The sequence below is a fragment of the Citrobacter sp. Cf132 genome (genome assembly GCF_030333885.1).
Classification (GTDB): Bacteria; Pseudomonadota; Gammaproteobacteria; order Enterobacterales; family Enterobacteriaceae; genus Citrobacter; species Citrobacter freundii.
The window spans coordinates 113784-228796 of the sequence record NZ_JAOWFA010000057.1; the positions used below are offsets into that span (position 1 = coordinate 113784).

Here is a 115013-nt window from a genome sequence, read left to right on the forward strand (position 1 = left end):
GATACAGCTCTTTTTTGATGTCGATCTGCTCATCGTCTTTTAATTCGATATTGTAGCGAAGATAACGCGACAAATTAAAAATGAGCTGGCGTGCGGTGTCTGGGTTAAGCCGTACCGAGGATGAAATCGCGTTCAGGGCGTTAAACAGGAAATGAGGATTTATTTTACTTTGTAGTGCGCGTAGCTCTGCCTTATTTGCCATTTCGCGTAGCTGTTCCGCCCGGGAAACTTCAAGCTGAGTCGAGATAATTTGCGACAGGCCAATAGCCATTTCCTGCAGCGAGGAGGTTATCTGGTGGGCGTGACAGTAGTAGATTTTTAGCGTACCGGTGACAACACCTTTCTCCCACAGCGGGATCACCAGCATGGAGTGTATTTCCGGTGTGCGATGCGCTTCATCATTGTTTTTAATGATGATTTTTCCGTAATTGATCGCCTGCTGAGTGGTAGGACTGACGAAATCATCGTTATCACGGTAGTTAAGTTCCCCCACGCCAACGTAGGCCAGAACGTGCTGGGTATTGGTAATCGCGACGGCGTCCGCATGGATGTCATGGCGAATAATTTCGCATACCTGGCGGAGCGACTCGCTGTTAACCTGCCGAAAAAGCGGCAAGGTTTTGTTGGCAATATCCAGCGCCAGCTTAGCCTGCTTCGCAGCGCTGGCCTCTTTCTCGCCCTCCACGCTTTGCACTAGCATGACGATAAAGCCAATGCAGACGCTGCCCAGGATCATTGGGATACCGATTTTTGAGACAATATCCAGCCCCAGTGCGGTAGAGGGGGCCCAGACGACGACGAGGATCATCGTCAGGGATTCGCACAGCATTCCGCCTAAAATGCCCGCTCGCCAGTGCTGCGCTTTAGGGATCTTACGGTTGATCCACCCGGCAATACAGCCTGCCAGAATACTGGTGATAAAACAGGGCAGGGCGGTGACGCCGCCGATGTCGATCAGATAGCGGTGGGTACCCGCGATGAGGCCCGTAATGATACCGACCCACGGGCCAAACAGAATCCCCCCTGACATGACCGCGATAATACGCACGTTAACCAGTGAGCCTTCAACCGGTACGCCGGACCAGGTACTGAACAGGGCAAACATTGAGAAAATCGCGGTAACGGCGAGCAGCTCTTTTGGGGAGTGGGCTGATTTGTGCAACAGTTCGCGGAACAGGCGGATACGAATCAGGAAAAACAGACAGAACAGCATCAGTGCTGCCCGGTCAAATACCGCCAGCAGCATATTGAATATTTCGTGCACGGGTGACTCTTGCGCAAGGGTTAAACCTCTATGATAGGTAACCTGGGCCAGGATGACCAGCACCCACGCAGCCTGTGCCTAATGAGGAAAAACCATAATATTAAAAGGGGATTGTTGCATGATTGTTGTATTTACAATACCTGTCCTGTCAGCGCTGCATTCAAGGTAATGTATTTAACAACAAAATGTTAAATGATGGTAATTTTAAGCGGGTTGTGAAAATGAATATTTCCTCATTTTACTATGTTGTTCCTCTTTTTTGTCAGGAAAAAATATTTTGTTTTGCCTCTCGACAGAAGGAAATTATTCAGGCTATTTTCTAAACGTGCCACCATCGTGGCAGCGTCGCTCGGACGGTCCGGGCGCTAACGTTAATCTGAGGATATTATGGCTGACTCCCGCCCTGAACGTCGCTTTACGCGTATTGATCGCCTTCCCCCGTACGTTTTTAACATCACGGCTGAACTGAAGATGGCTGCGCGTCGGCGCGGCGAAGATATTATCGACTTCAGCATGGGGAACCCGGATGGGGCCACGCCTCCTCACATTGTTGAAAAACTGTGTACCGTGGCGCAGCGCCCGGATACGCACGGTTATTCCACCTCTCGCGGTATTCCGCGTCTGCGTCGGGCGATTTCCCGCTGGTACCAGGAACGCTATGACATTGAGATCGATCCTGAATCCGAAGCCATTGTGACCATCGGTTCCAAAGAGGGACTTGCGCACCTGATGCTGGCAACGCTCGATCACGGTGATACGGTCCTCGTACCCAACCCAAGTTATCCCATCCATATTTATGGCGCGGTGATTGCCGGCGCGCAGGTACGATCTGTGCCGCTGGTCGAAGGCGTCGATTTCTTTAATGAGCTGGAGCGCGCGATTCGCGAAAGCTATCCGAAACCGAAGATGATGATCTTAGGTTTCCCGTCGAACCCGACTGCGCAATGCGTCGAGCTGGAGTTCTTCGAAAAAGTTGTGGCTCTGGCTAAACGCTATGACGTGCTGGTGGTTCACGACCTGGCCTACGCTGATATTGTTTATGACGGCTGGAAAGCGCCATCGATAATGCAGGTACCGGGCGCTCGCGATGTCGCAGTTGAATTTTTCACTCTGTCGAAAAGCTACAACATGGCGGGCTGGCGTATCGGTTTTATGGTGGGCAATAAAACGCTGGTGAACGCGCTGGCGCGAATTAAGAGCTATCACGATTACGGGACCTTTACACCGTTACAGGTTGCGGCTATCGCCGCGCTGGAAGGCGATCAGCAGTGCGTGCGAGATATTGCAGAGCAATATAAACGTCGTCGTGATGTGCTGGTCAAAGGGCTGCATGAAGCTGGCTGGATGGTCGAGGTGCCAAAAGCCTCGATGTACGTTTGGGCGAAAATTCCAGAGCAATACGCCGGGATGGGGTCACTTGAGTTTGCCAAGAAACTGCTGAATGAAGCGAAGGTATGCGTTTCACCGGGGATTGGGTTTGGTGATTATGGTGATACGCATGTGCGTTTTGCGTTAATTGAAAACCGTGACCGTACCCGTCAGGCTATTCGCGGTATCAAAGCAATGTTCCGTGCAGATGGCCTGTTACCGACCAGTGCAAAATCGACTTCTGAAAGTACCGATTGACCGAATGTTCCCCCAAAATGCAAACAGGAGCCTGATGGCTCCTGTTTTTTGCTGCGTCTTTTAATTTAGATCATCAGGGCGAAAGTACCGGCCCAAACGATGACCATAAAAGAAATGCCCATAAAGAAATATTTCACTTTTCATCTCTCCGCATACCTTGGGTATGTCTAAATGAACATATGCTTACCTGACAGAGAGCTGATGCACGCATAAACGAAATGGAGAATTCCCCTCGTTTACTTGGCTGCATCACCTCAGAATTCTGAGCTTTAATGCTCCAGACGGCGCTAATGTACGCCTAAAAATGAGGTGAGACAAGAGGCATTTTTTTATTTAATTTTAATAACTTACAAGTGTCGTGATTCGGCGACAGTTTAATTTCTTTCGGTAATAAATTGCTATTGAGCGACGGAATGCTTACTCGGATAGTTCTCATATCGCCATGATGTTAATGCGGTTAATTTTTCGCGGAATTTAATAATGAAAAGGTTAAAAATGACCAGGTTAATGATGTTAGCACTCGCTCTTACGCCGTTGACGTCGATGGCGGCCTCGCCGCTGGCGTTCAATTTCAGCTGCGCAAGTATTGGTGGTGTGAATAGTGATGGTAAAGGCAATGTCTGGATTGATGGCGGGAAGGCGACGGTGAAGGCTTTCAATGAAAACTATTGGGAGGCGACAAGTGGTAAAAATACCGTTTCTATCTCCCGCAAAGATGACGGAAATCCGGACGTATCCTGGACTGGACCTAATCGTAAGCACGTGGTTTGCCTGCCGGAGGATAATATTGAATATTCTCCAGCGAAAAAATCGACCAACGCAGGTCCGTCTTACTCCTGCTCTGCTGTTCAAAAGGGAAGTGCGGAAGATATTATTTGCCAGAGCCCATCGCTCTCTGCAATGGATCTGAAATTGAACGAAATTTTTAAACAGGCACTGGCTAAATCGAAGAATGATCCGATGTTAAAAGCAGAGCAGCGCGGTTGGATCAAAGGACGCAACGAGTGCTGGAAGGAGAAGGATGATGAGCCAGCCTGCATTGCCCGAAGCTATAGCGAACGAATGACTGAACTCCACAATAAATGGGGCGTGAAGTAATTCAGCCGTAGAAAAAAAGAAAGGCCTTGCGGCCTTTCTTTTCAGATATACAACGAGGCTTCACCCATCGGGCGCGTTTTGAAGCGACGGTGGATCCAGAGATACTGCTCGGGGGCGCGCATGATCTCTTTTTCGATAATTTTATTCATATAGGCCGCTGCCTGGCACTCATCAGACGGGTAACCTTCCATTTCAGGCGTGATGAACAGGCGATAACCAGAGTTATCTGCTTTTCTCACCATGGTTACGGTCAGCATCGCTGCACCAGACAAACGCGACAGCACGTAGGTACCGTTGGTGGTTGCCACATCTTTGACGGCAAAGAAGGGGGCAAACGAGCTTCCTTTACGACCGTAGTCCTGATCGGGGGCAAACCATACGGCTTCTCCTTTTTTCAGAGCACCGACAATACCACGCAGATTATTTCTGCCGATCATCGCCTTGTTGGAGCGCATACGACCACGGGTTTGGATCCACTCCATCAACTTATTGTTGTGCGGGCGATAGGTCGCCATCATTGGCTGACAAAGCCCCATTACGCGGCCACCCAACTCAAGCGACATAAAGTGTACGCCGACAACCATCACGCCACGATTTTGCAACTGGGCGCGCTTCAGGTTGTCCAGTCCTTCTACATCAAACCATTTACGCACTCGACGGTCCGGCCAGAACCAGGCCATACCTGTTTCAAGTAGCCCCATGCCGAGTGAACGGAAATTCTCATCGACCAGTTTCTCTCTTTCTTCCTGCGACAAATTTGGGAAACAGAGTTCGAGATTTTTACGTGCAATAGATTCACGGCGTTTTAAAAATGGACGAGCCAGCGTTCCTGTACGGGTACCAAGAAAACACAATACGGGATAGGGAAGCTGTACCAGTAACCAGAGCACTCCAACACCAAACCACGTGAGCCAGTAGCGCGGATGCAAAAACGCGCGTGAAAATTTACATTGGGGGAACATAAGCACCTGTTGTTGATACGAAATAGATGTATCGCGAAGATTCTTTGTCTTTCGCTTTACACTCTGTACTGATCGTTAGGCCGCCATGAACGACATTGGTTCCTGTAAAGAGTGTAAAACTGAGTCAGGACAAAACCACGAGGGGGCATGAATGATCGGACGCACAATGTACACCCGAAAATTAATGTCAGCCAGAAATAATTACTCAAGATTCGTAAATGTTTTTAAGGCGATTAAGAACAAAAATTAACCTATATATAATCCGTTGTTTTTATGCAGATTAAATAAATGTCTGCCCGAGAGAGTAATAGTATGCAGGTGAAGGATTTTTGTAACTAAGATGTTGCTGAAATTGCACGAGGATAGGAATTGTCTTAGAATATAAAGTTAAGGGAGTGTAAGGACTTACGTTAAGTTTACGGCAAACAGGAGGTATCGCTATGCTCTATTTCTGGATCTTTCTCGCTCTGAGCATTTTGTGCGTCAGTTGCTATATCTGGCAGGTTATGGGCGCTGCGGCGTCAATCAGCGCTTTTCTCGGCATGGCCATCCTTACGGCATTAATTTACTTTTTTACTATGCGATTGACCAATGGTAACGAAATGGTAACCGGGTTATTCCTGTTTCTTGCTCCTGCTTGCGGTTTGATTATTCGCTTTATGGTGGGTTACGGTAAGCAATAATTTGGAATGTTACGTTTAGCAATAAATTATCACGTTGAGCTTTTTGTTATTTATCTGAGTTATTGAAGTGCCAGCATCGCTGGCACTTTTTTGTGAGAGCGAAATGAATTACCGGGCATCCGCCAACTGGAGTGAGGCTTCCTCTTGCTGAGCATTTTTTCGCTGTTGTTCGAGCTCCAGCGCGCCACGATGAGAGAGGTAGCAAAACAGGATGCAGCAGACAATTCCACCCATCAACAGATAGAATCCGCCATGCCATCCCATTTTGTCGACCATTACGCCAAACAGGCTGGTTCCCAGCGACGCGCCAAAAATGTAGCTCATAAATCCGCGTAAACCTACCGCTGACCCCACTGCGAAGCTGGGGACGATTTCCATCGTCTGAACAGAAGCGAGGAACTGTGGAACATAGATCAGGCAACCCACAATGGCGGCAAAAATAGTGACCATCAGCAGGGATTCACTTTTCCAGTAGCCGATCAAACAGACGAAAATCAGCGCCATACAAATCATGGCCAGCGGCATGCGACGGCCTTTAAACAGTTTATCGGTAAGCCAACCCGCCAGTAATGTGGAAGGGATTGCTGCCCATTCAAAAAACAGAAAAGCGATGCTCATTTGCTCTTTCGAAAAATGTTTTTCGGTTAACAGATAAATAGGCAACCAGCTAATCATGCCAAAACGTACCATATAGACGAAGACATCTACCAGTGAAACATACCAGGCATTCTTATTACGCAGCACATAAGTGCAGAAGATCTGGAAGGCACTCATATTTTCTGGCGCCTGGACAGCGTGTCGGGAATTTAATACGACTTTTTCTTCCGGCATCATTTGTTCCAGAGCCGGTAAGCCTTCCTGGCGCGGTGAACCTTTCCCCAGCATTAGCACAATAAAAGCGAACAGGACGGCCACACCGGCCGGAACAATATAGCTGGCACTTTGCCAGTGCTCGCTCCCCAAAATGGCAAAGGCGGCACCCACGATCGGGGCAACAATACCACCGCCAACATTGTGAGAGATATTCCAGAATGCGCCAACGCGTCCACGTTCTTTACGCGGAAACCAGTTGGCAATGGTAATAAATGAAGGGCCAACGCCCATACCCTGGAACAAACCATTGAAAACGACCAGAGCGGCAAAAATCCAGAATCCGGTACTGAATCCTAAACCGACGTTTACAATGGCGCACAGAATCAGGCCGCATGCCATAAAGACCTTAGGGCTGGCCTTGTCTGCCAGGCTGCTCATAATGCCTTTACTGATCCCATAAGCAATAAGCATGCAGCTGCTGAGTAGACCAATTTGTGTGGCACTGAGATCCAGATGTTCCTTCAGGTACGGTGTTGAGAGCGTGAAGTTATTGCGCACAATATAGTACGCAAGATAGCCAAGAAATACGCTGAGTAATGCCTGAATGCGGTATCGGCCATACGTTTCCTGGACTTTCTCCGCCGGGACTTTATTTGCCGCTGGCCCTGTTTTAAATATTGATAACATATCATCACCTAAATTTATATTGATGTGAATATCAGGATTTTTCGCAGTGAAGAGTGAAATAGGCGGCAGAGAAACTCAAGTTGATGAAATGAGTCACTATTGACACAATTTGTGGATTGCGTGGCTGATTTTGACTCTTTTTAAATAATGGATTTTCAATTCTATTCTTTTACGGACGTTTTTATCATCGGTGTGTGCGGATATTAACAAATTCAGGCTGCGTTTTCGGGTATTCTTTACCGATGCCGTCACTTTCCGTTTGGTTATTCTACGAATAACCTTATTCTTCCCTCTGGCAGTGATAAACGGGTAAGTTTTGTCTCAATATTATTTTTTGCACATGTTGGTATTTATGAACGGGATCACAAACAGACTTTTGGGCCGGGGGCGTTGTTGGGCGATCTTGCTCTGTTTTATGTCGCTGTCGGTGAGTTGTCTGGCGCAGGGTAAAGAGCTGGTAATGGCAACAACCTTTTCACCGGGGGCAACGGCCTGGATTATTCAGCGTTGGCAGACGGAACCGGGGTCGGTGATGATTCGCACATTAAACCGGACCAGCAGTTCACTGGAACAACTGCTTGATACTGCCAATGCGGAGAACGTCGATTTGATTTTGACCTCGTCGCCCATGCTGTTGCAGCATCTTCAGGAGCATCAGAAGCTGGCGCCCTTCGATAATGTGCTGCCGGAAAGCCAGCGGCTGGTGCCGGACTCGATTCGTTCTACCTCCGTGGCTGTTGCGATATCTGGTTTTGGCCTATTGATTAACCGTTCTGCGCTGGCGGTGCGTCATTTGTCGCCTCCTGCTGACTGGGGGGATTTAACGCATCCTAAATATCAGAACGCTTTGTTAATGAGTAGCCCGTCGCGTTCCGATACCAACCATCTGATGGTTGAGTCGTTGCTACAGCAAAAAGGGTGGGAAGAGGGCTGGGCGACATTACTGGCGAGTGCTGGAAATCTGGTGACGATTTCATCACGCAGTTTTGGCGTAGCCGACAAAATTAAGAGCGGCCTTGGCGTTGCGGGGCCGGTCATTGATAATTATGCCAACTTGTTGCTTAACGATCCTCACCTGGCGTTTACCTATTTTCCACGCTCGGCGGTATCGCCAACCTATGTTGCTGTTCTCAATAACAGCCAGCACCCCAATGAAGCGCGTCGTTTTATCCGCTATTTGTTAAGCCCGGAGGGACAGCGGATCCTTGCGGATGCTAATACGGGGAAATACCCGGTAACGCAGCTCGCATCTGATAATCCCCGCGCTGCTCAGCAGGCTATTTTAATGAACCAGCCTGCGCTTAATTATCGGCTGATCCTCAAGCGGCAACAGTTGGTGCAGCGGATGTTTGATACCGCAATCAGTTTTCGTCTTGCGCAACTAAAGGATGCATGGCGGGCGCTATACAGTGCGGAAGCTCGCCTGAAACGCCCGCTACCCGAAATCAGAGCCTTACTGACCAGCGTTCCGATAGATGCCAAAAGTAGTGAAGATGAAGCCTGGCTTGCGCAGTTTGATAATAAAAGCATTGCCGAACAGCAGATGATGGAGTGGCAGCTCTGGTTTCTTAAAAATCAGCGTCAGGCGATATCAAAACTGGAAGAATTAAAATGAAAGGGGGATCGATACTGCACCGTCTGCGTCAGCTCAGCATCAGCAGCAGTCTGCGAGGAGCCTTTCTGACGGGCGCATTACTGACGTTGAGCGTAAGCTGCGTCAGTTTGTACTCCTGGCATGAGCAGAGCTCGCAGATACGCTATTCGCTTGATGATTACTTCCCGCGCGTGCATTCCGCTTTTTTGATTGAAGGGAATCTCAACCTGGTTGTGGACCAGCTTAATGAATTCCTGCTGGCTCCCAATACGACGGTAAGGCTGCAACTGCGCAATCAGATAATCTCGCATCTGGATAAAATCGAAGTGCTGAGCAGGGGGTTGCAACCAGCAGAACAGCAGCAGCTGGCGGTGATTTTGCAAGACAGCCGGGCGCTGATGGCAGAACTGGACCGGGTGCTCTACAACATGTTCCTTGTCCGCGAAAAAGTGAGCGAACTTTCCGCGCGCATTGATTGGCTACATGATGATTTTACTACTGAGCTGAATTCACTGGTGCAGGATTTTACCTGGCAGCAGGGGACGTTGCTGGATCAAATCGAGGCCAAAAATGGTGATGCGGCGCTGTATCTCAAACGTGCCCGAGAGGTGCAAAACGAGCAGCAGCAGGTTTACACCTTGGCAAGAATTGAAAACCAGATCGTTGATGATTTACGCGACAGGCTTAATGAACTGAAATCGGGTAGCGACGACGGAATGCTGGTGGAGAATCACATCCGCTACCTGGAAAATCTGAAGAAAACGGCGGATGAAAATATCCGTACCCTTGATGACTGGCCCAGCACTATCACACTGCGACAAACTATCGATGAGCTGCTGGAAATCGGGATGATGAAAAATAAAATGCCCGATACCATGCGCGATTATGTCGCCGCGCAAAAAGCGCTCGTTGATGCCAGCCATGCCAGAGAGGCCACACTTGGGCGCTTTCGAACACTGCTTGAAGCGCAACTGGGGAGTAGCCATCAGCAAATGCAGACGTTTAATCAACGGCTGGAACAAATTGTTCGTGTCAGCGGTGGACTTATCCTGCTGGCGACGCTGCTGGCGCTACTTCTCGCCTGGGGGCTTAATCACTACTTCATTCGTTCGCGTCTGGTGAAACGTTTTACTGCGCTCAACCAGGCCGTGGTGCAAATTGGTCTTGGCAGAACGGATGCCACTATCCCGGTATATGGACGCGATGAACTGGGGCGTATCGCAGGCTTGCTGCGCCATACTCTGGGCCAGTTGAGCGCGCAAAAAAATCAGCTGGAGCAGGAAGTGACCGAGCGCAAAGAGATTGAATCCGATCTTCGCGCAACGCAGGATGAGCTGATCCAAACCGCAAAACTGGCGGTGGTCGGCCAGACTATGACCACGCTGGCGCACGAGATTAATCAACCGCTGAATGCGCTGTCGATGTACCTGTTTACGGCGGGGAGGGCAATTGAACAGGGGCAATCCGCTCAGGCCAGAAGCACATTAACCAAAGCGGAGGGACTGATTACTCGCATTGATGCCATTATCCGTTCGCTGCGTCAGTTTGCGCGCCGGGCCGAGCCAGGTACGCCTCTGCATCCGGTCGATCTCCGACAAACGTTCAACGCTGCCTGGGAACTGTTGTCCATGCGGCATAAGCCACAGCAGGGTACGCTGACGCTCCCAGACCGTAGCGTGTGGGTGGCTGGTGATGAAGTGCGTATTCAGCAGGTGCTGGTAAACGTCCTGGCAAATGCGCTGGATGCCTGTCCGGTAGCGGCGAAAATAGATGTTCGCTGGCAGACCGAAGGCGGCCGGTTGTGCGTATTTATCAGCGATAACGGCCCCGGCTGGCCTGGGGCATTATTGCCATCACTGTTAAAACCGTTTACCACCAGTAAGGATGTTGGCCTCGGTATTGGCTTATCGATTTGTGTATCGTTAATGATGCAAATGAACGGCGAACTGCGCCTGGCGTCAACCCCGGGGCGCAATGCCTGTGTCGTTCTGCAATTTAATCTGACGGATGTAAACGATGTTGAGTGATGAATATTCTGTTCTGCTTATTGATGATGATGCCGATGTTCTCGACGCTTACACCCTGTTGCTTGAACAGGAGGGATATCATGTATTCGCATGCAGTAACCCTTTTGATGCCCGAAATTGGTTGCAGGCCGACTGGCCAGGGATTGTCCTGAGCGATGTGTGTATGCCTGGCTGTAACGGAATCGACCTGATGACGTTGTTTCATCAGGATGACAATCAGCTTCCGATCCTGTTGATCACCGGGCATGGCGATGTTCCGATGGCGGTGGACGCGGTGAAGAAAGGGGCGTGGGACTTTCTGCAAAAACCGGTTGATCCTGGCAAACTGCTGGTGTTGGTAGAGGATGCGTTGCGTCAGAGAAAATCTGTGATTGCACGTCGTCACTATTGCCAGCAAAAGCTACAAGTTGAACTGGTCGGTTACAGTGACTGGGTTAATCAGTATCGCCAGCGTTTACGGCAACTGGCGGAAACGGATATTGCCGTCTGGTTTTATGGCGAGCCGGGAACCGGGCGTATGACCGGGGCCCGTTATTTACATCAACTTGGGCGCAGCGCTGAAGGAGCGTTTATTCGCGGTGAACTGACGCCTGGGAACTCGGAACAACTCAATGACCTTATTGCCCAGGCGCAAGGGGGAACGCTGGTTCTGAGCCATATTGAGTGCCTGACGCGTGAACAGCAACACCAACTGGTGCATTTGCAAAGCCAGGAGCGACGTCCGTTTCGCTTAATTGGCATTGGCGCCACTTCGTTGGTGGAACTGGCGGCAACCAACCAGATTGTGGCCGAACTCTATTACTGTTTTGCGATGACGCAAATTGGTTGCCAGCCGTTGTCTCAGCGACCGGATGATATTGAACCGCTGTTTCGCCATTATCTGCAGAAAGCCTGCCTGCGTCTGAACCATCCTGTGCCTGAGGTTGACGGGGAATTACTAAAAGGTATGCGGCGTCGCGTGTGGTTAAGCAATGTTCGGGAACTGGCCAATGCCGCCGAGCTTTTTGCCGTTGGGCTATTGCCACTGGCTGAAACCGCGAATCCGCAACTGCATTTGCCTCAACCGACACCGCTCGATCGTCGGGTCGACGAGTACGAGCGGCAGATCATTACTGAAGCGCTAAATATCCATCAGGGGCGTATTAATGAAGTCGCGGAGTATTTACAAATCCCGCGTAAAAAACTCTATTTACGCATGAGAAAATACGGACTGAGCAAAGAACACTATAAGTTTTAGCAGGCGGAATGTGGGGATGAAGAGACGTTGACAGTATTTCGGTGGCGGCGTGAGCGTTCACCGAAATATGTGACGAAATTCCGGGTGATTATTGAGGGGTTTTGCTTACCACATCAGATCATCAGGAATGACAAAATCAGCATACGGATCGTCTTCATCCTTAGCTTCCTGGCTCAGTTCGCAATTAAGCACGATATAGCTTGCATCGCGCTGGGCAATCTTGTCGGCGACGACTGCCGGAATGATGGCGTATTCGCTCTCGCTACCACTTTCAGCCGTCAGACGGGCAATAGCCAGGCGGCCCTTGATCAACTGAGACTGAGTCACCTTATCAACATAGACTTTTTTGATCAGATTATTGTCAGTAAAGTTGTAACCAATATCGCCACGGGTAATGGTGATTTTATTCATTTCAATTAGTTGCTTGATCTGCGCTTTATACTCTTTAGACAACGTGGCCTGCTTCTGTTGTTCGCTGAGTTGCTTATCACGCTCGATCTGCGCTTTTTTATTCTCTTCAACCGCTTCTCTGGCTTCACGAGCCTGAACGCGCGATTTTTTCGCCGTTCTCTGCACTTTCGCCATTTTTTTGCTGCTGACCAGACCCGCTTTAAGCATCTGTTCTTGTAGGGTAAGTTTTGTCATTGTCGCTTCTAATCCAAAAAATAGTTGTAAGGATTATAACCTTAACGTTCGGCGGGACGCCATAATGATGGCCGCAGTCACGGTTGTTATCTCGACTGCTATCACTGTCCTGAGTCTCTCTCCCTTGCTGAATCAGTTGATGATTACCTGATTTTTTTAATAAAAAATAATATGCCGAATAAGTTAATAAAATGGAGCATAGGTTTGCAGATTCACATTAGTCAGCGTTTTATTCTGATTGAAGTAATTAAATAGAGTTATTCTGGTAAATATTTAATCTAAAAAACAAACAGTTGCCCATTGCTCAAATTTAAAGAGCCGCTTCTTTACGCCGATAACCATAATGAAAATATGGACAATGGAGGGAAGTGGCATGTGGTGGGTTTATCGAATGCCGATGAAAATGAAGTTAATAATCGCGCTACAACCACTATTACTGGCGTTGTGTTGGTTTGCAGGTTCAGGAATATTGACGCGCATTGAGACAGAACGGCAGATGGAGAATATTGCCCAACTGACAGCGCTCGCACGCAGTGCCGGAAATGTGGTGCATGAACTGCAAAAAGAACGGGGAATGAGTGTCGGATTTCTGGGAGCTGCAGGGACTACGTTTAAAGATGAGTTAAACGCACAGCGGGCTTTGACCGATCGCGAGATCGAGGTATTCGTGCGCTCGTTGTCCGATACTGCATTACCGGAAGGGGATGTTGCTACCTCTGTCGCTGCGTTTAAGAAAAACATTCTTTCGCTCGCCACCATCCGGGAAAATGTCACGCAGTTGGGGCTTCCGGCCGCAGATGTGGTTAAGTTTTACACCAACGTCATTGCTGATGTGCTGAGTTTTGTCGGCAAGTTGGGGCAGTTGACGGATTCTGGCGAAATGGCAAACGCATTCGCCGCCTACTACAATCTGCTGAATTTGAAAGAACAAGCGGGTATTGAACGGGCACTGTTATCAAATATCTTTTCCTCCGGTCATTTCGCCGACGGACAGTTACATCAGCTCAGTGATGTCGTCAGTAAACAGAACGTCTGGCTGGCACAATCGTTGCGCCTGAGCTCGCCGGAACAGGCGGCCATGTTGAAAAATCGCTTACAATCTGCAGAAGCGTCAAAAGCCCTCTCATTTCGTGAAACCGCGTTTAATCATGTCGAGAACGGTGGATTTGGTGTCGATCCTACTACCTGGTTCAAAGTACAAACCCAGCGTATTGAAGTGATGCGGCAGATAGAAAATGTGACGGCGAATCTTCTGTTGGCGAATGCAGAAAAACTCGCGCAGGATGCACGAAAAAACTGGCAAATATATATGGTCGTCAGCTTGTTAGCGCTACTGGCATCATTGACCTTCGCTGGAGCCATCGCAATCAATATGCATCGCCAATTCAGCGACACGCTGCGCAAGATTGCGGGGATGAATGGCGATCTGACTCAACGTCTGGCGACGCCGGGTAAAGATGAGCTTTCCTCACTTAATCGTGCCTATAACACGATGCTGGAAAGTATTCAGCATATCGTACAGGAGATTAAACAAGGTGCCGTGGTTTTGTCCGATGCCAGCAGCAGTATTACGGTGGGAAATCAGGATTTGGCTCAACGTACAGATGAACAGGCTGCATCAATAGTACAAGCCGTGGCCAGTATGGAGCAGCTATCAACTGCGATTACGCAAACAGCGGATAATGCCCGCGAAGCGGAGCATCTGACAATCAGGCTGGAAAAAGAGGTCCGACAGGCCAGTAACGTTGCCTCTGCGGCGAACCAGAGTATGGGGGATATTCGCGCTTCCAGTGAGAAAATATCGAATATTGTGACCTCAATTGATGATATCTCGTTTCAGACTAACTTACTGGCGCTGAATGCGGCAGTGGAAGCTGCGCGGGCAGGAGAGATGGGCAGGGGGTTTGCGGTTGTGGCCAGTGAAGTGCGGAATCTTTCACAGCGTTGCGCCAAAGAAGCTAACCAGATCCGCGAGCTGGTTGCGCAGAATATGGTTAAAATTAGTGAGGGCGTTGAGCGGGTCACGGCGTCTGCTACCGCGCTGGAAGCGGCAGCGGACAATACCACCAGTATGAAGCAATATATTGCGGATATCGCGCGTGTGGCGACGGAACAGTCGCAAGGGGTAACCCAGATAAACCAGGCTCTGCGACCGATGGAGCAGGTTACGCAGCAAAATGCGGCGCTGGTTTCTCAGGCCGCGAGCGACAGCCAGCGGCTGGACAATCTGTCGGTCACCATGAAGGGGCTGGTCAATCGTTTTGTTGTCTGACATGACGCCGCTGTACCGATCCGGTAAACGCGCCGGATCGGTCAGTTGTCGTCATCTTAGTGTGATGGTATGAAGCAAATATTGGGCGGGTTAAGAAAAGATTCCTGACATAGCAATCTTGTCGCTGGTAAAGTGAACAACCGATACCGAGATGTGGCCAGAAGGGAATTCCGTGTGACTGAACGTATTGATTATGAGACTGAAAAATACAGCTTTACTGAGGCGACTGAGAGTTCCCGCCTTACCGGCCAGTGGGCTGATGTTATTACTGAATGTCGCGAATTGAAGGCGGGACCGCAAGAGCGTCTGCGTATTGCTTTATTGAATGTGGACTACGTGACCAGTTTTGAGTTGCCTTTCCGCCTGTTATTACTCCGTACCCCGCAACTGATTGCCAGCGTGCGTGAAGAGCTGCAGCTTAGTCAGAAAAACGTCATCTTTAACGGAAAACGCTTTGGTTGTGTTTACAGCCTGAAAGCGAGTCTCGGTGGGATACCGGATGAATTTCAGTACCGCCTGTCGCATCGAATCCGGCGCATTAGCCCTGCAGGTTCAAGCGAATCGCCATATCAGCAGATTGCTAAAACAGTAAAAGCACCACGCGAACGTCTGAAGCTGGCACTTGAATCGGGCCTTGATGTCACTGCGCTGGACGGGCTTTTCTGGTTTGGCAGCCAGCGTATTGCCGCTGATGTGTTGAGGCTGAGAAAAGCAGGGATGCGGATAGCTACAAAGCAGACAATGGTGTCCGACAATCTTACTGCAACAGTGAGGAATGTGCCGTTCTACCGCCTGGCCCAGTGATGAACTGGCTGGTAATTGATTGGATTTAAAAAGGATGCATTAATATCAGAGTGTCCCCTGCAGGAATCGAACCTGCAACTAGCCCTTAGGAGGGGCTCGTTATATCCATTTAACTAAGGGGACGAAGCGGCACGAGTATAGCGTTTTTTACTCACAACGGTAAGTCTCAGACCGCCCGACTGCTCAAACAGTCACCATTCAGGCCTGTTTTTTCTGGTTTTTCTGCGTTTGCTCATCACGCTTTGCTTGTAACCGGGCTTCTTCCTTGCGTTTGTTGCTCATATCATTGCGGATCTGCGCATGGCTCATCAGCGCGAAAATAAACGTTCCGCCACAGATATTCCCGGCGAGCGTTGGTAGCGCAAAGGGCCAGAAAAAATCACTCCAGTGCAGCGTGCCATTAAAGACCAGATAGAGAATTTCCACGGAGCCAACGACGATATGCGTGGTATCACCTAACGCAATCAGCCAGGTCATCAGAATAATGACCACAATTTTTGCCGCCCCGGCAGCGGGGAACATCCACACCATCGTGGCAATTAACCAGCCAGAAATGATGGCGTTGGAAAACATCTCCACAGGAGTGTTTTTCATCACATCCATGCCAATTTTGACGAAAGCATCGCGGGTCTCTTCATCAAAAATCGGCATATGTTCAAACGCCCATGCTGCAACCCCGGTGCCAATAATATTACCCAGCAGTACCACGCTCCACAGGCGCATCAACAGGCCAAAATTGCCGAGGGTAGGGTTTTGCATCACCGGCAGTACGGCGGTGACGGTATTTTCGGTAAAGAGTTGTTGGCGGGCCATAATGACAATAATAAAGCCGAAAGTATAACCGAGGTTCTCGAGTAAAAATCCCCCTGGCACACCTTCCAGCTGTACGTGAAAAATCCCTTTAGCCAGTAGCGAGGCGCCCATCGACAGTCCGGCTGCGATGGCTGACCACAGCAGGGCCATTGCGTCGCGCTCCATCTCTTTCTCCCCATCCTGGCGAATATGTTCATGGATCGCCATGGCGCGGGAGGGGAGTCTGTCCTCATCAAGCTCTATCTTTTTCCCTGTTAGTTTTTCATCGCTTTCCACTTCGAGTTCGTCGCTGTGTCGATCAATCTTATCTTTCTTGATGTCATTCATGGTCGAATCCTGAATAAGCACGTATTGCTAAAGCGTAGCGGCTTTTGTCTGAAAATCAGCGGGAGAAAGTCTGAGATAGCAAAAATGGTAACGTTTGTTTTTATCGGGTTAGTTAGAATAGAACCGCCGCGGAGTACGTATTACCAGGCTATGATCAAATCAGTAAGACAGGGTATATAGACATCATTTGACGTGCTGTTACAATCGCTCACATCTAAACAGGCGGATACGTCATCGTTCCGTCATGGATGGCAATCAGCGATAGCCATAAAACACAGGGAGATACTTATGAAGCTTCGCCTGTCGGCGCTTGCGCTGGGAACCACACTTTTGGTGGGGTGTGCGAGCTCCGGTACTGAGCAGCAGGGGCGTTCGGACCCATTTGAAGGGTTCAACCGTACCATGTACAACTTCAACTTTAACGTGTTGGATCCCTATGTTGTTCGACCGGTAGCAGTGGCCTGGCGTGATTATGTTCCGCAGCCGGCGCGTAATGGTTTAAGCAACTTTACGGGGAACCTTGAAGAACCGGCCGTCATGGTCAACTATTTCCTGCAAGGCGATCCTTATCAGGGGATGGTGCACTTTACCCGTTTTTTCCTGAATACCCTGTTAGGTATGGGCGGCTTTATCGATGTGGCAGGTATGGCTAATCCGAAGTTGCAGCGCGTTGAACCACACCGCTTTGGCAGTACGTTAGGCCACTATGACGTGGGTTACGGGCCGTATATGCAGCTTCCGTTCTACGGTAGTTTCACACTGCGTGATGACGGCGGCGATATGGTCGATACCCTGTATCCGGTACTGTCCTGGCTGACCTGGCCGTTGTCGATAGGCAAATGGACGGTTGAAGGGATTGAAACTCGCGCGCAATTGCTCGACTCTGACGGTCTGCTGCGTCAGTCTTCCGATCCTTACATTATGGTGCGTGAAGCTTACTTCCAGCGTCATGACTTTATTGCGAACGGTGGGAAACTCAAACCAGAAGAAAACCCGAACGCGAAAGACATTCAGGACGATTTAAAAGAGATCGATTCTGAGTAAGGAATTGGGCAAATAAAAAGGTGAGCTAAAAAGCTCACCTTTTTTACGTCTGAAGAAAATCAGAATGCGTAGTTGAAGTTTGTACCAAACAGCCAAGCTTTACCTTCAGAATCGAAAGTATACGGGCCTTCTTTAACGGTCACTTTCTGGCCGTGCATATAAGAAACGCCGACGTCAATGGATGCGTCATCATTGAATGCGTAAGTCGTACCCGCACTCAGCCACAGACGATCCTGGTCCGGAATGGAGATGGAACGCTTGCTTGCAGGAACCGGGCTATCGTCATAAGCAATACCGGTACGGAACGTCCAGCTTTTATCCATATAGTAAGTCGTACCCAATGCAATGCGGTAAGAATCTTTGAAGCCTTCTTCTTTATAGAACAGTGTCTGTCCATTGGAACCTGTGGCTTTCAGCTCCTGGAACTGACTCCAGCTGGTATAGGCCATGCTGTAGTGGATAGCCCACTGTGGTGCAATACGGTTATAACCTGACAATTCCCACATTTCAGGCAGGTTAAGTGTCAGAGAACCCGGGACGGTGGCATTGGTCGTTCCCCATGGGAATGTAGTGCCAGCGCCAGGTATGGCGTTCGCCTGGGTACGGATGCCACTCTTATAATCGCCATCAAAATCAATTTTAACTTCAGAACGGTACGTTAAACCATAACGGTTATTTTTATCCAGTTCGTACAAAATCCCGGCGTTCCAGCCGTAGCCCCATTCGTCCCCTTTCAGGCTGGCAATTTTGTTGCTGACCTTCGGTAATGCAGCCGTTTGCTCACCAGAATAACGTTCAATTTTTGCATCAGCATAAACGGCGTTAAAACCGAGACCGAAGCTCCAGCTATCATTCAGACGGTAGGCACCGCTCAGGTTAAGGTTGACCGTTTTAAGGTCGGTCTTACCGCCGTATTCACCAACGATGTAGCTGTCGTTAAATTCGGTAGCCAGACCATAGTTTGAGGTAACGGAAGCACCCCAACCAAACTGTTCGTTGATAGGCATCACGAAGTGAGCATTGGGAACCCACGCCGTAGGCGCGATGTTGTCCGCATCAGTGCTGCGTCCGGTGTATGGCGATTTACCGGAAATATTAACGTCTGGATCGATATACACCGCACCTGCTGAGAAAGTAGGGCGATCGAACATCATAATCAGTGCCGGGTTACGACTGGCGTTTCCTGCATCATCTGCAATTGCGCCTTCACCCGAATATGCCCGGCCAAGGCCAGAGGAAGAAAATTCGTTTAACTGAAAGCCTGCAGACCAGGCCTGTGTGGAGATAATTGCCACTGCGACTGCGAGAGCAGACTTTGTAAACAGGGTTTTCTGGCTCATGACCATAACCTCATAGATTTATTTTTATACAAACAATGTTACATACCGTAACAGGAGCGCGAAGTGTAGGGTCTGAGGTACGACTTAGAAATCAGACCAGTGGCGTGAGTATAGGTCGGACCAGCTGGAATGTTGCAAGTATGTTTATAAATATTTTCAAATTTGATCAGAGAAACGCGATCCAGCTGGCAAAATTGCGGAGGTGCGCACTCACCTGTTTGGGCGATTTTTGTTTTAGATCATTTTTAAGTGTGATTTCGGTCACTTATCGCATTTCGTACAATTAACGACTGGAGAGGCGAATAATGGGAGCGTAAAATATCCCTATCGTTTATCTGGCACCTCAGGTGCGAATACAGAGGAAATCTACAATGAGTAAATGCAGTGCTGATGAAACCCCGGTTTGCTGCTGTATGGATGTTGGCACCATCATGGACAACTCCGATTGCACCGCGTCCTACAGCCGTGTGTTCGCGAATCGCGCAGAGGCAGAAGAAACACTGGCCGCTCTGACTGAAAAGGCACGTGGCGTGGAATCTGAGCCTTGCCAAATCACTTCGACCTTTACTGAAGTGTCAGAAGGTGTGCGTCTGGATATCGACTTTGTTTTTGCCTGTGAAGCTGAAACGCTGATTTTCCAGCTGGGCCTGCGTTAATCCCCTCTGCAAAAGCCCTTGCTATCTGATAGCAAGGGCTTTTTCGTAACTGTCAGTGATTATTCACTGTGTCTTAGCTCCCACTTTCTTTTCTCCCCGCTTGGCTAAATGTAAAAAATTGGTTAAGACTATGATCAGGTCAGACCACTTATTTTATTTTTTACAGGGGAGTGTTATGAGTCAGGCTTTACCGCTGGTTACCCGCCAGGGCGACCGTATTGCCATTGTAAGTGGATTGCGTACGCCATTTGCTCGTCAGGCTACCGCGTTTCATGGCATTCCCGCCGTTGATTTAGGTAAAATGGTCGTCGGTGAGCTGCTGGCGCGCAGCGAAATTCCTGCCGATGTGATCGAGCAACTGGTTTTTGGTCAGGTGGTGCAAATGCCTGAAGCACCAAATATTGCTCGTGAAATTGTGCTGGGAACCGGCATGAATGTACATACCGATGCATACAGCGTGAGCAGGGCCTGCGCGACCAGTTTCCAGGCGGTGGCGAATGTCGCGGAAAGCCTGATGGCGGGGTCTATTCGTGCTGGAATTGCGGGTGGTGCGGACTCCTCGTCAGTCTTGCCTATTGGCGTTAGTAAAAAGCTGGCGCGGGTGCTGGTGGATGTCAATAAGGCCCGGACAACCGGTCAACGTCTTAAACTCTTTTCCCGATTGCGCTTACGTGACCTGATGCCTGTGCCGCCAGCCGTCGCCGAGTATTCCACCGGTTTGCGTATGGGGGATACCGCGGAGCAAATGGCCAAAACCTATGGTATTACCCGAGAGCAGCAGGATGCTCTGGCGCACCGCTCTCATCAGCGTGCCGCTCAGGCATGGGCTGAAGGAAAGCTGGCAGATGAGGTAATGACTACCTACGCGCCACCGTTTAAAGATCCTTTTTCAGAAGATAACAACATTCGCGGTAACTCTACGCTGGCCGATTACGCCAAACTACGTCCGGCGTTTGACCGTAAGCACGGCACCGTCACCGCGGCAAACAGTACCCCGCTAACGGACGGCGCAGCCGCCGTGATCATGATGACGGAGTCGCGTGCGAAAGAGTTGGGGCTGGTGCCGCTGGGGTACTTGCGTAGTTTTGCTTTTACCGCCATCGATGTCTGGCAGGACATGCTGCTGGGACCGGCGTGGTCAACACCGCTTGCCCTGGAGAGAGCCGGTCTGACGATGGCAGATTTAACCCTGATCGATATGCATGAAGCCTTTGCCGCGCAAACGCTGGCGAATCTTCAGCTGTTGGGTAGCGAACGTTTTGCCCGCGACGTGCTGGGCAGGGGGCATGCCACTGGCGAGGTTGATGACAGTAAATTTAACGTGCTGGGCGGATCGATTGCCTATGGACACCCCTTTGCTGCCACCGGTGCGCGCATGATCACTCAAACCCTCCATGAACTGCGTCGTCGTGGCGGCGGTTTTGGTTTAGTGACAGCCTGTGCAGCTGGTGGTCTGGGTGCGGCAATGGTTCTGGAGGCGGAATAATGGAAATGACATCGGCTTTTACACTAAACGTACGTCTGGATAACGTTGCTGTTGTCACCATTGATGTGCCCGGAGAGAAAATGAACACCCTGAAAGCAGAGTTTGCTTCTCAGGTGCGGGCCATTCTGAAACAAATCCGCGATAACAAAGCATTGCGTGGTGTGGTGTTTATTTCGGCTAAACCCGATAACTTCATTGCCGGGGCGGATATCAACATGATTGGTAGCTGTCGCAGCGCGCAGGAAGCCGAAACTCTGGCCCGTCAGGGGCAGCAGATGATGGCGGAAATTAATGCTTTACCGATCCCGGTCATCGCCGCGATTCATGGTGCATGCCTCGGCGGTGGCCTGGAGATGGCGCTGGCATGCCACAACCGTATTTGTACCGATGATGCTAAAACCGTACTGGGTTTACCGGAAGTACAACTTGGCTTGTTGCCCGGCTCCGGTGGTACGCAGCGGCTACCGCGCCTGATTGGCGTCAGTACCGCACTGGATATGATCCTCACCGGAAAACAATTACGCGCAAAACAGGCGCTGAAAGTTGGTTTAGTGGATGAAGTTGTACCGCATTCCATTTTGCTGGAAGCGGCCGTTGAACTGGCTAAAAAGGACAGTTCTGCGCAACGAACACTGCCCGTGAGAGAGCGAGTGTTGGCGGGGCCGCTGGGGCGGGCGCTGTTGTTCCGCATGGCCAGTAAAAAGACGGCGCAAAAAACGCAAGGTAACTACCCTGCAACAGAACGTATCCTTGAGGTCATCGAAACCGGGCTAGCGCAAGGCAGCAGTAGTGGTTACGACGCAGAGGCCCGCGCGTTTGGTGAGCTGGCGATGACATCCCAGTCTCAGGCGCTACGGCACATCTTTTTTGCCAACACCGACGTGAAAAAGGATCCGGGAAGCGATGCGAAGCCCGGTCCGCTGGACAGCGTTGGCATTTTGGGCGGCGGTCTGATGGGGGGCGGTATTGCTTATGTGACGGCCTGTAAAGGCGGCTTGCCTGTGCGAATCAAAGATATAAACGCTAAGGGAATCAACCATGCGCTGAAGTATAGCTGGGATCAGCTTGAAACGAAGGTTCGCCGCCGTCATATCAAAGCCAGCGAACGCGATAAACAACTGGCGCTGATTTCGGGATCGATCGACTACCGTGGCTTTGCGCATCGCGATTTGATTATTGAAGCCGTGTTTGAAGATCTGTCGCTAAAACAACGGATGGTGGCAGAAGTTGAGCAAAATTGCGCACCTCATACCGTTTTTGCTTCTAACACCTCATCTTTGCCCATTAGCGATATTGCTGCGAATGCTACCAGGCCTGAACAAGTGATTGGTTTACACTTTTTTAGTCCGGTGGAAAAAATGCCGTTGGTCGAAGTGATCCCACATGCCACGACCTCCGAGCAGACGATTGCAACTACCGTTAAGTTAGCGAAAAAACAGGGCAAAACGCCGATAGTGGTCAGAGATAAGGCCGGCTTTTACGTTAACCGCATTTTAGCGCCTTACATTAACGAAGCGATTCGTATGTTGACTGAGGGCGAGCGGGTCGAAACCATAGACGCCGCGCTGGTTAAGTTTGGTTTTCCTGTTGGGCCAATCCAACTTTTGGATGAGGTCGGAATTGATACGGGCACTAAAATTATACCAGTGCTTGAGGCTGCATATGGAGAACGTTTTAGCGCGCCTGCAAATGTTGTTGCTTCAATTTTGAATGACGATCGCAAAGGTAGAAAAAATGGTCGGGGTTTCTATCTTTATGGTGTGAAAGGGCGTAAAAGCAAAAAACAGGTCGACCCTGCAATTTATACGCTTATTGGCGTTCAGGGTCAGGGCCGACTTACCGCTGCGCAGGTAGCAGAGCGGTGTGTCATGTTAATGCTCAATGAAGCAGCTCGTTGTTTCGATGAGAAGATAGTCCGTAGCGCACGTGATGGCGACATCGGCGCTGTATTTGGTATTGGTTTTCCGCCATTCCTCGGCGGCCCGTTCCGGTATATGGATTCACTCGGCGCGGGAGAAGTGGTTGCGACTCTGCAACGGCTGACCACGCAATACGGCTCGCGGTTTGCGCCGTGTGAACAGTTATTGCAGATGGCGGCACACAGTGAAAGATTCTGGAATATTGGGGAAACTGACCTGAATTCATGAGGTCAAAGGTAGGATGAATCCGCACTGAATGTATGGCTCGCGCTCAAAATGTAAACAGAGATTGACTATACTTACGCCGTTGAGGTAAAAAACAGCGTTTCATTCGGTGAATGGATAAGGCACAATGCCGGCCACCATATCGTTATCACAGCCAATAGGGGCTGTGAATAAAGGTATTGGTGATTCTGGTTAACAAAAGCGGTGCAATATGCAAGTTTTTATCATGCGTCACGGCGACGCGGCCCTCGATGCCGCCAGTGATTCGGTTCGTCCCTTAACCTCCTGTGGTTGTGACGAATCTCGCCTGATGGCGAACTGGCTGAAAGGTCAAAAAGTGGATATCGAACGTGTTCTGGTGAGCCCGTTCCTACGAGCCGAACAAACGCTGGATGTGGTGGGGGAATGTATGAACCTGCCAACCGGTGTGGATGTTTTGCCGGAGTTGACTCCTTGCGGCGATGTCGGTCTGGTCAGTGCCTATTTACAGGCTCTGGCCAATGAAGGTATCGCCACGGCACTGGTTATCTCTCACTTGCCTTTAGTGGGGTATCTGGTGTCTGAGCTTTGCCCAGGTGAAACACCGCCGATGTTTACCACATCAGCGATTGCCAGCGTAACGCTTGATGAGAGCGGGAAGGGTACTTTTAACTGGCAGATGAGCCCGTGTAACCTGAAAATGGCAAAAGCGATTTAAAAAGGTTGGTATCGGATAAGGCGCAGCCGTCATCCGAAAATGCAAAGAGCCGCAAACGCGGCTCTTTCTGTTTTTCTGCATCACGGAAGTTCGGGCGGTAGCCACTCTTCTACTTCAATTAGCACCAGCAGCGCGGCGTCGCCACCGTACTCTTTCGGTGCCTGATGAAAAGCCATCACGTGCGGATGCTGGGCCAGCCAAAGCGGCGTTTGCTGTTTCAGAATATGTTTTCCGTGGCCATGCATCACGCAGGCGCAAAATACATGCTCACGACGACAGGCGGCAATCAGCGCGCCTAACTCTTGTTTGGCCTGCTGCTGGGTCAGCCCATGCAGATCGAGAAACAGCTCCGGAGAGTAATCGCCACGGCGCATTTTCTTCAGTTCGAAATGGCTGACGTCGGCACGCAGGTATCTTACCGGACCGTCCGTATTCAGCAGCGGCTGAAACTCATCCGAGAAATAGTGGCTGGCATCAGCTTGCTCCTGTAGCAGTCTTTTAACCGGAACCTCGGCAATTTTTTTACGTGGAGGTCGGTGAACAATGGTGTCCTGTTTAATTTTACGCGTGCCGGTCATCAGCTGGCGAAACAGCGTCTGATCCTCCTCGCTGAGCGATGTTTTCTTTTTCATTCGAGAGTCTCAACTTTTATTTTCCATTAGTTTAACCCGACTCGGCGGGCATCCGATCGCTTAAAACGCAATTTTCGCGCTCAGGCCCTGTGTGAATGCTGATTTATCGCCGTCTTCGTGGCAAACTAGCCGCCGAAATTAATACGAGCATGCCCTGGAGGAATACGTGGATAAAATTTTCGTCGATGAAGCAGTGAGTGAACTGCATACCATTCAGGACATGTTGCGTTGGGCGGTCAGCCGTTTTAGCGCGGCGAACATCTGGTATGGCCATGGCACGGATAACCCATGGGACGAGGCCGTACAACTGGTGCTGCCGTCACTTTATTTGCCGTTGGATATTCCGGAAGACATGCGTACAGCGCGTCTGACCTCCAGCGAGCGTCATCGTATTGTTGAACGCGTGATTCGCCGCGTCAACGAGCGCATTCCGGTTGCTTATCTGACCAACAAAGCCTGGTTCTGCGGGCATGAGTTTTATGTTGATGAGCGCGTGCTGGTTCCGCGTTCACCGATTGGCGAGCTTATCAATAACCGCTTTGCGGGTCTTATTAATGAGCAGCCGCAGCATATCCTCGATATGTGTACCGGCAGCGGTTGTATTGCCATTGCCTGCGCGTATGCCTTCCCGGAAGCCGAAGTTGATGCGGTGGATATCTCCACTGACGCACTGGCGGTGACCGAACACAATATTGAAGAACACGGCCTGATCCATCACGTCACGCCGATCCGTTCCGATCTGTTCCGCGATCTGCTGAAAGTCCAGTATGACCTGATTGTGACCAACCCGCCGTATGTCGATGCGGAAGATATGTCCGATCTGCCAAACGAATATCGTCACGAACCTGAGCTGGGTCTGGCGTCCGGCAGTGATGGGCTGAAACTTACCCGCCGCATTCTGGGGAACGCCCCAGACTACCTGTCAGATAACGGTATTCTGATTTGTGAAGTCGGAAACAGCATGGTACATCTGATAGAGCAATATCCGGATGTACCGTTCACCTGGCTGGAGTTCGACAACGGCGGTGACGGCGTATTCATGCTGACCAAAGAGCAGTTAGTTGCTGCTCGTGAGCACTTCAGCATTTATAAAGACTAATTACACGCGCACATACACAACACTCATAACGGAGCCGTGATGGCAGGAAACACAATTGGACAACTCTTTCGCGTAACCACTTTCGGCGAATCACACGGGCTGGCGCTCGGTTGTATTGTCGATGGTGTTCCGCCGGGCATTTCTCTGACAGAAGCTGACCTGCAGCACGATCTCGACAGACGGCGTCCTGGCACATCGCGCTACACTACGCAGCGTCGTGAGCCGGATCAGGTGAAAATCCTCTCCGGGGTGTTCGAGGGCGTTACCACTGGCACCAGCATTGGCCTGCTGATCGAAAATACCGATCAGCGTTCACAGGATTACGGCGCGATTAAGGACGTTTTTCGTCCAGGACACGCCGACTATACCTATGAGCAAAAATATGGCCTGCGCGACTACCGTGGTGGCGGACGTTCGTCCGCACGTGAAACAGCGATGCGCGTGGCGGCCGGAGCGATTGCCAAAAAATATCTGGCGGAAAAGTTCGGCGTTGAGATTCGTGGTTGCCTGACGCAGATGGGTGATATTCCTTTGGAGATCAAAGACTGGTCCCAGGTGGAACTTAACCCGTTCTTTTGTCCGGACCCGGATAAACTCGAAGCGCTGGACGAACTGATGCGCGGGCTGAAGAAAGAGGGCGACTCCATCGGGGCGAAGGTGACCGTTGTTGCAAGCGGTGTGCCTGCGGGTCTTGGCGAACCTGTATTCGACCGCCTGGATGCCGACATCGCCCATGCGCTGATGAGCATTAACGCCGTTAAGGGCGTTGAGATTGGCGACGGATTTGACGTTGTTGCGCTGCGTGGCAGCCAGAACCGAGATGAAATCACCAAAGAAGGTTTCCAGAGTAACCATGCGGGCGGCATTCTGGGTGGGATCAGCAGCGGGCAACAAATCATTGCTCATATGGCGCTGAAACCGACGTCCAGTATTACCGTTCCAGGGCGCACCATTAACCGCTTTGGTGAAGAAGTCGAAATGATCACTAAAGGTCGTCACGATCCGTGCGTTGGGATCCGCGCCGTACCGATCGCCGAGGCGATGCTGGCGATCGTATTGATGGATCACCTGCTGCGTCAGCGGGCGCAAAATGCGGACGTGAAGACCGATATTCCACGCTGGTAAGAGATGAAAAAAACGGCACTTGCGGCGCTGGCTCTGTTTGCCAGTACCGCCTGTCTGGCGGCGACGCCCTGGCAGAAAATTACCCATCCGGTTGCGGGCAGCGCGCAGTCTATCGGCGCGTTTTCCAATGGCTGTATTGTTGGCGCAGATACGCTGCCTGTACAGTCAGAACATTATCAGGTGATGCGCACCGATCAGCGTCGTTACTTTGGCCATCCGGATCTGGTGAGGTTTATCCAGCGTCTGAGTAATCAGGCTAATAGTCAGGGGCTGGGCACGGTGTTAATCGGCGATATGGGTATGCCGGCCGGTGGGCGATTCAATGGCGGTCACGCCAGCCACCAGACGGGACTGGATGTGGATATTTTCCTGCAACTGCCGAAAACGCGCTGGACCCAGTCGCAACTGCTGCGGCCGCAGGCGTTAGATCTGGTCTCACAGGACGGCAAACGTGTTGTGCCATCACTGTGGAAACCGGAGATTTTTAGCCTGGTAAGGCTGGCTGCAAAAGATAATGAAGTAACGCGTATTTTCGTGAATCCGGCGATTAAGCAACAACTTTGTCTGGATGCAGGGACCGACAGGGACTGGTTGCGTAAAGTGCGGCCATGGTTCCAGCATCGTGCGCATATGCACGTGCGGTTACGTTGCCCTGCCGACAGCCTTGAGTGCGAAGATCAACCGTTACCGCCACCGGGTGACGGCTGTGGCGCAGAGCTGCAAAGCTGGTTCGAACCTCCAAAACCTGGAACCACCAAGCCTGAGAAGAAGACACCGCCGCCGTTGCCGCCTTCCTGCCAGGCGCTACTGGACGAGCATGTACTCTAATGGATCATTTTGCCTCTCTGTTTATGGTGTCGCCACTGCTGCTAGGTGTGCTGTTTTTTGTGGCGATGCTGGCAGGTTTTATTGATTCTCTGGCCGGAGGCGGTGGTCTACTCACCATCCCGGCATTGATGGCGGCCGGGATGCCACCTGCGCAAGCGCTGGCGACCAATAAGTTGCAGGCCTGCGGGGGATCTATCTCTTCCTCCCTCTATTTTATTCGTCGTGGCGTGGTTAATCTGGCGGATCAGAAGCTCAATATCTTCATGACGTTTGTCGGATCAATGAGCGGGGCGCTATTGGTTCAGCACGTGCAGTCAGATGTTCTGCGCCAGATCCTGCCGGTTCTGGTTATATGTATTGGCCTTTACTTTCTGTTGATGCCGAAAGTGGGGGAAGAGGACCGACAGCGTCGATTGCACGGTTTACCTTTCGCGCTGGTGGCGGGAGGCTGCGTCGGTTTTTACGATGGCTTTTTTGGTCCGGCGGCAGGGTCGTTCTACGCGCTGGCCTTTGTCATGCTGTGCGGATACAACCTGGCGAAATCGACAGCCCACGCCAAAGTATTAAATGCCACATCGAATATCGGTGGGCTGTTGCTGTTTGCCCTCGGTGGCAAAGTGATTTGGGCGACAGGTTTTGTGATGCTCATTGGCCAGTTTATTGGCGCACGGATGGGCTCTCGACTGGTGCTCAGCAAAGGACAAAAACTCATTCGGCCAATGATCGTTATTGTCTCTGCCGTGATGAGCGCCAAGCTACTTTATGATAATCATGGACAGGAGATTCTCCACTGGCTGGGGATGAACTAATGAATAATACGCATCACTACGAACAGTTAATTGAGATTTTTAACGGCTGCTTTGCCGATGAATTTAATACCCGTCTGATTAAAGGCGACGACGAACCGATCTATCTTCCTGCGGATGCGGAATTACCGTATCACCGTATCGTTTTTGCGCATGGTTATTACGCCAGTGCTTTACACGAAATTTCACACTGGTGCATCGCCGGTAAAGCCCGTCGTGAGCTGGTCGATTTTGGTTACTGGTACTGCCCGGACGGACGCGACGCGAAGACACAATGCCAGTTTGAAGATGTGGAAGTGAAGCCGCAGGCGTTTGACTGGTTATTTTGCATGGCGGCGGGGTACCCGTTTAACGTCAGTTGCGACAACCTCGAAGGGGACTTTGAACCGGACCGCGTGGTATTCCAGCGCCGTGTTCATGCTCAGGTAATGGAGTACCTGGAAAAGGGGATCCCTGAACGTCCGGCGCGTTTTATTAACGCGTTACAGAATTATTATCACACGCCTGAACTTACGGCGGAACAATTCCCGTGGCCCGAAGCGCTCAACTGAAGCCGCTGCCACGTTTACAATGAGGAAAGAAGATGATCGCGGAGTTTGAATCACGCATTCTGGCATTAATCGACGATATGGTAGAGCACGCCAGCGATGATGAGTTGTTTGCCAGTGGTTATTTGCGTGGGCACCTGACGCTGGCTGTGGCTGAGCTGGATGCTGGCGAGGACCATTCCGCTGAGGCATTGTACGCCAATGTGACCAGCAGCCTGGAAAAAGCCATCAGCGCAGGCGAACTCTCGCCGCGTGACCAGGCGTTAGTGAAAGAGATGTGGGACACTTTATTTCAAAAGGCAACGCAATAATAATTGCAGTGGATTGTGCCGGATGGCGACGCGAAGGCGTCTTATCCGGCCTACGTGGACGGGGGGTGTTGGCCTGATAAGCGTAGCGCCATCAGGCAATGATGAGATGGTATCTTATTTCACCGCTTTACCCTTCAATAACTTCCTTACCCACAGACGATTCGGATTCAACGCAGCCAGCGTGCTGGCATCCATAGGGATAGGTTCATCGCTCATTTGCGATGCCAGAATTTCTGCGCATAGCGGGGCAGTACACAGCCCGCGCGAGCCCAGCGCACCCAACATAAATAAATCGGAATAAACCGGGGCGTTTACGGCGTGCTCTCTGTCTTCGGCAAGAGTGGCATACTGGCTGAGCGTGGTGTCATAATCCGCGACGTTGCCGACCATCGGCATGTGATCGCGCGTGGCGCAGCGCACTCCACAACGGGCGGCATTGCCACTAACGTCTACTTCTTTTGCCCACGCGGCATTCGGGAAACAATCTATTAAGCGCTGACGGTTTTGCTGCTGATCGTCAGCACGATACACCGTTTCTTCACTTCCGCGATGATAACTGGCGCCAATGCAGTGCTGCTGATTTTGCGGGTTGTGCGGCGTGAGGTAGCCGTCATAGCACAACACCTGACGCAGCGCTGAAAGCGAAGGCGTAGTAGGAATGTGACTCACCTGACCGCCTACGGAGTACACCGGTAGCGACTGCGTCTGTTCAACGCTGTTAATGCGATGCCCGTTAGCCAGAACTACCGCAGCGTGAGTGGCGGTTGCTCCACTGGCAAACGCCAATTTCCAGTTTTCTGTCTGTCGAGACAGTGAGGCCAGCGTATGTTGATACCGGGTGCGTAATCCCAGCGTTGCGGCATAGTCGAATACGGCGGCGGTTAACTGTGCCGGACATAGCCATCCTCCGGCGGGGTACTGAATCCCGCCGCATCCGGTTTTTACGCCTGTCGTTTGTAAAACCTGCTCTGCGTCAACCCCGACGGCGAGCGCATCGGGCAATTCAAGGGACAACATTTGGTCGATTTTTTGCTGGCTTTTCTCATCCCACGCCAGTTGCGTCACGCCGCACCAGTCATGCGCGAACTCAACGGGGAGGGCGTCATACAGCCGGCGGGCGAAAGTAAACGCGGTGGGGAAAAAGAGATTAATGGCCGCGTCATGCTTGCTCAGTAGCGGATAAAGAGCGCCCTGGCGATTGCCGGATGCACCCCCGGCTGGGTTGTCGTCGGCGCAATAGAGCGTGACCTGCCAGCCGCGGCGTAGTAACGCCAACGACAGCAATGCGCTGGCAATCCCCCCGCCAATAATGGCGGCTTCGCGTTTATCTGTTCCGGTACGTGCAAACCAGGGTGCCGAGGAGGGGAGCGCCAGCGTCTGATCCATGACGCCACAAAGCATTTCTCGTTTGCGACCAAAGCCTTTGCATTTTTGCATCGTAAATCCGGCTTCCTGCAATCCCCGACGCACAAAGCCTGCTGATGTGAAGGTCGCCAGCGTGCCGCCGGGGCGAGCCAGACGGGCCATTGCGTTAAACAGCGTTGGCGTCCACATATCCGGATTTTTTGCCGGCGCGAAACCGTCCAGAAACCAGGCATCCACTTTTTGATTCAGGGAGTCATCGAGCTTGCTGGTCAGTTCGTTAATATCGCCAAACCACAGATCCAGCGTGACGCGTCCTTCATCAAGGAGCAGGCGATGGCATCCCGCCAGCGGCAGCGGCCATTGCTCTTGTAGCGCCGTGGCCCACGGGGCAAATTCTGGCCAGTGCTGATGGGCTAAGGTCAGATCTTCACGCGTCAGCGGAAATTTTTCAAAACTGATGAAATGTAATCTTTCCAGGGTAGCGTCAGGGTAGGTATCGCGGAATTCGGCAAATGCCTGCCAGAGTGTCAGGAAGTTAAGTCCGGTGCCAAACCCGCTTTCTGCCACCACGAAGAGGGGACGTGAATGCGCAGGGAATCGCTGGGCGAGATGATTCCCGCCGAGAAAGACGTAACGTGTCTCTTCCAGCCCGTTATCATTAGAAAAATAGACATCGTCAAAATCTCGGGAAACAGGTGTACCCTCAGCGTTGAATTCAAGGTTGGCAGGTTGTATAGCGTATTGTTTCACGTAAGTTACTCGTCTGGCAGGCTGTGCCCCGATCTTAGCGATGAGTGCCTGGCTGCGCAAATTTCCACATTAAATGGCTGATCGGACTTGTTCGGCGTACAAGTGTACGCTATTGTGCCACTCGAAACTTTAAAATAGTGCGACTTACAGAGGTATTGAATGAAACGTGCAGTGATTACTGGCTTGGGCATCGTTTCCAGCATCGGTAATAACCAGCAGGAAGTCCTGGCATCTCTGCGTGAAGGACGTTCAGGGATCACTTTCTCTCAGGAGCTGAAGGACTCCGGCATGCGTAGCCACGTTTGGGGCAACGTAAAACTGGATACCACTGGCCTCATTGACCGCAAAGTAGTGCGCTTTATGAGCGACGCATCCATCTATGCATTCCTTTCTATGGAACAGGCAGTGGCTGATGCCGGCCTTGCAGCAGAAGATTACCAGAATAACCCGCGCGTTGGCCTGATTGCAGGTTCCGGCGGCGGCTCCCCTCGTTTTCAGGTGTTCGGTGCTGACGCAATGCGTAGCCCGCGTGGCCTGAAAGCGGTTGGCCCGTATGTAGTCACCAAAGCGATGGCGTCCGGCGTTTCTGCCTGCCTCGCAACGCCGTTCAAAATCCACGGCGTAAACTACTCTATCAGCTCTGCCTGTGCGACATCTGCGCACTGTATCGGCAACGCAGTAGAACAAATTCAGCTGGGCAAACAAGACATCGTTTTCGCTGGCGGCGGCGAAGAGCTGTGCTGGGAAATGGCGTGTGAATTCGACGCCATGGGCGCGCTGTCTACCAAATATAACGACGATCCATCCAAAGCTTCCCGTACCTATGACGCACACCGTGACGGTTTCGTTATTGCTGGCGGCGGCGGTATGGTCGTGGTCGAAGAGCTGGAACACGCTCTGGCACGTGGCGCGCACATCTATGCGGAAATCGTCGGTTACGGCGCAACGTCCGATGGTGCAGACATGGTTGCTCCGTCTGGCGAAGGCGCAGTACGTTGCATGCAGATGGCGATGCACGGCGTAGACACGCCGATCGACTACCTGAACTCCCACGGTACCTCTACTCCGGTAGGCGACGTGAAAGAGCTGGGTGCGATTCGTGAAGTGTTTGGCGACAACAGCCCGGCAATCTCCGCAACCAAAGCCATGACCGGTCACTCACTGGGTGCGGCTGGCGTGCAGGAAGCTATCTACTCTCTGCTGATGCTGGAACACGGCTTTATCGCGCCAAGCATCAACATTGAAGAGCTGGACGAGCAGGCGGCGGGTCTGAACATCGTGACCAAACCGACCGAGCAGGCGCTGACTACCGTGATGTCCAACAGCTTCGGTTTTGGCGGCACCAACGCTACGCTGGTTATGCGTAAGCTGTAAGCGTAAGACTGAAAGATTATGCAAGAGGGGGAGCCTGATGGCTCCCTTTTTTATTTATTCAACTTTTCGTACTCCGGTGCGATTTCCAGAGACCATTCTTTGGCGTGTGCGATATCGCTGGCGCTGTAAATTGGCTGTTCAAATTGATTACCCAGATCCCGCACTCGGTAAATTTTCCAGTGACCGTCCTCCCAACGCGTATAGACTTCCAACTGCATAGGCGCCTCTCCTGTCGGCCCACCTAATTGTACTTCCATCTTTTCGCCACCGAGAAAGGATTGCGCTGATTTGACCCGTAACAGTGGGATCCATTTTGGGTCGTAATCCTGTACGTACATAAAGTAGTCCGAATTCAGTATTTCCTGCTCGTAAAGGCTGTCAATCAGAGCCAGACGATTGATAACGTCTTTCGCCACATAGCGTTGCATGAGTGCGGATGTATCCCGCTTTTGTGTGTAAGCGGACATCCATGCGAGATAGAATAGTTTTACATCCCGGGAGCTGTCGTGGCGCGCCGCAGAGCAGCCGCAAAGTAACAAAACCAGAGCAACCAGCGAGAGCGATTTCATTATGGTTTCCTGTAAATAGTAAATGACGGTTTTGCCGCCCGATAGCCCGGTCCGGCCCACATGTCACGTTGTCTAAAATCGGAGTACCACGCCTGACCGTCAAATATCGCCATATGTCCGCTTGGGTTTCCTCCCTCATAAGGTTGAATGACGACGACATCTCCTGCTCGGGGTTGTTCAAATGTGCCGATGGGACTGAATCCTGCGTTTTTTAACAGTGGTCCATAATCTTTAGCATGGTAGGTATTCCCAAGGGAGATACCTCCTGACTGAATGGCTTTGCGGGTAAATTCCGCACAGCGTCCTTGAGAATGTGACCCCGCGTGTGATTTAGCGTGATTAACTGCTGTTGTTTTATTCCAGCTCATCGATGTTCCTGTTAATTGATTATGTAATAACAACGTGTATTTCTTTAACAGGATTCAAACTGATAAAAATGACCGATAATGCTATTAATATCTTTAATACATTAGCCTTTAATATAAATTAATTGGTTGAATGAATTTTTATTAATTTATTTATAATTGATGGTTATTTTTTTGGGGGGGGGTTGTTTCTCTGATTTAGAGAGATAGCGTGATGGCCAAATTACGTCCGGCGTAGTTTCAAGCGCCTGCGCGATGATCAGCTCCGCCCGAGGCCAACTGCGGGTAAATACATTGCGTAAAGAGTCGGGAGATAACCCCGCTGAACGCGAAAGCTCTCTGAGCGTAATACCTCTTTTTTCCAGTGCACTTTTAATATCTGCACGATGCCAGTCTTGGCTTTTGTGTTCCATTCTGTAATCCTAAGAAGATGTGTTATCGGCACCGATATTTTTCAGGTTATAAATTAGAAAGACAAAAGAACGTTACTTTCTTTTTATCGTAGGAATATTGCCAGAATTAATTTGAAATTTCGCGGAAAAGAAAAAATATTTTTATTTCATCAGCAGAAAGGAAAGAAACTGATGGTAAAAGAGTGGTTCACGGTGAAGGAGTGTCTTGAATTGCCAGGGTTTCCGAGAAGCGCACCCGCTGTACGCTTGCGCTTAAATACCTACAGTGAAGGAAAAGCGGGTGTCAAACGTAAGCGCGCGAAGTCTAAGGCCGAGGAATTTCATATTTCAGTGTTTCCGCTGTATGTACGCTCGTATCTGAATGAAAATGAGAACACAGTAGCACCAGACCACAATATCGCGCAGGAAGCCGAACCTAAAGAGATTTGGGATATGATGTTCCGACTCCTGACGCCGCATCAACGTGAGCAGGTAACCGGGAAGTTCAGAGCGAAAGGCATTGATGCGGTATTTCCCTTTTTGTTTGTAGAGAAGTCAGCATTTTGATATACGCACCTGTGCTTTCACAGTTGACAGTCGGGGGCACTCGCAGGCAGACTCCAGCTTCAACATTATCCTCTTGATAATGCGTAAGCGTTTAACGTTATCCAACGCACCTTAATCCTGATAGTCAGGTAGAGGGGGCGTGGGCATTCCTCGCCTTACTCTGCATTTTGGAGTAACGCATGACAGCTGTAACCCAACAAGAAAAAACACCTTCGGCGAATTTTTCGCTGTTTCGCATCGCTTTTGCGGTTTTCCTGACCTATATGACGGTTGGTTTACCTTTGCCCGTCATTCCTCTGTTTGTGCACCAGGAACTGGGCTATGGCAATACCATGGTCGGCATCGCCGTCGGCGTACAGTTTCTGGCGACGGTATTAACACGCGGCTACGCCGGGCGGTTAGCCGATCAATATGGTGCCAAACGCTCGGCGCTACAGGGGATGTTTGCCTGTGGGCTGGCGGGTGCGGCGTGGCTTTTAGCCGCGCTATTACCTGTTTCTGTTCCCGTAAAATTTGCGTTGCTAATCGTCGGTCGTTTGATCCTCGGTTTTGGCGAAAGCCAACTGCTCACCGGAACGTTGACCTGGGGGCTGGGGCTGGTCGGCCCAACACGCTCCGGTAAGGTGATGTCATGGAACGGAATGGCGATTTACGGCGCGCTGGCCGCCGGTGCGCCGCTGGGTTTGTTGATCCACAGCCACTTTGGCTTCGCGGCGCTGGCGGGGACGACGATGGTATTACCGCTGCTGGCATGGGCATTCAACGGCACCGTGCGTAAAGTGCCTGCACATGCAGGAGAACGTCCTTCGTTATGGAGCGTGGTAGGGCTTATCTGGAAACCGGGCCTGGGCCTGGCGCTGCAGGGCGTTGGCTTTGCGGTGATCGGTACATTTATTTCACTCTATTTTGTCAGCAACGGCTGGACGATGGCGGGGTTCACCCTGACCGCGTTTGGCGGGGCGTTTGTGCTGATGCGCATTCTGTTTGGCTGGATGCCGGACCGGTTCGGCGGCGTGAAGGTTGCCGTTGTCTCTTTGCTGGTGGAAACCGCAGGACTGATTCTGTTGTGGCAGGCCCCAACAGCCTGGGTTGCACTGCTTGGAGCGGCATTAACCGGGGCCGGGTGTTCGCTTATCTTCCCGGCCTTGGGCGTCGAGGTGGTGAAGCGAGTACCCGCGCAGGTTCGCGGTACGGCGCTGGGCGGGTACGCCGCATTTCAGGATATCTCCTACGGCATAAGCGGGCCGGTCGCCGGGGTGCTGGCCACCGCGTACGGTTATCCCTCAGTGTTCCTTGCCGGGGCGATATCCGCCGTGGTGGGGATTATTGTAACGTTGCTTACGCTGCGTAAAGGTTAAGCGACCAGCCAGAAAATGGCTAACGCAATCATCAATGCAACAAACAACAGTCCCGGTCGTGCCGACAGAGATTTAACCGTTTCAATCATCGGCGCGAACGGGCTGTAAATGGGTTGCAGATGACGCGGATCGCTGAGCTCGCGTTCTCGTTCCACGCGACGCAGGAAAATTTGATTGAGCAAGTCCTGCACCTGCACCGTGGTCAGAATCGATTGTGGTTGGATCTGATACGTCTGCTGCGCGTACTCTTTTATTGCTGTCAGCTCATTCGGCTCTAATGGCAGCTTCAGCGCAGCCTGGAGCGTTTGTAGCGTCGGGGCGCTTTGCAGGCTGAGCGTCTGGCGCGCCTGCAGCCAGGTGACCAGGTGCGTAAACTGTTTGGCAGGGATCAGCTCACCGCTTTTTACGCCAGACAACTCCAGCATCGACTGCCAGATCATCTTCCCGGATTCTCCCGTGGCCGCCGCCAGTTTGGTAACTAACTGGTTCAGCGTATTGTGCTCTGCGGGGAGCAACGGGCGATCGGTTGCCGGGCGCTGCTGCGGCTGTGGTATCGACAGCTGCCCTTGTTGCAGCAGCGTGAGCACGTTTTTCAACTGCTCAGGCGTGAGCTGGCTGAGCGCCGTTTGCCCATACTGCTGACGGATAAAATCACTCACCGCCTGGCGATTATTTCCCTGGCTCAGTAATTCAGTGAGCTGCGAAAGCACCTGACGATTAACATGATTTTGCTGAGCAACTCCCAGCCGTTGGTTAAGGTTTTGCTCAGCGGCTGGAAAGTGACGTGACTGCAGCGGAGTATCACTTTTGACGCCCAGATCGTGCTTCATTCCGGCCCACACCTCAGCACTTTGCTGCTGGGTGAGTGAAATCAAACGGGTAATTAGTCGTTCCAACACAGTACGTTGTTGCGTGGATAACGGTTGTTCACCCGCAGCGGAAGGGGCATTTGGGCCTTCACCGGGAGGGCGTGCGGGCGTACCTGAAATGGGCTGCATCATCTCTGTTCCTTAAATCTGTGCTGACCAGGTCTCGCAGTATGCCTGGCGGCGAGATTATGGCACACTTGCCCGGTTAACTCTCGTTCTCAAACAGGTGCGAAAGACGTGAAAATCCTCGTTGATGAAAATATGCCCTATGCCCGCGAACTGTTCAGTCGTTTGGGGGAGGTCAAAGCGGTTCCCGGTCGCCCGATTCCCGTTGCTGAACTGGATGATGCGGATGCTTTAATGGTGCGCTCGGTGACGAAAGTAAATGAATCACTGCTTGGAGGCAAACCGGTTAAATTTGTCGGTACGGCAACCGCTGGCACAGACCATGTGGATGACGCCTGGCTTGCGCAGGCTGGGATCGGTTTTTCCGCCGCGCCCGGTTGTAACGCGATAGCGGTCGTAGAATATGTTTTTTCAGCGTTGCTGATGCTGGCGGAGCGTGATGGGTTTGCGTTACGCGATCGCACCGTAGGCATTGTGGGTGTGGGCAACGTGGGTGGGCGTTTGCAGGCGCGTCTGGACGCGCTGGGGATCCGCACGCTGCTGTGCGATCCACCGCGAGCCGATCGCGGTGACGAGGGCGATTTCCGCTCGCTGGACGAACTGGTAGAGCAAGCCGATGTGCTGACTTTCCATACGCCACTGTTTAAAGACGGACCCTACAAAACGCTGCACATGGCGGATGATGCGCTGATTAGCCGACTGAAGCCGGGCACTATTCTGATCAACGCCTGCCGTGGGCCGGTCATCGACAATACAGCATTGCTGAACCGGTTGAATGCCGGTCAGTCGCTGAGCGTTGTGCTGGATGTCTGGGAAGGAGAGCCGGATCTCAATGTGGCGTTGCTGGAGAAAGCCGATATCGGCACGGCGCACATTGCCGGGTATACCCTCGAAGGAAAAGCGCGTGGCACCACGCAGGTCTTTGAGGCCTATAGTAAGTTTATTGGTCACGAGCAGCACGTTGCGCTCAGTACCCTGTTACCCGCGCCGGAATTTGGTCGTATCACCCTGCATGGCCCGTTAGATCAGCCAACGCTGAAAAGGCTGGCGCATTTAGTGTATGATGTGCGCCGCGATGATGCGCCGCTGCGTAAAGTCGCTGGAATTCCGGGTGAGTTTGATAAACTGCGTAAAAATTACCTTGAGCGTCGTGAATGGTCGTCTTTATATGTGATGTGTGACGACGCAACGGCTGCTGCCTTATTGTGTAAGCTGGGTTTTAACGCTGTTCATCATCCGGCACATTAATGTCTTCTTAATGCTCCCTGTCGAATAATGCGACAGGGACGCTTACGTATTTCTTGGAGTAAATCACCATGTCTGAAGGCTGGAATATTGCCATTCTGGGCGCAACGGGCGCCGTAGGCGAAGCCCTGCTCGATACGCTGGCTGAACGCCAGTTCCCGGTCGGTGAAATTTATGCGCTGGCGCGTAATGAAAGCGCCGGTGAGCATCTGCGTTTTAACGGTAAATCGGTCATAGTGCAGGACGTTGCAGAATTTGACTGGACGCAGGCACAGTTGGCATTTTTTGTTGCGGGCACTGAAGCCACCGCCGCATGGGTAGAAGAAGCAACAAATGCGGGTTGCCTGGTGATTGACAGTAGCGGTCTGTTCGCGCTTGAGCCAGACGTTCCGCTGGTGGTTCCGGACGTTAACCCATTCGTGCTGGCGGATTACCGTAACCGCAATGTGATTGCGGTACCAAACAGCCTGACAAGCCAGTTGCTGTCTGCGCTGAAACCATTGATTGATGACGGCGGGCTGTCACGGATTACGGTGACCAATATTATTTCGGCTTCCGCTCACGGCAAAAAAGCCGTAGACGCACTGGCCGGACAAAGCGCGAAATTGCTTAACGGCATCCCGATTGACGAAGATGATTTCTTTGGTCGTCAGCTGGCGTTCAATATGCTGCCGCTGCTGCCCGATCGCGAAGGCAGCGTGCGTGAAGAGCGTCGTATTGTTGATGAAGTGCGCAAAATTATGCAGGATGACGGTCTGCTTATTTCAGCCAGCATCGTGCAGTCCCCGGTATTTTATGGCCACGCGCAGATGGTGAATTTTGAGGCTCTGCGCCCGTTGGCGGCGGAAGAAGCACGCGACGCGTTTTCGCGCGGTGAAGACGTGGTGTTGTCGGAAGAGACCGACTTCCCGACCCAGGTTGGCGATGCATCGGGCACGCCGCACCTTTCTATTGGCTGTGTGCATAACGATTACGGTATGCCGGAGCAAGTTCAGTTCTGGTCTGTGGCAGACAACGTACGCTTTGGCGGCGCGTTAATGGCGGTGAAAATTGCGGAAAAACTGGTGCAGGAGTACCTGTACTAATGTCTGACCAGCAACAGCCGTCAACCCATAAAATTGCGCTGGGCATTGAGTATGACGGCAGCAAATATTATGGCTGGCAGCGCCAGAACGAAGTGCGTAGCGTTCAGGAAAAACTGGAAAAAGCGCTTTCTCAGGTGGCGAACGAACGCATTAATGTTTTTTGTGCAGGTCGCACGGATGCGGGCGTTCATGGCACTGGGCAGGTCGTGCATTTTGAAACCACTGCCCAGCGTAAAGATGCGGCCTGGACACTGGGGGTAAATGCGAATTTACCTGGTGACATCGCCGTGCGCTGGGTGAAAGCTGTACCTGATGATTTTCATGCCCGATTTAGCGCTACGGCTCGCCGTTATCGCTACATCATCTACAATCATCGGTTGCGTCCTGCAATTTTAGGTAAAGGGGTAACCCATTACTATGAGCCGCTGGACGCTGAGCGTATGCATCGTGCAGCCCAGTGTCTGATTGGCGAAAATGATTTTACCTCGTTCCGGGCGGTGCAGTGTCAGTCGCGCACACCGTGGCGTAACGTGATGCACATTAACGTCGAACGTTTCGGTGCATATGTGGTGGTGGATATTAAAGCGAATGCCTTTGTACATCATATGGTCAGGAATATTGTCGGCAGCCTGATGGAAGTTGGCGCCAACAACCAGCCGGAGAGCTGGATAGCAGAACTGTTAGCGGCAAAGGACAGAACGCTGGCAGCGGCAACGGCGAAAGCGGAAGGACTGTATCTGGTTGCAGTAGATTACCCGGACCGGTTCGACCTGCCAAAACCGCCTATGGGCCCGCTATTTCTGGCGGACTAATTTGAGTCGTATAAAGGCATAACTATGGACCTGATTTACTTTCTTATTGATTTTATCCTGCACATTGATGTGCACCTGGCGGAGCTGGTCGCGGAATACGGTATCTGGGTATACGCGATTCTGTTTCTGATCCTGTTCTGCGAAACCGGGCTGGTGGTGACACCATTCCTGCCGGGAGACTCGCTGCTGTTTGTTGCTGGTGCGCTTTCTGCGCTGCCGACCAATGATCTCAATGTTCATCTGATGGTGGCGCTGATGATTGTGGCGGCGATTGTGGGCGATGCAGTGAACTACACGATTGGCCGATTGTTCGGGGAAAAACTTTTCAGTAACCCGAACTCCAAAATTTTCCGCCGCAGCTACCTGGATAAAACCCATGCGTTCTACGAGCGTCATGGCGGTAAGACGATTATCCTGGCGCGTTTCGTGCCTATCGTGCGCACATTTGCGCCGTTTGTTGCCGGTATGGGACATATGTCCTACCGTCACTTTGCGATGTATAACGTCGTAGGTGCATTGCTGTGGGTATTGTTGTTCACCTACGCAGGCTACCTGTTCGGCGATCTGCCGATTGTCCAGGAAAACCTGAAATTACTGATTGTGGCGATTATCGTCCTTTCCGTATTGCCGGGGGTGATTGAAGTAATTCGCCATAAACGTGCTGCGTCACGGGCTGCAAAATAGAAAGTAACTCAGCGGTTCGACCACTTTTTTATCCAAAGTTTCGGGCTGTTATGTTTTAATGTGCAACATTCATGGTCTGTTAGGGGCAAAAATGGCATTATGCGCCCCTTATAACAAAGCTGACTAGGGTTCAGGCAGAAAGGTCACCAATGAGCTGGATTGAACGAATTAAAAGCAACATTACTCCCACCCGCAAGGCAAGCATTCCTGAAGGGGTGTGGACCAAGTGTGATAGCTGCGGTCAGGTTTTATACCGTGCTGAGCTGGAACGTAATCTTGAGGTCTGTCCGAAGTGTGACCATCATATGCGCATGTCGGCGCGCAATCGCCTGCATAGCCTGTTAGATGAAGGTTCTCTTGTGGAACTGGGTAGCGAGCTTGAGCCGAAAGACGTGCTGAAGTTTCGTGACTCTAAAAAATACAAAGACAGACTGGCTTCTGCGCAGAAAGAAACCGGCGAGAAAGATGCGCTGGTGGTGATGAAAGGCACGCTGCATGGTATGCCGGTCGTTGCTGCGGCATTCGAGTTCGCGTTTATGGGCGGCTCCATGGGCTCTGTGGTCGGTGCGCGTTTTGTCCGTGCCGTTGAGCAGGCACTGGAAGACAACTGTCCGCTGATCTGCTTCTCCGCTTCTGGCGGGGCGCGTATGCAGGAAGCGCTGATGTCTCTGATGCAGATGGCAAAAACCTCTGCTGCACTGGCGAAAATGCAGGAACGCGGTTTACCGTATATTTCTGTACTGACCGACCCAACAATGGGTGGTGTTTCCGCAAGCTTCGCGATGCTGGGCGATCTCAACATTGCAGAACCGAAAGCACTGATCGGCTTCGCGGGTCCGCGTGTTATCGAGCAAACCGTACGTGAGAAACTGCCGCCGGGATTCCAGCGCAGCGAGTTCCTGATTGAAAAAGGCGCTATCGATATGATCGTCCGCCGTCCGGAAATGCGCCTGAAACTGGCAAGCATCCTGGCGAAGCTGATGAATCTTCCTGCGCCGAATCCGGATGAGTCGCGTGAAGGCGAGGTGGTATCTCCGGTACCCGATCAGGAATCAGAAGCCTGATAACTTACTCTATGGATTTCGAGTTGCAGGAAGACGGCAAGAGAGTGAACCCCGATGAGCTTGCACGGGCAAGTGATTCGGGTGAGCGAGAGCAGCCAACACACCTGCAGCTTGAAAGACGACGAGTAAAAAAGGGCAGGGCCAACTGGCGCTGCCTTTTGCTTTAATCTACGTAATAAAATTACAGGCATCATGGACAATAAACGTATTCCTCAAGCCGCGTCGCCCCTGGCGTCGTGGCTTTCTTATCTGGAAAACCTGCACAGTAAAACCATCGATCTTGGCCTTGAACGCGTAAGCCAGGTAGCGCGCAAACTGGGTGTATTGAAACCCGCGCCATTTGTGTTTACGGTGGCAGGAACCAACGGAAAAGGCACGACCTGTCGTACGCTGGAATCTGTGCTGACTGCGGCAGGCTATAAAGTTGGGGTGTACAGTTCGCCTCATCTGGTACGCTACACGGAACGCGTACGCGTGCAGGGGGGGGAACTGCCGGAATCAGCCCATACCGCCTCGTTTGCTGAGATTGAAGACGCTCGTGGTGATATTTCCCTGACTTACTTTGAATACGGTACGTTATCGGCACTCTGGCTGTTTAAACAGGCCCAACTGGATGTTGTTATTCTGGAAGTGGGATTAGGCGGTCGCCTTGACGCCACCAATATCGTCGATGCCGATGTCGCTGTAGTCACCAGTATTGCGCTTGACCATACTGACTGGCTGGGTCCGGATCGCGAAAGTATTGGTCGTGAGAAGGCAGGCATTTTCCGTGCAGAGAAACCGGCTATCGTCGGCGAGCCTGAAATGCCTTACACCATCGCGGATGTCGCGCAAGAGTGCGGGGCGATTTTGCAACGCTGCGGAGTGGACTGGCGCTATGCGGTCACTGAGAACGACTGGTCGTTTACGGATGCTCATGGAACGTTGGCGCATTTGCCGTTGCCGCAGGTGCCACAACCTAATGCTGCTACCGCGCTGGCCGCGCTGCGCGCAAGCGGGCTGAACGTTAGCGAGCAGGCGATTCGTGACGGCATCGAACGCGCGATTTTACCGGGGCGCTTCCAGATTGTGAGCGAGTCGCCGCGAGTGATTTTCGATGTTGCCCATAACCCGCATGCGGCAGAGTATCTGACCGGACGTCTGAAAAAGTTAGTGAAAAGCGGGCGTGTACTTGCGGTTATCGGTATGCTACATGATAAAGATATTGCCGGTACGTTAGCCTGGTTAAAAAGCGTGGTTGACGTCTGGTACTGTGCGCCCCTGGAAGGGCCGCGTGGCGCAACGGCAGAACAACTGCTGGAGCACCTGGGCAAAGGCAACGCTTATGACAGCGTGGCGCAGGCATGGTCTGCAGCACTTGCTGAGGCGAAGCCAGAAGATACCGTGTTGGTGTGTGGATCCTTTCACACTGTCGCACATGTCATGGAAGTAATAGACGTGGGGAGAAGCGGTGGCGAGTAAGTTTCAGAATCGATTAGTCGGCACAATTGTGCTAGTCGCGCTCGGGGTAATTGTGCTTCCCGGGCTGCTTGACGGGCAGAAAAAGCATTATCAGGATGAATTTGCAGCGATCCCACTGGTGCCTAAACCCGGTGATCGCGATGAACCAGACATGATGCCTGCAGCGACGCAGGCGCTGCCGACTCAGCCGCCGGAAGGGGCGGCAGAAGAGGTGCGTGCGGGTGATGCTGCCGCGCCATCGTTGGATCCATCACGTTTGACGACGGCAAACAGCGCGGAATTAGATCCTGTCCCTGCGCCTGTGGAACCACCGAAACCTAAACCGAAACCGCAGCCTGTTGCCGTCGCTCCGACGCCGGCACCGACTCCAGCGCCGAAACCGGCCGCTGAAGAAGCGCCAGCCCCAACCGGCAAAGCGTACGTTGTACAGCTCGGTGCGCTGAAAAATGCGGATAAGGTCAATGAGATCGTGGGTAAACTTCGTGGCGCGGGCTTCCGGGTATATACTTCCCCGTCAACGCCGGTGCAGGGTAAAATAACCCGCATTCTCGTCGGGCCGGACGCCTCCAAAGATAAGCTAAAGAACTCGCTGGGCGAGCTGCAGAAGATCTCTGGTCTGAGTGGCGTCGTGATGGGGTACACCCCTAATTAAGGGATTGCGCTGTTTACGGCGCAGCTCTGATTCAGGCCGGATACGGTGTTTTCACCGCTATCCGGCAGTGCCCGAAGAGGCATAAAACGGTATGGCGTTGAAGATTTTTTCAGCGCCATTTTTATTTACGCGTGGAAAGGAAATCCCTACGCAAACGTTTTCTTTTTCTGTTAGAATGCGCCCCGAACAGGACGACAGGGCGTAAAATCGTGGGACACATATGGTCTGGATTGATTACGCCATTATCGCGGTGATTGGTTTTTCCTGTCTGGTTAGCCTGATCCGTGGCTTTGTTCGTGAAGCATTATCGTTGGTGACTTGGGGTTGTGCTTTCTTTGTCGCCAGCCATTACTACACTTACCTGTCTGTCTGGTTTACGGGCTTTGAAGACGAACTGGTTCGAAATGGGATTGCTATCGCGATACTGTTCATCGCGACACTTATCGTCGGCGCTATCGTTAACTTTGTGATAGGCCAACTGGTAGAGAAAACAGGACTGTCGGGTACCGACAGGGTGTTGGGGATCTGCTTCGGTGCTTTGCGTGGAGCGTTGATCGTTGCCGCCATACTGTTCTTTCTCGATACCTTTACCGGTCTGTCGAAAAGTGAAGACTGGGGTAAGTCGCAGCTGATTCCGCAGTTCAGTTTCATCATCAGATGGTTCTTTGACTATCTGCAAAGCTCGTCAAGTTTCTTGCCCAAAGTATAAACTTTGGGTCGTTGCTGAACGAGGAAAAGACGTATGTGCGGTATTGTCGGTATCGCCGGTGTTATGCCGGTAAACCAGTCGATTTATGACGCGTTAACGGTGCTCCAGCATCGTGGTCAGGATGCTGCGGGCATCATCACCATTGATGCCAACAACTGCTTCCGCTTGCGTAAAGCAAACGGAATGGTGAGCGATATTTTTGAAGCGCGCCATATGCAGCGTTTGCAGGGCAATATGGGCATCGGTCATGTGCGTTACCCAACGGCTGGCAGCTCCAGCGCCTCCGAAGCTCAACCTTTTTACGTCAACTCACCGTATGGCATCACGCTTGCCCATAATGGCAACCTGACCAACGCGCATGAGTTGCGTAAAAAGCTGTTTGAAGAAAAGCGCCGCCACATCAATACCACTTCAGATTCTGAAATTCTGCTGAATATTTTCGCCAGCGAGCTGGATAACTTCCGCCATTACCCGCTGGAGGCCGACAATATTTTTGCTGCCATTGCGGCAACCAACCGCCAGATTCGCGGCGCCTATGCCTGCGTGGCGATGATTATCGGTCACGGTATGGTTGCCTTCCGCGACCCTAACGGTATCCGTCCGCTGGTAATGGGCAAACGTGATATTGGCGATGGACGTACCGAGTACATGGTGGCGTCTGAGAGCGTAGCGCTGGACACGTTGGGCTTTGAATTCCTGCGCGACGTAGCCCCTGGCGAAGCGGTGTATATCACCGAAAAAGGCCAGCTGTTTACCCGTCAGTGTGCTGATAACCCGGTGAGCAATCCGTGTCTGTTTGAATACGTTTACTTCGCTCGTCCTGACTCCTTTATCGACAAGATTTCTGTCTACAGCGCCCGTGTGAATATGGGGACTAAGCTTGGCGAAAAAATTGCCCGTGAGTGGGAAGATCTGGACATCGACGTAGTCATCCCAATCCCGGAAACCTCCTGCGATATCGCGCTGGAAATTGCCCGTATTCTCGGGAAGCCGTACCGTCAGGGGTTTGTGAAAAACCGCTATGTGGGACGCACCTTTATCATGCCGGGCCAGCAGCTGCGCCGTAAATCAGTACGCCGTAAGCTGAACGCTAACCGTGCGGAATTCCGTGATAAAAACGTGCTGCTGGTGGATGACTCCATCGTGCGCGGCACCACTTCAGAACAGATTATCGAGATGGCGCGTGAAGCCGGAGCGAAGAAGGTGTATCTGGCCTCTGCCGCCCCGGAAATTCGCTTCCCGAACGTTTATGGCATCGATATGCCTACGGCGACGGAGCTGATTGCGCATGGTCGTGAAGTGGACGAGATTCGCCAGATAATCGGCGCAGATGGTCTGATCTTCCAGGACCTGAACGATCTGATTGAAGCTGTCCGTGCTGAGAATCCAGATATTCAGCAGTTTGAATGTTCAGTGTTTAACGGTGTGTACGTCACCAAAGACGTCGACCAGCAATATCTCGATTTCCTCGACTCCCTGCGTAATGATGATGCTAAAGCGGTATTGCGTCAGAACGAAGCGGAAAACCTTGAAATGCACAACGAAGGTTAATGTTTGCTCGCAAGCAAGGGCGCAACCTGCACCCTTGCTTGCAACTCACCCTAATTTCCTGCAAAGTCGGCCCTGAGCAAGTAAGGGCTATTACACATGAAACGACTCATCATTGGTATTTCTGGCGCAAGCGGGGCAATTTACGGCGTGCGCCTGCTGCAGGTTTTGCGTGACGTTACCGATGTGGAAACCCATCTGGTGATGAGTGCCGCTGCCCGGCAGACGCTGGCACTGGAAACGGACCTCTCTGTGCGCGACGTGCAGGCGCTGGCAAATGTGAATCATGATACGCGCGATATCGCCGCCAGTATCTCCTCCGGCTCTTTTCAGACCGCCGGCATGGTCATCCTGCCGTGTTCAATCAAAACCCTTTCCGGCATTGTCCACAGTTACACCGATGGGTTGCTTACCCGTGCGGCAGATGTGGTGTTGAAAGAACGTCGTCCGCTGGTGCTGTGTGTACGCGAAACGCCGCTGCATCTGGGGCATCTGCGCCTCATGACTCAGGCGGCAGAAATTGGCGCAGTGATTATGCCACCAGTCCCGGCGTTCTATCATCGTCCACAAACGCTCGATGATGTGATTAATCAAACGGTTAATCGCGTGCTTGACCAGTTTGATATTACCCTTCCGCAGGACCTGTTCACCCGCTGGCAAGGGGCGTAAGCCGTTCCATCAGCGTGCAAAGAAATATCCGTTGCCCTGTTTCAGGGCAATTTTGTAACCGCGATCATATCCTCAACATTTAATTCGTTAAAACTCAACGAAACGCTGCGGTTCAACCGTCAGACCTGCTATCTTCAAAATCAGGACATTATTGCAACGTTTTATTAACATATTTAACGTCAAATATCCTCATCGACGCGAAAATGGCATAAGACCTGCATGAAAAAGTCTGCAAACACACAACACAACGTAAAACATAATAAAATTACGCCACTTGAGGGTTATGTATGAAGAAGACGGTTCTTGCTTTGTCTTTGTTGGTAGGACTCTCCGCCACCGCGGCCTGCTACGCAGCACTTCCGCAGACGGTTCGTATTGGTACAGATACAACGTATGCACCTTTTTCCTCTAAAGATGCCAAAGGCGACTTCGTCGGCTTTGATATCGATCTGGGAAATGAGATGTGTAAGCGCATGCAGATCAAATGTACCTGGGTTGCCAGCGACTTTGATGCGCTGATCCCGTCGCTGAAAGCGAAAAAAATTGATGCCATTATCTCCTCGCTTTCTATCACCGAGAAGCGTCAGCAAGAGATTGCATTCTCAGACAAACTTTACGCAGCAGACTCACGGCTGATCGCCGCGAAAGGTTCCCCAATTAAACCGACTCTGGACTCCCTCAAGGGTAAACACGTTGGCGTGTTGCAAGGCTCTACTCAGGAAGCCTATGCCAATGACAACTGGCGTAGTAAAGGCGTGGATGTGGTGGCCTATGCGAACCAGGATCTTATCTATTCTGATCTGACGGCGGGCCGTCTCGACGCAGCGTTGCAGGATGAGGTCGCGGCCAGCGAAGGCTTCCTGAAGCAACCTGCCGGTAAGGACTACGACTTTGCAGGTCCTTCGGTGAAAGATAAAAAATACTTTGGCGACGGAACCGGGATTGGTTTGCGCAAAGATGACACCGAGCTGAAAGCCGCTTTTGATAAAGCGCTGGGTGAACTGCGCAAAGACGGCACCTACGACAAAATGGCGAGCAAATATTTTAATTTTAATGTCTACGGCGATTAATACAGCGGCGTGGGGAATTGACTGCACCATTGCGGGTAACCATTACGGTGCATAATACATTCAGTGCACTGTTTTGGTGCTTTTATCGCTGACTTAATAAGCATGAGTGCATACTTAAGCGCTTTTCATGCAAATAAATACCGCCGGCAGGGTAGAATGCTTTGCCTTGTCGGCCTGATTAATGGCACGATAACTGCACCTGGTCCTGTAAAGATCCCCTATAAAAGACAGTCTGTTGAGGATAGTTATGAAAAAACTGGTGTTGTCTCTTTCTCTGGTTCTGGCTTTCTCCAGTGCTACCGCAGCATTTGCAGCCATTCCGCAAAAAATTCGTATCGGTACCGATCCTACTTATGCGCCGTTCGAATCGAAAAATGCCCAGGGTGAATTAGTCGGTTTTGATATCGATCTGGCTAAAGAGCTGTGCAAACGTATTAATACGCAATGTACCTTCGTGGAAAACCCGCTGGACGCGCTGATCCCTTCGCTAAAAGCGAAGAAAATCGATGCCATCATGTCCTCGCTTTCCATTACTGAAAAACGTCAGCAGGAAATCGCTTTTACTGACAAGCTTTATGCAGCCGACTCGCGTCTGGTTGTCGCTAAAGATTCAGCTATTCAGCCGACCATTGAGTCGCTGAAAGGTAAACGTGTTGGTGTGCTGCAGGGCACCACCCAGGAAACGTTCGGCAACGAACACTGGGCGCCAAAAGGTATTGAGATTGTCTCTTATCAGGGGCAGGACAATATCTATTCTGACCTGACTGCCGGGCGTATTGACGCCGCGTTCCAGGATGAAGTCGCGGCCAGCGAAGGCTTCCTGAAACAGCCAGTCGGTAAAGATTACAAATTCGGCGGTCCGTCTGTGAAAGACGAGAAGTTGTTCGGCGTGGGTACCGGTATGGGGCTGCGCAAAGACGATAACGAGCTGCGCGAAGCACTGAACAAAGCCTTTGCCGAAATGCGAGCTGACGGTACTTACGAGAAGCTGGCGAAAAAGTACTTCGATTTTGATGTTTACGGCGGTTAATTACCGCAGGTGCTGATAAAGCCCGTAGATTTTTGACGCGTTGAATTTATGCCTGATGGCGCTGCGCTTATCAGGCCTACGGTGATTTTGTAGGCCGGATAAGGCAAAGCCGCCATCCGGCATTTAACGGTTAGTCTGAAATCAAAAGAGGCTTACTACTCCACCACACACGACAGGACAGGCAGCATGTTGTATGGCTTTTCAGGTGTTATTTTACAGGGCGCAATTGTTACGCTGGAGCTGGCACTCAGCTCGGTGGTACTGGCGGTTCTGATAGGTCTTGTCGGCGCAGCAGCAAAGCTGTCGCAAAGCCGGGCAATGGGGCTTATTTTCGAAGGGTACACAACGCTAATCCGCGGCGTGCCCGATCTGGTCTTAATGCTGCTCATCTTCTACGGATTACAAATCGCGCTGAATACCATTACCGATGCCATCGGTATCGGCCAGATTGATATCGATCCGATGGTTGCGGGCATTATCACCCTTGGATTTATCTACGGTGCCTACTTTACCGAAACTTTTCGCGGTGCGTTTATGGCTGTACCAAAAGGCCATATTGAAGCCGCGACGGCGTTTGGCTTTACCAGCTCACAAATATTTCGTCGCATTATGTTCCCGGCGATGATGCGTTATGCCTTACCGGGAATCGGTAATAACTGGCAGGTTATTCTTAAGGCTACGGCACTGGTGTCGCTGCTCGGCCTGGAAGACGTGGTGAAAGCGACCCAGCTTGCCGGGAAGAGTACCTGGGAGCCGTTCTATTTTGCCGTCGTGTGCGGGGTCATCTATCTGGTGTTTACCACTGTTTCTAATGGTGTGCTGCTGTACCTTGAGCGCCGCTATTCCGTGGGTGTAAAGAGGGCTGACCTGTGATCGAGATTATTCAGGAATACTGGAAGTCCCTGCTGTGGACCGACGGATATCGCTACACTGGCGTCGCTATCACCCTGTGGCTTTTGATTTCGTCAGTAGTGATGGGCGGAATACTTGCGCTCTTTTTGGCTATTGGCCGCGTTTCCAGTAATAAATTTATCCAGTTTCCTATCTGGCTGTTCACCTATATTTTTCGTGGCACGCCGCTGTACGTTCAGCTACTGGTGTTTTATTCCGGGATGTATACGCTGGAGATAGTTAAAGGCACGGACTTCCTCAACGCGTTTTTCCGCAGCGGGCTGAATTGCACCGTGCTGGCGTTGACGCTGAATACCTGCGCCTATACCACTGAGATTTTCGCCGGGGCTATCCGTTCTGTGCCTCACGGTGAGATTGAGGCTGCTCGCGCATACGGTTTCTCGTCATTCAAACTGTATCGATGCATTATTTTACCTTCCGCGCTGCGTATTGCGTTGCCGGCTTACAGCAATGAAGTCATTTTAATGCTGCACTCCACGGCGCTGGCGTTTACCGCAACGGTACCAGACCTGTTGAAAATCGCCCGCGATATCAACTCGGCAACGTATCAGCCGTTTACCGCCTTCGGTATTGCCGCTGTACTGTATTTGATTATTTCGTATGTCCTGATCAGTCTGTTCCGTAAAGCGGAAAAACGCTGGTTGCAGCATGTATCCTCTAAATGATTCGAGTAACACGATGTCTGAAAATAAATTAAACGTTATCGATTTACATAAGCACTACGGCGAACATGAAGTGCTGAAAGGGGTGTCGCTGCAGGCCAACGCGGGTGATGTTATCAGTATTATTGGCTCATCAGGTTCCGGTAAAAGTACCTTCCTGCGCTGCATTAACTTTCTTGAGAAACCAAGCGCTGGGTCGATTGTAGTCAGTGGTCAGAATATTGGTCTGGTGCGCGACAAAGACGGTCAGCTCAAGGTTGCGGATAAAAACCAGCTGCGCCTGCTGCGCACGCGTCTGACGATGGTCTTTCAGCACTTTAATCTGTGGAGCCACATGACGGTGCTGGAAAACGTCATGGAAGCGCCGATCCAGGTGTTGGGGCTGAGCAAACAGGAAGCCCGCGACCGTGCGGTGAAGTATCTGGCTAAAGTGGGCATTGATGAGCGCGCGCAGGGCAAATATCCGGTGCATCTGTCCGGTGGTCAGCAGCAGCGTGTTTCCATAGCCCGTGCGCTGGCGATGGAGCCGGAAGTGTTGCTGTTTGATGAACCCACGTCGGCACTAGATCCTGAGCTGGTGGGTGAAGTGCTGCGCATTATGCAACAGCTGGCCGAAGAGGGGAAAACCATGGTGGTGGTGACTCACGAAATGGGGTTTGCCCGTCATGTTTCCACGCACGTGATTTTCCTGCATCAGGGGAAAATTGAGGAAGAGGGCGACCCGGAGCAGGTATTCGGTAATCCGCAAAGTCCACGTTTGCAGCAGTTCCTCAAAGGTTCGTTGAAGTAAATCACCTGCCCGGAGGCGTTACGTTTTCCGGGCCTACAATTTTAGTGCGTCGCGCTCCAGCCGAAACACCCAGTCGTCGTAGGCGATGCCATCAATCTCATACGCCTTTTCCAGTACCTGCGTACGCACAAACCCCGTTTTTTCCAGAATACGAACAGAACCCTTATTCTCCGCGAGTGCATAAGCGTTTATCGCCGTGACGGCCGTGCGCTCGAAAGCGTACTGGCACACTGCCGTCACGGCTTCGCTGGCAATCCCTTTCCCCTGAGCTTCTGGCAAAATGGCGTAGCCGAGGTCGGCCTCGTGTGGGTATAAATGGCTGATTTGCAGGCCAATATCACCGAGAGGCGTTGATTTGTTATGCTCGCGGATGACAAAAGTATGCTGTGCAGCCAGACGTCTGGCGAATAACAGACGCGTGTCTTTCGCTGGGGCAATATCACCCATATAGCGCATGACTTCCGGGCATTCACGTAATCTCTGGAAAAATGACCAGTCAGAAAATTTAAATAAGGACAGGGTAAGTCGGGGAGTCGAAATTATCGCCATAACGTCGCCATTGCGGAAATCTGGCCTATAACCTTACCACCACAACAGCGACCGTGAATAGAGCTACGGGATTATCGGATCACATCCGCCAACGCTTCTTCTAAATCGTACCAGCGAAATGCAAAACCGGACGCTTCCAGGCGTTTGGGCAATGCTCGCTGCCCGCCGAGGACCAGCACCGAAGACTCGCCCATCAGCAGCCGCATAGCGGTGGCGGGAATGCGCAGAATGGCAGGGCGGTTTAGAGCGTGTCCCAGAGCGTGGGCAAACTGCTCATTGTGCACCGGGTATGGCGAAACCATATTGAAGGGACCGCGTAGATCATTATTCAGCAGCCAGATAATTCCGTTGACCATATCATCAACATGGATCCAGGCCATATACTGTCGTCCGTTACCGATTGGGCCGCCTAAGCCAAGACGAAACGGCGGGACCATTTTCGCCAGAATACCGCCAGCAGAGGCTAGTACCACGCCGGTACGCAGCATACACACGCGGGTTTTGTCGCTTTGCGCAGTGCTGGCAATTTGCTCCCAGCGGGCGCACAGCTTATGGGTAAATTCGTTATGCGGTGGCTCTTCTTCCGTAACCACAACTTCGCCCAAATCGCCGTAGTAACCGGTAGCGGAACCGGAGATTAACACTGAGGGCGGCGTCTCGCTGGCATTGATTAAATCGACCAGTTTCTGCGTAATGCCCCAACGGCTCTGGCACAGGCGTTCCTTTTGCTGCGCGCTCCAGCGCTTATCTGCAATAGGCTCTCCGGCAAGGTTAATCACGGCATCAATGTCATTGAGATGTTGCCGCTCTTCCAGTCCTTTCCATAACGTGACCCGAGAGTCGAGAATCTGACGAGCCTTATCAGGGGTACGTGTCACTACAATTATCTGATGCCCCAGTTCCAGCAGGCAGGGGATCAGATGACGTCCAATCAGGCCAGTACCGCCGGTAATCAGAATCTGCATGTCGCCTCCCGGGTTACGTTTTAGCGCTGCCAGCTCAGTGTCATAGAAACTGAGTCGGCGTAACGCAATGCGTGAAGTTTATCTATCTCCACTTCAGCATAAGTGACCCAGTGATGTTCGCGTGCGATATCGAGCACATCTTGAGTTAATTTTTCTAACAATGAGAAGCGGTTACCCTCCACGTGGGCAATGATGCTCTTGGTTATTGTGCGATAATTCAGCGCGTCGTTGATATCTTCGCTGGTACGGGCTTTGTCTGCCGGATAGTGAATGGCAATGTTGATGACGATATCCTGGCGGTTAAGGATCTCCTCTTCTTTGATGCCGATAAAAGTGCGCAGACGAAGGTTTTTTATACGAATAATAGCGTCAGGTTGTGACATTGCAGGTTTCCTCCATGTATGAACCTTTGCATGATACACGAGAACCGAATTGCGTCATCGCTTCTCGCTTTGTGCGTGCTGCATGGCGCGTTCAGTCGCGGGACGTGTACGAATGCGTTCATGCCAGTTATTGACCGCTGGGTAGTTGTCGAGGTCGATGCGCTGACGCTGATGGGCGTGGATCCACGGCCAGCTTGCAATGTCGGCAATGCTGTAGTGATCGCCTCCCAGCCAGGGTGACGATTCCAGACGTTTATTCATCACGTTGTACAGGCGCTGGGTTTCAACCTGGTATCTTTCAATGGCGTAAGGGATCGTTTGCGGAGCGTAATGACTGAAATGATGATTTTGCCCCAGCATAGGACCCAGACCGCTGACCTGCCAGAACAGCCACTGCAGCGTGGTGTGGCGTTCGCGTAATTCACCGCTGAGCAGCTTACCGCTCTTTTCTGCCAGATAGAGTAAAATTTCTCCGGACTCAAACAAGCTGATGGGCTTTCCGCCGTCCACCGGGGCATGATCGATAATGGCCGGGATTTTATTGTTCGGCGAGATCTGCAGAAAATCGGGGTGAAACTGGCTACCTTTGCTGATATCGACATGAATCAGACGGTATTGCAGCTGCGCCTCTTCAAGAAACAACGTGATTTTGTGACCGTTTGGCGATGGCGTGTAATAGAGATCGATCATTTTCAGCATCCGTTTTGTCATGAACCGGGTCATAACAAGTATAGAGCCTGTTGGCGTGCTTGAGTTTTCATCAAGTGACAGCGAGAGAAAGACTCTATATTTTGAAGGCAAGCTAATACACTTCAGAGGACATTATGAGCAAACCTGCAATTACGCTGTGGTCAGATGCCAATTTTTTCTCCCCTTACGTGCTGTCTGTTTATGTCGCTCTGCAAGAGAAAGGGCTGCCTTTTACGCTGAAAACCGTTGATCTCAACAGTGGAGAACATTTGCAACCTTCATGGCAAGGTTACGCCTTGACGCGCCGCGTACCGGTTCTTGAGATCGATGGTTTTGAACTGAGCGAATCATCAGCGATTACGGAATTCCTGGAAGAGAGCTTTGCGCCGCCACAGTGGGAGCGTATCTATCCGCACGATGTGCAAAAACGCGCGCGGGCGCGCCAGGTTCAGGCGTGGATCCGCAGCGATTTAATGCCTATCCGTGAAGAACGCTCAACGGATGTCGTTTTTGCTGGCGTGAAGAAAGGACCGTTAAGCGAAGCGGGAAAAGCCAGTGCGGAAAAATTGTTCGCTACTGCCGGCAGTTTACTGAGCCACGGTAAGCAGAACTTATTTGGCGAATGGTGTATCGCTGACTGTGATTTAGCGCTAATGCTTAATCGCCTGGTCCTGAATGGCGATGAGGTTCCGGAAGCGCTTGCGGAATACGCCACCTTCCAGTGGCAGCGCGCTTCAGTACAGCGTTTTATCGCGCTTTCCGCGAAGCGTTCCTGCTGAAAAACGGGCCGTAATCCAGTATCATTACAAGGTACTTTTCAGCGAGGAGTGAGTGATGAAACTGATGTTCGCATCGGACATTCATGGTTCGTTGCCAGCCACGGAACGCGTACTCGAACGGTTTGCTGCAAGCGGCGCGCAATGGCTGGTGATATTGGGTGATGTTTTAAACCACGGGCCGCGTAATGCGCTTCCAGAAGGCTATGCACCTGCGCAGGTTGCAGAACGGCTGAATGAACAGGCATCGCGAATTATTGCGGTGCGTGGTAATTGCGACAGCGAAGTGGATCAGATGCTCCTGCATTTTCCGATGACTGCGCCGTGGCAGCAAATTCTGACAGAAAACCAGCGACTCTTTTTGACGCACGGACATCTTTTTGGCCCGCAAAATATGCCGGCGCTCAATGCGGGCGATGTTCTGGTTTATGGGCATACTCATCTGCCGGTTGCTGAGCTGCGCGAGGATATCTATCATTTCAATCCCGGCTCGGTAAGCATCCCTAAAGGGGGCTTTGCGGCAAGTTACGGGATTCTGGATGATAATGTTCTCAGCGTAATGGCACTCAATGATCAAAGTGTTATTGCACAGGTCGAGATTAATCCGTAATTTACCCCACAAACATAAACGCGCCGTAAGAGCGCCAGAAAAAAGAAGGTTTCCTGATGGTGGAACAGCGTCGTTTGGCAAGTACTGAATGGGTGGATATTGTGAATGAAGACAATGAGGTCATTGCACAGTCCAGCCGGGAACAAATGCGGGCGCAACGCTTACGCCATCGTGCAACGTATATCGTTGTGCATGATGGTATGGGCAAAATTCTGGTTCAACGTCGCACTGAGACAAAAGATTTTTTGCCCGGTATGCTGGATGCCACCGCAGGCGGTGTTGTTCAGGCTGACGAGCAGATGCTGGAATCAGCGCGCCGTGAAGCAGAAGAGGAACTGGGGATTGCGGGCGTGCCGTTTGCCGAGCATGGTCAGTTTTACTTTGAAGACCAGAACTGTCGCGTATGGGGCGGGCTGTTTAGCTGTGTTTCCCACGGACCGTTCGCGCTGCAGGAAGAAGAAATTAGCGAAGTTTGCTGGCTGACGCCGGAAGAAATTACCGCGCGCTGCGACGAATTTACACCGGACTCCCTGAAAGCCCTGGCGCTGTGGATGACCCGCAACGCCAAGAATGAAGGGGCGAAAGCCGAAAAGCAGGAAGAAGCTGAGTAACCTCTGTTCATCCGGCCTACTGCGTCGAGAAATCGAGTAGGCCGGACGTGCGGTTTTTAATGGTAACCCATTATCTGCGCACCAATCACCACCACGCTGGACATAATAAACAGCAGCCCCAACAGCGTAGCACCTACCTTCAGCCAGTTACGAAAATCCACCCGACAAACACCTAACGTAGCCATCAGAGATGCCGACGTCGGATAGATAATATGGCTGAATCCGTCGCCAAACTGGAAGGCCAGCACGGTAACCTGACGGTTGACGCCAACCAGATCGCCCAGCGGCGCTAACAGCGGCATGGTCAACGCTGCCTGACCAGAGCCGGAGGTGACGAAGAAATTAAACACCGCCTGGAACAACAGCATAAACCACGCCGCGATGGCGTTATCCAGTCCGCTGATGCCATTGGCAATACTGTGCAGCAGAGTGTTTAACACGCTGGCTTCACCCGCCTCTCCATTACCGACCAGCAGTAAAATGCCTTTGGCAAAACCAACCAGCAGGGCAGGGGCAATCATCATTCGTGCTCCCTCAGTGAATGAGGAGGCCATGATGTTGACCGTCATGCCGTTGAGCCGAAACACGACGCCGATAATGCCAATTACCAGGCCCATCGTGAAGAACTGGCTGGCAATCTCAGGAATAAACCATGCGTGGACGATAACGCCCCAAATGACCCACACGATCACGCCCGTCAGCACCATCAGCACCAGCCAGTCGCCGAGCGTGAAGCGGCGCTCAATGACTTCATCCTGCTGTTCGCGGAAGAAACGGTCTGATTCATGCACGCGCGACAGCTGCGGATTCTTTTTGATGCGCGCCGCATAGGCCAGCGTGAAGGTCAGGCCAATCATTGTGGCAACGACCCACACCACGATACGCAAACCTGAGCCGGAGAGCACCGGAACGCCCGCAATGCCTTGCGCGACCACCACGCAAAATGGGTTCATCCATGAGCTGGCGAAACCAATCTGAGTCGCGATATAGGTAACCAGAACGGTGGTGATACTGTCGTAACCCAAGCGCACCATCAGCGGCGCGATGATAATGGCAAAGGCAACCGCCTCTTCCCCCATGCCAAACACCGCGCCGCCTAAGGAGAAGAGAATAAACAGCACTGGGATAAAGAGGATCTCGTTGCCCCGCGTATGGCGGATGAGCGCCAGGATGCCGTTATCAATGGTGCCGGTACGCATAACGATGCCAAATGCGCCGCCAATGACCAGCATAAACATAATGATGCCGACCGCGGTGCCGAATTTCGAGCCGGAGGTTAACCCTTCGAACGGAAAGTTCATCAGGCCAGGACGCTCATCGCCGGTGGTAAAAAACTTAACCGGGTGATACTGCTCTTCACCGGCTTCATTGGTCAGAATACGGAAAGAGTGGGGGTCAACCACCTTACGGGTCTTAGTTTGCCCGTCAACCTGGTACTGCACCTCCTGGCTGTCGAACATCCCGACGGGAACAACCCATGTCGCCAGACTGGTTAAAATAGCGACGAAAAAAATAATCACCAGCGTGTCGGGCATCGCCCATTTTTTGGCTGGCTGTGATTCTGTTACTGCTGACATGAAAGACTATCCCTGTTGCAACGCAAAGAGGGTAAGTATGCGAACAGAAGAATAGTTATTCATTGATGCAGCGCATTCAGGCAAATATTTCAGATTATGCCAAAGGGGAAACAGACATAAAAAAACCGGAAATATCAGCTATTTCCGGTTTGATAAGTAGATGTGTTGCCGGATAAGAGATCCGGCACACTCGGCAGATTACTGCTGCTGCTGGGAAGACTGGATCGCGGTCAGTGCAATGGTATAGACGATATCGTCTACCAGCGCGCCACGAGACAGGTCGTTCACCGGCTTGCGCATACCCTGCAGCATCGGCCCGATGGAGATCAGGTCGGCAGAGCGCTGTACCGCTTTGTAGGTGGTGTTACCGGTGTTCAGATCCGGGAAGATGAACACGGTAGCTCGACCTGCAACCGGAGAGTTCGGCGCTTTGGATTTCGCAACGTCAGCCATAACGGCGGCGTCGTACTGCAGTGGGCCGTCGATCATCAGGTCAGGACGTTTTTCCTGCGCCAGACGAGTCGCTTCACGAACTTTCTCTACGTCGCTACCTGCACCAGAGGTACCGGTGGAGTAGGAGAGCATCGCAACGCGCGGTTCGATACCGAAGGCAATCGCGGATTCAGCGGACTGAATAGCGATTTCTGCCAGCTGTTCTGCGGTTGGATCCGGGTTGATCGCGCAGTCGCCGTAAACGTAAACCTGATCCGGCAGCAGCATGAAGAACACAGAAGACACCAGGGAACTACCCGGTGCAGTTTTGATCAGCTGCAGCGGTGGACGAATGGTGTTCGCAGTAGTGTGAACGGCACCGGAAACCAGACCGTCAACGTCGTCCTGTTCCAGCATCAGGGTACCGAGAACGACGTTGTCTTCCAGCTGTTCGCGGGCAACGGTTTCGGTCATGCCTTTGTTCTTACGCAGTTCGACCAGACGAGCAACGTAGCTTTCGCGAACCACATCTGGATCAACGATTTCTACGCCAGCGCCAAGTTCAACGCCCTGAGAGGCCGCAACGCGGGTGATCTCATCCGGGTTACCCAGCAGTACGCAGGTTGCGATACCACGTTCAGCACAGATGGCTGCCGCTTTAACGGTACGCGGTTCGTCGCCTTCCGGCAGAACAACGCGTTTGCCCGCTTTACGCGCCAGCTCGGTCAACTGATAACGGAACGCTGGTGGAGACAGACGACGGCTGCGCTCAGACGTTGCGGTCAGAGATTCAATCCAGTCAGCGTTGATGAAGTTAGCAACGTATTCCTGAACTTTTTCGATACGCTCGTGATCGTCAACCGGAACTTCCAGGTTGAAGCTCTGCAGGCTCAGAGAGGTCTGCCAGGTGTTGGTGTTGACCATGAATACCGGCAGGCCGGTTTCGAATGCACGTTCGCACAGTTTGGTAATGCGCGCGTCCATTTCATAGCCGCCAGTCAGCAGCAGGGCACCGATTTCTACGCCGTTCATGGCCGCCAGGCATGCTGCAACCAGCACGTCAGGACGATCGGCAGATGTTACCAGCAGAGAACCAGCACGGAAGTGCTCGAGCATGTGCGGAATGCTGCGTGCGCAGAAAGTCACAGACTTCACGCGGCGGGTGTTGATATCGCCTTCGTTAACGATGGTGGCGTTCAGGTGACGCGCCATATCGATTGCACGGGTAGCGATCAGATCGAAGCTCCATGGCACCGCGCCCAGAACCGGCAGCGGGCTGGATTCTTGCAGTTTAGCCGGATCAACTTTGATCACTTTCGCTTTGGAAGAGTCATCGAAAATCTCGGACAGATCCGGGCGAGTACGGCCCTGCTCATCAACCGGTGCGTTCAGTTTGTTAACGATTACGCCGGTGATGTTGGTGTTTTTCGCGCCACCGAAGCTGCTGCGAGTCAGTTCAATACGCTCGTTCAGTTGTTCCGGGGTATCGGTGCCCTGAGACATAACGAAGACGATTTCTGCATTCAGCGTTTTCGCGATTTCATAGTTCAGAGACTGCGCGAACTGATGTTTACGGGTTGGGACCAGGCCTTCAACCAGGACAACTTCAGCGTCTTTAGTGTTCGCGTGGTAGTTCGCGATGATCTCTTCCATCAGCACATCTTTCTGATTGCTGGACAGCAGAGATTCAACGTGGCTCATCTTCAGCGGCTCAGCGGCTGGCAGAGAAGAGTTAGCACGGACGATGCTGGTAGTCTGGTCTGGCGCATCGCCACCGGCACGCGGTTGAGCGATCGGCTTGAAGACGCTCAGACGAACGCCTTTGCGTTCCATTGCGCGGATCACGCCAAGGCTGACGCTGGTCAGACCGACGCTGGTTCCGGTAGGGATCAGCATAATAATACGGGACACGGTTTATCCTCTTTCGTTACCGCCCGTTTCAGGCGGGTTACAAAACAGCACCGCCAGCTAGGCTGGCGGTGTGAAATCAGGCGGTCAGACGGCTCGCGTCTTGCGCGATAACCAGTTCTTCGTTGGTTGGGATAACCACCGCAGGACGGGTACCTTCTTTGTTGATGAAACCAGATTTGCCGAAACGTGCGGCCAGGTTACGTTCGTGGTCTACTTCAAAGCCCAGAACGCCCAGTTTGCCCAGAGACAGTTCACGAACCATCGCGGCGTTTTCACCGATACCACCGGTGAAGACAACGGCATCCAGACGACCATCCATCAGCGCAGTGTAAGAACCGATGTATTTCGCCAGACGGTGGCAGTAAACGTCCATTGCACGTTTAGCGTCTTCTTTAGTCGCGTAGTTATCTTCAACATAGCGGCAGTCGCTGGTGACTTCGGTCAGACCCAGCAGGCCGGACTCTTTGGTCAGCATTTTGTTGATCTGGTCAACGCTCATGCCCAGGGTGTCGTGCAGGTGGAAGATGATCGCCGGGTCGATGTCACCGGAACGCGTACCCATCACCAGACCTTCCAGTGGGGTCAGACCCATGGAGGTATCAACACATTTACCGTTACGGATAGCAGATACAGAACCGCCGTTGCCCAGGTGGCAAGTGATGATGTTCAGCTCATCAACCGGTTTGTTCAGCACTTTAGCCGCTTCCTGAGTAACGAAGAAGTGGCTGGTACCGTGCGCGCCGTAACGACGAACGCCATGTTCTTTGTACAGGCTGTACGGCAGGGCGTAGAGGTAAGATTCTTCCGGCATAGTCTGATGGAACGCGGTGTCGAATACGGCCACGTTTTTGTCTTTCAGATTCGGGAAGGATTTCAGCGCTTCAGCGATACCGATCAGGTGTGCAGGGTTGTGCAGCGGTGCAAAAGAGGCTGCATCTTTGATACCCTGAATAACGGAATCGTCGATAACTACAGAGCCGGTGTATTTTTCGCCGCCGTGAACAACACGGTGACCAATCGCAGTCAGCTGAGCAGACAGTTCTGGTTTTTGTGCCAGAATAGTATTAACGATAAAATTCAGCGCTTCACTGTGAGCGGCGCCTGCACCTAAAGCCGCTTCTTGTTTACCGCCATCCATTTTCCATTTGATACGTGCTTCTGGGAGATGGAAACATTCGGCTAAACCAGAAAGGTATTCTTCACCGTTTACTGCATCGATGATGGCAAATTTCAGTGAGGAGCTACCGCAGTTCAGAACCAGTACTAACTTACTCGACATGGAAGTACCTATTTATGATACGTGGCTAAAAAAACGTCAGGGAGTCATAGAGCGTAGCGCATGATGACACCGACGTTTATGATTAACATCATGCGCCATGGTCTTTTTGGGCACGATGGAATAAATACCTTTGAGTCTATGTCATTTTGCGTATTTTTCAGCCAATGGCATACTATGTGTCAATTTGACGACTCAATGATTTTGGACTAAAGGCCTTACAGGCCGGCACAGGATACCTGAATGTGGGTATCAAAGACAAAATGTTTTGAACGATGTCCCTTGTAGTTGTTGTTTTGCACAAATTTTTTAATTTTTATATGTGAAGTTGAGGTAACCGCCATGTCGACACCGGATAATCGTTCCGTCAATTTTTTTAGCTTGTTTCGCCGGGGGCAGCACTACGCGAAGACGTGGCCAATGGAAAAGCGCCTCGCGCCCGTGTTTGTAGAGAACCGTGTGATCCGTATGACACGTTACGCAATCCGTTTTATGCCGCCTATCGCCGTCTTCACCTTATGCTGGCAAATTGCGCTAGGGGGACAGTTGGGACCGGCCGTGGCGACCGCGCTGTTTGCGCTCAGCCTGCCGATGCAGGGCATGTGGTGGCTGGGTAAACGTTCCGTAACGCCGCTGCCGCCTTCAATACTCAACTGGTTCTACGAAGTTCGGGGTAAATTGCAAGAAGCCGGACAGGCGCTCTCTCCGGTAGAAGGAAAGCCGGATTACCAGGCGCTGGCTGACACGCTTAAGCGCGCCTTCAAACAACTGGATAAAACTTTCCTTGATGATTTGTAATTGACCCCTGATTACGCATATAAAAGAAGGCACAAGATGCCTTCTTTTTTTTCATCGCAGTAGTAGTGATACAGGAGTCCCAAATGGAAATGACCAACGCTCAACGTCTGATTTTGTCGAATCAGTACAAAATGATGACTATGCTCGACCCAACTAACGCCGAGCGTTATCGTCGTTTGCAAACGATTATTGAACGCGGTTACGGCTTGCAGATGCGTGAGCTGGATCGTGAGTTTGGTGAACTGACGGAAGAAACCTGTCGTACGATTATCGATATTATGGAGATGTATCACGCATTACATGTGTCCTGGACTAATCTTAAGGATGCACAGGCTATTGATGAGCGCCGCGTGACTTTCCTCGGTTTTGACGCCGCAACGGAAGCCCGTTTCCTCGGATACGTTCGCTTTATGGTGAATGTGGAAGGTCGCTATACCCACTTTGATGCGGGTACGCATGGCTTCAACGCCCAGACCCCGATGTGGGAAAAATATCAGCGTATGTTGAATGTCTGGCACTCTTGCCCGCGCCAGTATCACCTGAGCGCGAATGAAATTAACCAAATCATTAATGCCTGAGGGGGCGAGCGTGCAGTGCAAAGGTTTTCTGTTTGATCTGGATGGAACGCTGGTCGATTCCCTACCCGCAGTAGAGCGTGCGTGGTGCAACTGGGCCGATCGTTTTGGCCTCGATCACGCCGAAGTGCTCGGCTTTATTCATGGCAAGCAGGCCATTACCTCCCTGCGACACTTTATGGTGGGCAAATCTGAGGCAGAGATCGCCGCGGAGTTTACCCGTCTGGAGCAGATCGAAGCGACAGAAACCGCCGGGATCACTGCGCTGCCTGGGGCTGTTGATTTACTCAACCATCTCAATAAAGCGGGTATTCCATGGGCGATTGTGACCTCAGGCTCTATGCCGGTCGCACGGGCGCGCCATCGTGTTGCTGGGCTTCCTGCTCCTGAAGTGTTTGTCACCGCCGAGCGGGTAAAAAGAGGGAAACCAGAGCCAGACGCGTATCTGTTAGGCGCTCAGCTTCTGGGCCTGGCGCCGCAGGAATGTGCCGTGGTGGAAGATGCCCCCGCCGGGGTGCTTTCAGGACTGGCAGCTGGGTGTCATGTCATCGCGGTCAACGCGCCAACTGATACGCCGCGTCTGGACGAGGTTGATTTTTCGCTGACCAGTCTGGAACATATTTCTGTGACCAAACAACCCAACGGAAATGTGGTCGTTATAAGAAATACCTGATCATGATTTAGCCCCAGATTGTTGGGGCTTTTTTATGGCAGAATCAGTCCATCCCTCTCATTTAACAAGGATATGTTGTGAACGGTGAATTGATATGGGTTCTCTCATTGCTGGCGATTGCCGTCGTCTTGTTTGCAACTGGCAGAGTGCGTATGGACGCGATCGCTTTGCTGGTCATTATTGCCTTTGTTCTGAGTGGAACATTGAGCATCACAGAGGCTTTCTCAGGGTTCAGCGATCCTAACGTTATTTTGATAGCGGCTTTATTCATTATCGGTGACGGCCTCGTGCGTACCGGTGTGGCGACAGTAATGGGTGCCTGGCTGGTGAAGGTCGCCGGTAGCAGTGAAGTCAAAATGCTGGTGTTGCTGATGATAACCGTAGCTGGTCTCGGTGCATTCATGAGTTCGACCGGTGTGGTCGCCATCTTTATTCCGGTTGTCTTAAGTGTTTCCATGCGCATGGAAATTTCCCCTTCACGCCTGATGATGCCGCTAAGTTTTGCCGGCTTGATAAGCGGCATGATGACGCTGGTGGCAACGCCGCCAAACCTGGTCGTCAACAGTGAACTGTTACGTGAAGGACTTAATGGTTTTAGCTTTTTTAGCGTAACCCCACTGGGATTGGTGGTGTTGGTACTTGGCATAATTTATATGCTGGTGATGCGTTTTATGCTGAAGGGTGAAGACTCCGGGCAGCCGGGCGACGGCTGGAAGCGCCGGACCTTTCGCGATCTGATTAAAGAATATCGCCTGACCGGGCGCGCGCGTCGCCTGGCGATTCGCCCGGGTTCTCCTATGATAGGCCAGCGTCTGGACGACCTGAAACTGCGTGAGCGCTACGGGGCAAACGTGATTGGCGTGGAGCGCTGGCGTCGTTTTCGTCGCGTGATCGTTGACGTAAACGGGGTTTCTGAGTTTCGTGCTCGTGACGTATTGCTGATTGATATGTCTGCGGCCGATGTCGACCTGCGTGAATTTTGCGCTGAGCAACTGTTGGAACCGATGGTGCTGCGTGGAGAATACTTCTCCGAGCAGGCGCTTGATGTGGGCATGGCCGAAATCTCTCTGATCCCTGAGTCGGAATTGATCGGCAAAACGGTACGGGAAATCGCTTTTCGTACGCGTTACGGGCTGAATGTCGTTGGGCTGAAGCGCGATGGTACCGCGTTGGCCGGGGCGGTGGTTGATGAGCCGCTGTTGATGGGCGATATCATTTTAGTGGTGGGCAACTGGAAGCTGATCACGCTGCTTGGACAAAAAGGGCGCGATTTTGTGGTGCTAAATATGCCTGTGGAAGTCAGTGAAGCTTCTCCGGCGCACAGCCAGGCGCCGCATGCGATTTTCTGTCTGGTACTGATGGTCGCGTTAATGCTCACAGATGAAATCCCTAATACGGTTGCCGCGATTATCGCTTGTTTGCTGATGGGAAAATTCCGCTGCATCGATGCCGAAAGCGCCTACAAAGCCATTCACTGGCCAAGCATTATTTTGATTGTCGGGATGATGCCTTTTGCGCTGGCATTACAGAAAACGGGCGGCGTCGATCTGGTGGTGAAAGGGCTAATGGACGTTGGTGGTGGGTACGGCCCGTATATGATGCTGGGCTGCCTGTTCGTGCTGTGCGCGACCATTGGGTTATTTATCTCTAACACCGCGACGGCGGTACTGATGGCGCCGATTGCGCTGGCGGCGGCAAAGTCGATGGGCGTTTCGCCGTATCCGTTTGCGATGGTGATTGCGATGGCGGCTTCCGCAGCCTTTATGACGCCAGTGTCTTCACCGGTAAACACACTGGTGCTCGGGCCGGGTAACTACAGCTTTAGCGACTTCGTGAAGATTGGCGTACCGTTTACGGTGATTGTCATGGCAGTGTGCGTGGTGATGATCCCGATGCTGTTCCCGTTTTGACCGCCGCAGTAAACGCCTGATGGCGCTGCGCTTATCAGGCCTACGGATATCACGTTACCTGTAGGCCGGATAAGGCGTTAGACGCATCCGGTAAAATCGTTTAAAGCGGTGAATCCTGGCTGATTTCATCTAATGAAAGGTGAAAGCTTGGGACAAACACGTCCATAAAGTAGTCCATCTCTTCGCTGCGTCGTGACTCCAGCGTTTTTTCCAGACGTGTTTTCGCCAGCAGAAATTCGTTGTTACCGGCGGAGAGTTCTTCCAGGCACTTCAGATACGCGCACAGGGCATCGGCCTGTTTAACAATCGATCTTTCTTCTTCACTTAAGGCATGTTCATCAATGAGCGGTGCAAAAATATCGCGTAACTCATCGGGAACCATATCGACCAGTTTTTGCTGGGCAATTTTCTCTATCGCTTTATATTCCTGAGCAATCTGCGAGTTGAAATATTTCACTGGGGTAGGGAGATCGCCGGTTAACACCTCTGACGCATCGTGATACATCGCCAGCAGGGCAATACGCTCAGCATTTACCTGACCACCAAATTTACGGTTTTTGATCGCGGCCAGCGCATGAGCAACCATAGCAACCTGCAGACTGTGTTCGGACACGTTTTCGGTGCGCACGTTGCGCATCAGCGGCCAGCGGTTAATGAGTTTCAGACGGGAGAGGTGGGCAAAAAAGTGGCTCTGCTTCATAACGACCCTTACTCAGTGACTTCAGTAACGGTATTTTGCGCAGAGAGTGCTACCGGATGCAAACCCGGTAGCACTTTGCGTGGTTACAGCTGGCGATACCCTGACAGGAAACGCTCAAATTTACTCAACGACATTTCGATATCATCAATTCGCGGCAGCGTAACGATGCGGAAATGATCCGGCCACGGCCAGTTGAATGCTGTCCCCTGGACCAGCAGTACTTTTTCCTGCAACAGGAAGTCGAGCACCATCTTCTGGTCGTCATGAATATTGAAGCGCTTGGCGTCAATTTTCGGGAACATATACAGTGCACCGCGCGGTTTTACGCAAGAGACGCCAGGAATATCATTGAGCAGTTCCCAGGCGCGGTTACGTTGCTCATACAGACGTCCGCCAGGCATGATGAATTCGCTGATGCTCTGATATCCGCCCAGCGCGGTCTGAATGGCATGTTGTGCAGGGACGTTCGCACACAGGCGCATAGAAGCCAGCATCTCAAGGCCTTCGATATACCCTTTGGCATGTTTCTTCGGTCCGTTCAGTACCATCCAGCCCTGACGGAAACCGGCAACACGATAGGTTTTTGACAGGCCGTTAAAGGTAATAGTCAGCAGATCCGGGGCCATTGCCGCTATCGAGTGGTGCTCGGCGTCATCGTAGAGAATTTTGTCGTAAATCTCATCTGCAAAGATGATGAGGTTGTTCTGGCGAGCAATCTCAACAATCTCCATCAGCAGCTCTTTAGAATAAACAGCGCCGGTTGGGTTGTTGGGGTTGATGATGACGATCCCACGCGTACGCGGCGTAATTTTGGCGCGGATATCATCCAGGTCCGGGAACCAGTCTGATGATTCATCACACAGGTAGTGCACGGCATTACCACCAGAGAGCGAAACCGCCGCCGTCCACAGTGGATAATCAGGTGCAGGAACCAGCATTTCGTCCCCACTGTTCAGCAATGCCTGCATGGCCTGCACAATCAATTCGGATACGCCGTTACCGATATAGATATCTTCTACGGTTACATCGCGCATCCCGCGGGCCTGGTAATGCTGCATGATTGCTTTGCGGGCTGAATAAAGGCCTTTGGAATCGCAATATCCTTGCGCAGTTGGCAAATTGCGGATCACATCCACTAAAATTTCATCTGGTGCTTCAAACCCGAAAGGCGCAGGGTTGCCGATGTTCAGTTTCAGAACTTTGTTGCCTTCTTCTTCCAGGCGCTTTGCTTCCTTCAGAACCGGGCCGCGAATGTCATAACAGACGTTTTCTAATTTGCTGGATTTTTCAATGGGGGACATGAACGTTGACCTTTTTAGCTGTGAATGCCACTCCCTGCCGTGGAAGTCAGCCCAGCACAATGTACTCCCACGACGGTGAGTTTTGAAGGGTCTTTAGTAGAAGATTTTGGAAAGCAGGAGGACGATAATTAACTTTTAATAACTAAATTATGCAATTATTACAGTGTAATAATCTGGATTGTTGTGTTTTTTATGATTTATGTTTTGCTTTGTTGGCTTTGGTATGGTGATTTGTCTGGTCGAAAAAAGTTAGCCCTATAAAACAAAATGTAGCCGATATCTGTGCGATACGGCGGGATTCGAAAATACTGAGGTTTCATCCACGAATTCTGTTATCGGTCTGATCCCGACGTGATGCGGTGTGAATCCATTGTTAAGCATAATTAATGAATTGAGAGATTCTTAATTAATTATTATTTATTATTTAAACGACATCAAATTGAGTGGACTAATAATACGAAAACCGTTGCACTGACATAACACCAATTCGCCCGGAATTATTCGCAATAACACTTATAAATATAGTGGTTTTAGGTTAAGATAACTCCTATGAAATGGTGTGTAGTACGAGTTTTACGATAATTCAAATGTTTGTTGGTTGTTCATAACATACTGAAAAGTTAGTTTTTAATGTGTGAATTATTGTTCGTTAACTATTTTTTAAATTTACAAAATTTACATGTTTTCCATTAGTCAGAATCATCCGGTAGCTAAAAATACGGCTCTTTCTCGTTGCTATATTCCGATGAATATCACGGGTTTTAAAATAGCTCAGAAAGAGCATTGTTTCGTTTGTTAAACCAAATACATCCTTATTTTCACTTGGTTACACTAAGCGAAACTGAAGGGAGGCACATTACAAATGGAGTTGTTTGATTCTGAATGCACAGCATTAACCCGGTATGACCCGCGAGTAAGTGAAAAACTATGATAAATGCAAATCGTCCGATAATTAACCTCGACCTCGATCTGCTGAGAACCTTTGTTGCTGTTGCCGACCTAAATACCTTCGCGGCTGCGGCAGCTGCAGTATGTCGAACTCAGTCTGCGGTAAGTCAGCAAATGCAGCGCCTTGAGCAACTTGTGGGGAAAGAGTTGTTCGCGCGTCATGGACGCAACAAACTGCTGACCGAACATGGTATCCAACTGTTGGGTTATGCCAGGAAAATACTGCGATTTAATGATGAGGCATGCTCATCATTGATGTTTAACAATCTTCAGGGGGTGTTAACTATCGGTGCTTCTGATGAATCCGCCGACACCATACTCCCATTTCTGCTTAACCGCATTAGTTCGGTTTATCCGAAACTTGCGCTTGATGTAAGAGTGAAACGCAATGCTTACATGGTGGAGATGCTTAAGTCGCAAGAAGTGGATTTAGTGGTAACCACGAATCGCCCTGACGATTTTGAATGCCTGAATTTGCGGACTTCACCGACGCACTGGTATTGCGCAGCCGAATATATCCTGCAAAAAGGCGAACCGGTGCCGTTAGTTCTGCTGGACGATCCCAGCCCGTTTCGCGATATCGTGCTGGCGACGTTGAATGCCGCACAGATCCCGTGGCGTCTGGCTTATGTCGCTTCAACATTACCTGCGGTCCGCGCGGCGGTAAAAGCAGGGCTTGGCGTTACTGCGCGTCCTGTAGAAATGATGAGCCCGGATTTACGCGTACTGGGTGCGGCGGACGGATTACCACCTCTGCCTGATACCGAGTATCTGTTGTGCAGCGATCCGGCCACGCAAAATGAATTAGCTCAGGCTATCTTTAAGTCGATGCAGACATATCAAAATCCTTGGCAATACAATCAGTTTACCCCTGAAGGGGGAGATGACTCGCTGATTGTTGAAGGCGACTTTGAGTAAAGCGTCACAAAAAACGTTTAAAAATGTAAGTGTAAAAAAGAGCCACTGATGATGAAAAAACATCCAGCGGCTCTTTTTTTATGCAAATATTACTGCTTTCTGTTCATTCATATACTAAAACTTAACAAAATCAGCAGGTAAAAAAACAGACTGACAATAGGGTGAAAAATAATCAGCCGCGTTGCTAAATGTTTCCATGTTAAAAAACTAGAGAAATTGTTGCTGTTTTTTATGGTGAATTAACAAAAGCGTGTCACAGATCAAGAAAATACTCCCATTTAGGGGGAGGCATCTGGGTGAATTCCTGTCAAAATAGACGTGTATTATCTTTTTTACTTCACTACGGACACGATTCAACAACATTAAAAATGACCGATGATGCAATCGAAATGGGTCTAAAGAGCACTTTATGTTAATGAAGTTGGATTAGTGTAAAATAATGTGAGGAAACTTTTGTTAAAGTTGACAAAAGGTTATAGAAAGGAGTAAAAAACCCCATCAATTAGCTGTATAAAATGATTTTTCACAGTGATTGTAAGGTTTTTTTTATTCCTCCCCATGAATCGATGTGGCGTTCATCTGCCGAAAAGAGCAGAGAATTTGGCGCTACTTTTGATGAGTAAGCAATGAGTATGTCAACATCCACTGAAATCATCGCTCATCACTGGGCATTCGCTATCTTTCTTATCGTTGCCATTGGCCTGTGTTGCCTGATGCTCGTCGGCGGCTGGTTTTTAGGGGGTCGCGCACGCGCGAGATCTAAAAACGTGCCGTTTGAATCAGGTATCGACTCGGTCGGCACCGCCCGCCTGCGCCTGTCTGCCAAGTTTTATCTGGTAGCCATGTTCTTCGTTATCTTCGACGTTGAAGCGCTGTATCTGTTCGCATGGTCAACTTCTATCCGTGAAAGCGGTTGGATTGGCTTTGTGGAAGCTGCAATTTTTATTTTTGTGTTACTGGCAGGTCTGGTTTATCTGGTGCGTATTGGCGCGCTGGACTGGACGCCCGCGCGTTCACGCCGCGAGCGTATGAACCCGGAAACGAACAGTATCGCTAATCGTCAACGCTAACCGCGAGGCATTAAGATGGATTATACGCTCACCCGCATAGATCCTAACGGTGAGAACGACCGTTACCCCCTGCAAAAACAGGAGATCGTAACCGACCCCCTGGAACAAGAAGTTAACAAAAACGTGTTCATGGGCAAACTGCATGACATGGTTAACTGGGGCCGTAAAAACTCAATTTGGCCATATAACTTTGGCCTTTCCTGCTGCTACGTTGAGATGGTGACCTCGTTTACCGCCGTGCACGATGTGGCCCGTTTTGGTGCGGAAGTACTGCGTGCATCGCCGCGTCAGGCTGACCTGATGGTCGTAGCCGGAACCTGCTTTACCAAAATGGCGCCAGTTATTCAGCGCCTCTACGATCAGATGCTGGAACCGAAATGGGTTATTTCCATGGGCGCATGCGCCAACTCCGGCGGGATGTACGACATCTATTCTGTGGTGCAGGGCGTTGATAAATTTATTCCGGTCGATGTGTACATCCCGGGATGTCCGCCGCGCCCAGAAGCGTATATGCAGGCTCTGATGCTGCTGCAAGATTCCATTGGCAAAGAACGCCGTCCGCTCTCCTGGGTGGTTGGCGATCAGGGCGTTTATCGCGCCAATATGCAGTCAGAACGCGAGCGTAAACGCGGCGAACGTATTGCTGTAACGAATCTTCGTACACCAGACGAGATTTAATTTGCGCCTGTCGGCAGCAGCACTTCCTTCGCTTATCACTACATAAATAGCGCGAAGCACTGCCGACCACCACGGACCATTTGCAATGGTGAACAATATGACCGACTTAACCGCGCAAGACGCCGCATGGCAAACACGGGATCACCTTGATGACCCGGTCATTGGCGAACTGCGCAACCGTTTTGGGCCGGATGCCTTTACCGTTCAGGCGACTCGCACCGGGGTACCCGTTGTTTGGGTCAAGCGTGAACAATTACTGGAAGTTGGCGATTTCTTAAAGAGACTGCCGAAACCTTACGTCATGCTGTTTGACTTACACGGCATGGACGAACGTCTGCGTACGCACCGCGAAGGGTTACCCGCCGCGGATTTTTCCGTTTTCTATCACCTGATCTCCATTGAACGCAATCGCGATATCATGCTCAAGGTGGCTTTGTCTGAAAACGATCTGCGCGTACCGACTTTCACCAAACTGTTCCCGAACGCCAACTGGTATGAGCGTGAAACCTGGGAAATGTTTGGCATCGACATCGAAGGTCACCCGCACCTGACGCGTCTGCTGATGCCGCATACCTGGGAAGGCCATCCGCTGCGTAAAGACTACCCGGCGCGTGCGACTGAATTCGACCCGTTTGAGCTGACTAAAGCCAAACAGGATCTGGAAATGGAAGCGCTGACCTTCAAACCTGAAGATTGGGGCATGAAGCGTAGCACCGAAAATGAGGACTTCATGTTCCTCAACCTCGGTCCTAACCACCCGTCTTCCCACGGTGCGTTCCGTATTGTGCTGCAGCTTGATGGCGAAGAAATCGTCGACTGCGTACCTGACATCGGCTACCACCACCGTGGCGCTGAAAAGATGGGCGAACGTCAGTCCTGGCACAGCTACATTCCGTACACCGACCGTATCGAGTACCTCGGCGGCTGCGTTAACGAAATGCCTTACGTACTGGCGGTTGAGAAACTGGCAGGCATCACCACGCCGGATCGCGTCAACGTGATTCGTGTCATGCTGTCTGAACTGTTCCGTATCAACAGTCATCTGCTGTACATCTCCACGTTCATTCAGGACGTCGGCGCGATGACCCCGGTATTCTTCGCCTTTACTGACCGTCAGAAAATCTACGACGTCGTGGAAGCGATCACCGGTTTCCGTATGCACCCGGCCTGGTTCCGTATCGGCGGTGTGGCACACGATCTGCCGCGCGGTTGGGACAAACTGCTGCGTGATTTCCTCGACTGGATGCCAAAACGTCTGGATTCTTACGAGAAAGCCGCGCTGCGTAACACCATCCTGAAAGGCCGTTCGCAGGGTGTTGCCGCTTACGGTAAGAAAGAAGCGCTGGACTGGGGTTGTACCGGTGCTGCGCTGCGTGCGACCGGTATTGATTTCGACGTGCGTAAAGCGCGTCCGTACTCTGGCTATGAAAACTTTGACTTTGAAGTCCCGGTTGGCGGCGGTGTGTCCGACTGCTATACCCGCGTGATGCTGAAAGTTGAAGAGCTGCGCCAGAGTCTGCGCATCCTTGAGCAGTGCCTCAATAACATGCCGGAAGGCCCGTTCAAAGCGGATCACCCGCTGACGACGCCGCCGCCGAAAGAGCGCACGCTGCAACATATCGAAACCCTTATCACCCACTTCCTGCAGGTTTCGTGGGGTCCGGTTATGCCGGCAAACGAGTCCTTCCAGATGGTGGAAGCGACCAAGGGTATCAACAGTTACTACCTGACCAGCGATGGCAGCACCATGAGTTACCGTACCCGTATCCGTACCCCGAGCTATGCGCACCTGCAGCAGATCCCGGTAGCGGTACGTGGCAGCCTGGTGTCCGACCTAATCGTCCATCTGGGTAGTATCGATTTTGTTATGTCAGATGTGGACCGCTAATTATGCACGAGAATCAACAACCACAAACCGAGGCTTTTGAGCTGAGTGCGGCTGAGCGTGAAGCGATTGAGCACGAGAAGCACCACTACGAAGACCCGCGTGCGGCGTCCATTGAAGCGCTGAAAATCGTTCAGAAACAGCGTGGCTGGGTGCCGGATGGGGCGATCTATGCGATCGCTGATGTGCTGGGTATTCCGGCAAGCGACGTAGAAGGTGTTGCTACGTTTTATAGCCAGATCTTCCGCCAGCCGGTAGGTCGCCACGTGATCCGCTATTGCGACAGCGTGGTGTGCCATATCAACGGCTACCAGGGGATCCAGGCCGCGCTTGAGAAAAAACTCAACATCAAGCCGGGGCAGACGACTTTTGATGGTCGCTTTACGCTGCTGCCGACCTGTTGCCTGGGGAACTGCGACAAAGGGCCAAACATGATGATCGATGAGGATACTCACGCTCATCTGACCCCGGAAGGCATTCCCGAACTGCTGGAGCGGTATAAATGAAAGACATTATCCGTACTCCCGAAACCCATCCGCTGACCTGGCGTCTGCGTGATGACAAACAGCCGGTCTGGCTGGACGAATACCGTAGCAAGAACGGCTACGAAGGTGCGCGTAAGGCCCTGACCGGGCTGTCACCGGACGAAATCGTTAATCAGGTAAAAGACGCTGGCCTGAAAGGGCGCGGCGGCGCGGGCTTTTCCACCGGTCTGAAGTGGAGCCTGATGCCGAAAGACGAATCCATGAATATCCGTTACCTGCTGTGTAACGCCGATGAAATGGAGCCGGGCACCTATAAAGACCGTCTGCTGATGGAACAGCTGCCGCACCTGCTGGTGGAAGGCATGCTGATTTCCGCGTTTGCGCTGAAAGCGTACCGTGGTTATATCTTCCTGCGCGGTGAATATATCGAAGCAGCCGTGCATCTGCGTCGCGCGATCGCCGAAGCGACCGAAGCCGGTCTGCTTGGCAAAAACATTATGGGCACCGGTTTCGACTTCGAACTGTTTGTCCACACTGGGGCAGGGCGTTACATCTGCGGTGAAGAAACCGCGCTGATCAACTCCCTCGAAGGTCGCCGTGCTAACCCACGCTCCAAGCCGCCGTTCCCGGCAAGCTCTGGCGCATGGGGTAAGCCGACCTGCGTAAACAACGTCGAAACCCTGTGTAACGTACCGGCTATCCTCGCGAACGGCGTGGAGTGGTACCAGAACATTTCGAAGAGCAAAGACGCGGGCACCAAGCTGATGGGCTTCTCCGGTCGTGTGAAGAACCCTGGCCTATGGGAACTGCCTTTCGGTACTACCGCGCGTGAGATCCTCGAAGATTACGCGGGCGGCATGCGCGATGGCCTGAAGTTCAAAGCCTGGCAACCTGGCGGCGCGGGGACTGACTTCCTGACCGAAGCACACCTCGATCTGCCGATGGAATTCGAAAGCATTGGTAAAGCAGGTAGCCGTCTGGGCACCGCACTGGCAATGGCCGTCGATCACGAGATTGGCATGGTTCCTCTGGTGCGTAACCTCGAAGAGTTCTTCGCCCGCGAGTCCTGCGGCTGGTGTACGCCGTGCCGTGATGGCCTGCCGTGGAGTGTGAAAATTCTGCGCGCACTTGAGCGTGGCGAAGGCCAGCCTGGGGATATCGAGACACTTGAGCAACTGTGTCGTTTCCTCGGCCCGGGTAAAACCTTCTGTGCACACGCACCGGGTGCAGTGGAACCGCTGCAGAGCGCCATTAAATATTTCCGCGAAGAATTCGAAGCTGGCATCAAGCAGACCTTCAGCAATACCCACGCTATTGGTGGTATTCAGCCGAACCTGCTGAAAGAGCGCTGGTGATCACAGGGTTAGCCCTGTGTCGCGATAAGAAATTCGATTAACGCTCGGTTACGACCGAGCCAACTGGAAGCATGCTGACTATGGCTACGATTCATGTAGACGGCAAAGAATATGAGGTCAACGGAGCGGACAACCTGCTGGAAGCTTGTCTGTCTCTTGGCCTTGATATTCCGTACTTTTGCTGGCACCCGGCGCTGGGAAGCGTCGGTGCTTGCCGCCAGTGTGCGGTGAAGCAATATCAGAACGCGGAAGACACGCGTGGTCGCCTGGTGATGTCTTGTATGACACCGGCCACCGAAGGCACCTTTATTTCTATTGATGACGAAGAAGCGAAGCAGTTCCGCGAAAGCGTCGTGGAGTGGTTGATGACTAACCACCCGCACGACTGTCCGGTCTGTGAAGAGGGCGGCAACTGCCACCTGCAGGATATGACCGTCATGACCGGTCACAGCTTCCGTCGATACCGCTTCACGAAGCGTACTCACCGTAACCAGGACCTGGGGCCGTTCATCTCTCACGAAATGAACCGCTGCATCGCCTGCTATCGCTGTGTACGTTACTACAAAGATTACGCCGATGGTGCGGATCTGGGCGTGTATGGCGCACATGACAACGTCTACTTCGGTCGTCCGGAAGACGGTACGCTCGAAAGCGAATTCTCTGGCAACCTGGTCGAAATTTGTCCAACCGGCGTCTTCACCGATAAAACGCACTCCGAGCGTTATAACCGTAAATGGGACATGCAGTTTGCGCCGAGCATCTGCCAGCAGTGTTCCATCGGCTGTAACACCAGCCCGGGCGAGCGCTACGGTGAACTGCGTCGTATCGAAAACCGTTATAACGGTACCGTTAACCACTACTTCCTCTGCGACCGTGGTCGTTTCGGCTATGGTTACGTGAACCTGAAAGACCGTCCGCGTCAGCCGGTACAGCGTCGTGGCGATGACCTGATCACGCTGAACGCCGAGCAGGCGATGCAGGGCGCGGCAGATATTCTGCGTCAGTCGAAGAAAGTGATTGGTATCGGCTCCCCGCGCGCCAGCGTTGAAAGTAACTTCGCGCTGCGTGAACTGGTCGGTGCGGATAACTTCTATACCGGTATCGCTCAGGGCGAACTGGATCGTCTGCAACTGGCGTTGAGCGTACTGCGTGACGGCGGGATTCATACTCCGGCTCTGCGCGAAATCGAATCTTATGATGCGGTTCTGGTGCTGGGCGAAGATGTCACCCAGACCGGCGCACGCGTTGCGCTGGCGGTGCGTCAGGCGGTGAAAGGTAAAGCGCGTGAAATGGCGGCGGCACAGAAAGTGGCTGACTGGCAGATCGCAGCAATCCTTAATATCGGCCAGCGTGCTAAGCATCCGCTATTCGTTACCAACGTCGATAACACCCGTCTGGACGATATCGCCGCTTGGACCTATCGTGCACCGGTTGAAGATCAGGCGCGTTTAGGTTTCGCTATCGCCCACGCGCTGGATAACAACGCGCCGGCGGTTGACGGTATCGACCGTGACCTGCAGAACAAAATTGACGTTATCGTTCAGGCACTAGCCGGGGCGAAGAAACCACTGATTATTTCCGGCACCAACGCTGGTAGCGCCGAAGTGATTCAGGCGGCTGCCAACGTGGCGAAGGCGCTGAAAGGCCGTGGCGCAGACGTTGGCATTACCATGATTGCTCGCTCGGTTAACAGCATGGGCCTCGGCATGATTGGCGGTGGTTCCCTTGACGATGCGCTGACCGAGCTGGAAACAGGCCGCGCTGACGCTGTTGTGGTGCTGGAAAATGACCTGCATCGCCATGCTTCAGCCGCTCGCGTTGATGCCGCGCTGGCGAAAGCGCCGCTGGTACTGGTCGTTGACCATCAGCGTACGGCAATTATGGAAAACGCCCATCTGGTGCTTTCCGCTGCAAGCTTCGCCGAAAGCGATGGTACGGTGATTAACAACGAAGGTCGCGCCCAGCGTTTCTTCCAGGTTTATGACCCATCCTACTACGACAGCAACACCGTAATGCTGGAAAGCTGGCGCTGGCTGCACTCGCTGCACAGCACCGTGCAGAGCCGTGAAGTGGACTGGACGCAGCTCGACCACGTTATCGACGCGGTCGTTGAGAAGTTGCCGCAGTTGGCGGGCATTAAAGATGCCGCGCCGGACGCAAGCTTCCGTATCCGTGGACAGAAGCTGGCGCGTGAACCGCACCGCTACAGTGGGCGTACCGCAATGCGCGCTAACATCAGCGTACACGAACCGCGTCAACCGCAGGACAAAGACACCATGTTCGCTTTCTCTATGGAAGGGAACAACCAGCCGTCTGCACCGCGTTCACAAATTCCGTTTGCCTGGGCTCCGGGCTGGAACTCCCCACAGGCGTGGAACAAGTTCCAGGATGAAGTGGGCGGTAAACTGCGTCATGGCGATCCGGGCGTGCGCCTGATCGAAGCTTCTGCGGGGAATATGGAGTACTTCACAACCGTTCCGGCGAGCTTCCAGGCTCAGGAAGGTCAGTGGCGTATTGCGCCTTACTATCACCTGTTTGGTAGTGATGAAATGTCCCAGCGTGCGCCGGTCTTCCAGACCCGTATGCCGCAGCCGTACATCAAACTCAACCCGGCTGATGCCGCGAAGTTGGGTGTTAATGCCGGTACGCGCGTTTCTTTCAGCTACGATGGCAACACGGTTACGCTGCCGGTTGAAATCGCTGAAGGATTAACGGCAGGGCAGGTTGGTTTACCGATGGGCATGCCTGGCATCGCGCCGGTTCTGGCAGGTGCGCGTCTTGAGGATCTGCAGGAGGCACAACAATGAGTTGGATTACACCCGATCTGATTGAGATCCTGCTGAGCATTCTCAAAGCGGTGGTGATCCTGCTGGTGGTGGTCACCTGCGGGGCATTCATGAGCTTTGGCGAACGTCGTCTGCTGGGTCTGTTCCAGAACCGTTACGGACCGAACCGTGTTGGCTGGGGCGGTTCGCTCCAGCTGGTTGCGGACATGATCAAGATGTTCTTTAAAGAAGACTGGATCCCGAAATTCTCGGATCGCGTCATCTTTACCCTGGCACCGATGATCGCCTTCACCTCGCTGCTGCTGGCTTTCGCCATCGTGCCAGTGAGTCCGAACTGGGTGGTTGCTGACCTGAACATCGGGATCCTGTTCTTCCTGATGATGGCGGGCCTCGCGGTATACGCGGTGCTGTTCGCCGGCTGGTCCAGTAACAACAAATACTCCCTGCTCGGTGCGATGCGTGCGTCTGCGCAGACCCTGAGCTACGAAGTGTTCCTCGGACTTTCCCTGATGGGCGTGGTGGCGCAGGCCGGTTCATTTAACATGACCGACATCGTCAACAACCAGGCTGATATCTGGAACGTTATTCCGCAGTTCTTTGGTTTTGTCACCTTTGCCATCGCGGGCGTGGCGGTGTGTCACCGTCACCCGTTTGACCAGCCAGAAGCCGAGCAGGAACTGGCCGACGGTTACCACATTGAATATTCCGGTATGAAATTCGGTCTGTTCTTCGTGGGTGAGTACATCGGTATCGTCACCATTTCTGCGCTGATGGTTACCCTGTTCTTCGGTGGCTGGCATGGCCCGTTCTTACCGCCATTCGTCTGGTTCGCGCTGAAAACCGCGTTCTTCATGATGATGTTCATTTTGATTCGTGCGTCGTTACCGCGTCCTCGTTATGACCAGGTAATGTCCTTCGGCTGGAAAGTCTGTCTGCCGCTGACGCTCGTCAACTTGCTGGTAACGGCGGCTGTCATTCTCTGGCAGGCGCAATAAGGGACACAAAGACCATGACCTTAAAAGAATTGTTCGTAGGTTTCGGCACCCAGGTACGCAGTATCTGGATGATCGGCCTGCATGCGTTCGCGAAACGCGAAACGCAGATGTACCCGGAAGAGCCGGTCTATCTACCGCCCCGTTTTCGTGGTCGTATCGTTCTGACTCGTGATCCAGACGGTGAAGAGCGCTGCGTTGCCTGTAACCTGTGTGCGGTAGCGTGTCCGGTAGGCTGTATCTCTTTGCAAAAAGCAGAGACCAAAGATGGCCGCTGGTATCCGGAGTTTTTCCGCATTAACTTCTCACGCTGCATTTTCTGCGGCCTGTGCGAAGAAGCCTGTCCGACAACGGCTATTCAGCTGACTCCAGATTTCGAGCTGGGTGAGTACAAGCGCCAGGACCTGGTTTACGAGAAAGAGGATCTGCTGATCTCCGGTCCGGGCAAATACCCGGAATATAACTTCTACCGGATGGCAGGTATGGCAATCGACGGCAAAGATAAGGGCGAAGCAGAGAACGAAGCTAAGCCTATCGACGTCAAGAGCCTGTTACCGTAAGGAGAGGGGCAATGGAGTTCGCTTTTTATATCTGTGGCCTGATAGCCATTCTCGCAACCTTGCGGGTGATCACCCACACCAATCCGGTACACGCACTGCTGTATCTGATTATTTCGCTGCTGGCGATTTCCGGGGTGTTCTTCTCGTTAGGCGCTTACTTCGCCGGTGCACTGGAAATTATCGTCTACGCGGGCGCTATCATGGTGCTGTTCGTATTCGTGGTAATGATGCTCAACCTCGGTGGTTCTGAAATTGAACAGGAACGCCAGTGGCTGAAACCTCAGGTGTGGATTGGTCCGGCGATTCTGTCGGCCATCATGCTGGTGGTCATTGTTTACGCCATTCTGGGCGTAAACGATCAGGGCATCGACGGGACGCCAATTAGCGCGAAAGCAGTCGGTATTTCCCTGTTCGGACCGTATGTACTGGCGGTCGAACTGGCTTCGATGCTGCTGCTGGCGGGCCTGGTTGTGGCCTTCCACGTGGGGCGCGAAGAGCGTTCAGGTGAAGTGCTGAGCAATCGCACTGATGACCGCGCGAAAAGAAAAACGGAGGAGCACGCATGATCCCCTTACAACATGGACTGATCCTCGCTGCGATTTTATTCGTCCTGGGTTTGACCGGTCTGGTTATCCGCCGCAATCTGCTGTTTATGCTGATCGGACTGGAAATCATGATTAACGCCTCCGCGCTGGCCTTTGTGGTCGCCGGAAGCTACTGGGGCCAGACCGATGGTCAGGTGATGTACATTCTCGCCATCAGCCTTGCGGCTGCGGAAGCGAGCATTGGACTTGCGCTGTTGCTGCAACTTCATCGCCGTCGCCAGAACCTGAACATCGATTCAGTAAGTGAGATGCGTGGATGAACATGCTTGCCTTAACCATTATTCTGCCATTTATTGGCTTTGTATTACTGGCGTTTTCCCGTGGTCGTTGGTCAGAAAATCTGTCCGCTACCGTGGGTGTCGGGTCGATTGGTCTGGCCGCGCTGGTGACTGCGTTTGTTGGCGTTGATTTCTTTGCCAATGGCCAGCAGGCTTACAGCCAGCCGCTGTGGACCTGGATGTCAGTCGGCGACTTCAACATCGGTTTTAACCTGGTGCTGGACGGCCTGTCGCTGACCATGCTCTCCGTGGTGACCGGCGTTGGTTTCCTGATCCACATGTTCGCCTCCTGGTATATGCGCGGAGAAGAGGGCTATTCTCGTTTCTTCGCCTACACCAACCTGTTTATCGCCAGCATGGTGGTTCTGGTGCTGGCGGATAACCTGCTGCTGATGTACCTCGGCTGGGAAGGCGTGGGCCTGTGCTCCTATCTGCTGATTGGTTTCTACTATACCGATCCGAAGAATGGCGCTGCGGCAATGAAAGCCTTCGTGGTAACCCGTGTTGGTGACGTATTCCTGGCGTTCGCGCTGTTCATCCTCTACAACGAGCTGGGCACGCTGAACTTCCGCGAAATGGTGGAACTGGCGCCTGCGCACTTTGCAGATGGTAACAACATGCTGATGTGGGCAACCCTGATGCTGCTGGGCGGTGCGGTCGGTAAATCTGCGCAGTTGCCGTTGCAAACATGGCTTGCTGATGCGATGGCCGGCCCGACGCCTGTCTCTGCGCTTATCCACGCTGCGACGATGGTTACTGCCGGTGTCTACCTGATTGCACGTACGCACGGCCTGTTCCTGATGACCCCAGAAATCCTGCACCTGGTGGGGATTATCGGTGCCATCACTCTGGTGCTGGCGGGTTTTGCTGCGCTGGTACAGACCGACATCAAACGCGTTCTTGCGTACTCCACCATGAGCCAGATTGGTTATATGTTCCTGGCTCTCGGTGTACAGGCGTGGGATGCGGCGATTTTCCACCTGATGACGCACGCCTTCTTTAAAGCGCTGCTGTTCCTGGCATCCGGCTCGGTTATCCTGGCTTGCCACCACGAACAGAACATCTTCAAGATGGGCGGACTGCGTAAGTCAATTCCGCTGGTGTATCTCTGCTTCCTGGTCGGTGGCGCGGCGCTGTCGGCTCTGCCGCTGATTACCGCTGGCTTCTTCAGTAAGGATGAGATTCTGGCCGGTGCAATGGCGAATGGTCATATTAATCTGATGGTTGCAGGTCTGGTCGGTGCGTTCATGACCTCTCTGTATACCTTCCGTATGATTTTCATCGTGTTCCACGGTAAAGAACAAATTCACGCTCATGCAGGGAAGGGGATTACCCATCATCTGCCGCTGATTGTGCTGATGATCCTGTCCACCTTCGTTGGCGCGCTGATTGTGCCGCCGCTGCAGGGTGTACTGCCTGCGACGACCGAGCTTGAGCATGGTCGCGTTATGACGCTGGAAATTACCTCCGGTATCGTAGCGATTGCGGGCATCCTGATCGCAGCATGGCTGTGGCTGGGTAAACGCCAGCTTGTGACATCGATTGCCAACAGTGCGCCGGGCCGCCTGCTGGGTACCTGGTGGTATAACGCCTGGGGCTTCGACTGGCTGTATGACAAAGTGTTCGTCAAGCCGTTCCTGGGTGTTGCCTGGTTGCTGAAACGCGATCCGCTCAACTCAATGATGAACATTCCGGCGATCCTTTCCCGCTTTGCAGGTAAAGGCCTGTTGTTGAGCGAGAACGGTTATCTGCGCTGGTATGTCGCATCAATGAGCATCGGCGCCGTCGTTGTGCTGGCACTGTTGATGGTACTGCGTTGAGTTTGAGGATTGTGGGGTTGATGTCGGATGGCGCTCGCGCTTATCCGACCTACGGGAATCTGTAGGCCCGGTAAGCGTTCGCGCCACCGGGCAAAAAAAGCCGCAATCCGAAGTGAATTTTCTGTTTGAGAATTCGTTGAAAATCAGGTCCTGATGGGACTTTAACAAGGAATAAAGATCGCCATGTTACTACCCTGGCTAATATTAATTCCCTTTATCGGTGGCTTCCTGTGCTGGCAGACCGAACGCTTTGGCGTGAAGGTGCCGCGCTGGATCGCGCTGATTACCATGGGATTGACGCTGGCGCTTGGCCTGCAACTGTGGTTGCAGGGCGGCTATTCACTGACGCAATCCGCTGGCATTCCGCAGTGGCAGTCTGAGTTTGTCCTGCCGTGGATCCCACGTTTTGGCATCTCTATTCATCTGGCTATCGACGGTCTGTCGCTGCTGATGGTAGTGCTGACCGGTCTGCTCGGTGTTCTGGCGGTACTTTGCTCCTGGAATGAAATCGAAAAATACCAGGGCTTCTTCCATCTGAACCTGATGTGGATCTTAGGCGGCGTGATCGGCGTGTTCCTTGCCATCGACATGTTCCTGTTCTTCTTCTTCTGGGAAATGATGCTGGTGCCGATGTACTTCCTGATCGCGTTGTGGGGGCATAAAGCCTCTGACGGTAAAACGCGTATCACGGCGGCGACCAAGTTCTTCATTTATACCCAGGCGAGTGGTCTGGTGATGTTGATTGCCATCCTGGCGCTGGTGTTTGTGCACTATAAAGCGACCGGTGTGTGGACCTTCAACTATGAAGAGTTGCTGAATACCCCGATGTCCCACGGTGTGGAATATCTGCTGATGCTGGGCTTCTTCATCGCCTTCGCGGTGAAAATGCCGGTGGTTCCGCTGCACGGCTGGTTGCCGGATGCACACTCCCAGGCGCCGACGGCAGGTTCCGTTGACCTGGCGGGGATCTTGCTGAAAACCGCGGCTTATGGTCTGCTGCGCTTCTCTCTGCCGCTGTTCCCGAACGCGTCGGCGGAGTTTGCACCTATCGCAATGTGGCTGGGTGTTATCGGTATCTTCTACGGCGCGTGGATGGCCTTTAATCAGTACGATATCAAACGCCTGATCGCTTACACCTCCGTATCGCACATGGGCTTCGTACTGATTGCTATCTACACCGGCAGCCAGCTGGCGTACCAGGGTGCTGTTATCCAGATGATTGCGCACGGTCTGTCCGCAGCCGGTCTGTTCATTCTGTGTGGTCAGCTGTACGAACGTCTGCACACGCGTGATATGCGTATGATGGGCGGCCTGTGGGGCAAAATGAAATGGTTGCCTGCGCTGTCAATGTTCTTCGCCGTGTGTACTCTGGGTATGCCGGGTACAGGTAACTTCGTTGGCGAATTTATGATTCTGTTCGGCAGCTACCAGGTGGTTCCGGTCATTACCGTGATCTCGACCTTTGGTCTGGTGTTTGCCTCTGTTTACTCGCTGGCGATGTTGCATCGCGCTTACTTCGGTAAAGCGAAGAGCCAGATTGCCAGTGTTGAACTGCCAGGGATGTCGCTGCGTGAGCTGTTTATCATCCTGTTGCTGGTCGTGCTTCTGGTACTGCTTGGCTTCTATCCGCAGCCGATTCTGGATACCTCGCATTCTGCGATGAGCAACATCCAGCAGTGGTTTGTTAATTCCGTTACTACTACAAGGCCGTAAATCGCCATGACAATAACTCCACAACACCTGATTGCGCTGCTACCGCTGCTGATCGTCGGCTTGACGGTGGTGGTTGTGATGCTCTCCATTGCGTGGCGACGCAATCACTTCCTCAATGCCACGTTATCGGTCATTGGGCTTAACGCCGCGCTGGTTTCGCTCTGGTTTGTTGGCCAGGCGGGCGCCATGGACGTCACCCCGCTGATGCGGGTTGACGGTTTCGCCATGCTCTACACCGGACTGGTGCTGCTGGCGAGTCTTGCCACCTGTACCTTTGCTTACCCGTGGCTGGAAGGCTACGACGACAACCGGGAAGAGTTCTACCTGTTGGTGCTGATTGCCGCACTCGGCGGTATTCTGCTGGCTAACGCTAACCATCTGGCGGCGCTGTTCCTTGGTATTGAGCTGATCTCTCTGCCGCTGTTTGGTCTGGTTGGCTATGCGTTCCGTCAGAAACGTTCGCTGGAAGCCAGTATCAAATACACCATTCTGTCTGCCGCAGCGTCTTCCTTCCTGCTGTTCGGTATGGCGCTGGTGTACGCGCAGTCTGGCAATCTGTCGTTTGTTGCGCTCGGTAAGAGCCTCGGCGACGGCATGCTGCACGAACCGCTGCTGCTGGCGGGCTTCGGTCTGATGATTGTTGGCCTCGGCTTTAAACTTTCGCTGGTTCCGTTCCACCTGTGGACGCCAGACGTTTACCAGGGCGCTCCGGCTCCGGTTTCCACCTTCCTGGCGACGGCGAGCAAAATCGCTATCTTCGGCGTGGTGATGCGTCTGTTCCTGTACGCACCGGTAGGGGATAGCGAAGCGGTACGTATTGTACTGGGCGTGATTGCCTTTGCTTCCATCATCTTCGGTAACCTGATGGCGCTGAGCCAGACCAATATTAAACGTCTGCTCGGTTACTCTTCTATCTCTCATCTCGGCTACCTGCTGGTGGCGCTGATTGCTCTGCAGAGCGGCGAGATGTCGATGGAAGCGGTTGGCGTTTACCTGGCCGGTTACCTGTTCAGCAGCCTCGGCGCGTTCGGTGTGGTCAGCCTGATGTCCAGCCCGTACCGTGGCCCGGATGCGGACTCTCTGTTCTCCTACCGTGGTCTGTTCTGGCATCGTCCGATCCTCGCGGCAGTGATGACGGTAATGATGCTGTCTCTGGCCGGTATCCCGATGACGCTGGGCTTTATCGGTAAGTTCTACGTACTGGCAGTCGGTGTGCAGGCTAACCTGTGGTGGCTGGTTGCCGCTGTGGTGGTCGGTTCGGCGATTGGTTTGTACTACTACCTGCGTGTTGCCGTGAGCCTGTACCTGAGCGCACCGCAACAGCTGAACCGCGATGCGCCGTCTAACTGGCAGTACAGCGCGGGCGGTATCGTGGTGCTGATTTCTGCCCTGCTGGTACTGGTGCTGGGTATTTACCCGCAACCGCTGATCAGCATTGTGCAGTTAGCGACTCCGCTGATGTAAGGCTACATGCAGTAACGAAAAAACCCGCCTCGGCGGGTTTTTTTATGCGTGAAATACGGTCAGTTCAATAGCTGACGGCTCACCAGCGGACCGCTGATGCCTTTTGCTGTGCGATCCATCACTTCCTGGATCACTGAAGAAAGCTCATTGACTTCGAATTTGGCCACGTAGCCATCCGCTTTTACTCGGCGAACATGATCTTCGTTCGCACTACCGGAAAGCGAAGAGTGGATAACGACCGGGATCTTCTTCAGGCGTTCGTCGGTTTTTATTTTGCGGGTAAGCGTAAAACCGTCCATCTCCGGCATTTCGAGATCGGTGAGTACCAGGGCGATCTTCTCGCTAATAGGCTTGCCCTCCGCCAGTGCTTCTGCGGAAAGCTGCTGTATTTTTTCCCACGCATCCTGGCCCGTTACATGCATCAGATGCGGGATTTCCATGGCGTTAAGCCCTTTTTCCAGCATTGCGCGGGCCACTTTTGAATCATCTGCCACAATCGCCACCGCACCCGGCGTGATGTTGAATTTATTGGTTTTCAGATCGGTTGCGCGCAGGTCGTGGTTCGCCGGTACGATGTCATACAAGATCTGCTCAACGTCGAGCACCAGCGCCAGGTTGTTGGTTTCTTTGTTGTCGTCCAGGCAAGCGATACTGGTGATATAGCGACCATTGACGGCTTTCTCGGCGGTATGCACCTGTTGCCAGTCCAGGCGCATAATGTTTTCCACTGACTCCACCGCAAACGCCTGGACGCTGCGGGCATATTCTGTGATCAACAGGATGTTGAGTCCGGTCTCTGGTTTACAGCCCGCGACGGCGGGCAGGTCAATCACCGGGATCACCTGATCGCGAATATTAACCATACCCAGCAGCGGGGCCTTCATACCAGCCGGACGCGTAAAGGTCGGCATCGGCACGATTTCACGCAGCTTGAATACGTTGATGCCAAATAGCTCTGATTTCTGCTCCTCAACAGATTTGCCGAGGCGAAATAGCAGTAGTTCAAAACGGTTAGACAGGGTTAGGTTTGTCCTGTCATCAATATCTTTCTGGAAATTGTTCATCCTGTCCTCAGTGTGAAAGCCAGCCTTTCCACTGTTATCGGCACTGAGGCGGAAAAATAAAGCGTTAAACGCTGAAAATGGCGAAATCGTGAGCCAGTTCCGTGTCTGGAAAAATCGCTTTGCACTCTTCAAGCAAACGCTGACAGCCTTTTTCATCATAGCGTGAGCTAACGTGGGTCATGATCAGGCGTCCCACTCCGGCATCCAGCGCCAGCTGTGCGGCTTGTCGGGTTGAGCTGTGCCCGCGACTGTTCGCTTTCTCCTCCATTGAGGCATCCAGCGTGGTTTCGTGTACCATGACATCTACACCTCGAGCCAGTTCAATGGCGGACGCGCAGGGTCCTGTGTCACCGAAAATAGCGACTGATTTTCCCCTGGTGGCCGGGGCGAGGAAGTCGGCGCCGTGGATCGTACGTCCATCCTCCAGCACGATAGTTTTCCCGGCTTTCAAATCCTGAAACCACGGGCCCGCTTTAACACCTGCCGCCTTCAGGGCGTTAGCGTCAAGCGCACCGGGTTTGTCATGCTCTTGAATGCGAAAACCGTAGCACTCCAGCGGATGCGCCAGCGGGTACGCCGTGACTTTACGCAGGCCGTCATCGACAATCTCACCTGCGGTGATTTCCACAATTTCCATCGGATAATCGGTCCAGGAGCCGCTCAGACGTAATGCGGTTTCGGTAAACTCTCGCAACCCTTTTGGCCCGTAAAGCGTCAGAGGCTGGACATTGCCGGCCATTGAGCGACTGCACAGTAGTCCCGGTAAACCAAACAGGTGATCGCCGTGCAGATGGCTGATAAAAATACGATCGAGTTTTCCTGGATTGAAAGGAGTGGTGAGCATCTGATGCTGCGTCCCTTCACCGCAATCAAAAAGCCACAGCCCCGCCTGAGTCGGGTGTTGCAGATTCAGTAAAATAGCCGTTACATTGCGTGAGCGAGTGGGGACTCCCGCTGACGTGCCTAAAAATAGTAATTCCATCTTCGCGTTACACTTTTCGCCATCAATAAGGCAGGGTGTTCAGGTTATCACAACATAGGGGCAGACAATGATTCACTGGCAAGATCTCCACCATGCAAAGCTGAGTACCCAACAACTGTACGCACTACTTCAGTTGCGATGCGCGGTGTTTGTAGTTGAACAACAGTGTCCGTACCAGGATGTGGATGGCGATGACCTGGTTGGAGAGAATCGCCATATTCTGGGCTGGCATAACGATGAGCTGGTGGCGTATGCGAGGATTCTGAAAAGCGATGACGAGCTGGAGCCGGTGGTGATTGGTCGGGTAATTGTAAGCGAAGCGCTGCGCGGTGAAAAACTGGGGCAACAGCTGATGGCCCAGACGCTGGCATCCTGCGCGCAACACTGGCCACACAAGGCGTTATATCTGGGCGCGCAGGCGCATCTGCAATCGTTCTATACGCGCTTTGGCTTTGTTCCGGTAACGGATATCTATGACGAAGACGGTATTCCACACGTCGGAATGGCGCGGGAAGCACATCAGGCGTAAACAGGCGCAAACAGTCCAGGTTGTCTATAGTTAGCGGGTACGTCAATTGAAAGGGAGAATATAATGTCTTTTCATTCTTATGAATCACGTATCGATGATGATCTGGAATTATTAAGTGAAACGCTGGAAGAGGTGCTGCGTTCTTCTGGCGACCCAGCAGATCAAAAATACCTTGAGTTAAAAGCGCGGGCAGAACGGGCGTTAGAAGAGGTGAGAAATCGCGTCAGCCATGCTTCTGACAGCTACTATTACCGTGCGAAAAAAGCTGTTTGTCGGGCGGATGATTATGTGCACGAAAAACCCTGGCGCGGGATCGGCGTTGGCGCCACAGTCGGTTTAGTGATGGGATTATTGTTAGCACGGCGATAAATTCCGTTCTGTCATCGCATTTGTACGTACTCCCTAACTGGGGGTACTGCTTTTTCTGCTCAGTACCCCGTATAATGTGAGGTTTTTAACAGGGAGAGGTCCGCGTGCATTCAATCACTACTGCGCTGGAAAGTCTGATGCGTCATTTATCGCAAGAGATGCCAGCAGCACCTGGAATTCGTATTTACGATATACCTTTCCCACTGAATGATGCGTTTGACGCTTTAGGATGGCTGGCCAGTCAACCCGTCTGGCCCCAGTTTTACTGGCAGCAGCGTAACGGCGACGAAGAGGCCGCCGTATTAGGGGCCGTCGCCGCATTTTCCTCACTGGAATCAGCTCAGCAGTTTTTACGTCAGCATGATAATCATCCCGACCTGCGCATCTGGGGCCTGAATGCCTTTGAGCCACAGCGTGGCAATTTGCTGCTGCCGCGGCTGGAGTGGCGACGTTGCGCCGGAGTGGCGAGCTTACGCTTACATCTCTACAGCGACGTATCGTTACGTGACGACGCCGCGCAGGCGGTGGCGTTTATCTCATCGCTCGCCAATGTTAAGCCGCTACCCGCGTTGCGTCTCAGTTTGACGGGAGAACAGAACTGGCCAGATAAAGCGGGCTGGACAAATCTGATAAAACTCGCCACCCAAACGATCGCAGGAGAAGACCTCGATAAGGTCGTGCTGGCGCGGGCGACCGACTTACAGTTTTCTCAGCCGGTTAATGCCGCGGCCGTGATGGCATCCAGCCGTCGCTTAAACCTGAACTGCTACCATTTCTTTATGGCATTCTCTGCCGACTCCGCTTTTCTTGGCTCTTCCCCTGAGCGTCTGTATCGGCGGCGAGACACGGCGCTGCGCACCGAGGCGCTGGCCGGAACCGTGGCCAATCATCCAGAGGATCATCGGGCCTGGCAGTTGGGTGAATGGCTAATGAAAGATGATAAAAACCAGCGTGAGAATATGCTGGTGGTTGAAGATATTTGCCAGCGCCTGCAAGGATGTACGCAAACTCTCGACGTGCTGCCGCCACAGGTGCTCAGGCTGCGTAAAGTGCAGCACCTGCGCCGTTGCATCTGGACGGAACTGAATCAGGCCGACGATACGCTTTGCCTGATGCAACTCCAGCCCACGGCGGCTGTCGCCGGTATTCCGCGAGAGCTGGCGCGTGAATTCATCCAACAAAATGAACCCTTTGAACGTGAGTGGTATGCCGGTTCTGCGGGTTATCTTTCACGGCGCCAAAGTGAGTTTTGCGTGTCACTACGTTCGGCGAAAATTAGCGCAAACGTGGTGCGCCTGTATGCCGGGGCAGGGATCGTACGTGGTTCAGATCCTGAGCAGGAATGGCAAGAAATAGACAACAAAGCGGCGGGTTTACGTACTTTATTACAGATGGAAGCCTAATGAGTCACACATTACCGACTCATATCAAAAATCCATTTATTCGATTCTTTATACTGTGTCGCAATATTGATACCGGACAATCTCATGTCAGTAAGCGCATTTAACCGACGCTGGGCGGCGGTCATTCTGGAAGCACTCACTCGCCACGGCGTCAGGCATGTCTGCATTGCCCCTGGCTCTCGTTCTACACCGTTGACGCTGGCGGCAGCGGAAAACCCCGCATTCATCCATCACACCCATTTTGACGAGCGTGGTCTTGGGCATCTGGCCTTAGGTCTGGCAAAAGTTAGCCGTCAGCCTGTCGCCGTGATTGTGACGTCCGGTACCGCGGTGGCGAATTTATATCCCGCGTTGATTGAAGCGGGCCTGACCGGTGAAAAACTAATTTTACTTACGGCAGACCGACCGCCAGAGCTTATCGACTGTGGTGCGAACCAGGCGATTCGTCAGGCCGGAATGTTTGCCTCGCATCCATCGCAAACGCTCTCTTTACCGCGTCCGACTCAGGACATTCCGGCAAGCTGGCTGGTGTCCACTATTGATAATGCGTTAGCAACCCTGCATAGCGGGGCGGTTCATATCAATTGCCCGTTTGCGGAACCGCTGTATGGCGATATGGACGAAACGGGGATTGCCTGGCAGCAGCGCCTCGGCGACTGGTGGCAGGACGATAAACCCTGGCTGCGAGAAGCGCGTCGGCTGGAAAGCGACAAACAGCGCGACTGGTTTTTCTGGCGACAAAAACGCGGCGTAGTCATTGCGGGCCGCATGAGCGCTGAAGAAGGTAAGAAGGTTGCGCAGTGGGCGCAGACGTTAGGCTGGCCGCTGATTGGTGATGTTCTGTCGCAAACCGGACAACCGCTGCCGTGCGCCGACCTGTGGCTGGGAAATGCGAAAGCGGTAGCTGAGTTACAGCAGGCGCAGATTGTGGTGCAGCTTGGCAGCAGCCTGACCGGAAAACGACTCCTGCAATGGCAGGCCAGCTGCGATCCGCAGGAATACTGGATTGTCGATAATATCGAAGGCCGCCTCGATCCGGCTCACCATCGTGGCCGCAGGCTGGTGGCGAAAGTTGGCGACTGGCTGGAGCTGCATCCGGCGGAGAAACGTCAGCCCTGGCACGTGGAAATCCCTCGTCTGGCGCAACTGGCCTGGCAGGCGGTAGAAGCCCGTCGTGAGGCGTTTGGTGAAGCGCAATTAGCCCACCGTATTCGTGAATACTTGCCGGAGCAGGGGCAGCTGTTCGTGGGTAACAGTCTGGTGGTACGCCTGATTGATGCGCTGTCGCAGCTTCCGGCTGGTTACCCGGTCTATAGCAACCGTGGCGCGAGCGGTATTGACGGCCTGCTGTCAACGGCAGCAGGTGTACAGCGTGCCAGCGCGAAATCGACGCTGGCGATTGTTGGCGATTTATCTGCATTGTATGACCTGAATGCGCTGGCGTTATTGCGCCAGGTTTCTGCACCGTTTGTCCTGATAGTGGTCAACAATAACGGCGGACAGATTTTTTCTCTGCTGCCGACGCCAGCCAGCGAACGCGAACGGTTCTATCTGATGCCGCAGAACGTACATTTCGAGCATGCTGCCGCCATGTTTAACCTTAAATACCAGCGCCCGGAAAACTGGGAGCAACTGGAGAGCGCGTTGACTAACGCCTGGCGTACTCCTGCGGCCACGGTGATTGAGCTGGTGGTGAATGAAACTGACGGGGCGCAAACCTTGCAGCAACTGCTGGCGAAGGTAAGTCATCTATGATCCTGCATGCGCAGGCGAAAGAGGGCCAGACGGGATTTCCCTGGCTGGTTTTCCTGCACGGTTTCTCTGGCGATTGTCGGGAATGGCAGACTGTCGGCGAAGCGTTTCAGGATTATTCGCGGCTATACATCGATCTGCCGGGACACGGTGGCTCTGCTGACATCAGCGTGAGCGGATTCGATGACGTAAACGTTTTGCTGCGTAACACTCTGCTTAGTTACAACATACACAACTACTGGCTGGTGGGATACTCTCTTGGTGGCAGAGTCGCGATGATGGCGGCCTGTCAGGAGATGCCTGGGCTTTGTGGTCTGGTGGTTGAAGGTGGACATCCAGGCTTGCAAGGCGAAGAAGCGCGCGTTCAGCGTCGTCTCTCGGATGGCCGCTGGGCTGCGCGTTTTCGCGCAGAGTCGCTACGTGAGGTGTTTAATGACTGGTATCAACAGCCCGTTTTTTCCTCGCTGAACACGGCGCAAAGAGAGGCGCTGGTCGCTCTGCGTAGCCAGAATAATGGGCAAACGCTGGCGGCAATGCTGGAGGCCACCTCGCTTGCCGTACAACCTGATTTACGTGCGCAACTCACGACGTGCACATTTCCGTTTTATTATTTATGTGGTGAACGTGACGATAAATTCCGCACTCTGGCGGCGGAAATATCAGTACCAAACCATGTGATTCGTAATGCCGGACACAACGCGCATCGGGACAACCCCGCGGGTGTAGTGGACTGTCTGGCTCAGATTCTGCGTCGCTGACTATAGGACATTTTATGATCTATCCTGATGAAACAATGCTTTACGCACCGGTAGAATGGCACGATTGCTCTGAAGGCTATACCGACATTCTTTACGAGAAATCCACCGACGGTATCGCAAAAATCACCATTAATCGTCCGCAGGTACGCAATGCCTTCCGTCCGGTCACTGTGAAAGAGATGATCCAGGCGCTGGCGGATGCTCGCTATGATGACAACATCGGCGTAATTATTCTGACCGGTGCTGGCGACAAAGCGTTCTGCGCAGGCGGCGATCAGAAGGTACGTGGCGACTACGGCGGATACCAGGATGACTCCGGTGTGCATCACCTGAACGTGCTGGACTTCCAGCGTCAGATTCGTACCTGTCCGAAACCGGTCGTGGCGATGGTTGCAGGTTTCTCCATTGGCGGCGGTCATGTGCTGCACATGATGTGTGACCTGACCATTGCGGCTGAAAACGCCATCTTCGGTCAGACCGGTCCGAAAGTCGGTTCCTTCGACGGCGGTTGGGGCGCTTCCTATATGGCGCGCATCGTCGGTCAGAAAAAAGCGCGTGAAATCTGGTTCCTGTGCCGTCAGTACGATGCGAAACAGGCGCTGGATATGGGGCTGGTCAACACCGTGGTTCCGCTGGCGGATCTGGAAAAAGAGACAGTACGCTGGTGTCGCGAAATGCTGCAAAACAGCCCAATGGCGCTGCGCTGCCTGAAAGCTGCACTGAACGCCGACTGTGATGGTCAGGCAGGTCTGCAGGAGCTGGCAGGTAACGCCACTATGCTGTTCTACATGACGGAAGAAGGTCAGGAAGGCCGTAACGCCTTTAACCAGAAACGTCAGCCTGATTTCAGCAAATTCAAACGGAATCCGTAATGCGTAGCGCGCAGGTATACCGCTGGCAGATCCCCATGGACGCGGGGGTGATTCTGCGCGACAGGCGGTTAAAAACGCGTGACGGGTTATACGTATTTCTTCGTGACGGTGAGCGTGAAGGGTGGGGAGAAATCTCCCCGCTGCCGGGCTTCAGTCAGGAAAGCTGGGAAGAAGCGCAAACCGAGTTGCTGGCCTGGGTGAAAGGCTGGCTGCAAGGGGATGCCTCCTTACCGCAACTGCCTTCGGTCGCCTTTGGCGTAAGCTGTGCGCTGGCCGAACTGGCTGGCGTATTGCCACAGGACGCAGACTATCGTGCTGCACCGCTGTGTACGGGCGATCCTGACGATCTGGTACTGCAACTGGCGGACATGCCGGGCGAAAAAGTGGCGAAGATTAAGGTCGGTCTGTATGAAGCGGTTCGCGACGGCATGGTAGCCAATCTGTTACTTGAGGCGATCCCGGAGCTGCATTTGCGACTTGACGCCAACCGGGCCTGGACGCCGTTGAAAGCTCAGCAGTTCGCGAAATACGTTAATCCGGAGTACCGTGGACGCATTGCCTTCCTCGAAGAACCGTGCAAAACCCGTGATGATTCTCGTGCCTTCGCGCGTGAAACCGGCATTGCCATCGCCTGGGATGAAAGTCTGCGTGAAGCGGATTTCACCTTCGAAGCCGAAGAGGGCGTCAAGGCTGTGGTTATCAAACCTACGCTGACCGGCAGTCTCGATAAAGTCCGTGAACAGGTGGCAGCGGCGCATGCGCTTGGTCTTACTGCCGTTATCAGTTCGTCAATCGAGTCGAGTCTGGGCTTAACCCAGCTGGCGCGAATTGCCGCCTGGTTGACGCCGCAAACCATCCCGGGTCTGGATACCCTGAGCCTGATGCAGTGCCAGCAGGTACGCACCTGGCCGGGTAGCGCATTGCCGTGTATCGACGTTGATGCGCTGGAACGTCTGCTATGACCCAGCAGGAAATGCCCGATAGCGTGAGCTTATCGGGCCTGATACAACCCAGTGACTGGCCGTGGCGTCACTGGCGACAGGTTCGTGCGAAGGCGCCAGCCTTACGCCTCAACGATGAGGCATTAAGCTGGAGCGAGCTCTGCGCGCGCATCGACCATCTGGCCTGCGGTTTTGCCGCTCAGGGCGTGGAAGAAGGCGATGGCGTCCTGCTTCGCGCCTGGAATCATCCGCGCGCTTTGCTGGCCTGGCTCGCGCTGCTGCAGTGTGGGGCGCGGGTTTTACCTGTGAACCCACAGTTGCCTCAGTCGCTGCTTGATGCGCTGGTCCCGGACTTAACGCTACGTTTTGCGCTGGATCTGGAGGCTGCTATCGCACTCCCGGAACTCAGTCCGTTACAGATGCAGTCGTTGCCAGGCGATCACGCCGCCGCATGGTTGCCCGAGCGTTTGAGCACGATGACGTTAACCTCAGGTTCTACCGGATTACCAAAGGCGGCGGTGCATACCTGTCAGGCGCATCTGGCAAGCGCGCAGGGCGTACTGTCATTAATGCCGTTTGGTGCTGAGGATGACTGGCTGCTCTCATTGCCGCTGTTTCATGTTTCCGGGCAGGGCATTTTGTGGCGATGGTTGTTCGCCGGAGCGCGAATGACCGTGCGCGACAAACAGCCGCTGGATCAAATGCTGGCTGGATGCACTCACGCTTCACTGGTGCCCACGCAACTGTGGCGCTTACTTGTTAATAACACACCAGTCACGCTAAAAGCGGTGCTGCTGGGCGGTGCGGCAATTCCTGTTGAGTTGACGGAACAGGCGCGTGAACAGGGGATTCGTTGCTGGTGCGGTTACGGATTGACGGAGTTTGCTTCTACGGTTTGTGCGAAAGAGGCAGATGGCCTGGCGGATGTGGGCTCTGCTTTACCAGGGCGGGAAGTCAGGATCGTTAATGACGAAGTTTGGCTACGAGCCGCCAGCATGGCGCAAGGTTACTGGCGTAACGGACAGCTTATGCCTTTAGTGAACGCGGAAGGCTGGTTTGCAACCCGCGATCGCGGCGTGTTGAAGGACGGCAAGTTAACCATTGTCGGTCGTATGGACAATCTGTTCTTTAGCGGCGGGGAAGGCATACAGCCGGAAGAGGTGGAACGCGTGATTACCGCACACCCACATGTTCTGCAGGCCTTTATTGTGCCGATAGAAGACAAAGAATTTGGCCATCGCCCGGTGGCGGTCGTTGAGTATGACGCTAATGCTGGAGAAACTAATCTGGCAGAGTGGGTAAAAGATAAGCTGGCCCGCTTTCAGCAACCGGTATGTTGGTTGACATTGCCACCCGAGCTTAAAGCCGGAGGGATTAAAATCTCGCGTCGTGCGTTGTCGGATTGGGTAAGTGCTTCATCATTAACATTAAGAAAGCATTAATTACATTTCTCATTTTTGTCATTCCGCAGCTATTGTCCTTTTGTTTATCTGCTAAAGTGTAACCTATTGTGAAATTTATTAACAAAAGGTGCGCTATGGAATGGCATGTGAAGAAGTCTTGCTGTCACAAGAAAGCAGGGAGGCTCTATATCGTACTTTGCGATAGTGGTGGTTCGCTTAAGATGCTCGCTGAGGCGCAATCTTTCGAGCGGGTTAAACCTGGCAATCTTCTTTCACCGCTGAAAGATGCGCAGTATTGTGTTAATCGTGATGCATCCCGCGTGATTAAAATAATCGATGCCAGACAGTACATATGTGACGAATGGGAGCGCCTGTTACGACTGTCGGCAGATAAATGAGCTCAGCGCCGGTGCTTGTCTGCAGGCAGAAAAATCGTCATTAAACCCGCCATGATGCACAGTACCCCAACCAGCGCCTTTACTGAAAATGTTCCCTGCCAGCCGGGCAGAATCATTGATGCAACCCAAACCAGCACATAGCTCAGGCTGAGCAGGGCATAAGCTTTGCTCAGCGCGAGCTGGTGCAGGGCTTTATGCCAGCATATAACCGACAGCAAATAGCCTGCCAGCCCGGCAGATAAAGCAAACGCTCCAATACTGAGAGAGAATACGGCGGAGATGAACGCCAGCGGCTGCATCATTGGCGGCAGATTATCCATTGCGAAGCCGAGGCTCAACTGGGCTGCGGAGGTGATAATAACGCTACATAATCCCCAAAAGATGCCCATTACACTGCGCTCCCAAGAATAAAAATGCCGGTAATGATCAGCCCAACTCCCAGCCAGTGGCGTGTAGTGACGGGTTCGCGCCAGATTTTCCACGCGGCCAGCGTCACCCATACAAAGTTAAGACTCAGCATGGGGTAGGCGATGCCGACAGGAATGTTCTGCAGTACCGCCAGCCATAGCAGCATGGCCAGACCGAGGCTTGCCAGAGCAAGCCCAATCCATTGCGTGACGTGGCGTTTTCGCGCACGAACGGACACTGGTCGGGTCGCCTGCTTCTGGCATAGCTGGCCGCAGACGCTGAGCAGGCTGGCGAGAACTAAGGCTATCCAGATCATTTTGGTCGATACTGAATCAGAACCAGTCGCCCCTGATTATCAATGTAATCAGCGGGAGGGATGGCGAGTTGATTAATATCTTCATCCTTATCAATCGTGAGCACGAGCGTAATATTTCCTTGCTGACGATGTTGCGCTAACCAGTCGGCAAAGTCTTCCCGACTGACAAAGCGCCCCTGAGCATCCGGGTAGTTGAGGCCATATTTTAACTCGCCCGTTTGGCCATACATTATGATGTCGTCACGCTTCAGGCTCCAGGCCAGCCCTGCGGCAACACCAACGTTGTCGGTGAGAATGTAACGGCTCGACTCCAGCGACTCTTTAGTCATCTCGACAAAAAACTGCGGCTGTTTAGACTCCATCACCCGGTCAGGGACTGAGAAACCAAACAACAGCGCGAGTCCCAGCGGGCACAGCGCGGCGAATTTCCAGTTCTTCTCGCGGTTATTTAGCGTATACCAGCCGAACAGTGCCCAGGTGATAAAAATGCCCCACGCGCAAAACACCTTATACGTTTCGATATGCGACCAGACCGGCGTCTTTAACGGACCCAATGTGGAAACAATAAATGTGGCGACAATGCCGGTCACGCCGAACAGCACGTTGATCCAGCCATTCACACGCAGTGCGGCGGAGCCTTTTTCCGCGGCCTGCAGGCCGAAACGCGCCGTTAATATCGCCAGCGGGGCGAAGCAAGAAAGAATATAGGTTGGCAGTTTTCCTTTGGCGATGCTGAAAAACAGGATTGGCATGACAATCCAGCTTAACAGGTACAGCGCGCTGCGCGGAACATCCCGCTCACGCCAGCCCGTACGCAGCGCGCCGGGGAGCAGCCCGAGCCATGGTAATGCGCCAGCCACGAATACCGGAATGTAGTACCAGATGGGAGCCTTGTGTTGGGCATCATCCTGTGCGAAGCGTTGAATATGTTCAACCCAGAAGAAGTAATGCCAGAAATCCGGCTCACGCTGGGCAATCGCTATTCCCCACGGCAGCACAATCACGACGCAGCCGATAACCGCCAGCAGACCGTAGAGCATGAGATCTTTCCAGCGCTTTTGCGCGAAAACCCACGGCAGTACGCTGAGCACAGGAACGGCAAGCGCCAGGAAGCCCTTGGTCATCACGCCCATACCGCAGGTTAACCCTAACAGCAAAAAAACGATGATTTTGCGCGTTCTGGTGGTGGCCTGCATGCCTTCCCAAAAACAGCACATGCCCGCCATCAGCCAAAGCGCAATTATGGGATCAAGTACCGCGTAGGTACCGATGCTGTAAACTGAAAAGAACGTTAAAAAGATAGCAGAAGAGAGTACGGCGGTACGCTTATCCTGCCATAACCGCATGGCAAGCCAGGCTACCAGTAGCGCCGTCAGCAAGGTGGCCAAAATAGCCCCCGCTCTGACGCCAAAATTATTAGCACCAAATAGCCATTGTCCGATGCTGTTTAACCAATATCCGGCAATCGGTTTTTCGAAGTAACGGAGTCCTAAAAAGTGCGGCACGATCCAGTCGCCGGACGTCAGCATTTCCCGACTGATTTCGGCATAGCGCGTTTCATCAGGCTGCCAGAGCAGGCGACTGTTGATAGGGAGAATAAAATACAGCGCAATAAACGCGATACAGGCCAGAGTGTAGCGGGCAGCAGGTTTCATTGTGTCGCACTCATCGGTTGTTGGCAGCCGAGCCATCCCTCTCTGCCCGGTATTTTTCCCCGCACGATCTGCCCTGTTGGCAGCGTGCTGATATCGTCTGGTAACAGCTCGCCAAGCGGGCAAAATGTCATCCCCATGTCGGCGGCGCGAGTAAGCAGCTCGTCAAAATTCTGATGAAAGGCGATGCCTTCAACTTCCGCATGAATGGTGTACACCGGTGTTCCTCTGCTCATCTGGATGTGGGAGAGAATATAAGCGTTGAAGTCCACCGCCTGGATCTCCTGACCAACCACTTCATCCCATGTTGGTAACGTGACGGGAATTTGCGGCGTACCTGTTTTCCCGGACGCCAGTACAGGACGAAATAAAGACGTTCCCCGACAGTCGCTGTTATAGCGTAAATGGAACGTTTCTTTTGCCTCGACGACGCGGTTGTCGGCACGCCATCCGGCAACCGCAGAACAGGTAACCGGTTGTCCGATGATGGCTTCAAGGGCGGTAATGCCTTGTGAAATATCATCAATCAGCTGTTTATCATTCCAGTTTCCGCTTCGCGCTTGCCAGGCATGGTGATCCCAGGCATGCAAACCGGTTTCATGAATCAGGGCGGTTTGCGCAATGATCGCCGCATTGGCCTGGCCAATCTCTTTTCCCGGCCACGCGGTTCCCGCGAGCAATATATCCCATCCGTAGAGCGATGCTGCGTTTGAGCGCAGCATTTTCCACAGAAATTGTGGCTTCACAAGACGCCAGAGATGGCGCCCCATGTTGTCAGGTCCAACGCTAAAGAAAAAACTTGCCCGAACGTTATGCCGGTTCAATGTCTCCAACAGGCGGGGCACACCTTCGCGCGTCCCCCGGAAAGTATCGACATCAATGCGCAAGCCTACTTTGGTCATGATGTGTGTTCCGTGATATCCACACTGCGTAAGAAGAAGTCCAGCGTCTCTTCTACCGTTTCCTGCATCTCAATGGTGGGCTCCCAGTTCAGGCAGCGTTTTGCATTACGAATGTTGGGCTTACGATGCTCAACGTCCTGATAACCTTTACCATAGTAGCTGCTGCTTTCGACGTCACGGAAACCGGCAAACGGCGGGAAGTGGTTGCGTAATGGGTGTTTTTCAAAGCAGGTAAGCAGCATTTCTGCCAGTTCCTGAATACTGGCCTCATTCTCCGGATTACCGATGTTGATAATTTCGCCATCGCAGCGTCCGCCTTCGTTTTCAATGATGCGGTACAGGGCTTCGATACCATCGCGAATATCAGTAAAGCAGCGTTTTTGCTTACCGCCTTCAATCAGCTTAATCGGTGAACCTTCCACCAGATTGAGGATCAATTGAGTAATGGCGCGTGAGCTGCCGATACGCGCGGCGTTAAGGCTGTCCAGACGCGGTCCCATCCAGTTAAACGGACGGAACAGGGTGAAGCGCAATCCCTCTTTTTCGCCGTATGCCCAGATTACGCGGTCCAGCAACTGCTTGGAAACGGAGTAGATCCAGCGTGGTTTATTCACCGGACCGACGATCAGGTTCGAGCTGTCTTCATCAAAAACTTTGTCGGTACACATGCCGTAGACTTCGGAGGTTGACGGGAAAATGATGCGCTTACGGTATTTCACGCAGTAGCGAATGATTTTCAGGTTCTCTTCAAAATCGAGCTCAAACACGCGCAGCGGGTTGCGGGTATATTCGATTGGCGTGGCGATCGCTACCAGCGGCAGCACGACGTCGCATTTTTTCACATGATATTCAATCCATTCGGAGTGAATGCTGATATCGCCTTCGACGAAATGGAATCGTGGATGCTGCAGAAAACGACTAATGGCGTCGCTGCCAATGTCGAGTCCATACACTTCGTAATTGTCTTCTTGCAACAGGCGTTCGGTCAGATGGTTACCAATGAAGCCATTGACGCCAAGGATCAGCACGCGAGTACGGCGTTTAGCGGTAGTAACTGACTGGCTGTTCAGGCGAGAACCTGGTACCAGGCCCAGAACCTGCGCCAGCTGTGACCCCTGCATGGCAATACCATCGCCAGCTTGCCCGGTAATAATCTCCAGTGCGCCATCAGCGCAGGCGATCAGCAAAGGAGAAACGGAGATGACGGTTCCTGGCTGGGCTGCGCGGTCATTTTTGCAAACACGTGACGACCAGACGGTGAATTTTTGCGTGCCAACATAGCTAAATGCGCCCGGCCATGGATCGCTGACGGCGCGTACCTGGTTATGCAACTCTGCAGCTGGTTTGTTCCAGTCGAGGAAGCTATCTTCCGGCGTACGGCGACCAAAACAGGTCGCCTCTGCTTCCTGTTGGGGGTGTTCTGCATAATCTCCCGTTTTAATCGCGGGCAGCGCCTCTTCCAGTAACTGACGCGCAGCCTGGCACAACTTATGGTGCAGCGTTAACGCCACATCATCGGGCGAAATAGCAACCTGCTGCTGGGCAACAATGGCACCGGCATCCGCGCGTTTGACCATCCGGTGAAGCGTGACGCCGGTTTCGGTTTCACCATTGACCAGTACCCAGTTCAGCGGTGCGCGGCCACGGTATTTGGGCAGTAGCGAGCCGTGCAGATTAAATGCACCCTTAGGGGCAAGGCTGAGGATCTCATCACTCAGTAAATGGCGATAGTAGAATGAGAAGATAACATCAGGTGCCAGTTGGCTAATGCGCTCAATCCACAGGGGATGATTAACCTCGTCCGGGGCGTAAACCGGAATACCGGCGCTGGCCGCGAGGCGGGAAACAGATCCAAAAAACGCTTTTTCACCCGGATTGTCGGTGTGCGTAAAAATGGCAGCGATTTCATAACCTGCATCCAACAAGGCCTGGACACCCTGACATCCCATATCGTGATAGGCAAATACGACGGCTTTCATGCGCGGTTTTCCTCGGTTGACTGCGTGGTTTGTGGGCGGATAACGTGTTGAACAAAATAGCGGGGGCGGGCGCGGACATCGTTATAGATGCGACCGATATATTCGCCGAGTAAACCCATGCCAATAAACTGTGCGCCGATAAAGGTAAACAGGACGGCAAACAGCATGAATACCCCTTCCGCTGCCCACTGTGGGCCGAGCGTCAGGCGCAGAACAACAAGCAAGACTGATAAGGTAAAGCCCGTGGCGGCGATCACGCTGCCCAACAGACTCAGCATGCGAAGCGGTGTTGTGGTAAGGCAAGTCACCAGGTCATACATCAGGTTGATCAGACGCATGAAGCTGTATTTGGAGTCACCAAATTCGCGCTCTGCATGATGTACCGGGATCTCCGTAGCGCGACGGGCAAAAATGTTGGCCAGAATAGGGATAAAGGTGCTGCGCTCCTGGCAATGCAGCATGGCATCGACGATGTGACGGCGATAGGCGCGTAGCATGCAGCCGTAGTCGCCCATTGCTTTACCGGTGGTTCGTTGGATCAGATGGTTGATCATTCGTGAGGCGGTCTTACGAAATACGCTGTCCTGACGATTCTGACGTACCGTTCCCACCACATCGAAACCTTCATCTGCGGTGGCGACCAGTCGCGGGATCTCCTCCGGCGGGTTCTGCAAATCGGCATCCAGTGTGATGATCAAGTCTCCGGTGACATGGCTGAAACCGGCCATAATCGCCGAGTGCTGTCCGTAATTGCGATTCAGCAAAATAGAAACAATATGGCTGTTTGGTGCCTGGGAGGCATTCATCATCAACTGAGCGGAATTGTCACTGCTACCGTCGTCGATTAGCAGAATTTCATAGTCTTTACCCAATTTCTCGCAGGCGGCGCTGGTGCGTCTGATTAACTCTGGCAGGCTTTCCTGTTCATTAAAAACGGGAATGACCACCGAGACTTTTTTGATTGGTGCTGCTTCAAACATGATTATTGTCCTGCAATCTCGCGAAGTGCCGTAATGACCCGCTGGGTATCCGCTTCGGTCATGTCTGGGAATAACGGCAGCGAGCAGATGCGCGCGCTGTTCCATTCAGTATTTGGGAGCGAAAGGGTAGTGAAGCGTTCGCGATAATATTTTTGCGTATGGGCTGCACGAAAATGCAGACCGGTGCCGATATCTTTAGTCTTCAGCGCTTCCATCAGGGCATCTCTGCTCAGCCCGCAGCGGGTTTCGTCAACACGAATGATGAATAAGTGCCAGGCATGAACGTGCGGCCACCGGGGCAGGTCCAGCGGTTGAAATGGCGTATCAACCAGCGCCTGCTGATATTGCTGGGCAATTTGCGCCCGGCGTGAATTCAGTTGCTCCAGCTTATTCAGCTGTACCAACGCAATAGCGGCATTGATATCCGTCAGGTTGTATTTGTATCCTGGCGCAAGCACTTCGGCCTGCGGTGCCCGGCCATAGGTTTGTCGATCAAAAGCATCAACGCCCAGACCGTGAAACTTCAGGCTGCGAAGCCGCTGGGCAAGCTGGCTGTCGTCGGTAACAATCAGTCCACCTTCTGCGCAGGTGATATTTTTGATGGCGTGAAACGAGAAGATTGCCGTACCGCGCGCCCCGACATGACGGCCCTTATACAATGTCCCTACGGCATGGGCCGCATCTTCTATTACCGGGATGCCATAACGCTCGCCAATGGCATAAATTGCGTCAAGATCGGCGGGGGCGCCTGCGTAATGTACTGGAACAATGGCTTTGGTTCGTGGGGTAATGGCGGCTTCAATTTGCTCAGGTGTGACCATAAGTGTATCGCGGTCGACGTCGACCATGACTGGCGTCGCACCCAGCAAGACAATCATGTTGAGGGTGGAAACCCACGTCATCGACGGCGTAATGACCTCATCGCCTGCACCTATGCCCAACGCCATCAGTGTGATGTGCATACCTGCCGTGGCAGAGCAGACGGCGACAGCGTGTTGATTTCCTGTGAGCTGACAGAAGGCTTCTTCCAGCTGTTGGTTCTTCGGGCCAGTGGTTATCCATCCAGAGTCCAGCACCGCTTTTACAGCGGCAAGCTCTTCAGCACCCATTGCCGGGCGAGAGAAAGGCAAAAAGTCAGACATCATTATTCCTTCAAGCCATTTAACGCTACCGAAGTTTTATTTTTAGGACTAAACAGGGGCGTCGTTAATTATTTCATCAGGCTACAAAGGTTAATGGCCGAAGGTTAATTTATCCTTAAGGGTTTAAGGTTTGGGAGATAATAACAAAGACAGTGGGGAGTGGTTTATTTGTTTGAATATAAAGAGTTTTTAGTCATTATGGCGGTATTGTTCTCTGTTGCTGAATGCTGAGAGCAATACCGCTAATGTGATCATTGTTTATATTACGTTTAAACTCGGGGGACTTACAGTAACCCTTTCAAGGTTAACGTTTTACGTGTGGCGATATTTAAGTCGTAGGTGCCAAGATCTTCCGCTTTAACCCATGCGAACGCCTGGAACTCTTCGTTAATGTTCACTTCACGATTAGCTGCCACACAATCGAAGATGAGATAAATCATATAAATCTCTTCCTGGCTGCCATCCGCGTACGTTTTAGTACGAATATCGTCACTGAAAGTCCATGGCGTAATTTCTGATAACACCAGCTGCTCGCCCAGCTCCTCTCTCACTTCCCGGCGCAAAGCTTCTTCGATGCGCTCACCCGGTTCAACGCCACCGCCAGAAAGCGCCCACTGACCGGGAAACACACCGCGGTCGTCAGCCATTTTGCAGAGTAAATAGCAGCCATCGTTTTGAATTAATGGGCAAACAATTGTTCTTTGGCGCATAGGTCAAGTCCTTGCAGGGGCGGGTATTAAGAATTCCATCATCCACCTATCTTACCTCTTGCTGGCTGGAGAAAAAACGCTTCATCGACGATTAAGTCCGTACGGGCGAGGAAAAATTGATTGTTGTTGAAAATGGCGTTCAGGGATGCAAACGATAGATTACATACAAAAATTTAACCTTATCTAATCTCATTAAGTAGTATTTAGTTACAATATGGTCTTGCATCGCTTTTTTAGCTCATTGATTCCTCGTCATCTGACAGTACAATTCACCGGTTTTGGGGCTATGTTTTGATTCTTGCAGGAAAGGATAGAAAATGAAAAAAAGTTTACTGTTGGGTTTTGCCGGAATGCTGTTTGTTTCCGCTTCGGCAAACGCGATTAGCATCAATGGTCAGGCTGGCGAAGACTACACCAACCTTGGATTCGGTATGGGTACTGAGACCACTGGTCTGGCCGTCAGCGGCAACTGGATGCATAATGATGACGACGGCGATGTTGCTGGGCTGGGCCTGGGGCTGAATATCCCGCTGGGTCCACTGTTGGCGACCGTTGGTGGTAAAGGTGTTTATACCAATCCAAACGATGGCGATGAAGGTTATGCTGCGGCTGTCGGTGGTGGTTTACAGTGGCCGATCGGCGACAGCATTCGTCTGTTTGGTGAGTACTATTACTCTCCTGATTCGCTTTCCAGCGGTATCGACAGCTATGAAGAAGCAAATGCCGGTGCGCGTTTGACCATTATGCGTCCGCTGAGCATCGAAGCCGGTTATCGTTACCTGAACCTGGCAGGTAAAGATGGTAACCGTGATAACGCAATTGCTGATGGCCCGTACGTTGGGGTTAACGCCAGCTTCTAACATTTCTGGCGCGGCGTTCAGTCGCGCCTTCCCCCCTCCATGAGTTATAGTGTTTTCATCATAAAAGCAGGAGAACACGATGTTAAACGTGGAGATGCTATCCACCGGGGATGAAGTGTTGCACGGACAAATCGTCGACACCAATGCCGCCTGGCTGGCCGATTTTTTCTTTAATCAGGGTTTACCGCTAACACGCCGCAACACGGTAGGTGACAATCTTAACGATTTAGTCGCCGTTTTGCGTGAGCGTAGCGAACACGCCGATATACTGATCGTTAATGGCGGTTTGGGGCCAACCAGCGATGATTTGAGCGCGCTGGCAGCGGCAACGGCAAAAGGCGAAGGGCTGGTGCTGCATGAAGCATGGCTGACCGAGATGGAGCGATATTTCCGCGATCGTGGCCGCGTGATGGCGCCGAGCAACCGCAAACAGGCTGAACTTCCGGCCAGCGCTGAGTTTATCAATAATCCGGTGGGTACCGCGTGCGGGTTCGCCCTGAAGCTTAACCGCTGCCTGATGTTCTTTACACCGGGTGTACCGTCAGAATTTAAAGTCATGGTTGAGCATGAGATCCTGCCGCGTTTGCGTGAGCGTTTCTCTTTGGCTCAGCCCCCGTTATGCCTGCGATTAACCACCTTTGGCCGTTCTGAAAGCGAGCTGGCACAAAGCCTGGATCCGCTGACTTTGCCACCGGGCGTAACAATGGGATATCGCTCCTCAATGCCGATTATTGAGCTGAAGCTGACCGGGCCGGATTCCCAACGTGAAGCGATGCTGGCGCTGTGGCCAGAAGTTAAGCGAGTTGCCGGACAGAATATGATTTTCGAAGGTACGGAAGGCTTGCCCGCACAAATTGCCCGCACGTTACAGGAACGGCAATACAGCCTGACGCTGAGCGAACAATTTACCGGTGGTCTGGTCGCGTTGCAGCTTTCTCGCGCTAATGCTCCGTTGTTGGCGAGCGAAGTTGTTCCGCCCCAGGAAGAAACGCTGGCGCAAACGGCGCATTGGGTAACCGAGCGACGTAGCAAACATTATGCCGGGCTGGCTTTGGCGATATCAGCTTTCGAAAACGAACATATTAACTTTGCACTGGCCACCCCCAATGGGACATATGGTTTGCGCGTTCGGCTGAACGCTAATCGCTACAGCTTGTCGATTCGTCAGGAAGTGTGCGCAATGATGGCGCTAAATATGCTGCGCCGTTGGCTTAACGGACAGGATATTGCCAGTGAGCACGGCTGGATCGAAGTGGTTGAGTCGCTCACGATTTAATTATTAACAGGGAAGGTTACAAACCTTCCCAATTTGGCTCATTCTGTGACATAGTCAGGCAATAGCCCAGTAATTAACCGAACCAAATCACGATCAATTCCATTTTCCAGCATCATGCGTGCGATACGTAAGGCTTCTTCTTGCGTACCTTTCTGTACTCCTTGCGCTAATCCTTGCTGTATCCCTTGTTGTAGCCCTTGTTGTAGCCCATTGTGGTGACCTTCTTGTTTTAGCCTCTCTGCGATTGTCATCAACCTCAACTTATGATGGGGGGAACGTTCGGCAACTTCATGGATAAATTCGCTGACGTGAGAAACGTCACCGTACCGTAGCAGGTAATTAAATAGCGTTTGTAGCTGGCTGTCATTAGCGGTGCTTGTAACTAATGGTGCTTGCAACTAATAGAGAAGATGGCGTGACGATATCCGCTTTTAATATGCGCTGCATGCGGGAAATGGGGTCTTTGCGTGGATGAATCAGAGATAAATATGTTCGACTGCAACGTATTCAAATAAGCGGAACTGGATGCGCAAAAATGCCCGGTAGCAAACACCACCGGGCAACTGAGTTACCCCAACGCTTTGGCAAGCAGGGTGATAGGATGTTCGCAACGCTTACTGGTAGACATCTCAATCTGCCATTTACAGGTTTCGCAGTCGGTGACGACGATATCTGCGCCGCTTTCTTCAATTTGGCGGAATAACGGTGCGCCAATAGACTGTGAAGTCGGATAGTTTTCCTTTTTAAAGCCGTAAGTCCCGGCAATCCCACAACACTGAGAATCCAGCACCGTCAGCTCCAGCCCCGGAATTTGTCGCAGTAGCTCCAGCGTGTAGAGCGTCCAGCCCATTTTCTCCATATGGCATGGCGTGTGATAGACCACCTTCAGCGGCAGCGTTTTCAGCGGCAGCGTTTTACCTTCATCCAGCTTGCGCCACAGCCAGCGGGTTGCCAGTTCAATGTGTTCTCGCAGGCCTGAGTTGTCGACATCCAGCACTTCTGGATATTCATCACGTAGCGCAAAGGTACAGGTTGATGAGGTGGCGATCACCGGAATGCCTTTGCCATCAATCGCTTCCCGGAGTGAGGCCACGTTGCTGACCGCCTGCTTACGCGCTTTATCTGTAAATCCGTTAGCAATCAGCGGCACGCCACAGCATTTCTCTTTACTCAGCAGTTGCACACCGGTTCCCATCGCATTCAACACCTTGATCAGGTCTTTGCCAAGCTGGGGATGGTTGTAATTCACAAAACAGCCGTGGAAAAAGGCGACCTGATCCTGATACTGCGCCTGCTGTGCGGCAATGCTTCGATACCAGCGGCGGAAGGTGCCAAAGGAGTACTTCGGCAGCGTACGGCGATGATCGATTTTTAGCGCGTAATCCAGCAACTGACGTACCGGTTTTAGTGAGGTGGCGGTATTCACTATTGGGGCGAAGGGGGTGGAAACGCTCCCCATTAAATCGGTATGGCTTAAGACGAAGTTACGCAGCGATGGGCGCGTCGTGTCGTATTTGGCGCGCGCGCGCTGGATGATATCGCCGATTTTCACGTCTGACGGACAGGCCACTTCGCAGCGTTTACAGTTGATGCAGTATTTCAGCGCATCGTCATATAGCGCGCCATCTTTCAGGCGCAGACGTTCACCGTCCGGGCCGGCCTGCTTAGGGCCCGGGTAGCTCGGGTTGACGCGGCTTACCGGGCAGGCGGTGGTGCACACCGTACATTTGATACAACTTTCAAAACGTGTGTCGCTCATTGCTGTCCTCCTGCACGTTTCGCAATATGATGTGCGGCATGTAAGGCGCTGACTGCGCACACGCCGCCTCCGCAACCCTGGGCGATAGGGTCGAATCCGCCGAGGACGGAACCGATGGCGTACATGTTCTCTATCGTTTTTCCCGCCAGTGATGGGCGCAATGTGGCATCGGTTGTGACGCCAAACAGTTGCCACGGTTGTGGGTCGAAAACGTCACGCTGATACCACTCGGTGCGGGTAGCTGTTTGCTGTACATCCAGTCCCAGGATTGGTTCGTGGATTGCCTCACGCGTGGCGACCAGCCCGCTGCTGAAAAAACTGCCGCTGGCGAGCACGGCGAAACGTGGCCGCAACGGGATATCGGCATGATTTCGGGTCCAGATTTCGCTGACCACGCCATCCTGACAGGTGATTTTCTTCACTTCATCACCCGGCATCCACACACCGCCCTGGCGCACAAACTGGCGCTGCAATTTGTTGTGTAAACGCATGCCCAGTACCGAAGGAGGTAGGGTCGGTAACAGTGTCAGCGAGCAGGGGAGGCGCTCGTTAAGCCACTGCCAGAGCCGCTCATCTGCCAGACCAAAGCAGGCCGGCATGATTATCATGTCGCAGGTTTTTGCCATTGGCAGCAATGCGTCATAGAGCAGCGACCATTTATCTTCGTTATCCAGCAGGCGCGCAATATTAACGGCGCGAAACTCGGTTGGGTTATCACGCAGGACATCCAGTTCCGGCAGTTCGATTTCAGCCGTCTCGACGCTGAGATTACGTTGGCGTAATGACGCCGCGGCGAGATGCGCCTGAAAATCCAGTAACCCGCTAATCCCTACAACGCATATACGCTGCGCGGACAGCGGCCAGACCGGCACTTCCGGGGAACTTAACCATGTTGAGCGCAGGGTGCCCAGCGGGGTAACACGTTGATGTGCCTGATGCACGTTGCCTTGCAAATGCGTTCCGCATTCTTCCAGTAAATTTTGCGCCTGCTGGGCCAGTTCCAGAACGTTCTGCGTTCCGATGGTGCTATACGGATGTGCGGGTGCCTGAGTGTGCAGTGCATTCAAACCCGCTTCTATATCCGTCACCGGTTGACCATCGGGTAAGCTGCTGAGCAAATCCAGTGAGCCGGAGGAAAAATGCAGGGCGCTTTGGCCGCGGGTAACAATCGTGCAGCGCAGTCCGCTTTTTTGCAGTTGCAGGCCACATAGCAGTCCAGCGAGGCCGCCGCCGATAATGACGGTATCAAATTTCATCCTGGTGCTCCTTCTCCAGACCACACAACCCTTGATAAACCCAGCGAGTGAATTCGCTTTCGCGCAGTGCATCTCCCCAGGCGATAGGCTGCACACCTTTCCAGCGTTCGTTGAGGAAGTCGGAAAGCTGAGTAATGGATTGTGCTGCGGTAGTGACATTAAAACGTTGCAGCAAACCTGCGGCGCGACAGGCACACAATTCGCCCTGGCAGGTCCCCATTCCGACGCGGGTACGGCGACGTAAATCGAGCAGACTGTTGACGGTTAAATTCTCGACGGCGTATTGCACTTCGCCTGCGGTGACCGCTTCGCATTCACAGACCAGGCTGCGATGTTGACGGCCTTCGCTCAGCCACGCTGGGGTACGATCGCCGTGACGGTAGACTGCCGAGCCGCGTAGCGGCGCAGGTAACGAAATAACGCGTTTAAGCGTATGCTCGGTAGATTCCTGTGAGCCAGGCAACGCGGTGTCTGCGGTTGTGCAAGGCTGGGTATTGCCCAGCTTACGGCAAACGGCATCGGTGGCCCACTCCGCCATCAGGCGGTAGGTCATCAGTTTGCCGCCGGTAATGGTGATAAACCCTTCCAGTCCGTCACGCTGGGCGTGATCGAACAGTACAATCCCACGGCTGACGTTACGCCCGGTGGGATCGTCGTCGCTGGCCACCAGCGGACGTACGCCGGAGTAGGCGCGTAAAATGCGCGTTTTCGCCATAATCGGCGCCAGCTTCTCGCCCTCACGCAGCAGAATGTCAACTTCTTCTGCGGTGACGCGGTTGCTGTCGATATCATCGTAATCAATGTGCTGCGAGGTGGTACCGATCAATGAGATGGTATCGCCTGGCACCAGAATATCGGCGTCAGACGGTTTACGGCAGCGGTTGATGACATGCTGGTTAATGCGATGATCCATAATCAGCAACGAACCTTTGGCCGGGAACATACGGATGCTCAGATCGGCATATTCCGCAATGCGTTGACCCCAGATCCCGGCGGCGTTGACGACAACTGGTGCATGCAGGGACTGCATTTCGCCCGTCAGATGATTGCGCACGTTAACGCCGCAAACCGTTGCCCCTTCACGGATAAGTCCCGTGACTTCATGCGCCGTTAAGATAACCGCGCCATGCTCACGCGCATCCAGCATGTTGGCGGCGGTTAAGCGGAAAGGATCAACCGTGCCGTCCGGCACTTTTACCGCACCAATCAGCTGTGGATTCACGGAAGGTTCGATAATACGTGCCTGCTGAGGGTCAATCGCTTCTGCGCGAATCCCTGCCTCTTCACAGGCGCGAATAAAGGTCGCCTGAAAGGAGAGCTCATCCTCCGGCAGGGTAATAAACAGACCGTCCGTTGGCTCAACGCAATGGCGGGCGATACGTTTCAGAATTTGGTTTTCGCTGATGCACTCACGGGCAGATTCAGCATCGGTGACGGCGTAGCGTGCACCGCTGTGCAGCAGGCCGTGGTTGCGCCCGGTCGCACCTGTGGCGATATCGTGGCGTTCCACTAAGATGACGCGCAACCCGCGCAGCGCACAATCGCGTGCGATCCCTGCACCTGTTGCTCCTCCACCAATGATAATCACGTCACTTGTTTGCGAGTCGCGAGTTTTCATTGTTTTTCCTCACAGTTCGTTTTTTATCATTTAGCCACATAAAAAACATGGATTGTTTGATTTCGCGCATAATCGCTCATTATTCGAAAATGAAACGTGATTTCGTGCGCCTTTATGAACATTTGTCATAAATCTGTAACAATATGTGCTGCGTTTCACATTTTTGTTATGTATCTTTCCTTAACATCGCGGCCACACTGGGAGCGGTAGGGTAGTAATGACGAACTGCAGTGTTTACTTCGAATGAAAGACCGCCACGGAGGCTACACTATGTTGAGCATTTTTAAACCAGCGTCACACACGGCGCGTTTACCTGCAGCGGAGATCGACCCGACATATCGTCGATTACGTTGGCAGATTTTTCTGGGGATTTTCTTTGGTTATGCCGCGTACTATCTGGTACGTAAGAACTTTGCCCTTGCGATGCCGTATCTGGTTGAGCAGGGGTTCTCGCGTGGCGATCTGGGTTTTGCGTTGTCCGGTATCTCCATTGCTTACGGATTTTCGAAATTCATCATGGGGTCCGTTTCGGATCGCTCGAATCCGCGCGTTTTCCTGCCTGCGGGTCTGATACTGGCTGCGGCAGTGATGTTGTTTATGGGCTTTGTACCGTGGGCGACATCGAGCATTGCGATTATGTTTGTGCTGCTGTTCCTCTGCGGATGGTTCCAGGGGATGGGATGGCCGCCGTGTGGTCGTACCATGGTGCACTGGTGGTCGCAGAAAGAGCGTGGCGGCATCGTTTCCGTTTGGAACTGTGCGCATAACGTGGGTGGCGGTCTGCCTCCTCTGTTATTCCTGCTGGGTATGGCCTGGTTCAATGACTGGAAAGCGGCGCTGTACATGCCTGCTTTCGGTGCGATCGTCGTCGCGCTGTTTGCTTTTGCTCTGATGCGTGACACTCCGCAGTCCTGTGGTCTGCCGCCAATCGAAGAGTACAAGAACGATTATCCGGACGATTACAACGAGAAAGCGGAAGAAGAGCTGACTGCGAAGCAGATCTTCATGCAGTACGTACTGCCGAACAAACTGTTGTGGTACATCGCTATCGCCAACGTGTTTGTTTATCTGCTGCGCTACGGCATCCTGGACTGGTCGCCGACTTACCTGAAAGAAGTGAAGCATTTTGCACTGGATAAATCATCCTGGGCCTACTTCCTGTATGAATATGCGGGTATTCCGGGCACGCTGCTGTGTGGCTGGATGTCGGATAAAGTCTTCCGTGGAAACCGTGGCGCGACCGGCGTGTTCTTTATGACGCTGGTGACGATTGCGACCATCGTTTACTGGATGAACCCGGCAGGCAACCCGAACGTAGATATGGCTTGTATGATTATCATCGGCTTCCTGATCTACGGCCCGGTCATGTTGATTGGTCTGCATGCGCTGGAACTGGCACCGAAAAAAGCGGCAGGTACGGCGGCTGGCTTTACTGGTCTGTTCGGTTATCTCGGCGGTTCTGTGGCTGCGAGCGCCATTGTCGGCTACACCGTTGACTTCTTCGGTTGGGACGGCGGCTTTATGGTGATGATTGGTGGTAGCGTGCTGGCGGTTATTCTGCTGGTAGTCGTCATGATTGGCGAAAAACGCCATCACGAAGAGATGCAGCTCAAGCGTAACGGGGGCTAATAGATGAAAACCACATTGAAAAGTCTCAGCGTGGCGCTGATGCTGGCAGGTATGGTTGTGAGCAGCGCGGCGCTTGCCGCAGATAAAATCGTGATTGCGCACCGTGGCGCCAGCGGTTATCTACCGGAGCATACGTTACCTGCGAAAGCGATGGCCTATGCTCAGGGAGCGGATTACCTGGAACAGGATTTGGTGATGACTAAGGACGACCATCTGGTCGTCCTGCATGACCACTATCTTGACCGCGTCACCGATGTTGCCGAGCGTTTCCCGGATCGTGCGCGTAAAGATGGGCGTTACTATGCTATCGACTTTACGCTGGATGAGATTAAGTCGCTGAAATTTACCGAAGGCTTTGATATCGAAAATGGCAAAAAGGTCCAGACCTACCCGGGGCGTTTCCCGATGGGTAAATCTGATTTCCGTGTGCACACTTTCGAAGAAGAGATTGAGTTCGTTCAGGGATTAAATCATTCAACCGGTAAAAACATCGGCATTTACCCGGAAATGAAAGCGCCGTGGTTCCATCATCAGGAAGGGAAGGACATTGCGGCTAAAACGCTGGAAGTACTGAAAAAGTACGGGTACACCGACAAGAACGATAAGGTCTATCTGCAGTGTTTTGATGTCGCAGAGTTAAAGCGCATTAAGAATGAACTGGAACCGAAGATGGGGATGGATCTCAATCTGGTACAGTTGATTGCGTACACTGACTGGAATGAAACTCAGGAGAAAAAGCCAGACGGCAGTTGGGTTAATTACAACTACGACTGGATGTTTAAACCGGGTGCCATGAAGCAGGTTGCGCAGTATGCGGACGGCATTGGGCCGGACTATCACATGCTGATTGATGAGAAGTCGAAGAAGGGCAATATCTCGTTAACTGGCATGGTGCAGGACGCACATCAGAATAAGATGGTGGTGCATCCTTATACCGTTCGCGCCGATCAACTGCCGGATTACACCACTGACGTAAACCAGCTGTATGACATTCTTTATAACAAAGCGGGTGTTGATGGGCTGTTCACCGACTTCCCCGACAAAGCAGTGAAATTCCTGAATAAAGAGTAATGGCATAAGGCCTGTGATGCACCTCCGGTCACAGGCATTATTGGACGAAACGTGATTAACTGCTAGATAAGGCCGTCTGCTGTTAACGTTTTCCTACATGCCTGCAGGAGAAATAAAGGGCTGCCGTTCATCGGCGGCTCTTTTGCCAGTAACAATTTTTATCCCGCCTTGCGTTACAGCTCTATTTCAATATCGCCTTTTGCCCGGCAACAGCAGGGCAATATTTCACCCGGTTGAATGAAGGCCAGAGGTTCTGCAATCCAGTCAACCTGTCCCGCCACCAGGCGGGTACGACAGGAGCCGCAGTAGCCTTCACGACACTGATATTCGACTTCAACATCGTGCGACTCGAGTGCGGCAAGTAGGGAAGGATGTTCATCCTGGCACAGCAGTTGTGTGCCAGAGATGCGCAAAGTCACGCGGCCCATCAGAGCTGGAAGTTACTCAGATCGTCAGTATCGACTTCGGCATCGATCTGACCGACCAGATAAGAGCTGACTTCCACTTCCTGCGGTGCGACCTGGACGTTGTCAGACACCAGCCAGGTATTGATCCAAGGGATCGGGTTAGAGCGTGTCTGGAATGGCAGATCGAGTCCGACAGCCTGCATACGGATGTTGGTGATGTACTCAACGTACTGGCACAGAATGTCTTTGTTCAGGCCGATCATTGAGCCGTCACGGAACAGATAATCCGCCCACTCTTTTTCCTGCAGCGCGGCCTGTACGAACAGGTCGTAGCATTCTTGTTTGCACTCTTCGGCAATTTCCGCCATCTCCGGATCGTCCACACCGCTGCGCAGAAGGTTCAGCATATGCTGAGTACCGGTCAGATGCAGGGCTTCGTCGCGGGCGATCAGACGAATAATTTTCGCGTTGCCTTCCATCAGTTCACGTTCGGCGAATGCGAAGGAGCAGGCGAAGCTGACATAAAAGCGGATCGCTTCCAGCGCGTTGACGCTCATCAGGCACAGATACAGCTTCTTCTTCAGCTCACGCAGGTTTACGACAACCGTTTTGCCATTAACGGTATGCGTACCTTCACCGAGCAAATGCCAGTAGCTGGTCATCTCGATCAGTTCGTCGTAGTAGCTGGAAATACCTTCTGCGCGTTTCTGGATTTGCTCATTAGTGACGATATCGTCAAACACCACCGCCGGATCGTTAACGATATTGCGAATAATATGAGTGTAGGAGCGGGAATGGATTGTTTCAGAAAACGCCCACGTTTCCACCCAGGTTTCCAGTTCAGGGATCGAGATTAACGGCAGCAGCGCGACGTTTGGACTACGTCCCTGAATGGAGTCCAGCAGCGTCTGATACTTCAGGTTGCTGATGAAGATATGTTTTTCATGTTCCGGCAATGCCTGGAAATCGATACGATCGCGAGAAACATCGACCTCTTCCGGACGCCAGAAGAAAGAGAGCTGCTTTTCGATCAGTTTTTCAAAGATGTCATATTTTTGCTGATCGTAGCGGGCGACGTTCACCGGCTGGCCGAAGAACATCGGTTCCAGAAGCTGATCATTTTTCGTCTGTGAAAAAGTGGTGTATGCCATTGATGTGAATCCTGTCTGGAATGTACTGCCGGATGCGCTTTGCTTATCCGGCCTACAATACCGCGAATTAATTTGTAGGCCGGGTAAGCGCTACGCCACCCGGCAAAAGATTAAATCTTACATGCGCCGCTTTCGCAGCCATCGTCCTGAATGGACGGTACCAGATCGTCCTGAGAGTCTTCCGCACCGTCACGGGTGTTCTGATAATACAGCGTTTTGACACCAAATTTGTAGGCGGTGAGCAGGTCTTTCAGCAACTGCTGCATCGGTACTTTTCCGGACGGGAAGCGCGACGGATCGTAGTTGGTGTTGGCAGAAATCGACTGATCGATAAATTTCTGCATGATACCTACCAGCTGCAGGTAGCCGTCGTTGTTCGGCATTTCCCACAGCAGTTCATATGCGTCGTGCAGGTGTTCGTAGTCCGGCACGACCT

The 115013-nt window shown here is 52.5% G+C and carries 110 protein-coding genes, 1 tRNA gene and 1 pseudogene (2 of these 112 cut by a window edge); 71 read left to right on the forward strand and 41 right to left on the reverse strand.

Annotated features, from left to right (window positions below; translation table 11 throughout):
• Positions 1-1264 carry the 5' portion of a sensor histidine kinase gene (locus OGV85_RS13925; protein ID WP_003028239.1) on the reverse strand. 434 nt of this gene lie to the left of the window's left edge, so 1264 of the gene's 1698 nt are visible here — the first part of the coding sequence; its start codon is at positions 1262-1264; the stop codon falls past the left edge of the window.
• Positions 1265-1651: 387 nt separating this feature from the next.
• Between OGV85_RS13925 and alaC the strand changes: the two genes are divergently transcribed.
• Positions 1652-2890: an alanine transaminase gene (gene alaC, locus OGV85_RS13930; protein ID WP_061547536.1), complete on the forward strand. Its 1239-nt coding sequence runs from the start codon at positions 1652-1654 to the stop codon at positions 2888-2890.
• Between the two features lie 65 nt (positions 2891-2955).
• Here the strand turns inward: alaC and ypdK are convergent, their stop codons facing one another.
• Entirely contained in the window at positions 2956-3027 is a 72-nt protein-coding gene (gene ypdK / locus OGV85_RS13935; protein ID WP_010723117.1) for a membrane protein YpdK, read from the reverse strand.
• Positions 3028-3370: 343 nt separating this feature from the next.
• Between ypdK and OGV85_RS13940 the strand changes: the two genes are divergently transcribed.
• Positions 3371-3988, forward strand: a complete 618-nt coding sequence (locus tag OGV85_RS13940) for a lysozyme inhibitor LprI family protein (RefSeq protein WP_061547535.1) — start codon at positions 3371-3373, stop codon at positions 3986-3988.
• 41 nt (positions 3989-4029) lie between these two features.
• Here the strand turns inward: OGV85_RS13940 and lpxP are convergent, their stop codons facing one another.
• Positions 4030-4950, reverse strand: coding sequence for a kdo(2)-lipid IV(A) palmitoleoyltransferase (lpxP, locus tag OGV85_RS13945; RefSeq protein WP_032949710.1), 921 nt, complete (start codon positions 4948-4950; stop codon positions 4030-4032).
• Between the two features lie 440 nt (positions 4951-5390).
• On the opposite strand from lpxP, the gene OGV85_RS13950 reads away from it, so the two are divergent.
• The gene (locus tag OGV85_RS13950) at positions 5391-5633 is read left to right on the forward strand and encodes a YfdY family protein (RefSeq protein ID WP_003028231.1); all 243 of its coding nucleotides are present in this window, start codon (positions 5391-5393) and stop codon (positions 5631-5633) included.
• Positions 5634-5741: 108 nt separating this feature from the next.
• On the opposite strand, the gene pgtP is transcribed toward OGV85_RS13950, so the two are convergent.
• Positions 5742-7133: a phosphoglycerate transporter PgtP gene (gene pgtP, locus OGV85_RS13955; RefSeq protein ID WP_032949709.1), complete on the reverse strand. Its 1392-nt coding sequence runs from the start codon at positions 7131-7133 to the stop codon at positions 5742-5744.
• 415 nt (positions 7134-7548) lie between these two features.
• Here pgtP and pgtC point away from each other — a divergent pair, with 415 nt between their 5' ends.
• From pgtC to pgtA, 3 genes are read left to right on the forward strand one after another with little or no spacing between them, the layout of a single operon-like run.
• Positions 7549-8748, forward strand: a complete 1200-nt coding sequence (gene pgtC, locus OGV85_RS13960) for a phosphoglycerate transport regulator PgtC (RefSeq protein ID WP_156485340.1) — start codon at positions 7549-7551, stop codon at positions 8746-8748.
• 11 nt (positions 8749-8759) lie between these two features.
• The gene (gene pgtB, locus OGV85_RS13965) at positions 8760-10754 is read left to right on the forward strand and encodes a two-component system sensor histidine kinase PgtB (protein ID WP_174775180.1); all 1995 of its coding nucleotides are present in this window, start codon (positions 8760-8762) and stop codon (positions 10752-10754) included.
• Positions 10744-11991: a two-component system response regulator PgtA gene (gene pgtA, locus OGV85_RS13970; protein WP_003028223.1), complete on the forward strand. Its 1248-nt coding sequence runs from the start codon at positions 10744-10746 to the stop codon at positions 11989-11991. The genes pgtB and pgtA overlap by 11 nt, the downstream gene beginning before the upstream one ends.
• Before the next feature lie 105 nt (positions 11992-12096).
• Here pgtA and OGV85_RS13975 read toward each other — a convergent pair whose 3' ends face one another.
• Entirely contained in the window at positions 12097-12636 is a 540-nt protein-coding gene (locus tag OGV85_RS13975; protein WP_003839289.1) for a DUF2058 domain-containing protein, read from the reverse strand.
• A 373-nt stretch (positions 12637-13009) separates the two neighbouring features.
• Here OGV85_RS13975 and OGV85_RS13980 point away from each other — a divergent pair, with 373 nt between their 5' ends.
• Together OGV85_RS13980 and OGV85_RS13985 are read left to right on the forward strand one after the other, a co-directional pair.
• On the forward strand, positions 13010-14908 hold the full coding sequence (locus tag OGV85_RS13980) for a methyl-accepting chemotaxis protein (RefSeq protein WP_003845056.1): 1899 nt from the start codon (positions 13010-13012) through the stop codon (positions 14906-14908).
• Between the two features lie 174 nt (positions 14909-15082).
• On the forward strand, positions 15083-15712 hold the full coding sequence (locus tag OGV85_RS13985; RefSeq protein WP_032936546.1) for an ECs1377 family protein: 630 nt from the start codon (positions 15083-15085) through the stop codon (positions 15710-15712).
• A gap of 51 nt (positions 15713-15763) precedes the next feature.
• Here OGV85_RS13985 and OGV85_RS13990 read toward each other — a convergent pair.
• Together OGV85_RS13990 and OGV85_RS13995 are read right to left on the reverse strand one after the other, a co-directional pair.
• A tRNA-Arg gene (locus OGV85_RS13990) sits at positions 15764-15835 on the reverse strand.
• 75 nt (positions 15836-15910) lie between these two features.
• A complete protein-coding gene (locus OGV85_RS13995) occupies positions 15911-16852 on the reverse strand; it encodes a formate/nitrite transporter family protein (RefSeq protein WP_046670109.1) in 942 nt (313 codons plus the stop codon).
• 288 nt (positions 16853-17140) lie between these two features.
• Between OGV85_RS13995 and mlaA the strand changes: the two genes are divergently transcribed.
• Positions 17141-17896, forward strand: a complete 756-nt coding sequence (mlaA, locus tag OGV85_RS14000; RefSeq protein ID WP_003028190.1) for a phospholipid-binding lipoprotein MlaA — start codon at positions 17141-17143, stop codon at positions 17894-17896.
• Between the two features lie 59 nt (positions 17897-17955).
• Here the strand turns inward: mlaA and fadL are convergent, their stop codons facing one another.
• Positions 17956-19236 carry a long-chain fatty acid transporter FadL gene (fadL, locus tag OGV85_RS14005; protein WP_003845058.1) on the reverse strand — a complete coding sequence of 427 codons (1281 nt, stop codon included), beginning with the start codon at positions 19234-19236 and terminating at the stop codon, positions 17956-17958.
• A gap of 371 nt (positions 19237-19607) precedes the next feature.
• Here fadL and OGV85_RS14010 point away from each other — a divergent pair, with 371 nt between their 5' ends.
• The 4 genes from OGV85_RS14010 to sixA all read left to right on the forward strand — a co-directional run bounded on the left by OGV85_RS14010 (position 19608) and on the right by sixA (position 24219).
• Positions 19608-19892, forward strand: coding sequence for a YfcZ/YiiS family protein (locus OGV85_RS14010; protein WP_003028186.1), 285 nt, complete (start codon positions 19608-19610; stop codon positions 19890-19892).
• Between the two features lie 175 nt (positions 19893-20067).
• Positions 20068-21378 carry an acetyl-CoA C-acyltransferase FadI gene (gene fadI / locus OGV85_RS14015; protein ID WP_003028183.1) on the forward strand — a complete coding sequence of 437 codons (1311 nt, stop codon included), beginning with the start codon at positions 20068-20070 and terminating at the stop codon, positions 21376-21378.
• Complete coding sequence (fadJ, locus tag OGV85_RS14020) at positions 21378-23525, forward strand: fatty acid oxidation complex subunit alpha FadJ (protein WP_061547533.1); 2148 nt, start codon at positions 21378-21380, stop codon at positions 23523-23525. The genes fadI and fadJ overlap by 1 nt, the downstream gene beginning before the upstream one ends.
• Before the next feature lie 208 nt (positions 23526-23733).
• A complete protein-coding gene (gene sixA, locus OGV85_RS14025; RefSeq protein ID WP_003028179.1) occupies positions 23734-24219 on the forward strand; it encodes a phosphohistidine phosphatase SixA in 486 nt (161 codons plus the stop codon).
• A gap of 80 nt (positions 24220-24299) precedes the next feature.
• Here sixA and smrB read toward each other — a convergent pair whose 3' ends face one another.
• The gene (gene smrB / locus OGV85_RS14030) at positions 24300-24851 is read right to left on the reverse strand and encodes an endonuclease SmrB (RefSeq protein ID WP_003839296.1); all 552 of its coding nucleotides are present in this window, start codon (positions 24849-24851) and stop codon (positions 24300-24302) included.
• Between the two features lie 166 nt (positions 24852-25017).
• Between smrB and prmB the strand changes: the two genes are divergently transcribed.
• The 6 genes from prmB to OGV85_RS14060 are packed head-to-tail and all read left to right on the forward strand — an operon-like array spanning position 25018 to position 29568.
• Positions 25018-25950, forward strand: a complete 933-nt coding sequence (gene prmB, locus OGV85_RS14035; protein ID WP_003028173.1) for a 50S ribosomal protein L3 N(5)-glutamine methyltransferase — start codon at positions 25018-25020, stop codon at positions 25948-25950.
• Positions 25951-25989: 39 nt separating this feature from the next.
• The gene (gene aroC, locus OGV85_RS14040) at positions 25990-27075 is read left to right on the forward strand and encodes a chorismate synthase (RefSeq protein WP_003028170.1); all 1086 of its coding nucleotides are present in this window, start codon (positions 25990-25992) and stop codon (positions 27073-27075) included.
• 3 nt (positions 27076-27078) lie between these two features.
• Positions 27079-27903: a penicillin-insensitive murein endopeptidase gene (mepA, locus tag OGV85_RS14045; protein ID WP_003028168.1), complete on the forward strand. Its 825-nt coding sequence runs from the start codon at positions 27079-27081 to the stop codon at positions 27901-27903.
• Complete coding sequence (locus tag OGV85_RS14050) at positions 27903-28712, forward strand: sulfite exporter TauE/SafE family protein (RefSeq protein ID WP_003028167.1); 810 nt, start codon at positions 27903-27905, stop codon at positions 28710-28712. The genes mepA and OGV85_RS14050 overlap by 1 nt, the downstream gene beginning before the upstream one ends.
• Positions 28712-29260: an elongation factor P hydroxylase gene (locus OGV85_RS14055; protein WP_003834819.1), complete on the forward strand. Its 549-nt coding sequence runs from the start codon at positions 28712-28714 to the stop codon at positions 29258-29260. The genes OGV85_RS14050 and OGV85_RS14055 overlap by 1 nt, the downstream gene beginning before the upstream one ends.
• A gap of 32 nt (positions 29261-29292) precedes the next feature.
• Entirely contained in the window at positions 29293-29568 is a 276-nt protein-coding gene (locus tag OGV85_RS14060) for a YfcL family protein (RefSeq protein ID WP_003028163.1), read from the forward strand.
• A gap of 114 nt (positions 29569-29682) precedes the next feature.
• On the opposite strand, the gene mnmC is transcribed toward OGV85_RS14060, so the two are convergent.
• The gene (gene mnmC, locus OGV85_RS14065; protein WP_061547532.1) at positions 29683-31683 is read right to left on the reverse strand and encodes a bifunctional tRNA (5-methylaminomethyl-2-thiouridine)(34)-methyltransferase MnmC2/FAD-dependent 5-carboxymethylaminomethyl-2-thiouridine(34) oxidoreductase MnmC1; all 2001 of its coding nucleotides are present in this window, start codon (positions 31681-31683) and stop codon (positions 29683-29685) included.
• 159 nt (positions 31684-31842) lie between these two features.
• Between mnmC and fabB the strand changes: the two genes are divergently transcribed.
• Positions 31843-33057 (forward strand): beta-ketoacyl-ACP synthase I, encoded by a 1215-nt coding sequence (fabB, locus tag OGV85_RS14070; RefSeq protein WP_003834815.1) that lies wholly within the window; start codon positions 31843-31845, stop codon positions 33055-33057.
• A 50-nt stretch (positions 33058-33107) separates the two neighbouring features.
• On the opposite strand, the gene OGV85_RS14075 is transcribed toward fabB, so the two are convergent.
• The 3 genes from OGV85_RS14075 to OGV85_RS14085 form a co-directional block, all read right to left on the reverse strand.
• Positions 33108-33626 (reverse strand): YqhG/Tai3 family protein, encoded by a 519-nt coding sequence (locus OGV85_RS14075; RefSeq protein ID WP_061547531.1) that lies wholly within the window; start codon positions 33624-33626, stop codon positions 33108-33110.
• Complete coding sequence (locus OGV85_RS14080; RefSeq protein ID WP_003028155.1) at positions 33626-33994, reverse strand: CHAP domain-containing protein; 369 nt, start codon at positions 33992-33994, stop codon at positions 33626-33628. The genes OGV85_RS14075 and OGV85_RS14080 overlap by 1 nt, the downstream gene beginning before the upstream one ends.
• A gap of 146 nt (positions 33995-34140) precedes the next feature.
• The gene (locus OGV85_RS14085) at positions 34141-34404 is read right to left on the reverse strand and encodes a helix-turn-helix domain-containing protein (protein WP_061547530.1); all 264 of its coding nucleotides are present in this window, start codon (positions 34402-34404) and stop codon (positions 34141-34143) included.
• Between the two features lie 171 nt (positions 34405-34575).
• On the opposite strand from OGV85_RS14085, the gene OGV85_RS14090 reads away from it, so the two are divergent.
• Positions 34576-34950, forward strand: coding sequence for a hypothetical protein (locus tag OGV85_RS14090; RefSeq protein ID WP_032949704.1), 375 nt, complete (start codon positions 34576-34578; stop codon positions 34948-34950).
• A 179-nt stretch (positions 34951-35129) separates the two neighbouring features.
• The gene (locus OGV85_RS14095; protein ID WP_044701208.1) at positions 35130-36308 is read left to right on the forward strand and encodes an MFS transporter; all 1179 of its coding nucleotides are present in this window, start codon (positions 35130-35132) and stop codon (positions 36306-36308) included.
• Here OGV85_RS14095 and flk read toward each other — a convergent pair.
• Positions 36305-37306, reverse strand: a complete 1002-nt coding sequence (gene flk, locus OGV85_RS14100) for a flagella biosynthesis regulator Flk (RefSeq protein WP_003028147.1) — start codon at positions 37304-37306, stop codon at positions 36305-36307. The genes OGV85_RS14095 and flk overlap by 4 nt on opposite strands.
• 108 nt (positions 37307-37414) lie before the next feature.
• Here flk and pdxB point away from each other — a divergent pair, with 108 nt between their 5' ends.
• The 15 genes from pdxB (at position 37415) to hisP (ending at position 51696) form a co-directional block, all read left to right on the forward strand.
• Complete coding sequence (gene pdxB, locus OGV85_RS14105; RefSeq protein WP_003028146.1) at positions 37415-38551, forward strand: 4-phosphoerythronate dehydrogenase PdxB; 1137 nt, start codon at positions 37415-37417, stop codon at positions 38549-38551.
• 68 nt (positions 38552-38619) lie between these two features.
• The gene (locus tag OGV85_RS14110) at positions 38620-39633 is read left to right on the forward strand and encodes an aspartate-semialdehyde dehydrogenase (protein ID WP_003839313.1); all 1014 of its coding nucleotides are present in this window, start codon (positions 38620-38622) and stop codon (positions 39631-39633) included.
• On the forward strand, positions 39633-40445 hold the full coding sequence (gene truA / locus OGV85_RS14115; RefSeq protein WP_032949702.1) for a tRNA pseudouridine(38-40) synthase TruA: 813 nt from the start codon (positions 39633-39635) through the stop codon (positions 40443-40445). The genes OGV85_RS14110 and truA overlap by 1 nt, the downstream gene beginning before the upstream one ends.
• Positions 40446-40469: 24 nt before the next feature.
• A complete protein-coding gene (locus OGV85_RS14120) occupies positions 40470-41129 on the forward strand; it encodes a DedA family protein (protein ID WP_003028140.1) in 660 nt (219 codons plus the stop codon).
• 149 nt (positions 41130-41278) lie between these two features.
• A complete protein-coding gene (gene accD, locus OGV85_RS14125) occupies positions 41279-42193 on the forward strand; it encodes an acetyl-CoA carboxylase, carboxyltransferase subunit beta (RefSeq protein ID WP_061547529.1) in 915 nt (304 codons plus the stop codon).
• Positions 42194-42385: 192 nt separating this feature from the next.
• Positions 42386-43654 (forward strand): bifunctional tetrahydrofolate synthase/dihydrofolate synthase, encoded by a 1269-nt coding sequence (folC, locus tag OGV85_RS14130; RefSeq protein ID WP_003839318.1) that lies wholly within the window; start codon positions 42386-42388, stop codon positions 43652-43654.
• On the forward strand, positions 43644-44306 hold the full coding sequence (dedD, locus tag OGV85_RS14135) for a cell division protein DedD (RefSeq protein ID WP_048218334.1): 663 nt from the start codon (positions 43644-43646) through the stop codon (positions 44304-44306). The genes folC and dedD overlap by 11 nt, the downstream gene beginning before the upstream one ends.
• Before the next feature lie 220 nt (positions 44307-44526).
• Positions 44527-45015 (forward strand): colicin V production protein, encoded by a 489-nt coding sequence (gene cvpA, locus OGV85_RS14140; RefSeq protein ID WP_003028129.1) that lies wholly within the window; start codon positions 44527-44529, stop codon positions 45013-45015.
• Positions 45016-45048: 33 nt separating this feature from the next.
• The gene (gene purF, locus OGV85_RS14145; RefSeq protein WP_003028127.1) at positions 45049-46566 is read left to right on the forward strand and encodes an amidophosphoribosyltransferase; all 1518 of its coding nucleotides are present in this window, start codon (positions 45049-45051) and stop codon (positions 46564-46566) included.
• Between the two features lie 96 nt (positions 46567-46662).
• Positions 46663-47232, forward strand: coding sequence for a UbiX family flavin prenyltransferase (locus tag OGV85_RS14150; protein ID WP_003028125.1), 570 nt, complete (start codon positions 46663-46665; stop codon positions 47230-47232).
• 287 nt (positions 47233-47519) lie between these two features.
• On the forward strand, positions 47520-48302 hold the full coding sequence (gene argT / locus OGV85_RS14155; protein ID WP_061547528.1) for a lysine/arginine/ornithine ABC transporter substrate-binding protein ArgT: 783 nt from the start codon (positions 47520-47522) through the stop codon (positions 48300-48302).
• A gap of 247 nt (positions 48303-48549) precedes the next feature.
• Entirely contained in the window at positions 48550-49332 is a 783-nt protein-coding gene (gene hisJ, locus OGV85_RS14160; RefSeq protein WP_003028120.1) for a histidine ABC transporter substrate-binding protein HisJ, read from the forward strand.
• Between the two features lie 186 nt (positions 49333-49518).
• Complete coding sequence (locus OGV85_RS14165; RefSeq protein WP_003028118.1) at positions 49519-50205, forward strand: histidine ABC transporter permease HisQ; 687 nt, start codon at positions 49519-49521, stop codon at positions 50203-50205.
• A complete protein-coding gene (hisM, locus tag OGV85_RS14170; protein WP_003028116.1) occupies positions 50202-50909 on the forward strand; it encodes a histidine ABC transporter permease HisM in 708 nt (235 codons plus the stop codon). The genes OGV85_RS14165 and hisM overlap by 4 nt, the downstream gene beginning before the upstream one ends.
• A 13-nt stretch (positions 50910-50922) precedes the next feature.
• Complete coding sequence (hisP, locus tag OGV85_RS14175; RefSeq protein WP_003028114.1) at positions 50923-51696, forward strand: histidine ABC transporter ATP-binding protein HisP; 774 nt, start codon at positions 50923-50925, stop codon at positions 51694-51696.
• A gap of 33 nt (positions 51697-51729) precedes the next feature.
• Here the strand turns inward: hisP and OGV85_RS14180 are convergent, their stop codons facing one another.
• The 4 genes from OGV85_RS14180 to yfcG form a co-directional block, all read right to left on the reverse strand.
• A complete protein-coding gene (locus tag OGV85_RS14180; protein WP_071524476.1) occupies positions 51730-52245 on the reverse strand; it encodes a GNAT family N-acetyltransferase in 516 nt (171 codons plus the stop codon).
• Positions 52246-52316: 71 nt separating this feature from the next.
• Positions 52317-53210, reverse strand: a complete 894-nt coding sequence (locus OGV85_RS14185) for a TIGR01777 family oxidoreductase (RefSeq protein WP_003028110.1) — start codon at positions 53208-53210, stop codon at positions 52317-52319.
• A 20-nt stretch (positions 53211-53230) separates the two neighbouring features.
• The gene (gene folX / locus OGV85_RS14190; protein WP_003028107.1) at positions 53231-53593 is read right to left on the reverse strand and encodes a dihydroneopterin triphosphate 2'-epimerase; all 363 of its coding nucleotides are present in this window, start codon (positions 53591-53593) and stop codon (positions 53231-53233) included.
• A gap of 54 nt (positions 53594-53647) precedes the next feature.
• Positions 53648-54283, reverse strand: coding sequence for a GSH-dependent disulfide bond oxidoreductase (yfcG, locus tag OGV85_RS14195; RefSeq protein ID WP_061547561.1), 636 nt, complete (start codon positions 54281-54283; stop codon positions 53648-53650).
• Positions 54284-54417: 134 nt separating this feature from the next.
• Between yfcG and yfcF the strand changes: the two genes are divergently transcribed.
• Genes yfcF through yfcD form a run of 3 tightly spaced genes read left to right on the forward strand, consistent with a single transcriptional unit; the run spans position 54418 to position 56280 of the window.
• Positions 54418-55062: a glutathione transferase gene (gene yfcF / locus OGV85_RS14200; RefSeq protein WP_003839339.1), complete on the forward strand. Its 645-nt coding sequence runs from the start codon at positions 54418-54420 to the stop codon at positions 55060-55062.
• 55 nt (positions 55063-55117) lie between these two features.
• Positions 55118-55669 (forward strand): phosphodiesterase, encoded by a 552-nt coding sequence (yfcE, locus tag OGV85_RS14205; RefSeq protein ID WP_061547527.1) that lies wholly within the window; start codon positions 55118-55120, stop codon positions 55667-55669.
• A 56-nt stretch (positions 55670-55725) separates the two neighbouring features.
• Positions 55726-56280, forward strand: a complete 555-nt coding sequence (gene yfcD / locus OGV85_RS14210; RefSeq protein ID WP_003839343.1) for an NUDIX hydrolase YfcD — start codon at positions 55726-55728, stop codon at positions 56278-56280.
• 56 nt (positions 56281-56336) lie between these two features.
• Here the strand turns inward: yfcD and yfcC are convergent, their stop codons facing one another.
• The 3 genes from yfcC to ackA all read right to left on the reverse strand — a co-directional run bounded on the left by yfcC (position 56337) and on the right by ackA (position 61479).
• Entirely contained in the window at positions 56337-57857 is a 1521-nt protein-coding gene (yfcC, locus tag OGV85_RS14215) for a putative basic amino acid antiporter YfcC (RefSeq protein ID WP_061547526.1), read from the reverse strand.
• Between the two features lie 198 nt (positions 57858-58055).
• Positions 58056-60200, reverse strand: a complete 2145-nt coding sequence (gene pta, locus OGV85_RS14220; RefSeq protein ID WP_003028094.1) for a phosphate acetyltransferase — start codon at positions 60198-60200, stop codon at positions 58056-58058.
• Between the two features lie 76 nt (positions 60201-60276).
• Positions 60277-61479 (reverse strand): acetate kinase, encoded by a 1203-nt coding sequence (gene ackA, locus OGV85_RS14225; protein ID WP_003028092.1) that lies wholly within the window; start codon positions 61477-61479, stop codon positions 60277-60279.
• Between the two features lie 339 nt (positions 61480-61818).
• Between ackA and yfbV the strand changes: the two genes are divergently transcribed.
• From yfbV to OGV85_RS14245, 4 genes are all read left to right on the forward strand, one after another.
• Positions 61819-62274, forward strand: a complete 456-nt coding sequence (gene yfbV, locus OGV85_RS14230; protein WP_003028087.1) for a terminus macrodomain insulation protein YfbV — start codon at positions 61819-61821, stop codon at positions 62272-62274.
• Between the two features lie 83 nt (positions 62275-62357).
• Positions 62358-62852, forward strand: a complete 495-nt coding sequence (locus OGV85_RS14235) for a YfbU family protein (RefSeq protein WP_003028086.1) — start codon at positions 62358-62360, stop codon at positions 62850-62852.
• The gene (locus tag OGV85_RS14240) at positions 62845-63522 is read left to right on the forward strand and encodes a sugar phosphatase (RefSeq protein ID WP_085952518.1); all 678 of its coding nucleotides are present in this window, start codon (positions 62845-62847) and stop codon (positions 63520-63522) included. The genes OGV85_RS14235 and OGV85_RS14240 overlap by 8 nt, the downstream gene beginning before the upstream one ends.
• A gap of 77 nt (positions 63523-63599) precedes the next feature.
• Positions 63600-65432: an SLC13 family permease gene (locus tag OGV85_RS14245; protein ID WP_003028084.1), complete on the forward strand. Its 1833-nt coding sequence runs from the start codon at positions 63600-63602 to the stop codon at positions 65430-65432.
• 100 nt (positions 65433-65532) lie between these two features.
• Here the strand turns inward: OGV85_RS14245 and yfbR are convergent, their stop codons facing one another.
• Both yfbR and alaA read right to left on the reverse strand, forming a co-directional pair.
• Entirely contained in the window at positions 65533-66132 is a 600-nt protein-coding gene (gene yfbR, locus OGV85_RS14250; protein ID WP_003028083.1) for a 5'-deoxynucleotidase, read from the reverse strand.
• Between the two features lie 83 nt (positions 66133-66215).
• The gene (gene alaA, locus OGV85_RS14255; protein WP_003028082.1) at positions 66216-67433 is read right to left on the reverse strand and encodes an alanine transaminase AlaA; all 1218 of its coding nucleotides are present in this window, start codon (positions 67431-67433) and stop codon (positions 66216-66218) included.
• Between the two features lie 927 nt (positions 67434-68360).
• Here alaA and lrhA point away from each other — a divergent pair.
• From lrhA to nuoN, 14 genes are all read left to right on the forward strand, one after another.
• On the forward strand, positions 68361-69299 hold the full coding sequence (lrhA, locus tag OGV85_RS14260; protein WP_003028079.1) for a transcriptional regulator LrhA: 939 nt from the start codon (positions 68361-68363) through the stop codon (positions 69297-69299).
• Positions 69300-69925: 626 nt separating this feature from the next.
• On the forward strand, positions 69926-70369 hold the full coding sequence (nuoA, locus tag OGV85_RS14265) for an NADH-quinone oxidoreductase subunit NuoA (RefSeq protein ID WP_003028077.1): 444 nt from the start codon (positions 69926-69928) through the stop codon (positions 70367-70369).
• A gap of 15 nt (positions 70370-70384) precedes the next feature.
• The gene (gene nuoB / locus OGV85_RS14270; RefSeq protein ID WP_003028075.1) at positions 70385-71047 is read left to right on the forward strand and encodes an NADH-quinone oxidoreductase subunit NuoB; all 663 of its coding nucleotides are present in this window, start codon (positions 70385-70387) and stop codon (positions 71045-71047) included.
• 85 nt (positions 71048-71132) lie between these two features.
• Positions 71133-72935: an NADH-quinone oxidoreductase subunit C/D gene (gene nuoC, locus OGV85_RS14275; RefSeq protein ID WP_003028072.1), complete on the forward strand. Its 1803-nt coding sequence runs from the start codon at positions 71133-71135 to the stop codon at positions 72933-72935.
• A 2-nt stretch (positions 72936-72937) separates the two neighbouring features.
• Positions 72938-73438: an NADH-quinone oxidoreductase subunit NuoE gene (gene nuoE, locus OGV85_RS14280; protein ID WP_003028069.1), complete on the forward strand. Its 501-nt coding sequence runs from the start codon at positions 72938-72940 to the stop codon at positions 73436-73438.
• Positions 73435-74772 (forward strand): NADH-quinone oxidoreductase subunit NuoF, encoded by a 1338-nt coding sequence (gene nuoF, locus OGV85_RS14285; RefSeq protein WP_003839356.1) that lies wholly within the window; start codon positions 73435-73437, stop codon positions 74770-74772. Before nuoE ends, nuoF begins: the two co-directional genes overlap by 4 nt.
• An 80-nt stretch (positions 74773-74852) precedes the next feature.
• Positions 74853-77579 carry an NADH-quinone oxidoreductase subunit NuoG gene (nuoG, locus tag OGV85_RS14290; RefSeq protein ID WP_048218907.1) on the forward strand — a complete coding sequence of 909 codons (2727 nt, stop codon included), beginning with the start codon at positions 74853-74855 and terminating at the stop codon, positions 77577-77579.
• Entirely contained in the window at positions 77576-78553 is a 978-nt protein-coding gene (nuoH, locus tag OGV85_RS14295) for an NADH-quinone oxidoreductase subunit NuoH (RefSeq protein WP_003028063.1), read from the forward strand. Before nuoG ends, nuoH begins: the two co-directional genes overlap by 4 nt.
• 14 nt (positions 78554-78567) lie before the next feature.
• Positions 78568-79110 carry an NADH-quinone oxidoreductase subunit NuoI gene (gene nuoI / locus OGV85_RS14300; protein WP_003028062.1) on the forward strand — a complete coding sequence of 181 codons (543 nt, stop codon included), beginning with the start codon at positions 78568-78570 and terminating at the stop codon, positions 79108-79110.
• A gap of 11 nt (positions 79111-79121) precedes the next feature.
• Positions 79122-79676 (forward strand): NADH-quinone oxidoreductase subunit J, encoded by a 555-nt coding sequence (nuoJ, locus tag OGV85_RS14305; RefSeq protein ID WP_003028059.1) that lies wholly within the window; start codon positions 79122-79124, stop codon positions 79674-79676.
• Positions 79673-79975: an NADH-quinone oxidoreductase subunit NuoK gene (gene nuoK, locus OGV85_RS14310; RefSeq protein ID WP_000612644.1), complete on the forward strand. Its 303-nt coding sequence runs from the start codon at positions 79673-79675 to the stop codon at positions 79973-79975. The genes nuoJ and nuoK overlap by 4 nt, the downstream gene beginning before the upstream one ends.
• Positions 79972-81813, forward strand: a complete 1842-nt coding sequence (nuoL, locus tag OGV85_RS14315; protein ID WP_061548515.1) for an NADH-quinone oxidoreductase subunit L — start codon at positions 79972-79974, stop codon at positions 81811-81813. The genes nuoK and nuoL overlap by 4 nt, the downstream gene beginning before the upstream one ends.
• Before the next feature lie 183 nt (positions 81814-81996).
• Complete coding sequence (gene nuoM / locus OGV85_RS14320) at positions 81997-83526, forward strand: NADH-quinone oxidoreductase subunit M (RefSeq protein WP_003027692.1); 1530 nt, start codon at positions 81997-81999, stop codon at positions 83524-83526.
• Positions 83527-83532: 6 nt separating this feature from the next.
• Complete coding sequence (gene nuoN / locus OGV85_RS14325) at positions 83533-84990, forward strand: NADH-quinone oxidoreductase subunit NuoN (protein WP_003027689.1); 1458 nt, start codon at positions 83533-83535, stop codon at positions 84988-84990.
• Between the two features lie 59 nt (positions 84991-85049).
• On the opposite strand, the gene OGV85_RS14330 is transcribed toward nuoN, so the two are convergent.
• The gene (locus OGV85_RS14330) at positions 85050-86054 is read right to left on the reverse strand and encodes a chemotaxis protein (protein WP_003839364.1); all 1005 of its coding nucleotides are present in this window, start codon (positions 86052-86054) and stop codon (positions 85050-85052) included.
• Between the two features lie 64 nt (positions 86055-86118).
• Entirely contained in the window at positions 86119-87036 is a 918-nt protein-coding gene (rbn, locus tag OGV85_RS14335) for a ribonuclease BN (protein WP_032949697.1), read from the reverse strand.
• Between the two features lie 67 nt (positions 87037-87103).
• Here rbn and OGV85_RS14340 point away from each other — a divergent pair, with 67 nt between their 5' ends.
• The 9 genes from OGV85_RS14340 to pmrD all read left to right on the forward strand — a co-directional run bounded on the left by OGV85_RS14340 (position 87104) and on the right by pmrD (position 95461).
• Positions 87104-87565: a GNAT family N-acetyltransferase gene (locus tag OGV85_RS14340; protein ID WP_061548516.1), complete on the forward strand. Its 462-nt coding sequence runs from the start codon at positions 87104-87106 to the stop codon at positions 87563-87565.
• Positions 87566-87628: 63 nt separating this feature from the next.
• A complete protein-coding gene (elaB, locus tag OGV85_RS14345) occupies positions 87629-87934 on the forward strand; it encodes a stress response protein ElaB (RefSeq protein ID WP_003027683.1) in 306 nt (101 codons plus the stop codon).
• Positions 87935-88038: 104 nt separating this feature from the next.
• On the forward strand, positions 88039-89337 hold the full coding sequence (gene menF, locus OGV85_RS14350; RefSeq protein ID WP_061548517.1) for an isochorismate synthase MenF: 1299 nt from the start codon (positions 88039-88041) through the stop codon (positions 89335-89337).
• Between the two features lie 84 nt (positions 89338-89421).
• Complete coding sequence (gene menD / locus OGV85_RS14355; RefSeq protein WP_003027675.1) at positions 89422-91092, forward strand: 2-succinyl-5-enolpyruvyl-6-hydroxy-3-cyclohexene-1-carboxylic-acid synthase; 1671 nt, start codon at positions 89422-89424, stop codon at positions 91090-91092.
• Positions 91089-91847: a 2-succinyl-6-hydroxy-2,4-cyclohexadiene-1-carboxylate synthase gene (menH, locus tag OGV85_RS14360; protein ID WP_061548518.1), complete on the forward strand. Its 759-nt coding sequence runs from the start codon at positions 91089-91091 to the stop codon at positions 91845-91847. The genes menD and menH overlap by 4 nt, the downstream gene beginning before the upstream one ends.
• A 14-nt stretch (positions 91848-91861) precedes the next feature.
• Positions 91862-92719 carry a 1,4-dihydroxy-2-naphthoyl-CoA synthase gene (gene menB, locus OGV85_RS14365; RefSeq protein ID WP_003027671.1) on the forward strand — a complete coding sequence of 286 codons (858 nt, stop codon included), beginning with the start codon at positions 91862-91864 and terminating at the stop codon, positions 92717-92719.
• Positions 92719-93681 (forward strand): o-succinylbenzoate synthase, encoded by a 963-nt coding sequence (gene menC / locus OGV85_RS14370; protein ID WP_057063061.1) that lies wholly within the window; start codon positions 92719-92721, stop codon positions 93679-93681. The genes menB and menC overlap by 1 nt, the downstream gene beginning before the upstream one ends.
• Positions 93678-95102 (forward strand): o-succinylbenzoate--CoA ligase, encoded by a 1425-nt coding sequence (menE, locus tag OGV85_RS14375; RefSeq protein ID WP_061548519.1) that lies wholly within the window; start codon positions 93678-93680, stop codon positions 95100-95102. The genes menC and menE overlap by 4 nt, the downstream gene beginning before the upstream one ends.
• A 95-nt stretch (positions 95103-95197) precedes the next feature.
• Complete coding sequence (pmrD, locus tag OGV85_RS14380; RefSeq protein WP_286553679.1) at positions 95198-95461, forward strand: signal transduction protein PmrD; 264 nt, start codon at positions 95198-95200, stop codon at positions 95459-95461.
• 2 nt (positions 95462-95463) lie between these two features.
• Here pmrD and arnF read toward each other — a convergent pair whose 3' ends face one another.
• The 8 genes from arnF to nudI all read right to left on the reverse strand — a co-directional run bounded on the left by arnF (position 95464) and on the right by nudI (position 103550).
• Positions 95464-95850: a 4-amino-4-deoxy-L-arabinose-phosphoundecaprenol flippase subunit ArnF gene (gene arnF / locus OGV85_RS14385; protein WP_003027663.1), complete on the reverse strand. Its 387-nt coding sequence runs from the start codon at positions 95848-95850 to the stop codon at positions 95464-95466.
• Positions 95850-96185, reverse strand: coding sequence for a 4-amino-4-deoxy-L-arabinose-phosphoundecaprenol flippase subunit ArnE (gene arnE / locus OGV85_RS14390; protein WP_003027661.1), 336 nt, complete (start codon positions 96183-96185; stop codon positions 95850-95852). The genes arnF and arnE overlap by 1 nt, the downstream gene beginning before the upstream one ends.
• A complete protein-coding gene (gene arnT / locus OGV85_RS14395) occupies positions 96182-97840 on the reverse strand; it encodes a lipid IV(A) 4-amino-4-deoxy-L-arabinosyltransferase (protein ID WP_061548520.1) in 1659 nt (552 codons plus the stop codon). Before arnT ends, arnE begins: the two co-directional genes overlap by 4 nt.
• Positions 97837-98739: a 4-deoxy-4-formamido-L-arabinose-phosphoundecaprenol deformylase gene (arnD, locus tag OGV85_RS14400; protein ID WP_061548521.1), complete on the reverse strand. Its 903-nt coding sequence runs from the start codon at positions 98737-98739 to the stop codon at positions 97837-97839. Before arnD ends, arnT begins: the two co-directional genes overlap by 4 nt.
• Entirely contained in the window at positions 98736-100718 is a 1983-nt protein-coding gene (gene arnA / locus OGV85_RS14405; RefSeq protein ID WP_061548522.1) for a bifunctional UDP-4-amino-4-deoxy-L-arabinose formyltransferase/UDP-glucuronic acid oxidase ArnA, read from the reverse strand. Before arnA ends, arnD begins: the two co-directional genes overlap by 4 nt.
• Positions 100715-101698 carry an undecaprenyl-phosphate 4-deoxy-4-formamido-L-arabinose transferase gene (gene arnC, locus OGV85_RS14410; RefSeq protein WP_003027648.1) on the reverse strand — a complete coding sequence of 328 codons (984 nt, stop codon included), beginning with the start codon at positions 101696-101698 and terminating at the stop codon, positions 100715-100717. Before arnC ends, arnA begins: the two co-directional genes overlap by 4 nt.
• Before the next feature lie 2 nt (positions 101699-101700).
• The gene (gene arnB / locus OGV85_RS14415; protein ID WP_061548523.1) at positions 101701-102840 is read right to left on the reverse strand and encodes a UDP-4-amino-4-deoxy-L-arabinose aminotransferase; all 1140 of its coding nucleotides are present in this window, start codon (positions 102838-102840) and stop codon (positions 101701-101703) included.
• Between the two features lie 284 nt (positions 102841-103124).
• Positions 103125-103550, reverse strand: coding sequence for a nucleoside triphosphatase NudI (nudI, locus tag OGV85_RS14420; protein WP_003027643.1), 426 nt, complete (start codon positions 103548-103550; stop codon positions 103125-103127).
• 317 nt (positions 103551-103867) lie between these two features.
• Here nudI and OGV85_RS14425 point away from each other — a divergent pair, with 317 nt between their 5' ends.
• Together OGV85_RS14425 and OGV85_RS14430 are read left to right on the forward strand one after the other, a co-directional pair.
• Positions 103868-104410: a YfaZ family protein gene (locus OGV85_RS14425; RefSeq protein ID WP_003027640.1), complete on the forward strand. Its 543-nt coding sequence runs from the start codon at positions 103868-103870 to the stop codon at positions 104408-104410.
• Positions 104411-104489: 79 nt separating this feature from the next.
• A complete protein-coding gene (locus tag OGV85_RS14430) occupies positions 104490-105686 on the forward strand; it encodes a nicotinamide mononucleotide deamidase-related protein YfaY (protein WP_061548524.1) in 1197 nt (398 codons plus the stop codon).
• A 38-nt stretch (positions 105687-105724) separates the two neighbouring features.
• Here OGV85_RS14430 and OGV85_RS24565 read toward each other — a convergent pair whose 3' ends face one another.
• The 4 genes from OGV85_RS24565 to glpA all read right to left on the reverse strand — a co-directional run bounded on the left by OGV85_RS24565 (position 105725) and on the right by glpA (position 110319).
• Positions 105725-105937: an Rpn/YhgA-type helix-turn-helix domain-containing protein gene (locus OGV85_RS24565; RefSeq protein WP_072291335.1), complete on the reverse strand. Its 213-nt coding sequence runs from the start codon at positions 105935-105937 to the stop codon at positions 105725-105727.
• A gap of 317 nt (positions 105938-106254) precedes the next feature.
• Positions 106255-107445: an anaerobic glycerol-3-phosphate dehydrogenase subunit GlpC gene (gene glpC / locus OGV85_RS14440; protein ID WP_003027620.1), complete on the reverse strand. Its 1191-nt coding sequence runs from the start codon at positions 107443-107445 to the stop codon at positions 106255-106257.
• The gene (glpB, locus tag OGV85_RS14445; protein ID WP_061548525.1) at positions 107442-108701 is read right to left on the reverse strand and encodes a glycerol-3-phosphate dehydrogenase subunit GlpB; all 1260 of its coding nucleotides are present in this window, start codon (positions 108699-108701) and stop codon (positions 107442-107444) included. Before glpB ends, glpC begins: the two co-directional genes overlap by 4 nt.
• Positions 108691-110319: an anaerobic glycerol-3-phosphate dehydrogenase subunit A gene (glpA, locus tag OGV85_RS14450; RefSeq protein ID WP_046670096.1), complete on the reverse strand. Its 1629-nt coding sequence runs from the start codon at positions 110317-110319 to the stop codon at positions 108691-108693. Before glpA ends, glpB begins: the two co-directional genes overlap by 11 nt.
• A gap of 270 nt (positions 110320-110589) precedes the next feature.
• Between glpA and glpT the strand changes: the two genes are divergently transcribed.
• Positions 110590-111948, forward strand: coding sequence for a glycerol-3-phosphate transporter (glpT, locus tag OGV85_RS14455; RefSeq protein WP_032949686.1), 1359 nt, complete (start codon positions 110590-110592; stop codon positions 111946-111948).
• 3 nt (positions 111949-111951) lie between these two features.
• Entirely contained in the window at positions 111952-113019 is a 1068-nt protein-coding gene (gene glpQ / locus OGV85_RS14460; RefSeq protein ID WP_003027612.1) for a glycerophosphodiester phosphodiesterase, read from the forward strand.
• Positions 113020-113081: 62 nt separating this feature from the next.
• Here the strand turns inward: glpQ and OGV85_RS14465 are convergent.
• From OGV85_RS14465 to nrdA, 4 genes and pseudogenes are all read right to left on the reverse strand, one after another.
• Positions 113082-113171, reverse strand: a pseudogene (locus OGV85_RS14465) (hypothetical protein); the annotation flags it as partial.
• A 21-nt stretch (positions 113172-113192) separates the two neighbouring features.
• The gene (yfaE, locus tag OGV85_RS14470; RefSeq protein WP_003027609.1) at positions 113193-113447 is read right to left on the reverse strand and encodes a ferredoxin-like diferric-tyrosyl radical cofactor maintenance protein YfaE; all 255 of its coding nucleotides are present in this window, start codon (positions 113445-113447) and stop codon (positions 113193-113195) included.
• Positions 113447-114577 (reverse strand): class Ia ribonucleoside-diphosphate reductase subunit beta, encoded by a 1131-nt coding sequence (nrdB, locus tag OGV85_RS14475; RefSeq protein ID WP_003834668.1) that lies wholly within the window; start codon positions 114575-114577, stop codon positions 113447-113449. The genes yfaE and nrdB overlap by 1 nt, the downstream gene beginning before the upstream one ends.
• A 110-nt stretch (positions 114578-114687) precedes the next feature.
• Positions 114688-115013, reverse strand: partial view of a class 1a ribonucleoside-diphosphate reductase subunit alpha gene (nrdA, locus tag OGV85_RS14480; RefSeq protein WP_003027604.1) — the 3' end only. It continues 1960 nt past the right edge of the window; only the last 326 of its 2286 coding nucleotides appear in the window; the start codon falls outside the window, past its right edge; its stop codon occupies positions 114688-114690.

Bases quoted from the DNA above. Each gene is read 5' to 3' on its own strand.
- alaC (WP_061547536.1), top strand. From the start codon at position 1,652: ATGGCTGACTCCCGCCCTGAACGTCGCTTTACGCGTATTGATCGCCTT.
- OGV85_RS13940 (WP_061547535.1), top strand. From the start codon at position 3,371: ATGAAAAGGTTAAAAATGACCAGGTTAATGATGTTAGCACTCGCTCTT.
- lpxP (WP_032949710.1), bottom strand. From the start codon at position 4,950: ATGTTCCCCCAATGTAAATTTTCACGCGCGTTTTTGCATCCGCGCTAC.
- OGV85_RS13950 (WP_003028231.1), top strand. From the start codon at position 5,391: ATGCTCTATTTCTGGATCTTTCTCGCTCTGAGCATTTTGTGCGTCAGT.
- pgtP (WP_032949709.1), bottom strand. From the start codon at position 7,133: ATGTTATCAATATTTAAAACAGGGCCAGCGGCAAATAAAGTCCCGGCG.
- pgtC (WP_156485340.1), top strand. From the start codon at position 7,549: ATGTCGCTGTCGGTGAGTTGTCTGGCGCAGGGTAAAGAGCTGGTAATG.
- pgtA (WP_003028223.1), top strand. From the start codon at position 10,744: ATGTTGAGTGATGAATATTCTGTTCTGCTTATTGATGATGATGCCGAT.
- OGV85_RS13975 (WP_003839289.1), bottom strand. From the start codon at position 12,636: ATGACAAAACTTACCCTACAAGAACAGATGCTTAAAGCGGGTCTGGTC.
- OGV85_RS13980 (WP_003845056.1), top strand. From the start codon at position 13,010: ATGTGGTGGGTTTATCGAATGCCGATGAAAATGAAGTTAATAATCGCG.
- OGV85_RS13995 (WP_046670109.1), bottom strand. From the start codon at position 16,852: ATGAATGACATCAAGAAAGATAAGATTGATCGACACAGCGACGAACTC.
- mlaA (WP_003028190.1), top strand. From the start codon at position 17,141: ATGAAGCTTCGCCTGTCGGCGCTTGCGCTGGGAACCACACTTTTGGTG.
- fadL (WP_003845058.1), bottom strand. From the start codon at position 19,236: ATGAGCCAGAAAACCCTGTTTACAAAGTCTGCTCTCGCAGTCGCAGTG.
- OGV85_RS14010 (WP_003028186.1), top strand. From the start codon at position 19,608: ATGAGTAAATGCAGTGCTGATGAAACCCCGGTTTGCTGCTGTATGGAT.
- fadI (WP_003028183.1), top strand. From the start codon at position 20,068: ATGAGTCAGGCTTTACCGCTGGTTACCCGCCAGGGCGACCGTATTGCC.
- fadJ (WP_061547533.1), top strand. From the start codon at position 21,378: ATGGAAATGACATCGGCTTTTACACTAAACGTACGTCTGGATAACGTT.
- sixA (WP_003028179.1), top strand. From the start codon at position 23,734: ATGCAAGTTTTTATCATGCGTCACGGCGACGCGGCCCTCGATGCCGCC.
- smrB (WP_003839296.1), bottom strand. From the start codon at position 24,851: ATGAAAAAGAAAACATCGCTCAGCGAGGAGGATCAGACGCTGTTTCGC.
- aroC (WP_003028170.1), top strand. From the start codon at position 25,990: ATGGCAGGAAACACAATTGGACAACTCTTTCGCGTAACCACTTTCGGC.
- mepA (WP_003028168.1), top strand. From the start codon at position 27,079: ATGAAAAAAACGGCACTTGCGGCGCTGGCTCTGTTTGCCAGTACCGCC.
- OGV85_RS14050 (WP_003028167.1), top strand. From the start codon at position 27,903: ATGGATCATTTTGCCTCTCTGTTTATGGTGTCGCCACTGCTGCTAGGT.
- OGV85_RS14055 (WP_003834819.1), top strand. From the start codon at position 28,712: ATGAATAATACGCATCACTACGAACAGTTAATTGAGATTTTTAACGGC.
- OGV85_RS14060 (WP_003028163.1), top strand. From the start codon at position 29,293: ATGATCGCGGAGTTTGAATCACGCATTCTGGCATTAATCGACGATATG.
- fabB (WP_003834815.1), top strand. From the start codon at position 31,843: ATGAAACGTGCAGTGATTACTGGCTTGGGCATCGTTTCCAGCATCGGT.
- OGV85_RS14075 (WP_061547531.1), bottom strand. From the start codon at position 33,626: ATGAAATCGCTCTCGCTGGTTGCTCTGGTTTTGTTACTTTGCGGCTGC.
- OGV85_RS14080 (WP_003028155.1), bottom strand. From the start codon at position 33,994: ATGAGCTGGAATAAAACAACAGCAGTTAATCACGCTAAATCACACGCG.
- OGV85_RS14085 (WP_061547530.1), bottom strand. From the start codon at position 34,404: ATGGAACACAAAAGCCAAGACTGGCATCGTGCAGATATTAAAAGTGCA.
- OGV85_RS14090 (WP_032949704.1), top strand. From the start codon at position 34,576: ATGGTAAAAGAGTGGTTCACGGTGAAGGAGTGTCTTGAATTGCCAGGG.
- OGV85_RS14095 (WP_044701208.1), top strand. From the start codon at position 35,130: ATGACAGCTGTAACCCAACAAGAAAAAACACCTTCGGCGAATTTTTCG.
- flk (WP_003028147.1), bottom strand. From the start codon at position 37,306: ATGCAGCCCATTTCAGGTACGCCCGCACGCCCTCCCGGTGAAGGCCCA.
- OGV85_RS14110 (WP_003839313.1), top strand. From the start codon at position 38,620: ATGTCTGAAGGCTGGAATATTGCCATTCTGGGCGCAACGGGCGCCGTA.
- truA (WP_032949702.1), top strand. From the start codon at position 39,633: ATGTCTGACCAGCAACAGCCGTCAACCCATAAAATTGCGCTGGGCATT.
- OGV85_RS14120 (WP_003028140.1), top strand. From the start codon at position 40,470: ATGGACCTGATTTACTTTCTTATTGATTTTATCCTGCACATTGATGTG.
- accD (WP_061547529.1), top strand. From the start codon at position 41,279: ATGAGCTGGATTGAACGAATTAAAAGCAACATTACTCCCACCCGCAAG.
- folC (WP_003839318.1), top strand. From the start codon at position 42,386: ATGGACAATAAACGTATTCCTCAAGCCGCGTCGCCCCTGGCGTCGTGG.
- cvpA (WP_003028129.1), top strand. From the start codon at position 44,527: ATGGTCTGGATTGATTACGCCATTATCGCGGTGATTGGTTTTTCCTGT.
- purF (WP_003028127.1), top strand. From the start codon at position 45,049: ATGTGCGGTATTGTCGGTATCGCCGGTGTTATGCCGGTAAACCAGTCG.
- OGV85_RS14150 (WP_003028125.1), top strand. From the start codon at position 46,663: ATGAAACGACTCATCATTGGTATTTCTGGCGCAAGCGGGGCAATTTAC.
- argT (WP_061547528.1), top strand. From the start codon at position 47,520: ATGAAGAAGACGGTTCTTGCTTTGTCTTTGTTGGTAGGACTCTCCGCC.
- hisJ (WP_003028120.1), top strand. From the start codon at position 48,550: ATGAAAAAACTGGTGTTGTCTCTTTCTCTGGTTCTGGCTTTCTCCAGT.
- OGV85_RS14165 (WP_003028118.1), top strand. From the start codon at position 49,519: ATGTTGTATGGCTTTTCAGGTGTTATTTTACAGGGCGCAATTGTTACG.
- hisP (WP_003028114.1), top strand. From the start codon at position 50,923: ATGTCTGAAAATAAATTAAACGTTATCGATTTACATAAGCACTACGGC.
- OGV85_RS14180 (WP_071524476.1), bottom strand. From the start codon at position 52,245: ATGGCGATAATTTCGACTCCCCGACTTACCCTGTCCTTATTTAAATTT.
- OGV85_RS14185 (WP_003028110.1), bottom strand. From the start codon at position 53,210: ATGCAGATTCTGATTACCGGCGGTACTGGCCTGATTGGACGTCATCTG.
- folX (WP_003028107.1), bottom strand. From the start codon at position 53,593: ATGTCACAACCTGACGCTATTATTCGTATAAAAAACCTTCGTCTGCGC.
- yfcG (WP_061547561.1), bottom strand. From the start codon at position 54,283: ATGATCGATCTCTATTACACGCCATCGCCAAACGGTCACAAAATCACG.
- yfcF (WP_003839339.1), top strand. From the start codon at position 54,418: ATGAGCAAACCTGCAATTACGCTGTGGTCAGATGCCAATTTTTTCTCC.
- yfcE (WP_061547527.1), top strand. From the start codon at position 55,118: ATGAAACTGATGTTCGCATCGGACATTCATGGTTCGTTGCCAGCCACG.
- yfcD (WP_003839343.1), top strand. From the start codon at position 55,726: ATGGTGGAACAGCGTCGTTTGGCAAGTACTGAATGGGTGGATATTGTG.
- yfcC (WP_061547526.1), bottom strand. From the start codon at position 57,857: ATGTCAGCAGTAACAGAATCACAGCCAGCCAAAAAATGGGCGATGCCC.
- ackA (WP_003028092.1), bottom strand. From the start codon at position 61,479: ATGTCGAGTAAGTTAGTACTGGTTCTGAACTGCGGTAGCTCCTCACTG.
- yfbV (WP_003028087.1), top strand. From the start codon at position 61,819: ATGTCGACACCGGATAATCGTTCCGTCAATTTTTTTAGCTTGTTTCGC.
- OGV85_RS14235 (WP_003028086.1), top strand. From the start codon at position 62,358: ATGGAAATGACCAACGCTCAACGTCTGATTTTGTCGAATCAGTACAAA.
- OGV85_RS14240 (WP_085952518.1), top strand. From the start codon at position 62,845: ATGCCTGAGGGGGCGAGCGTGCAGTGCAAAGGTTTTCTGTTTGATCTG.
- yfbR (WP_003028083.1), bottom strand. From the start codon at position 66,132: ATGAAGCAGAGCCACTTTTTTGCCCACCTCTCCCGTCTGAAACTCATT.
- alaA (WP_003028082.1), bottom strand. From the start codon at position 67,433: ATGTCCCCCATTGAAAAATCCAGCAAATTAGAAAACGTCTGTTATGAC.
- lrhA (WP_003028079.1), top strand. From the start codon at position 68,361: ATGATAAATGCAAATCGTCCGATAATTAACCTCGACCTCGATCTGCTG.
- nuoA (WP_003028077.1), top strand. From the start codon at position 69,926: ATGAGTATGTCAACATCCACTGAAATCATCGCTCATCACTGGGCATTC.
- nuoB (WP_003028075.1), top strand. From the start codon at position 70,385: ATGGATTATACGCTCACCCGCATAGATCCTAACGGTGAGAACGACCGT.
- nuoC (WP_003028072.1), top strand. From the start codon at position 71,133: ATGGTGAACAATATGACCGACTTAACCGCGCAAGACGCCGCATGGCAA.
- nuoE (WP_003028069.1), top strand. From the start codon at position 72,938: ATGCACGAGAATCAACAACCACAAACCGAGGCTTTTGAGCTGAGTGCG.
- nuoF (WP_003839356.1), top strand. From the start codon at position 73,435: ATGAAAGACATTATCCGTACTCCCGAAACCCATCCGCTGACCTGGCGT.
- nuoG (WP_048218907.1), top strand. From the start codon at position 74,853: ATGGCTACGATTCATGTAGACGGCAAAGAATATGAGGTCAACGGAGCG.
- nuoH (WP_003028063.1), top strand. From the start codon at position 77,576: ATGAGTTGGATTACACCCGATCTGATTGAGATCCTGCTGAGCATTCTC.
- nuoI (WP_003028062.1), top strand. From the start codon at position 78,568: ATGACCTTAAAAGAATTGTTCGTAGGTTTCGGCACCCAGGTACGCAGT.
- nuoJ (WP_003028059.1), top strand. From the start codon at position 79,122: ATGGAGTTCGCTTTTTATATCTGTGGCCTGATAGCCATTCTCGCAACC.
- nuoK (WP_000612644.1), top strand. From the start codon at position 79,673: ATGATCCCCTTACAACATGGACTGATCCTCGCTGCGATTTTATTCGTC.
- nuoL (WP_061548515.1), top strand. From the start codon at position 79,972: ATGAACATGCTTGCCTTAACCATTATTCTGCCATTTATTGGCTTTGTA.
- nuoM (WP_003027692.1), top strand. From the start codon at position 81,997: ATGTTACTACCCTGGCTAATATTAATTCCCTTTATCGGTGGCTTCCTG.
- nuoN (WP_003027689.1), top strand. From the start codon at position 83,533: ATGACAATAACTCCACAACACCTGATTGCGCTGCTACCGCTGCTGATC.
- OGV85_RS14330 (WP_003839364.1), bottom strand. From the start codon at position 86,054: ATGAACAATTTCCAGAAAGATATTGATGACAGGACAAACCTAACCCTG.
- rbn (WP_032949697.1), bottom strand. From the start codon at position 87,036: ATGGAATTACTATTTTTAGGCACGTCAGCGGGAGTCCCCACTCGCTCA.
- OGV85_RS14340 (WP_061548516.1), top strand. From the start codon at position 87,104: ATGATTCACTGGCAAGATCTCCACCATGCAAAGCTGAGTACCCAACAA.
- elaB (WP_003027683.1), top strand. From the start codon at position 87,629: ATGTCTTTTCATTCTTATGAATCACGTATCGATGATGATCTGGAATTA.
- menD (WP_003027675.1), top strand. From the start codon at position 89,422: ATGTCAGTAAGCGCATTTAACCGACGCTGGGCGGCGGTCATTCTGGAA.
- menH (WP_061548518.1), top strand. From the start codon at position 91,089: ATGATCCTGCATGCGCAGGCGAAAGAGGGCCAGACGGGATTTCCCTGG.
- menB (WP_003027671.1), top strand. From the start codon at position 91,862: ATGATCTATCCTGATGAAACAATGCTTTACGCACCGGTAGAATGGCAC.
- menC (WP_057063061.1), top strand. From the start codon at position 92,719: ATGCGTAGCGCGCAGGTATACCGCTGGCAGATCCCCATGGACGCGGGG.
- menE (WP_061548519.1), top strand. From the start codon at position 93,678: ATGACCCAGCAGGAAATGCCCGATAGCGTGAGCTTATCGGGCCTGATA.
- pmrD (WP_286553679.1), top strand. From the start codon at position 95,198: ATGGAATGGCATGTGAAGAAGTCTTGCTGTCACAAGAAAGCAGGGAGG.
- arnF (WP_003027663.1), bottom strand. From the start codon at position 95,850: ATGGGCATCTTTTGGGGATTATGTAGCGTTATTATCACCTCCGCAGCC.
- arnE (WP_003027661.1), bottom strand. From the start codon at position 96,185: ATGATCTGGATAGCCTTAGTTCTCGCCAGCCTGCTCAGCGTCTGCGGC.
- arnT (WP_061548520.1), bottom strand. From the start codon at position 97,840: ATGAAACCTGCTGCCCGCTACACTCTGGCCTGTATCGCGTTTATTGCG.
- arnD (WP_061548521.1), bottom strand. From the start codon at position 98,739: ATGACCAAAGTAGGCTTGCGCATTGATGTCGATACTTTCCGGGGGACG.
- arnA (WP_061548522.1), bottom strand. From the start codon at position 100,718: ATGAAAGCCGTCGTATTTGCCTATCACGATATGGGATGTCAGGGTGTC.
- arnC (WP_003027648.1), bottom strand. From the start codon at position 101,698: ATGTTTGAAGCAGCACCAATCAAAAAAGTCTCGGTGGTCATTCCCGTT.
- arnB (WP_061548523.1), bottom strand. From the start codon at position 102,840: ATGTCTGACTTTTTGCCTTTCTCTCGCCCGGCAATGGGTGCTGAAGAG.
- nudI (WP_003027643.1), bottom strand. From the start codon at position 103,550: ATGCGCCAAAGAACAATTGTTTGCCCATTAATTCAAAACGATGGCTGC.
- OGV85_RS14425 (WP_003027640.1), top strand. From the start codon at position 103,868: ATGAAAAAAAGTTTACTGTTGGGTTTTGCCGGAATGCTGTTTGTTTCC.
- OGV85_RS14430 (WP_061548524.1), top strand. From the start codon at position 104,490: ATGTTAAACGTGGAGATGCTATCCACCGGGGATGAAGTGTTGCACGGA.
- OGV85_RS24565 (WP_072291335.1), bottom strand. From the start codon at position 105,937: ATGACAATCGCAGAGAGGCTAAAACAAGAAGGTCACCACAATGGGCTA.
- glpC (WP_003027620.1), bottom strand. From the start codon at position 107,445: ATGAGCGACACACGTTTTGAAAGTTGTATCAAATGTACGGTGTGCACC.
- glpB (WP_061548525.1), bottom strand. From the start codon at position 108,701: ATGAAATTTGATACCGTCATTATCGGCGGCGGCCTCGCTGGACTGCTA.
- glpA (WP_046670096.1), bottom strand. From the start codon at position 110,319: ATGAAAACTCGCGACTCGCAAACAAGTGACGTGATTATCATTGGTGGA.
- glpT (WP_032949686.1), top strand. From the start codon at position 110,590: ATGTTGAGCATTTTTAAACCAGCGTCACACACGGCGCGTTTACCTGCA.
- glpQ (WP_003027612.1), top strand. From the start codon at position 111,952: ATGAAAACCACATTGAAAAGTCTCAGCGTGGCGCTGATGCTGGCAGGT.
- yfaE (WP_003027609.1), bottom strand. From the start codon at position 113,447: ATGGGCCGCGTGACTTTGCGCATCTCTGGCACACAACTGCTGTGCCAG.
- nrdB (WP_003834668.1), bottom strand. From the start codon at position 114,577: ATGGCATACACCACTTTTTCACAGACGAAAAATGATCAGCTTCTGGAA.